Origin of the sequence: Mesobacillus jeotgali, assembly GCF_031759225.1 — a bacterium.
GTDB classification, from domain to species: Bacteria; Bacillota; Bacilli; order Bacillales; family Cytobacillaceae; genus Mesobacillus; species Mesobacillus jeotgali_B.
This window is the reverse complement of record NZ_CP134494.1, coordinates 267,501-382,843: the sequence shown is the minus strand read 5'-3', so window position 1 is coordinate 382,843 and position 115,343 is coordinate 267,501. Positions and strand designations below refer to the sequence as shown.

Annotated in this window: 91 protein-coding genes, 6 rRNA genes, 2 pseudogenes and 3 riboswitches (1 of these 102 only partly in view); of the genes and pseudogenes, 12 read left to right on the top strand and 87 right to left on the bottom strand. The window is 45.3% G+C overall.

The genetic code is table 11. From position 1 onward, the window contains the following. From RH061_RS01970 to RH061_RS01960, 3 genes and pseudogenes are all read right to left on the bottom strand, one after another. Positions 1-504, bottom strand: partial view of a GT-D fold domain-containing protein gene (locus tag RH061_RS01970; RefSeq protein ID WP_311073533.1) — the beginning only. Its footprint begins 681 nt before the window's first position; the window shows 504 of its 1,185 coding nt (coding positions 1-504); the start codon lies at positions 502-504; its stop codon lies off the left edge, out of view. Between the two features lie 6 nt (positions 505-510). Then, a pseudogene (locus tag RH061_RS01965) lies at positions 511-1,566 on the bottom strand (polysaccharide pyruvyl transferase family protein); the annotation flags it as partial. Between the two features lie 81 nt (positions 1,567-1,647). Beyond that, positions 1,648-2,718, bottom strand: a pseudogene (locus RH061_RS01960) (tetratricopeptide repeat-containing glycosyltransferase family 2 protein); the annotation flags it as partial. A 133-nt stretch (positions 2,719-2,851) separates the two neighbouring features. On the opposite strand from RH061_RS01960, the gene RH061_RS01955 reads away from it, so the two are divergent. Further along, positions 2,852-4,576 carry a glycosyltransferase family 4 protein gene (locus RH061_RS01955; RefSeq protein ID WP_311073531.1) on the top strand — a complete coding sequence of 575 codons (1,725 nt, stop codon included), beginning with the start codon at positions 2,852-2,854 and terminating at the stop codon, positions 4,574-4,576. Positions 4,577-4,760: 184 nt separating this feature from the next. Here RH061_RS01955 and RH061_RS01950 read toward each other — a convergent pair whose 3' ends face one another. From RH061_RS01950 to RH061_RS01865, 18 genes are all read right to left on the bottom strand, one after another. Further along, positions 4,761-6,782: a CsxC family protein gene (locus RH061_RS01950; RefSeq protein ID WP_311073529.1), complete on the bottom strand. Its 2,022-nt coding sequence runs from the start codon at positions 6,780-6,782 to the stop codon at positions 4,761-4,763. Between the two features lie 386 nt (positions 6,783-7,168). Next, positions 7,169-7,930 carry a Nif3-like dinuclear metal center hexameric protein gene (locus RH061_RS01945; protein ID WP_311073528.1) on the bottom strand — a complete coding sequence of 254 codons (762 nt, stop codon included), beginning with the start codon at positions 7,928-7,930 and terminating at the stop codon, positions 7,169-7,171. 163 nt (positions 7,931-8,093) lie between these two features. Further along, entirely contained in the window at positions 8,094-8,753 is a 660-nt protein-coding gene (locus tag RH061_RS01940; RefSeq protein ID WP_311073526.1) for a DUF429 domain-containing protein, read from the bottom strand. A gap of 30 nt (positions 8,754-8,783) precedes the next feature. After that, positions 8,784-9,401: an HAD family hydrolase gene (locus tag RH061_RS01935; RefSeq protein WP_311073525.1), complete on the bottom strand. Its 618-nt coding sequence runs from the start codon at positions 9,399-9,401 to the stop codon at positions 8,784-8,786. Between the two features lie 191 nt (positions 9,402-9,592). Beyond that, positions 9,593-10,396, bottom strand: a complete 804-nt coding sequence (locus RH061_RS01930) for an Fpg/Nei family DNA glycosylase (RefSeq protein ID WP_311073524.1) — start codon at positions 10,394-10,396, stop codon at positions 9,593-9,595. Between the two features lie 179 nt (positions 10,397-10,575). Then, entirely contained in the window at positions 10,576-11,946 is a 1,371-nt protein-coding gene (gene rlmD, locus RH061_RS01925; RefSeq protein WP_311076232.1) for a 23S rRNA (uracil(1939)-C(5))-methyltransferase RlmD, read from the bottom strand. 86 nt (positions 11,947-12,032) lie between these two features. Continuing rightward, entirely contained in the window at positions 12,033-12,368 is a 336-nt protein-coding gene (locus RH061_RS01920) for a DUF3221 domain-containing protein (RefSeq protein ID WP_311073522.1), read from the bottom strand. A gap of 12 nt (positions 12,369-12,380) precedes the next feature. Next, the gene (locus tag RH061_RS01915; protein ID WP_311073521.1) at positions 12,381-12,830 is read right to left on the bottom strand and encodes a BsuPI-related putative proteinase inhibitor; all 450 of its coding nucleotides are present in this window, start codon (positions 12,828-12,830) and stop codon (positions 12,381-12,383) included. Between the two features lie 135 nt (positions 12,831-12,965). Next, the gene (locus tag RH061_RS01910; RefSeq protein WP_311073520.1) at positions 12,966-13,856 is read right to left on the bottom strand and encodes an ABC transporter permease subunit; all 891 of its coding nucleotides are present in this window, start codon (positions 13,854-13,856) and stop codon (positions 12,966-12,968) included. After that, complete coding sequence (locus RH061_RS01905; RefSeq protein ID WP_311073519.1) at positions 13,849-14,802, bottom strand: ABC transporter permease subunit; 954 nt, start codon at positions 14,800-14,802, stop codon at positions 13,849-13,851. Before RH061_RS01905 ends, RH061_RS01910 begins: the two co-directional genes overlap by 8 nt. A 477-nt stretch (positions 14,803-15,279) precedes the next feature. Continuing rightward, on the bottom strand, positions 15,280-17,412 hold the full coding sequence (gene recQ / locus RH061_RS01900; protein WP_311073517.1) for a DNA helicase RecQ: 2,133 nt from the start codon (positions 17,410-17,412) through the stop codon (positions 15,280-15,282). 123 nt (positions 17,413-17,535) lie between these two features. After that, positions 17,536-18,609 carry an ATP-binding protein gene (locus RH061_RS01895; RefSeq protein WP_311073515.1) on the bottom strand — a complete coding sequence of 358 codons (1,074 nt, stop codon included), beginning with the start codon at positions 18,607-18,609 and terminating at the stop codon, positions 17,536-17,538. A 94-nt stretch (positions 18,610-18,703) separates the two neighbouring features. After that, the gene (locus RH061_RS01890; RefSeq protein ID WP_311073513.1) at positions 18,704-18,907 is read right to left on the bottom strand and encodes a hypothetical protein; all 204 of its coding nucleotides are present in this window, start codon (positions 18,905-18,907) and stop codon (positions 18,704-18,706) included. A gap of 164 nt (positions 18,908-19,071) precedes the next feature. Then, a complete protein-coding gene (locus tag RH061_RS01885; RefSeq protein ID WP_311073512.1) occupies positions 19,072-20,550 on the bottom strand; it encodes a nicotinate phosphoribosyltransferase in 1,479 nt (492 codons plus the stop codon). 57 nt (positions 20,551-20,607) lie between these two features. Further along, complete coding sequence (locus RH061_RS01880) at positions 20,608-21,159, bottom strand: cysteine hydrolase family protein (RefSeq protein WP_311073510.1); 552 nt, start codon at positions 21,157-21,159, stop codon at positions 20,608-20,610. Positions 21,160-21,551: 392 nt separating this feature from the next. Further along, positions 21,552-22,754: an IS110 family RNA-guided transposase gene (locus tag RH061_RS01875; protein ID WP_311072837.1), complete on the bottom strand. Its 1,203-nt coding sequence runs from the start codon at positions 22,752-22,754 to the stop codon at positions 21,552-21,554. Between the two features lie 380 nt (positions 22,755-23,134). After that, positions 23,135-23,617: an IS200/IS605 family transposase gene (gene tnpA / locus RH061_RS01870; RefSeq protein WP_311073508.1), complete on the bottom strand. Its 483-nt coding sequence runs from the start codon at positions 23,615-23,617 to the stop codon at positions 23,135-23,137. 165 nt (positions 23,618-23,782) lie between these two features. Continuing rightward, on the bottom strand, positions 23,783-24,724 hold the full coding sequence (locus RH061_RS01865; RefSeq protein WP_311073506.1) for a diacylglycerol kinase: 942 nt from the start codon (positions 24,722-24,724) through the stop codon (positions 23,783-23,785). A 559-nt stretch (positions 24,725-25,283) separates the two neighbouring features. Between RH061_RS01865 and plsY the strand changes: the two genes are divergently transcribed. The 3 genes from plsY (at position 25,284) to RH061_RS01850 (ending at position 28,426) form a co-directional block, all read left to right on the top strand. Next, positions 25,284-25,904, top strand: coding sequence for a glycerol-3-phosphate 1-O-acyltransferase PlsY (gene plsY, locus RH061_RS01860; RefSeq protein WP_311073505.1), 621 nt, complete (start codon positions 25,284-25,286; stop codon positions 25,902-25,904). A 190-nt stretch (positions 25,905-26,094) separates the two neighbouring features. Continuing rightward, positions 26,095-27,570, top strand: a complete 1,476-nt coding sequence (gene putP, locus RH061_RS01855) for a sodium/proline symporter PutP (RefSeq protein WP_311073504.1) — start codon at positions 26,095-26,097, stop codon at positions 27,568-27,570. 118 nt (positions 27,571-27,688) lie between these two features. After that, on the top strand, positions 27,689-28,426 hold the full coding sequence (locus RH061_RS01850) for a hypothetical protein (protein WP_311073503.1): 738 nt from the start codon (positions 27,689-27,691) through the stop codon (positions 28,424-28,426). Positions 28,427-28,464: 38 nt separating this feature from the next. Here the strand turns inward: RH061_RS01850 and RH061_RS01845 are convergent, their stop codons facing one another. The 21 genes from RH061_RS01845 to RH061_RS01745 form a co-directional block, all read right to left on the bottom strand. Further along, positions 28,465-28,650 carry a hypothetical protein gene (locus tag RH061_RS01845; RefSeq protein WP_311073502.1) on the bottom strand — a complete coding sequence of 62 codons (186 nt, stop codon included), beginning with the start codon at positions 28,648-28,650 and terminating at the stop codon, positions 28,465-28,467. Positions 28,651-28,668: 18 nt separating this feature from the next. Beyond that, complete coding sequence (locus RH061_RS01840; RefSeq protein WP_311073500.1) at positions 28,669-29,328, bottom strand: hypothetical protein; 660 nt, start codon at positions 29,326-29,328, stop codon at positions 28,669-28,671. Positions 29,329-29,347: 19 nt separating this feature from the next. Further along, the gene (locus RH061_RS01835) at positions 29,348-29,632 is read right to left on the bottom strand and encodes a hypothetical protein (protein WP_311076230.1); all 285 of its coding nucleotides are present in this window, start codon (positions 29,630-29,632) and stop codon (positions 29,348-29,350) included. Between the two features lie 1,219 nt (positions 29,633-30,851). Then, positions 30,852-32,279, bottom strand: coding sequence for an Asp-tRNA(Asn)/Glu-tRNA(Gln) amidotransferase subunit GatB (gene gatB, locus RH061_RS01830; protein ID WP_311073498.1), 1,428 nt, complete (start codon positions 32,277-32,279; stop codon positions 30,852-30,854). Positions 32,280-32,292: 13 nt separating this feature from the next. Next, positions 32,293-33,750, bottom strand: a complete 1,458-nt coding sequence (gene gatA, locus RH061_RS01825; protein WP_311073496.1) for an Asp-tRNA(Asn)/Glu-tRNA(Gln) amidotransferase subunit GatA — start codon at positions 33,748-33,750, stop codon at positions 32,293-32,295. Positions 33,751-33,761: 11 nt separating this feature from the next. Further along, a complete protein-coding gene (gatC, locus tag RH061_RS01820) occupies positions 33,762-34,052 on the bottom strand; it encodes an Asp-tRNA(Asn)/Glu-tRNA(Gln) amidotransferase subunit GatC (RefSeq protein WP_311073494.1) in 291 nt (96 codons plus the stop codon). A 233-nt stretch (positions 34,053-34,285) separates the two neighbouring features. After that, on the bottom strand, positions 34,286-34,909 hold the full coding sequence (locus tag RH061_RS01815) for a TetR/AcrR family transcriptional regulator (protein WP_311073493.1): 624 nt from the start codon (positions 34,907-34,909) through the stop codon (positions 34,286-34,288). Beyond that, positions 34,863-36,128, bottom strand: coding sequence for an MFS transporter (locus RH061_RS01810; protein WP_311073492.1), 1,266 nt, complete (start codon positions 36,126-36,128; stop codon positions 34,863-34,865). The genes RH061_RS01815 and RH061_RS01810 overlap by 47 nt, the downstream gene beginning before the upstream one ends. 165 nt (positions 36,129-36,293) lie before the next feature. Beyond that, positions 36,294-36,740 (bottom strand): YueI family protein, encoded by a 447-nt coding sequence (locus tag RH061_RS01805; protein WP_311073491.1) that lies wholly within the window; start codon positions 36,738-36,740, stop codon positions 36,294-36,296. 537 nt (positions 36,741-37,277) lie between these two features. After that, a complete protein-coding gene (gene aceA / locus RH061_RS01800; RefSeq protein WP_311073489.1) occupies positions 37,278-38,558 on the bottom strand; it encodes an isocitrate lyase in 1,281 nt (426 codons plus the stop codon). Between the two features lie 45 nt (positions 38,559-38,603). Beyond that, the gene (aceB, locus tag RH061_RS01795) at positions 38,604-40,199 is read right to left on the bottom strand and encodes a malate synthase A (RefSeq protein WP_311073488.1); all 1,596 of its coding nucleotides are present in this window, start codon (positions 40,197-40,199) and stop codon (positions 38,604-38,606) included. A 333-nt stretch (positions 40,200-40,532) separates the two neighbouring features. Continuing rightward, positions 40,533-42,080, bottom strand: coding sequence for an L-glutamate gamma-semialdehyde dehydrogenase (gene pruA / locus RH061_RS01790; RefSeq protein ID WP_311073486.1), 1,548 nt, complete (start codon positions 42,078-42,080; stop codon positions 40,533-40,535). A 547-nt stretch (positions 42,081-42,627) separates the two neighbouring features. Then, the gene (locus RH061_RS01785) at positions 42,628-43,845 is read right to left on the bottom strand and encodes a CamS family sex pheromone protein (protein WP_311073484.1); all 1,218 of its coding nucleotides are present in this window, start codon (positions 43,843-43,845) and stop codon (positions 42,628-42,630) included. Positions 43,846-43,859: 14 nt separating this feature from the next. Further along, on the bottom strand, positions 43,860-45,866 hold the full coding sequence (gene ligA / locus RH061_RS01780) for an NAD-dependent DNA ligase LigA (RefSeq protein WP_311073483.1): 2,007 nt from the start codon (positions 45,864-45,866) through the stop codon (positions 43,860-43,862). A 156-nt stretch (positions 45,867-46,022) separates the two neighbouring features. Further along, positions 46,023-48,272: a DNA helicase PcrA gene (gene pcrA, locus RH061_RS01775; RefSeq protein ID WP_311073481.1), complete on the bottom strand. Its 2,250-nt coding sequence runs from the start codon at positions 48,270-48,272 to the stop codon at positions 46,023-46,025. 73 nt (positions 48,273-48,345) lie between these two features. Then, entirely contained in the window at positions 48,346-49,032 is a 687-nt protein-coding gene (gene pcrB, locus RH061_RS01770; RefSeq protein WP_311073480.1) for a heptaprenylglyceryl phosphate synthase, read from the bottom strand. 331 nt (positions 49,033-49,363) lie between these two features. Continuing rightward, a complete protein-coding gene (locus tag RH061_RS01765) occupies positions 49,364-49,519 on the bottom strand; it encodes a hypothetical protein (protein ID WP_311073479.1) in 156 nt (51 codons plus the stop codon). Between the two features lie 241 nt (positions 49,520-49,760). Further along, positions 49,761-50,798 carry a DUF3231 family protein gene (locus RH061_RS01760; protein ID WP_311073478.1) on the bottom strand — a complete coding sequence of 346 codons (1,038 nt, stop codon included), beginning with the start codon at positions 50,796-50,798 and terminating at the stop codon, positions 49,761-49,763. A 327-nt stretch (positions 50,799-51,125) separates the two neighbouring features. After that, positions 51,126-51,440 carry a YerC/YecD family TrpR-related protein gene (locus tag RH061_RS01755; RefSeq protein WP_023626236.1) on the bottom strand — a complete coding sequence of 105 codons (315 nt, stop codon included), beginning with the start codon at positions 51,438-51,440 and terminating at the stop codon, positions 51,126-51,128. 30 nt (positions 51,441-51,470) lie between these two features. Then, positions 51,471-52,511 carry a DUF3048 domain-containing protein gene (locus RH061_RS01750; protein ID WP_311073476.1) on the bottom strand — a complete coding sequence of 347 codons (1,041 nt, stop codon included), beginning with the start codon at positions 52,509-52,511 and terminating at the stop codon, positions 51,471-51,473. Positions 52,512-52,575: 64 nt separating this feature from the next. Continuing rightward, complete coding sequence (locus RH061_RS01745; RefSeq protein WP_311073475.1) at positions 52,576-54,315, bottom strand: adenine deaminase C-terminal domain-containing protein; 1,740 nt, start codon at positions 54,313-54,315, stop codon at positions 52,576-52,578. A 140-nt stretch (positions 54,316-54,455) separates the two neighbouring features. Here RH061_RS01745 and RH061_RS01740 point away from each other — a divergent pair, with 140 nt between their 5' ends. Further along, positions 54,456-54,737, top strand: a complete 282-nt coding sequence (locus RH061_RS01740) for a YgaP family membrane protein (protein ID WP_311073474.1) — start codon at positions 54,456-54,458, stop codon at positions 54,735-54,737. A 93-nt stretch (positions 54,738-54,830) separates the two neighbouring features. After that, the gene (locus tag RH061_RS23065; RefSeq protein WP_396654847.1) at positions 54,831-54,944 is read left to right on the top strand and encodes an EYxxD motif small membrane protein; all 114 of its coding nucleotides are present in this window, start codon (positions 54,831-54,833) and stop codon (positions 54,942-54,944) included. Here the strand turns inward: RH061_RS23065 and purD are convergent. From purD to RH061_RS01670, 14 genes are all read right to left on the bottom strand, one after another. Then, entirely contained in the window at positions 54,922-56,184 is a 1,263-nt protein-coding gene (purD, locus tag RH061_RS01735; RefSeq protein WP_311073473.1) for a phosphoribosylamine--glycine ligase, read from the bottom strand. The two genes, RH061_RS23065 and purD, sit on opposite strands and share 23 nt — an antisense overlap. 54 nt (positions 56,185-56,238) lie before the next feature. Continuing rightward, positions 56,239-57,777 carry a bifunctional phosphoribosylaminoimidazolecarboxamide formyltransferase/IMP cyclohydrolase gene (gene purH / locus RH061_RS01730; RefSeq protein WP_311073471.1) on the bottom strand — a complete coding sequence of 513 codons (1,539 nt, stop codon included), beginning with the start codon at positions 57,775-57,777 and terminating at the stop codon, positions 56,239-56,241. Next, positions 57,756-58,358 (bottom strand): phosphoribosylglycinamide formyltransferase, encoded by a 603-nt coding sequence (purN, locus tag RH061_RS01725; protein WP_311073470.1) that lies wholly within the window; start codon positions 58,356-58,358, stop codon positions 57,756-57,758. Before purN ends, purH begins: the two co-directional genes overlap by 22 nt. Further along, on the bottom strand, positions 58,355-59,398 hold the full coding sequence (purM, locus tag RH061_RS01720; protein ID WP_311073469.1) for a phosphoribosylformylglycinamidine cyclo-ligase: 1,044 nt from the start codon (positions 59,396-59,398) through the stop codon (positions 58,355-58,357). Before purM ends, purN begins: the two co-directional genes overlap by 4 nt. 229 nt (positions 59,399-59,627) lie before the next feature. After that, on the bottom strand, positions 59,628-61,040 hold the full coding sequence (purF, locus tag RH061_RS01715) for an amidophosphoribosyltransferase (protein ID WP_311073468.1): 1,413 nt from the start codon (positions 61,038-61,040) through the stop codon (positions 59,628-59,630). Then, entirely contained in the window at positions 61,025-63,241 is a 2,217-nt protein-coding gene (purL, locus tag RH061_RS01710; RefSeq protein WP_311073467.1) for a phosphoribosylformylglycinamidine synthase subunit PurL, read from the bottom strand. Before purL ends, purF begins: the two co-directional genes overlap by 16 nt. Then, entirely contained in the window at positions 63,225-63,911 is a 687-nt protein-coding gene (gene purQ, locus RH061_RS01705; protein ID WP_311073465.1) for a phosphoribosylformylglycinamidine synthase subunit PurQ, read from the bottom strand. Before purQ ends, purL begins: the two co-directional genes overlap by 17 nt. Further along, positions 63,908-64,162 (bottom strand): phosphoribosylformylglycinamidine synthase subunit PurS, encoded by a 255-nt coding sequence (purS, locus tag RH061_RS01700; protein WP_311073463.1) that lies wholly within the window; start codon positions 64,160-64,162, stop codon positions 63,908-63,910. The genes purQ and purS overlap by 4 nt, the downstream gene beginning before the upstream one ends. Beyond that, positions 64,155-64,868, bottom strand: a complete 714-nt coding sequence (purC, locus tag RH061_RS01695) for a phosphoribosylaminoimidazolesuccinocarboxamide synthase (protein ID WP_311073462.1) — start codon at positions 64,866-64,868, stop codon at positions 64,155-64,157. Before purC ends, purS begins: the two co-directional genes overlap by 8 nt. A gap of 82 nt (positions 64,869-64,950) precedes the next feature. Further along, positions 64,951-66,243, bottom strand: a complete 1,293-nt coding sequence (gene purB / locus RH061_RS01690; RefSeq protein ID WP_311073461.1) for an adenylosuccinate lyase — start codon at positions 66,241-66,243, stop codon at positions 64,951-64,953. Then, on the bottom strand, positions 66,240-67,400 hold the full coding sequence (gene purK / locus RH061_RS01685) for a 5-(carboxyamino)imidazole ribonucleotide synthase (RefSeq protein WP_311073460.1): 1,161 nt from the start codon (positions 67,398-67,400) through the stop codon (positions 66,240-66,242). The genes purB and purK overlap by 4 nt, the downstream gene beginning before the upstream one ends. Beyond that, on the bottom strand, positions 67,387-67,869 hold the full coding sequence (gene purE, locus RH061_RS01680; RefSeq protein ID WP_311073459.1) for a 5-(carboxyamino)imidazole ribonucleotide mutase: 483 nt from the start codon (positions 67,867-67,869) through the stop codon (positions 67,387-67,389). The genes purK and purE overlap by 14 nt, the downstream gene beginning before the upstream one ends. 135 nt (positions 67,870-68,004) lie before the next feature. Beyond that, a riboswitch (purine riboswitch) is annotated at positions 68,005-68,106 on the bottom strand. Positions 68,107-68,221: 115 nt separating this feature from the next. Further along, positions 68,222-68,428, bottom strand: a complete 207-nt coding sequence (locus RH061_RS01675; RefSeq protein WP_311073457.1) for an NETI motif-containing protein — start codon at positions 68,426-68,428, stop codon at positions 68,222-68,224. Further along, complete coding sequence (locus tag RH061_RS01670) at positions 68,425-68,967, bottom strand: DUF2179 domain-containing protein (RefSeq protein ID WP_311073455.1); 543 nt, start codon at positions 68,965-68,967, stop codon at positions 68,425-68,427. Before RH061_RS01670 ends, RH061_RS01675 begins: the two co-directional genes overlap by 4 nt. A 228-nt stretch (positions 68,968-69,195) precedes the next feature. Between RH061_RS01670 and RH061_RS01665 the strand changes: the two genes are divergently transcribed. Beyond that, entirely contained in the window at positions 69,196-69,561 is a 366-nt protein-coding gene (locus RH061_RS01665) for a cytoplasmic protein (RefSeq protein WP_311073454.1), read from the top strand. Between the two features lie 340 nt (positions 69,562-69,901). Beyond that, complete coding sequence (locus RH061_RS01660) at positions 69,902-70,759, top strand: manganese catalase family protein (RefSeq protein ID WP_311073452.1); 858 nt, start codon at positions 69,902-69,904, stop codon at positions 70,757-70,759. Positions 70,760-70,916: 157 nt separating this feature from the next. On the opposite strand, the gene RH061_RS01655 is transcribed toward RH061_RS01660, so the two are convergent. From RH061_RS01655 to RH061_RS01560, 20 genes are all read right to left on the bottom strand, one after another. Further along, positions 70,917-72,374, bottom strand: coding sequence for an IS1182 family transposase (locus RH061_RS01655; protein ID WP_311070855.1), 1,458 nt, complete (start codon positions 72,372-72,374; stop codon positions 70,917-70,919). A 320-nt stretch (positions 72,375-72,694) separates the two neighbouring features. Next, positions 72,695-72,810: ribosomal RNA gene (rrf, locus tag RH061_RS01650) — 5S ribosomal RNA — on the bottom strand. 76 nt (positions 72,811-72,886) lie between these two features. Beyond that, positions 72,887-75,821: ribosomal RNA gene (locus RH061_RS01645) — 23S ribosomal RNA — on the bottom strand. A gap of 207 nt (positions 75,822-76,028) precedes the next feature. Then, a 16S ribosomal RNA gene (locus RH061_RS01640) occupies positions 76,029-77,578 on the bottom strand. A gap of 320 nt (positions 77,579-77,898) precedes the next feature. After that, positions 77,899-78,014, bottom strand: a 5S ribosomal RNA gene (gene rrf, locus RH061_RS01635). A gap of 82 nt (positions 78,015-78,096) precedes the next feature. Continuing rightward, positions 78,097-81,031, bottom strand: a 23S ribosomal RNA gene (locus tag RH061_RS01630). A 206-nt stretch (positions 81,032-81,237) separates the two neighbouring features. Then, positions 81,238-82,787, bottom strand: a 16S ribosomal RNA gene (locus RH061_RS01625). The 16S, 23S and 5S rRNA genes sit together here, the layout of an rRNA operon. A gap of 369 nt (positions 82,788-83,156) precedes the next feature. After that, positions 83,157-85,229 (bottom strand): glucose-specific PTS transporter subunit IIBC, encoded by a 2,073-nt coding sequence (ptsG, locus tag RH061_RS01620; protein ID WP_311073451.1) that lies wholly within the window; start codon positions 85,227-85,229, stop codon positions 83,157-83,159. A 180-nt stretch (positions 85,230-85,409) separates the two neighbouring features. Next, entirely contained in the window at positions 85,410-86,252 is an 843-nt protein-coding gene (gene glcT, locus RH061_RS01615) for a glucose PTS transporter transcription antiterminator GlcT (protein WP_311073450.1), read from the bottom strand. A 135-nt stretch (positions 86,253-86,387) separates the two neighbouring features. After that, entirely contained in the window at positions 86,388-87,719 is a 1,332-nt protein-coding gene (locus RH061_RS01610) for an NCS2 family permease (protein WP_311073448.1), read from the bottom strand. A gap of 128 nt (positions 87,720-87,847) precedes the next feature. Continuing rightward, a riboswitch (purine riboswitch) is annotated at positions 87,848-87,949 on the bottom strand. Positions 87,950-88,036: 87 nt separating this feature from the next. Then, on the bottom strand, positions 88,037-89,584 hold the full coding sequence (gene guaA / locus RH061_RS01605) for a glutamine-hydrolyzing GMP synthase (protein WP_311073447.1): 1,548 nt from the start codon (positions 89,582-89,584) through the stop codon (positions 88,037-88,039). A gap of 411 nt (positions 89,585-89,995) precedes the next feature. After that, a riboswitch (purine riboswitch) is annotated at positions 89,996-90,097 on the bottom strand. A gap of 31 nt (positions 90,098-90,128) precedes the next feature. Continuing rightward, positions 90,129-92,345 (bottom strand): transglutaminase TgpA family protein, encoded by a 2,217-nt coding sequence (locus RH061_RS01600; RefSeq protein WP_311073445.1) that lies wholly within the window; start codon positions 92,343-92,345, stop codon positions 90,129-90,131. Next, on the bottom strand, positions 92,342-93,559 hold the full coding sequence (locus tag RH061_RS01595; RefSeq protein ID WP_311073444.1) for a DUF58 domain-containing protein: 1,218 nt from the start codon (positions 93,557-93,559) through the stop codon (positions 92,342-92,344). Before RH061_RS01595 ends, RH061_RS01600 begins: the two co-directional genes overlap by 4 nt. Position 93,560: 1 nt before the next feature. Continuing rightward, on the bottom strand, positions 93,561-94,514 hold the full coding sequence (locus RH061_RS01590) for an AAA family ATPase (RefSeq protein WP_311073443.1): 954 nt from the start codon (positions 94,512-94,514) through the stop codon (positions 93,561-93,563). Between the two features lie 217 nt (positions 94,515-94,731). Further along, positions 94,732-95,106: a hypothetical protein gene (locus tag RH061_RS01585; protein WP_311073442.1), complete on the bottom strand. Its 375-nt coding sequence runs from the start codon at positions 95,104-95,106 to the stop codon at positions 94,732-94,734. Between the two features lie 202 nt (positions 95,107-95,308). Beyond that, the gene (locus RH061_RS01580; protein ID WP_311073440.1) at positions 95,309-96,751 is read right to left on the bottom strand and encodes an esterase/lipase family protein; all 1,443 of its coding nucleotides are present in this window, start codon (positions 96,749-96,751) and stop codon (positions 95,309-95,311) included. A 172-nt stretch (positions 96,752-96,923) separates the two neighbouring features. Beyond that, the gene (locus RH061_RS01575) at positions 96,924-97,919 is read right to left on the bottom strand and encodes an ABC transporter substrate-binding protein (protein WP_311073439.1); all 996 of its coding nucleotides are present in this window, start codon (positions 97,917-97,919) and stop codon (positions 96,924-96,926) included. Positions 97,920-98,167: 248 nt separating this feature from the next. Then, on the bottom strand, positions 98,168-100,624 hold the full coding sequence (locus RH061_RS01570) for a heavy metal translocating P-type ATPase (protein ID WP_311073437.1): 2,457 nt from the start codon (positions 100,622-100,624) through the stop codon (positions 98,168-98,170). Between the two features lies 1 nt (position 100,625). Continuing rightward, on the bottom strand, positions 100,626-100,856 hold the full coding sequence (locus RH061_RS01565) for a heavy-metal-associated domain-containing protein (RefSeq protein WP_311073436.1): 231 nt from the start codon (positions 100,854-100,856) through the stop codon (positions 100,626-100,628). Positions 100,857-100,875: 19 nt separating this feature from the next. After that, entirely contained in the window at positions 100,876-101,334 is a 459-nt protein-coding gene (locus RH061_RS01560) for a CopY/TcrY family copper transport repressor (RefSeq protein WP_311073434.1), read from the bottom strand. Between the two features lie 757 nt (positions 101,335-102,091). Between RH061_RS01560 and RH061_RS01555 the strand changes: the two genes are divergently transcribed. Further along, positions 102,092-102,616 (top strand): ECF transporter S component, encoded by a 525-nt coding sequence (locus tag RH061_RS01555; protein WP_311076229.1) that lies wholly within the window; start codon positions 102,092-102,094, stop codon positions 102,614-102,616. Between the two features lie 346 nt (positions 102,617-102,962). On the opposite strand, the gene RH061_RS01550 is transcribed toward RH061_RS01555, so the two are convergent. The 5 genes from RH061_RS01550 to RH061_RS01530 form a co-directional block, all read right to left on the bottom strand. Then, positions 102,963-103,667, bottom strand: a complete 705-nt coding sequence (locus tag RH061_RS01550; protein WP_311073432.1) for a hypothetical protein — start codon at positions 103,665-103,667, stop codon at positions 102,963-102,965. A 235-nt stretch (positions 103,668-103,902) separates the two neighbouring features. Next, positions 103,903-104,631, bottom strand: a complete 729-nt coding sequence (locus tag RH061_RS01545) for a VCBS repeat-containing protein (protein ID WP_311073430.1) — start codon at positions 104,629-104,631, stop codon at positions 103,903-103,905. 268 nt (positions 104,632-104,899) lie between these two features. Then, complete coding sequence (gene groL, locus RH061_RS01540; RefSeq protein WP_311073429.1) at positions 104,900-106,528, bottom strand: chaperonin GroEL; 1,629 nt, start codon at positions 106,526-106,528, stop codon at positions 104,900-104,902. 177 nt (positions 106,529-106,705) lie between these two features. After that, on the bottom strand, positions 106,706-106,990 hold the full coding sequence (gene groES, locus RH061_RS01535) for a co-chaperone GroES (RefSeq protein ID WP_041967795.1): 285 nt from the start codon (positions 106,988-106,990) through the stop codon (positions 106,706-106,708). Positions 106,991-107,173: 183 nt separating this feature from the next. Next, a complete protein-coding gene (locus RH061_RS01530; protein ID WP_311073428.1) occupies positions 107,174-107,701 on the bottom strand; it encodes a GNAT family N-acetyltransferase in 528 nt (175 codons plus the stop codon). Between the two features lie 233 nt (positions 107,702-107,934). Between RH061_RS01530 and RH061_RS01525 the strand changes: the two genes are divergently transcribed. After that, positions 107,935-108,666: a CPBP family intramembrane glutamic endopeptidase gene (locus RH061_RS01525; protein ID WP_311073426.1), complete on the top strand. Its 732-nt coding sequence runs from the start codon at positions 107,935-107,937 to the stop codon at positions 108,664-108,666. A 3-nt stretch (positions 108,667-108,669) separates the two neighbouring features. Beyond that, positions 108,670-108,870 (top strand): YdiK family protein, encoded by a 201-nt coding sequence (locus RH061_RS01520; RefSeq protein WP_311073424.1) that lies wholly within the window; start codon positions 108,670-108,672, stop codon positions 108,868-108,870. Between the two features lie 25 nt (positions 108,871-108,895). Here the strand turns inward: RH061_RS01520 and RH061_RS01515 are convergent, their stop codons facing one another. Both RH061_RS01515 and moaC read right to left on the bottom strand, forming a co-directional pair. Next, complete coding sequence (locus tag RH061_RS01515) at positions 108,896-109,561, bottom strand: redox-sensing transcriptional repressor Rex (protein ID WP_311073423.1); 666 nt, start codon at positions 109,559-109,561, stop codon at positions 108,896-108,898. Positions 109,562-109,588: 27 nt separating this feature from the next. Continuing rightward, positions 109,589-110,083: a cyclic pyranopterin monophosphate synthase MoaC gene (gene moaC, locus RH061_RS01510; protein ID WP_311073422.1), complete on the bottom strand. Its 495-nt coding sequence runs from the start codon at positions 110,081-110,083 to the stop codon at positions 109,589-109,591. Between the two features lie 179 nt (positions 110,084-110,262). Here moaC and RH061_RS01505 point away from each other — a divergent pair, with 179 nt between their 5' ends. After that, entirely contained in the window at positions 110,263-112,191 is a 1,929-nt protein-coding gene (locus tag RH061_RS01505; protein ID WP_311073421.1) for an ABC-F family ATP-binding cassette domain-containing protein, read from the top strand. Between the two features lie 475 nt (positions 112,192-112,666). Here RH061_RS01505 and tsaD read toward each other — a convergent pair whose 3' ends face one another. The 4 genes from tsaD to tsaE are packed head-to-tail and all read right to left on the bottom strand — an operon-like array spanning position 112,667 to position 115,303. Then, complete coding sequence (tsaD, locus tag RH061_RS01500) at positions 112,667-113,686, bottom strand: tRNA (adenosine(37)-N6)-threonylcarbamoyltransferase complex transferase subunit TsaD (RefSeq protein WP_311073419.1); 1,020 nt, start codon at positions 113,684-113,686, stop codon at positions 112,667-112,669. Continuing rightward, positions 113,686-114,135 carry a ribosomal protein S18-alanine N-acetyltransferase gene (gene rimI, locus RH061_RS01495; RefSeq protein WP_311073418.1) on the bottom strand — a complete coding sequence of 150 codons (450 nt, stop codon included), beginning with the start codon at positions 114,133-114,135 and terminating at the stop codon, positions 113,686-113,688. The genes tsaD and rimI overlap by 1 nt, the downstream gene beginning before the upstream one ends. Positions 114,136-114,148: 13 nt before the next feature. Continuing rightward, positions 114,149-114,850 (bottom strand): tRNA (adenosine(37)-N6)-threonylcarbamoyltransferase complex dimerization subunit type 1 TsaB, encoded by a 702-nt coding sequence (gene tsaB, locus RH061_RS01490; protein ID WP_311073417.1) that lies wholly within the window; start codon positions 114,848-114,850, stop codon positions 114,149-114,151. Beyond that, positions 114,851-115,303 (bottom strand): tRNA (adenosine(37)-N6)-threonylcarbamoyltransferase complex ATPase subunit type 1 TsaE, encoded by a 453-nt coding sequence (gene tsaE / locus RH061_RS01485; RefSeq protein WP_311073416.1) that lies wholly within the window; start codon positions 115,301-115,303, stop codon positions 114,851-114,853. Between the last annotated feature and the right edge of the window lie 40 nt (positions 115,304-115,343).

Sequence of the window (115,343 nt, the reverse complement as noted above, 5' to 3'; positions counted from 1 at the left end):
TGACAGCTTCGTAAATAAGTTTTGAAAGGTTGGATACCTTGCTATTGGAATCCCCAAAGCATCAGCTTCTAATAAAGCCTCTGTTAGGTGATCACGAAGTCCATGATTCGGCAATTGAACTCCTGCATAGGATAAGAAGTTAAAGCGCGGATTATTTGTAATGGAATCAGTAGGATTAAGGACATCGTGCGACAGGAAAATCAACTCACCGTCTCCTAAACGAATTACCGAATAACCAGCACTTTCATGTAATGCTTTTCTTATCTCTTGTGCAATATCATTTGCATTTTTTAGTTTCACCTTTTTGTCCTTTAAATTTGATAACCCCGCATGAATAATTTCTTCGATACTGAAAGGAACATATTCATATTTTTTTATACGGTCACCAACTATTTTATCCCCGCCATAGTAAAGGCCTTCAACAGCTATGTTTTTCTCATTTCCTTTCTCAATATGCCCGAATTTTTTCATATCTTCCCATTCTTGCTTTGAAAAGTTAATCACTATGATTCACCCCTTTTCCACATCATTGAAGTAGAGGTTTTTAGTAAATGGTTCTGAAATTAAATTCATATATTCTGCTTTTTTATTTTTCATTTTTTCAACTATGCTTTCACGCTCTAAATTGATGGTGGATTCATGCTTTAGAATTTCATCTTTTATAGTCTTGGAATCAGTGGAAATAATGAACCTGTCTAAATCAATCGATTGAGCGAAATCAATTACTTTAAATCGGTAAGCCAGGGGAATTGGGGGCGTTTCTGCTCCTAACGAAAGATAATTGGCATGTAATTTAAAATTGATCGTAAAGTGAAAGTGGGATAGAAGGTCTATTAAAAAGTTTTTATCATGGAGATTGGTATCAATTATGACATTTTGCTGGTCATTAATTTTTTTATATAATTGCTTCACTGATGGGATATCTTGATCCCACACAGTATACAGATACACTTTATATCCTTTTTGGATCAAAGCTTTTAGTGCTTCTGCCAGTTGGTTTTCCACAGCTCCCTCATTCCCGCCATAGAGATAATTGTAGGAAGTACCCCAATTAACTCCTATGATCTTGTTTCCTTTAAAGGGGAGGATTGCTTCCTTAGCCTCTTTATCTATATTACTCCTGGATGTCAGAAGGAAGGCCGGATCCCCACTAATCATAACCTTCTTTTCATTTGCGCCCATTTGCTTTATGATTTCATACGTCAATGGACCTCTTACTCCAAAAAATTCAGCCTGTTCTATGACTTCATTTAACTTTTCCTGAAGATTTATAGAGTAATAATCCTGAACATTTATCTTTTTACCAGCTTCCAATAAGGGAACATCCTTTTTATTTATCAAATCAATTCCTGAACCCCAAATCATCACTTTTTTGCCTTTTTCCACCGCTCTGTGCAAAAAGGGAATATGATCTTTGCAGATGATGGATCCACCGCCTAGGACGATTAAATCGAAAGTATCTAAATCGAATTCTTTCGCCGGTTTACGTAACGTACCATGCAGCTCCCAATCTTGTTTTCCGAACTTCTCTTCAAAATATTCGCTGAAAAGTTCCCACATCAAGTCATCACCCAGGTTTTTGTGGCCGATCCAACCGATGTAAAGGATTTTTTTCTTTTCTTTTTCCTCTTTTTTCTCGCCGAAATAGTCGTTAAAAAATTGTTTATTGAGCAAGACACTTGAATCGTTTGGTATAAATTTTTCTGCTAATTTGTTATGCTCATAAGATTTTTCCGCATTTCCAAGTTCCCAGTAGCATACCACTAACTGTAAATGTGGATACCAGGTAAAGTAGGCAGGTTTTTGAAAACCTCCATTATCTTTCGGTTTCATATCGATCGCAGTATTATACCAAAAGATTGCACTCTCATATGCTTTGTTATTCTTAAAAAAATCACCTAATCGGCAGCAAATTTCCGGACGGGGAAGGTCATATTGGAATGACTTACATAAAGAGTCTAATTCTTTTTCTTTCTCGCCAAGCTGTCTGTAGCAGTCAGCTAAGGAGAGACAAGCCATAATTTCGTCCTCAACCCATCCCTTTTTTGTGGCTAAAAACTCCTGATAATAAGATGCAGCTTTTTTGAATAGTTGGTTGTCTCGTAACTCATTTGCATAATAATACAGATCACGAGGAGAAAATGGCTCCCCTCTTTTCATTTTTCTTTCATAAATCTTTAAATTCCTGTCACCTTTAACGTTACTTGTTCTTTTTTCGTGTTTCTTATGTGTCACAGCAATATCAGACCGAAGTATATTTCCAGATACCTCTAAGTACTCGTGCACCACTCCATGCCACTTAAACTGGTTTTTGCGGTTTACTAAACGGTTACGGCGATAATAGAATGTCGGATTTTCAAATTCATCAAAGGCGATATTGTACAACATGGATACTCCATCTATTTTGTCGTTCAGTTCTTTTTTAAGGGCAAGCAGTTTCTTCAAATCCTTTTCTAGTAAAACATCATCCGCATCCAGCCAAAGGATAAAATCCATTGTTGCTTTACTGAAAGCAAAATTCCGCGCAGCGGAGAAGTCATCAATCCATTCAAAGTTAAAAACCTTATTTGTATAGTTTCCTGCAATTTCTTTTGTCTTGTCCGTTGATCCTGTATCCACGATAACGATTTCATCAACCGCTTCTTTTACGCTGTCCAAACAATTTCCAAGGACTTCCTCTTCGTTTTTTACAATCATACATAAGCTAATCGTTGCCACAAAACCCCTCCTGTAACAGTCCTTGTTCATCCTATTCCACTATATGCACGGGTGTTCATGTTGTGAGCTGTTGAAACACTCTTTGCTTTCTAAAATATAATGTAAAATCCTGTTATTTAGATGGAGGGTAAGAATGATACAAGATTTAAAGCTATTAGAATACGAAAAGAGATTTAGTCGGTTAGGGTTAGCGGAGAAGCAAGAACTGAGAAAAAGAAAAAACAGAAAAGGAAAACCGCATGTTGTGTATGCCATGAGCCATGTTGGAGTCAGTGGCGGAGTAAAAATGATCCTGGAGCATACAAACAGGTTGAAAAGAGCGGGGATTTCCGTTTCAATCGTTACTCATTTTGAAAAGCCAGGCTGGTATCCCATCGAGGCAAATTATATCCAAGTTCCATGGGACTTAGAATTAGCAAAAGGAATACCTCCATGTGATTTGATTGTTGCTACCTATTGGGACCATATTCAACCCTGCATAGAAACCGGAATTGCACCAGTTGTTTATTTTGAACAAGGCGATTTTCATATTTTCGAATATGAAACAATGAATAATGTTTTAAAGAAGTATATTGCTAAACAATTTACATTACCTGAATTTATTTTTACGGTATCAAAAAGTACCGCAGATTATATTGAGGAGCATTATCACAGAAAAGCAGCTGTTATTCCTAACGCCATAGATGAAACGGTCTTTTCCGAACATATAGTTGCGTATCAGCATCCCAAACCATATTTACTGATGGTAGGAGCCGAATCAGCAAAATTTAAAGGAATTGCTGACATCATTCAGGCCTACAATCTCTTAATTGAGAAAGAAATAGATATAGATTTACTTTGGGTCACCCCGGAAGAACCTTCTGATGATATGAAGAAAAAAGTAACAAAATATTTTACTCAACCACAACAGAATACGATTGCTAGTTTATATAAAGGAGCCGCTGTTTATATATCCGGATCACATTATGAGAGTTTTTCTTTGCCGCCATTGGAAGCTATGGCCTGTGGCTGTCCAGTTGTGGTCACGAACAATAAAGGGGTATTGGAATATGCGCAGGACCAGGAGAATGCTCTTATTTGTAAAATGAAGAATCCTAAGGATATAGCAGAAAAGGTTCAAAAGCTGTTACACGATGAAAGTTTAAGGAAGAGACTGATCGAGAAGGGGATTTTAACAGCAAAAAAATATAACTGGAACGAAATAACACGGAAATTAATTGATTATTATAAAGAAGTTTGTTCATTCGAAGTCATTCCAAGGAATGATATTAGCAATTGGGATATTGTCCTAACAGAAGAGATGTGTCTTCATAAAGAGGACTTTGTTAAGTTTATAAAACTCTTACAATCCTCCAAAGCTGATTTCATTCAGGCACCAGTTGTCTATGACATAGATGGCTTTATCCAGGCAGCCAGATGGGAAGTGGTTGCAAGCCGAAAACATTCAGAGGGTACATGTATTGATCGATGCTATTGCCCTATATCTCCATCCAATCACCTTTCAATATTAAACGAAAAGGCCTATCGGGCGTTTGAAAAAAGGGAATGGGATGAAGCCTTAGAGGAATTTTCGGAACTTTATACTATACAAAATGAACCACTCGCTAAAGCTGTTAACTTTCGATGGATCATACTGTGTTTATATCGTCTTCAGAGGACACATGAAGCAAAGTCAAAACTGAAAGACTGGCTTGAGAACAACTCTCCTCATTATTCTACTGAACTTCATTTTCTTCAGTGTCTTCTTGAGGGCAGAAAAGACCCATCTTCTTATCAAAACATTTGTTTACTGGGCGATGTGACCTCTTATAATGAATATATTTTTAATGTAAAAGGTCATTTGGATAAGTTGAAATAATGTCAAAATAAATGCACCTCGATTGTTAAAAGACTTAACAATTGAGGTGCATTTTTTTCAGCAAAAATATTATATAAATGGCGATGATATTAACACCAGATAGTTTTATACAAAGAAAAACCCTTCAAATACCAAGCGAATGGTAATTGAAGGGCTGTAAAAGTTAATTTTACTTTATTTATTTCTACTGTGGATCAGCAAATTCGATATCACATGTTGAAACTGCTGTATCTGTTGTAATAACGTTTCCTGTTTGTTGTCCTAAGAATACTATACCAACCGCTTTAGAATTTACACGTCTATTGCCGGTTGCATTTCCGCCAGCAGATACATTATAACTTGTGCCAATCGTTAAAGCATTTCTTATTTCCTGCTCACAGTCATCTTCACAGCTAACCTCAGATGGTTCTGGTAAATTCAGTGGTACAATTCCTATTGTTTCAAAATCAGTATTAGGGGTTCTAATCCAGGCTATCTTACAAATACTTACAATAGTTCCATCATTAAGTCTTACTATTCCTTCTCCAACCTGCGTTGGTTCCGCTAATGCCCCTGTCACGGTCCCACCGTTTTCAGTATTTATTTGAACGTTAACTGATCCTGTCGCACCAGCAATTTGCAACAGAACGTTCCTGATTTGTTCAGTACAAGTACACTCAAGTTCATCACATTCACATATTCCAGTTGGTCCCGTTGGCCCAATTGGTCCTGTCGGTCCGGTTGGTCCCGTTGGTCCTGTCGGTCCTGTTGGTCCTGTCGGCCCAGTCGGTCCGGTTGGTCCCGTCGGTCCTGTTGGCCCGGTTGGTCCCGTTGGTCCTGTCGGTCCTGTTGGCCCGGTTGGTCCCGTTGGCCCCGTTGGCCCTGTTGGTCCGGTTGGTCCCGTTGGTCCTGTTGGTCCCGTTGGTCCGGTTGGTCCCGTTGGTCCTGTTGGCCCTGTCGGTCCTGTTGGTCCTGTTGGCCCGGTTGGTCCCGTTGGCCCCGTTGGCCCTGTTGGTCCTGTTGGTCCCGTTGGTCCTGTTGGTCCCGTTGCTCCGGTTGGTCCGGTTGGTCCCGTTGGTCCTGTTGGCCCGGTTGGTCCCGTTGGTCCTGTTGGTCCCGTCGGTCCTGTTGGTCCCGTCGGCCCTGTTGGTCCGGTTGGTCCTGTCGGTCCCGTTGGTCCCGTCGGTCCTGTCGGTCCTGTCGGCCCAGTCGGTCCGGTTGGTCCTGTTGGCCCTGTTGGTCCTGTTGGCCCTGTTGGTCCCGTTGGCCCCGTCGGCCCTGTTGGTCCCGTCGGTCCCGTTAGCCCTGTTGGCCCTGTTGGTCCCGTTGGTCCTGTCGGCCCAGTCGGTCCTGTTGGTCCCGTTGGCCCAGTCGGTCCTGTTGGTCCGGTCGGCCCTGTTGGTCCCGTTGCTCCGGTTGGTCCGGTTGGTCCCGTTTCCCCGATTGGCCCAATTGCCCCGCTCGGTCCCGTCGGCCCTGTTGGTCCGGTTGGCCCAGTCGGCCCTGGTGCTCCTCCACCAATTGGGACTTGTTGTTTCTGAAGCAGCTTGATTGTAAACTTGACAATCATCTTCTCTACGATGTTCCTAAAGGATCCCTCAAATATAGCTCCCTCGTGTAAAGGTACCCTGTCTGTTGCTTCATCGTATTCTATAATGTTACTGGATACCAAATTGCAGTATGGAAGTTCATTATAGTGTTGAGTACTGGATTGATTATAATTTGAAGGGTCGCTCGTTAGCAGCTCATCTTTTTCAGGATAACCTTCCGGTAAAGGTTCTTTAATCAGGAAATCAAATTCACTGCGCTGATTAAATCGAACGTTTACTGGACGAGTTATGAACTCCCTGATTGGAGTGGCACACTCAAAAGGAACCTTCACGGTAAGAGATCGGATATCCGATTCTATAGACTTCCACTTCCATCCCTTTGGTGCAGCAGCGTATCTGATATTTTTTTCTACATATCCTTTAATGAATAGCTGATTTGTCGGCACAAGCAGACGACATTGAACAAGGACTACTCGCTTTTTTATATCCTTGATTTCCAGTACGTCCTCTGGAAAGGTAATGTCAGCTTTAACCGATGTACTAACTTCAATCTCAGCTAGGACTACAGGTACCTTGCTTATCCTTGCATCAAAATTCACATCAGGTTCTACGTTTCTGTTTGAACAACTATTAATATTCGCTGAAAAACCCTTATTGTGATTCTCTTTATCTCTCAATAATCTCACTCCCTTATTTTTTATTGAGAACACCATATCTTATGGGAAATTCTTAACAGAGGATTGGACTATTCATTTAAAATCCGGAATCGGTGGTGAAAATCCACATTTGTCTTAGAACATAAATGAAGGTAGGAGCTTTAATGGAGGTTAAGTTTTATATTGAAGACCGTGAAAACTGGCCATAAGGTTTTGTTCCTTTAAAAGAAGGACTAAAAAAAGACAACTATTGGTTAGTTGCCTTTCTTGATAATAAGTTTATGCCACACACTCCAGGTGCGCCGATCGTAATGCACATAAGGTCTGGTGACTGTGAGTCATTTCTTTTTGGGTGAGCTGAAATATAAGAGGAAAACTCCATGAAGGTTATTTCTCATTTATTATTCTTATTTCATATTCGCTTCATAATGCTCTTCATTAAGTCTCACTATTTCAAGTTCTTTTATATGCTCATTTAATTTCAATGCTAACCTTTCAATTCCAAAGAATTCTGTGAAAGTATGACTCCCAATGATCAAATTCATCCCTTTAAACTGAGCATATTGAATCGTATACAAATTACATTCACCTGTAATGTATACATCACATTCATTTTCAACTGCTTCCTTAAGGCAGGCTGTTGGCGCTCCATTGCCACAGACCAAGCCCACTCGCTTCACCTTTCTGTCATTGAACCGCCAATATTTCACTGGCTCTTCAAGCAGAAGTTCAATATTTTTTACTAAGTCATTAAATTCTATTTCTTCATCATACTCTGCGACTCTGCCAAAATGTAACCCTTCCCATTCGTGGGTTCTCTTAACAATTTCTAAATTCAATTTTTCTAATAAGCTATCATTTGTGCCAAAGTTACAGTCATCAAGTGGCAAATGATTATAGTAGTGACTTATGCCGTATTTTGCTAGTTTTTCTATGCACGCCTCTTTTAATCCATATATTTCATCCCAGGCATCGTGGTGTGTCACCATCATATCAACACCCTGAATCTTTGCTTCCTCTATCGTTTCAAGCGTTAGATTAACACAGTATCCCAATTTCTTAATCCTTTTATCTGCCTGGTATGTAATCCCCGATTCACTTGAAAAAATTTTCTTATTCGTTATATTAAATAAATCATTAATTCTTTCAACAATATATGTTGCATCCATATACTTACCTCCTCTATTCCATCTGCCTAAAATACTCATTACATTATTACCTTGGTCGAAATCTAAAGATGGAATTGATTGAGGTAACTGCAATGAATACTAAGATATAACAACTAACCAAAACTAACGTATTTCCAATACTCACGGCAAACTACCGTTGAATTTAACAGCAATAGTCATAAGGATGCTGCGGGGGGCAAGCCGGGTAGATCCATTTTTCATTATAAGAAGGATCCTTCCAATGCCATGCACCTAAAGCAGCTGCACATGCATCGATAGAATGGCTTTCTGCTTCAATTTCAATAGGTAATTGTGTAAGTCCCTGCTCCGTAAGCAAATTCCGAATAAAACTTCTGGCTGATTGTTCTTTTTTGTAAGCCAACACATATTCAATATTTTGTCTGGACAGTCTCGATCCAATTATGGCCCCTGGATGGACTTCTACTAAAGAAATTGGATACGCGGCTTTTAGATTCTCTATTTCTCTGCTAAGTTTTATTCCCCTTAAAGTTAGATACACCATTCTATTTAAGGTTGGTGGCATGATTGACCCAGCTCTCATCCCTAAACTTACAATAAACTTTCTTAGCTCCCGATCACTTTTTCTATCTCCACCACCGTCTTCATAAGACAATGGGGCATCAATCCCGATAACGAGCTCATCTAATTGACTTTGCTCAAAAACCTCTTTCAATATATCCTGATCACTTAAATTATTTACCCACTTAACCAATTGCAGGTGGTTTCCCTCTTGTTTAAAAATAGTGAGAACTGTATCCTTATGATTTCTTGGCCCTGATAGGTCAATTCCGATTACTCTCATACAAAACCCTCACTTTCGTTATTACGACTGCTAGAACACTTTTAAAAGTTCTTCAAAACTCTTAACCTTCATATCATATTCACTTACTTGACCAAATCCATATTCAGCATAAATAAAGGGAATATTTGCAAATCTGGCTGCTTCCAAGTCACCTTGTGTGTCACCCACATAAACTGGATTTGATAAGTTATTTCTCTCAATCACTAATTTAATATTTTCACCTTTTGATAGACCCGTTCTGCCTGGGTTTTCAAAGTCTAAAAAATACTGATCAAGCCTATGAAACTTATAAAACGCTTCTATGTAACCATCTTGGCAGTTACTTACGATGTATAGTTTGTATTTTTGAGAAAGCTCCTTTAGGACATTCTCTACATTGTGAAAAAGAACTCCTCCGTTTTTTTCTAGGATAGATTGTTCTACTTCACAACAGTCTATTATTAATTTTTGCCGTTCTTCATTATTTAAGGTAGGAAAGAGTTTCAGACTTATTTCATTCATCTGTAAACCCATCGTACCTTCAAAGTCTTTCCGGGTTAATTCACTATTTATGAGACTACTTTTTCTTATAACGTTATTCCAGGCACTAAGCACTGTGTCTATTGGATCCCAGATGGTTCCATCTAGATCAAAAATTATACTATCCAAATTCAGTCCACTCCCATTTATTAAGTTAGCGATTAACTTCAAGGGCTTCTAAATACTCATACCAATATAACACACCAAAAGTTGGAAATAAAACAACCTAATGAAGAGCCTTATCGGCCAAGGAATAAAGCTCTAAATTTGCAAATAGATACTTTCAAACAACTTTACAATGTGTTTCTTCGAACTGTTATTTATTGTTGGCAATTGGGGCAAAAGAAAGTTTTCCGTGAAGAGATTTCACTTTTTATAATGGACGAATTGCAACGAGAGCATCCTTGACCTTCTCTGTCATAAACATAAAATTGATAGCCTCCTGTTTTATCATCTCCTATATATAGCGGGTTTTCCATATAACCACCTTGTTGAATTCCTCTTTTAAGGATAAACTGAATCGAATGATATAGCCGTGATAATTGTTGATCGTCAAGCTCATTGATTTTTTGATCAGGGCGAATCTCTGCATGCCAAAGAATTTCATCAGAATACCCATTCCCTATTCCAGCTAACACTTCTTGATTGATTAATGTTGTTTTAATTGCTCCTCTTCTTTTATGCATTAATTGATGAAAGGCATCCAGTGTAAAATCAGGATTAAGCACTTCAGGCCCCAGTTTTTTAAACTCTTCCTCGACCTCTTCAGGTGATAAAAGATGCAGATAGCCCAATCGCAGTCCAATGAAAAATAAATGTTGTTCACCGAATGATAGCTTTACTTGAATCGTCCTGTTTGGTTTATCTTCCTCTTTTCCAAAAAACATCCATCCGCCAAGCATCAGGTGTAATAATAAACATTTGCCATTCTGTAATTGAAAAACTAAATATTTTGCCCTTCTAGTAATCGTTTTTACAGCTTGATTTGAAACTTGCATCGTAAACTTGTCAACTGGTACATTAATAGACTTTTCCCGCCCAATCTCAATAGCCGAAATGTTTAGGCCACCTATCTTTGAACCCAGTAATGCTTTATATGTTTCCATCTCTGGCAACTCAGGCATAATTTTGCCCCCCATTTTATAATCTGTGTATACAGTATTTCCTACTGGGGAGTTATTATAAATGGCAGCGAGCAGCATTGTGATAAAGGCTTTGATGTGACGTCACATTCGGGAAGGGGAAATATCGGTAAACTGAGCACTAAAAAAGCCCTATCCACTAATGGATAAGGCTCCCGAAATTATGCAAGTACAATCTTTGCTACCGCTTCACAGTGCGTCGTCTGCGGGAACATATCAACTGGCTGTACTTCAACAGTCTTATATCCGCCGTCCTCTAGGATTCTCAGATCCCTCGCTAATGTAGCCGGGTTACATGATACATACACAACCTTCTTTGGTTTCATGTCTAAGATAGTTTGCAGAAGCGCTTCGTCACAGCCTTTTCGCGGCGGGTCTATGACCAATACGTCGGCGCTGTTGCCTTCTTTGTACCAAGCTGGGATGACTATTTCGGCTTCGCCTACTGCGAATTCGGCGTTTGAGATTTCGTTAAGCTCTGCGTTCCGTTTTGCGTCTTCGATGGCTTCGGGGACGATTTCGACGCCGAATACCTTCTTAGCTTTTTGCGCTAAAAATAACGAGATTGTGCCAATGCCGCAGTAGGCATCAATAACGGACTCTTCACCTGTAAGTTCAGCATATTCAAGCGCTTTGTCGTAGAGCACCTTTGTCTGTCCAGGGTTCACCTGATAGAACGAACGCGCAGAAATCGCGAACTTAATGTCACCGATATTGTCGTATATGACCTCGCTGCCCCATAGGACTTCTGTTTTGTCTCCCATTATGACATTCGTTTTCTTGGAGTTTATGTTATGGACGATTGATTTTACCTTAGGCAGCCTTGCGACGATTTCATTCACCAGCTTGTTTTGCTGAGGAATCTCATTAACCCTGGTCACAATAACAACCATCAACTCACCGGTACTTTTCCCGTAACGGGCCATGATGTGGCGAAGCACACCTTTATGCTTTTCCTCATTATATGGCTGAATGCCCAGCTCGCTGGCGATTTCTTTTACCGCCTTGATTGCCTCGTTAATTTCATGTAGGTGCAGCAGGCTTTCATCCGTATCGACAATTTCGTGGCTGCGCGGCTTGAAAAAGCCTGCAATCAGCTTTCCGTCCTTCTCGCCAACCGGCACCTGTGCTTTGTTTCTGTAATGCCAGGGATTGTCCATCCCCAGGATTGGGTGAACTACCACATCATCGAGTTTGCCAATCCGCGTCAGCACCTGCTTCACCTGGTTTTCCTTATACTTCAGCTGACCCTCATAGCTGATATGCTGCAGCTGACAACCACCATATTTATGGGCATCATCAGCTGGACACTCTACCCGGAACGTACTTTTTTCATGAATTTCCATCAAGCGGCCAAAGCCGTAGCCCTTGTTCACCTTAGTCACTTTGATTTTTGCTTTTTCGCCTGGAAGTCCGCCCTGTACAAAAATCGGGTAGCCCTCAACCTTGGCCACACCCGCTCCGTCATGCGTCAAATCCTCAAATACTACATCTATAAAATCGTTCTTTTTAACCGGGATTGTTTTACTCATCATTTCAAGTCCTTTGCTGTGAATTAGCTAAGTCAGATTTTATCATATTAAAGGCCGGATTGCGAAACGCACCGGCCCTGGATAATTCACTTGTGCTCTATTTTCCTCGCATCAGCTTGTGCTGGATAGCTCTCTCTTACATCGCCATCCAGCCAGAACTGCACTTGATCTCCTTTTTTAAAATCAGCTGCTTTTTCATACGTCAGCCAGATCAAATCGAGTCCGCCCTGGTCAATCAATGCCTCACTGGAAACATCTTTTAGCTCGTTGTATCTTTCCATGGTGATATTTTGTGCGACAAGGATTGATTCGTCTTTCACCTCTAAAACAAAGCCCTCTCTCGGTTCTTCTGCTTTAGCACAACCGGCAAGGTATATTGCCAGCATCATCATCACCGCGAAAAAGAGTTTAATAGCCTTCATCCCAATATTCCCCTACTCCACAGAAAACTCTTTAGTCACTTCATACTTTTCCCCGCCCTTGGGCGTCATCCAGACAGAAAGAACATAGTCCCCTTTTTCAAGGGAAAGCTCATGAAGGTCGATTTTATAGTTCAAAGCCTCACCCTGTTTTACTTTTTCCTCCCCCAATGCCTGTAAAAAAGACGCAACGCTTGAGAACAGAAAAACCTCTTTGCCATCTTTCGTTTTTACCGAGTAATCGTATCTTTGTGAACTCGAGAATTCGAGAGTCACTTCTTCTTCCGTTTGATTCTTTACTTCATATTGAAAAATCAACGGTTTTTCCTCTGTCAGACTTGCAGCCATTTCTCCTGCCACGATTCCGGCACCTCCTTGATCCTCGTCATTATTCGAAACCTGGTTTCCCGTTCCACAGCCGGTTACCAGTAAACCCATCAGCACTAGCATCCATAATTTTCTCATTGCCCGACCCTCCTGTTGAATAAACTCTTTATCTATTTGTCAGGAGAATGGCACAAAAGGTTACATAAATAGATAAACCAATTCACCCATTTTTAAACAAAAAGGAGAAGTGCCCGTTACACCTCCCCTCTCCATTTATGCTCTTTTATACTTTTTATCAAAATATTGCTGCAGTCCGCTGCTGGTCATGGAGAAAGCCAATATGGTAATCCCAATGGCAACCGTGCCGGTAATCGGCAGCCACGGGTGTGACCAGATATGGTGGGTGATCTCTGCGAAATAGGTTGGCCATGCATTGGATGTGTTCATCGCTTTATACCCTCCACTGAGCTGGGAAACGAATTCGACGCTCAAGAAGATTTCCACGATTCCAAGCTGGCCGATCAGGAAAAGCGTTCTTCCTAGGTCGGAGAAAAACTGGACGATGAAAAACGGTCTTAGCGGCGGCCAATAATAATTTTTCAGCATCGTCAAAGCCGATGAGCCAGAGACAATCCCGGCCTCTACATAAGGTTTCCTTGAGATATCGACCATTCCCTGGTAAAAAATATCGGCAATCCTGCCCGCTTCAATTAGAGCAAGCACCAGCATGATCCAGAGATATCGATTATCGGAAAATGTAACGAATGGAGTGCCAATGATCAAGATCACAAAGAATATTGGCGGCATGAATGAGAACAATCGATTCCAAATGATCAGTATGCGGCGAAAAAATTTCATATAAAAACTTGCCATCGCGAGCGGAATCGCAATGATGTATCGAATCAGGACAATGGCGAGTATCGTTAACAATGTCTCTTTCGTACCTAAAAGCACCCTGCTCAATAAATCTTTGCCATTCGCATCCGAGCCAATCGGGAAATCCGCAGATGGCGCAAACGGCGGAAGCTCGAATCCACCACCTTCTTTTTGCTTCATCACTGTTTCTTTCAGCGATGTATCCACGAACGGAAGATATGGTGCTATAAGGACAATAACAAATAGAAATGATAAGATCGTCAGGCCAAAAAATAATGATTTATTCATGATTCATCTCCTGTGATGCCGGGGTGACAAGACTCTTAGAAATCTGTGTGACCAAATTTGAAAGCAAAATGATTGTGGCAAAGAAGACCGTATATCCGACGGCAGAAATACCGTCGACCATGATATCCAGCCCAATCCTGAAACCTGTTCCCCTCAGCACCGCGTTAAACAGCCCATCTGCTGCACCCTGAAAGTCCATTAATTTTTCAACGATAAACAGGTTCGATAATACATAGAGCGTGATTGTATTTCCATGCGCCAGGATCCTCGGAAACGAATTTTTCAGAATATGTATGAACAATATTTTCATCCCCGGAGTTCCCTTTGATTTCGCCGTCCGGATGTAATCATTGCCTGACTGCTCCTGCAGACTCACATTGGTGATGTTCGCAAGGTAGAAAACAGGGTAAATCAACAGAAATAGAATCCCCACCACATAGGTTTCGAGCTTTTCACTTCCATATAACGTCACATGGAAAAACAAACCTTTTTCATATAAAAACATCAGGCCAATCTGGATGGTGATGATGAAAAAGAGGTCCGGCATTGAGATGAATAGCCACGTCGTCCCATTGCCAAGGAAGTTCAGCTTTCTTTTTTGCATCCTAAAATCAAAGATTCCTTTCAAGACGCCTAGAATATAGGCCAGAATCAAGGTGGGCACAATCAATAGCAAGCTTTTCCAAGCCTTGCCCGCAATCCGATTCGCGTACGACTGGCCAGGGACAAACTCTCCGAGGTTGGGGTTCTCTTTTATATAAGCAAAGAAACCTTTGATATTCTGAATATGCATGTCCAATTCATAGTCGTAGCTGGCGGATTTGAACTGCCCGCCCTGTCCTGTCTCATAATCCGTCTTAGCCGGCAAAAACAATATCCCAATAAATAAAAATACGCAGACGATCCATAACACAAACTGCTCGATTGCCTTTTTAAAATAAACCATGAAGCCTCCTGATGGACTATATTTTATTGAACCATTAAGCTGCATTCTACCTTTCTCTCAATCTCCTCTATCCTCATAATGGAGACCTTCATCAGGTAACTCCGCATCCGCAGCGCAGACATCTAGCTGCTTATTCTATTTCTACGACAGAATAAAATTCAGCGAACTTGAGAATCAGATACATGCCTATTTTCACACTAGTTATATTTTACCATTTTTAATTTTTCAGAAAAGTATTTTTTTTGAGTTTTTTATTCTGCCTCGCCGGGAGAATAGGAAATAAAGAGGATAATGTAAAGAAAAACTGGAGATGTTTCCGCTTCTTGTGACCGTGCTTTCGCAATTTCCTCTTTCACGGGCACAAGGCTGGGACATTCAAATCATTTTTTATGACGATAAATGGGTGACTTCCTGAAATAACCCCCAATTTACGTGCACACATTAAACCTAAAAAAGACGAAGCCCGCGGGCTTCGTCTTAATGTACCTTTTTCTTAGACATATAGAGAAATACCTTGATCATAAAATAGCTGACGTCATCGGGCAGCAGTTCCTTGATGGGTTTGAGCTTGTCGCGGCCGGCTTCTGCGACGGCCTGCTCGAGGTCATCGATATACCGGGCAGGAATCAGCACGTCATAGTCGACTTCCATTCCCTGCTGGATGCACTGGATCAAGTGATTTTCAACCGTGCTTTCTGCCAGCTCGCGCTTTGCAGCTATCTCGGCTACGGGCAGTTTCTCCTGATGCAGCTTGTAGGTTTCAAGATGGGAATCGCCGACAGCTTTTTTCGCCGGTTTCCTCACCGGTTCCGAAACAGCATTCATCACCGGCTGGCGCTCAGGATGCTTCTCGCAAAACTCGATAATCCGCTGAATGAATGGCGCACCATATTTCTGCAGCTTGTGTTCACCAACACCAGCCACATTGAGAAACTCCGCATCCGTCAGCGGCAGCTTCAGGCACATATCCTTCAGAGAGGAATCGGAGAAAATCATAAATGGCGCCACTTTTTCCGCAGCGGCAACCTCTCTCCGCAACTCACGCAGTTCTTCAAACAATGGATCATCGTTGGAAACCTGCTTGACCTGCACCGCTTCCTTCCTGAAGACCTTCGTTTTTCCGAGCAAAACATCCTTCCCTTTTTCCGGTACATAAATCGTAGGGTAAGTCCCATGCTCGACGCCGATCAGCTCCTGTGAAATCAAAAACTCAATCAGGTCATTGACCTGCTTGGCATTCCGGTCCTTCATCAGTCCGTAAGTCGGCAATTTATCCAGGCGGAACTCAAGGACCTTTTTATTCCTGGAGCCTGTCAATACATTGGCCGTCATGGCCTTGCCGTATTTTTGGCCCATCCGGATGATGCATGAAAGCACCATTTGCGCATCCTTTGTGACATCCTCTGTTTCACGGGAGTCCGTACAATTGCCGCAGCGTCCGCAAGGCTCGGTGTCTGTCTCGCCAAAATAATGCAGGATATAGGATTGCAGGCATTCCTCGGTATGGCAGTATCCGACCATCTGCTGCAATTTTTCCAGCTCTGGCCCAATCCGTTCGCGGTCGGCGGACTGGTCGATCAAGAAGCGCTGAACCTGGACATCCTGTGATGAATACAGCACGGTACATTCACTGTCCAGGCCATCACGACCGGCACGGCCAGCTTCCTGATAGTAGCTCTCCATATTCTTCGGCATCTGGAAGTGGAGGACGTACCTGATATTACTTTTATCGATACCCATTCCAAAAGCTGAAGTCGCAACCATAACAGTCGCCTCATCCTGTAAAAACCGCTCCTGTTCGCTGTTTCGGTCTTCATCATTCATTCCTGCGTGGTAGCGGGCAGCGTTGAAACCTTCCTTCTGCAGCCATTCATATAGCTGGTCGACAATCTTCCTTGTTGCCGCATAAATGATGCCGGCTTCTTTTTCGTTCTTTTTGATAAAATCCCTTAAATATGCCTGGCGGTCCTGGCCTTTTACGACAGAAAAGCTTAAATTGCTGCGCTCAAACCCTGTTATGACCGTATTCTCGGGGTTTATTTTTAACGAAGCGCAAATATCCTCCCGTACTTTCGGTGTCGCAGTTGCCGTCAAAGCAAGTACGATCGGCTTTTTCGGCAGTCTATTGGCCAGACCGGAAATCTGCAGATAGCTTGGCCGGAAATCATGTCCCCACTGCGAGATACAGTGCGCTTCATCGACGGCGATCAACGGAATTTCCATGTCCTGAAGGTCGTCGATGAATTCCCAGGATCCCAGCCGCTCTGGAGCGATGTACAACAGCTTGTACTTTCCGTTCCTGGCGTCATCCATCCGAGCGGCAGCTTCTCCGGCAGTAAGCGAGCTGTTGATATACGTCGCTGGGATGCCTAGCTGGACGAGCGTATCTACCTGGTCCTTCATCAAGGAAATCAGCGGAGAAATAACGATGGTTGTCCCGGGCAGCACGAGCGCCGGGATTTGATAGACGATCGATTTACCTCCTCCAGTCGGCATGACGCAGACTGTGTTTTTCCCTTCAAGCACAGAGGAAATCGCCTGTTCCTGTCCCAATCGGAATGAAGAATAACCGAAATGATCTTGCAATAATTGATGGGCTTTTTGCAGCATTGCGAGGTGGCTCCTTTCAGTGAGAAAATGTGGGGAATATAGGGGTTGCTCTTTCATTTTAACAGATAAGCCTTGGAGAACGACAGTAAAAATGCCATGCTCCCAAAAGAAGCATGGCACCTTTTATTCTGCGATCAGCATTGACTCTACATTTCGATTTCGAGGGAGCACAATCCTTATGGTCGTGCCTTCTCCAGGCTGGCTTTCAATATCAATGCTTCCGTGATGAAGATCGATGATCCGTTTGCAGGTGAGCAAGCCCAATCCTGTTCCTTTTTCCTTCGTTGAATAAAAAGGCTCGAAAAGGCGATTGAATCTTGATTCCGATATTCCGCAGCCTTTATCAGAGACGGTGATCATTACGGACTCAGCACTCATCTCTTCCAAGCTTACCCCGATAAAATGGCCGTTGTTCTCCGTGGCTTCTATCGCGTTTTGCAGAATATTGATCAGGACTTGTTTTATCTGATTCCCATCACAATTCAAATTGATTTGTACTTCCGCTTCTAATTCAATGTTGATGCTTTTCAAATTGGCCTGCGGTCCCATGAATTGGATACAATCCCTCAACAGTTTATTTATGTTTGTATATTGAAAACGAACATTCTCCTTCGGTTTGGCAATGAACATGAACTCATTGACGATTTGATTGATCCGGTCCATCTCATCCAGCATGATATCAAGATACGGAATCAACTTTTGATCCGTAACGCTTTCTTTGACGATTTTAGCAAAGCCTTTCAACGAGGTGAGCGGATTCCGGATTTCATGCGCAATCCCTGCTGCCAGCTCCCCAACTACAGATAGCTTCTCCATTTGCTGGGCCTGCTTCTCTCTTATTTTTTCCTTCGTTATATCGATGGTTGTCCCGATGACCTCAACCGTCTCTCCATTTACACGGATTGGATTCAGAACAGCTAAATAATGGATTCCGCCAACGCTTCCCTCATAGTTAACCTGCTCACCATTCCACGCCTTTTCGTAAAAAACCTCTTTGCGCTTTACCTGGTCAGCCGGCAAAAATCCCGTCAAAGACCTTCCGATGACAAGATCAGGGCAAAGACCCACCTTTTCTATTAGCTTGCCTTCAATGAAAGTATGGATGAACTGGTTGTCCTTTTTAATGAACTTAAATATGAAGCCTGTTTCCCTCGGTATGAATTGTTCATAATCCACTGCGCTACTCTCGTCATTCACACGGCAACACCCTTAGAAAAGATTCGTTCCCTAATAATTCTTTATAACTAGGGGAAATCCTTTTATAAAAAAGGGAAATAGTGACGAATTAGAATTAATATTTATCGATTGTCACTCCAAGTACCGATGCCCTGATAAAATCCAGCTTCCTGAATCGCTGCAATTCTTCAGGGGTCCCCGTAACAACCGCGGTTTCCTGAACAATGTCCTCCGCATCGACATGGGCAATCCCTTGCTTCAGCAGGTACCTATACACAATGTTCAGCTCATCATTAAGATCTTGATTTACATCTCCCATACCGACCTCCCGCTTACATAACGTTTATCCTATTGAAAAGTTAACACATTCAGACAAGGTTTTTGTTTATTTTTTCCGTAAAAAAAAAGAACCTAAGGATCAGGTTCGATAGTATTCACGCATATTTAAAAAGACTGCTTTCCCCTCAAGGAAAGCAGCCCATTCTATTCCATCTTCTCTCCGGTCATCTCCATGACCTTCTCTTTCACTTCTTCTATATTGCGCATTTTGTTGTCCCAGCATTTCTGGCTGAGGTCGACTGGATATTCTTCGGGATTGAGCATACGTGTGTATTCTTCCCATAGGACGCCGAGACAGTACTTAGAATGCTTGCGGACTTCTTCCAGGCTCGGCTGGGTGTACACAAGCTTGCCCTCCTTGTAGATATCGTGATGCAGATCCCTCGCGTCGAAATTCGTGACGAATTTGCTGATAAAGGTATGGACCGGGTGGAACATCTTCAGCCGCTTTTCCTGCTGCGGATTCTCTCCCTCAAGCGCGATGTAGTCCCCTTCTGAACGATTATTGGCTTTGTTGATGATCCTGTACACATTTTTAATGCCAGGCGTCGTCACTTTTTCCGGATTGGACGAAATCTTGATGGTGTCCTCCATCGTTCCGTCTGCCCGCTCTACTGAGACGATTTTATAAACAGCGCCAAGGGCAGCTTGTTCATAAGCGGTGATCAGCTTCGTGCCGACTCCCCAAGTATCGATTTTCGCACCCTGAGCTTTCAGGTTCATGATCGTATACTCGTCCAGGTCGCTTGATGCTACGATTTTCGCATCCTTAAAGCCGGCTTCATCCAGCATTTTACGAGCTTCCTTTGAAAGGTAAGCCAAGTCCCCGCTGTCGAGACGGATGCCGATGAAATTGATTTTATCGCCGAATTCCTTAGCAACTTTAATTGCGTTCGGCACTCCTGACCTTAGCGTATCATACGTATCGACAAGGAAAACGCAGTCCCTGTGTGTCTCTGCGTATTTTTTAAAAGCGGTATAGTCATCTCTGTACGCCTGTACCATCGAGTGAGCGTGCGTCCCGGAAATCGGGATTCCGAACAGCTTGCCTGCACGCACATTGCTAGTGGAATCAAAGCCTCCAACATACGCAGCACGCGTGCCCCATAGAGCAGCATCCATTTCATGTGCACGGCGGCTGCCGAACTCCATCGCGATTTCGTTTTTTACAACCTGTTTGATTCGCGAAGCTTTGGTCGCAATCAATGTCTGGTAGTTGACGATATTAAGCAGTGCCGTTTCAATCAATTGCGCTTGAACCAAGGGTGCATCTACCCTTACCAGGGGCTCATTGGCAAAAACAATCTCTCCCTCTTGCATCGCACGGATTGAGCCTGTAAAACGCAGCTCTTTTAAAAAGGCAAGGAAATCCTCATCGAACTTTCCTTCCTCTCTTAAATATTGAATATCATCTTCCGTGAAGCCAAAGTTCTCGATATAGCTGATGATTTTTTCTAGTCCGGCAAAAACGGCGTAGCCATTGCCGAAAGGAAGCTTCCGGAAAAATAAATCAAACACCGCGCGGCGATTATGAACGCCATCGCGCCAGTATGTTTCCATCATATTTAATTGATATAAGTCCGTATGCAGCATCAAGCTGTCGTCTCTGAATTTAGTGCTCATCAAAAAACCTCCAAATTTACTGCCATCAATAGCTTGCTGTTATAACGCCGCCCAGGACTACTTGACCTGTGCTCCAATCGAACTCTCGAAATGACGGAGCGACCACTCATGGCCGATTTGGTCAAAGGAAGCAACAGCATCTCTATGAATAATAACCTTAAATCCTTTGTTATAAGCATCCACCGCCGTATGAAGGACACAAATATCCGTGCAGACACCGACGAGATGCACCTCGGTGATTCCCCGCTCGCGAAGCTTTATCTCCAGGTCGGTACCGGCGAACGCTGAATATCTCGTTTTATCGATATAATGCACATGGTCGAGATGCTTATTGTTTTCATAAACCTCCTGCAGGCTTCCGTACAAATCCCTGCCCTTCGTACCGCGGATATTATGCGGAGGATACAGCTTTGTCTCCGGATGGAATTCATCGCCCTCATCATGGACATCAATAGCGAAAACAACATAGTCACCATTTCCGATGAACTCCTTCGTGACACCGACAAGCTTCGCTTCAATCGCCTGCCCAGGCTCTCCACAAGTCAGCCGCCCATCACCCGCAACAAAGTCATACGTATAATCGATATTGATCAAGGCCTTCTTCCCCATTATGTATCCACATCCTTTTATCTTATTATCTTTTATTTTCTTCCAAATATGATTTACAGGCAAATTTTTCATATCGGCAAGGTATTTTGGTTGGTTAGTTACTGGATATATTATTCAAAACTGACACTGGATAAGGTTTTGTCCGAAGTCGCACCAGGTTCAGATAAATTCCCAGCTTCTCCTCTTCGTTTTGTCCGAAGTCACACCAGGTTCAGATAATCTATAGTAGATTCCTATACCCTACCCCAACGCACAAATAATAAACCAGCTAATAGGAGTCAAGAACTTCTTATTAAAATATTTGTTCTTCCGTGTTATACTTTTGGAGGCACGCCAAATAACCCTCCAAATACTGTTTGGAAGGTTTTTCATTAACTGTTTTATCTTGTTCATTAAGCCATATCTAGGAACTGCTCATTCCTTTTTAGGATTGCATAAATCCAGTGTAAAAGCTTGTTTACACAAGCTATCAGTGCTACTTTTGAAGGCTTTCCTTCATTTCGTTTCCGATCATAATACTCTTTTAGCTTCTTGTTCCTGGAGCTTCTTATACCGCATAAAACGGCCATATACAAAGCGTGCCGTAAACGGCTTGAACCTCGTTTAGTAATATGATTTATAGTAGCTGTAAACTTACCTGATGAATGGACACTTGGATCAATTCCAGCGTAAGCCACAAGTTTTTTAGGGTGATTAAACCGGTCAATTTCTCCGATTTCGGAAATGATCGTTGCCGCGATCTTTCCTCCTATACCGGGAATTGATTGGATTATCTTACATTCTTCAATTTCTTCTGCCAGGACATCTATCTCTGCCTCTATATTGGATAGGTGTTCTTGGTACTGAAGAAGCATAGAGATATACATATCCAAACTGAACAACTGACTTTGATACACACCTTGTTGGAAAGGATTTCGCTCAGCCGAAGCTATTAATTTAGCTACCCTCTCCCTGGCCCAACCTTCAGACCGTTTTATACGCATTCCCACAATTCGCTCCAGTATCTTTACTTCACCAGTCCTCAGAACATCTTCAGATGTAGGAAACTCCTTTAAAATCTGTAGAGAAACTTTTGAAAATAGATCTCCAAAGACTCCCCTATATTCCGGAAATACCTGGTCAAGAATTGTGTGGAATTGAAGTTTTGCCTGAATGTAAAGGTTCGAAACGGCTTCGTATTGCCTTGACAGTGTTCTTAAATTTAGTAGCCTTAGTCCTCGTTTCTTATAAGGCTCAAATTCTTCCTTGTAATACAAAACACAAAGTTGATATGCATCCACGGCATCCGTCTTTACCTTTCTAAGACTGGTTTTCTTGGCCTGATGAGAAATGATGGGGTTTACCAAGATATATAGATATTGACTCTCCTCCAGACATTGAATAATTGGTGTATGGTAATGACCTGTAGATTCAAGAATTACTGCTGGTCTAACGCCAGTCTTTCTTTCTATCTCTTTCAAAAAAGAGATGAAGGTATCTAAATCCTCCTTGATATGTTTTATCCTGAAGCTCTTTCCAAATGGCTTGTCTTTATCTAGAAATACCTGAGCTTCACTTTCTCCTTTGGCCACATCCAGGCCAACTACTGGATTCAATGATTATCTCTCCCTTTGTTTACTCGCCAGTAACCCCAATACCTTCCTGTAGTTCCATAGCTTCGCTTGTTATACGAGATCAAAATTGTCCCAACCAGCCTCAAACATCATTCTACAAGTAGGGGGCGAACAGTTTATATTACGAGATCTAACTCCCACGCACCCGTACGTTCTACCCTGGCTACTGAAATAATAGGTCCTATAAAAAAAAGAGCCAACCAGTAAATACTGGTTAACTCTATAATACGAACCACCCGTGAGAACGGGTGGTTTTCTCTGCGGCTGAAAGCCTTTGTTACTGACCAAACCCTAAAGGGCTACTGAAAGGTTCGCCAATTGTACTACTTCTACTGGCCAGACCTCAAAGGCCTTCTCCCCTTCTAACTTCGTTTCTTTTTCTTCACTTCTTCTCCTGTGAATGGATCAATGTATTCCATCATCGTTAATTGCTCTGCGACTATATCATCTTGTATTTGATTTCGAATGTAATCTTCTATTACCTTTTTGTTTCTTCCAACGGTATCGACATAATAACCTGTACACCAGAATTTTCGATTTCCATATCTGTATTTCAGGTTTGCGTGCCGATCAAATATCATTAAACTACTTTTTCCTTTTAAGTAACCGACAAATGAGGAGACACTTATTTTAGGCGGTATACTCACTAACATATGTACGTGGTCCTTACAAGCTGTCGCTTCGATTATTTCTACACCTTTTCTTTCACATAATGTGCGTAGTATTTCTCCAATATCTTTTTTGATTTTCCCATAAATGATCTGTCTCCTATACTTTGGGGCGAATACGATGTGATACTTACAATTCCAGGTAGTGTGTGCTAAACTGTTATTGTCTTTAGACATAGGACTTCCTCCGTGCAGATATTTTTGGTTGGCGAACCAAAAAATATTTTAGCACCGTGGGGAAGTTTTTTTAATACCACGCTGAAAGCTTTTTGGAACCCCAGGCATAGCCCGGGGTTTTCATTTCCACAAAAAAAACCACTCCAATCGAGGAGTGGCTTCCGTTTATTCTGCTTTAAAGTTCAATTCCAGGTTCTCCGGCCGGTCTTCTGGTCGGATTTCATCCAGCGGTACATAAACTTGAATGTGCCTGAACAGGTTTTCGAATTCAGCTGGCAGATTGCCGCCGTATTCACCGTCGAGGTTCAATTGGACCGTTTCCTTGGATTGAACCTTGATGCGGTTAGCCTGTGTGTAAATCACGCCTGGGTCATTTATATGCTCACCGCGGACTGCGAGTGAGGCGATCCTGATAAAATCGGCCAGGTTCGTCTTTTTCAAAATCAATAAAGAAAACAATCCATCATTGATTGAAGAGTTTGGTGCCAGGCGCTCGAAACCGCCGACGGAATTCGTCAGCCCGACGAGGAACATCATGACTTCGCCTTCAAACAGCTTTCCATCATACTCAATGCTTACTTCAGAAGCACGGATGGATGGCAGCATCTCGATTCCTTTTAGGTAATAGGCGAGCTGTCCGAGCATCGTCTTGAGTTTGCTCGGCACTTCATATGTCAGCTCCGTCAGTCTGCCGCCGCCTGCGATATTAATGAAATATTTATCGTTGATTCGGCCTACATCGACCGGAATTGTTTCGCCTTTAACAATGATGTCGACCGCAGCCTCTATATCCCTTGGGATATGGAGTGCGCGTGCAAAGTCATTCGTTGTGCCGACCGGAATCACACCGATTTTCGGGCGGTAATCCTGTTCAGCGATTCCATTGACCACTTCATTGATCGTGCCATCTCCGCCAGCCGCAATAACTAGGTCATAACGCCGCTCGACCGCTATCCTCGCAGCCTGCGTCGCGTCCCCCTCACCTGTCGTTGCATGGCATGAGGTTTCATAGCCAGCATTCTCCAGCTTCACCAAGACCTCAGCAAGATGCTTTTTAAAAATTTCACGACCTGAAGTCGGATTATAAATGATTCTTGCTCTTTTCATACCCATCATCCTACTTAATATCATTTTATATTCCATTCTTTTACATCATAGCCCATAATGAATATCCAGGCAATTACCTCAATATCAATTCTACCGGATATATCATAAACGATTTTCTCTCCATTTGCCAAAAAAGACTCACTATTTATTTAAAGTGTTAACTATCGTATTTTTCGAAAAACTCTTCCATTCATCCTCTTTCTTTTTTACAATACAGAGAGGATGGATACATAAATTGGAAACCCCTGCCCGTTATATGGAGGTACAGATTTATGGCTTATACCCGTTTTACACGCTGGGCAAAATTACAGGCCCTTAATGAGTCAGCATTGACGATTATTTAAGAGGAAATTGAATACCTTGCCGGTTTTGTCATTTCAATTGCTTTTGTAAAAAAAGGCATCATTATACGTGCCTTATAATAAAACAGACGTGCTAAACGGTATAAAGGTTCCCAAGGTTTTTGTTCCTGTACAGCAATTTAAATTCGTAAAAAAACATTCTGACCATGACTATTTTAGAATAAAATTCTTTAACTAGATTAAAAGGGTGACACTATATGACTTGGATCTGTCTCTTGGCAGCATATTTGGTTGGTTCCATTCCTACCGCTCTATTGATTGGCAAATATTTTTTCCATGTGGATATCAGGGATCACGGCAGCAAAAACCCTGGCGCGACGAATACATTGCGGGTCATGGGCAAGCGTGCAGCGATTGTGGTGCTGCTTGTGGATGTGGCGAAAGGAATGCTGGCGGCTTCTCTTCCGCTGATTTTCGATACTCCTGTTGAGCCGCTGTATGCCGGCTTGATTGCGGTCATTGGCCATTGCTTTCCGATTTTTGCAGGATTCCGAGGAGGCAAGGCAATCGCCACAACAGCAGGGGCGCTGCTGATTGTTGACATCGGAATGTTCCTGGCTGTGTATGTGACCTTCTTTGCGGTCATTTTGCTTACCAAATATGTATTCATGGGTTCGATTTCGGTGGGAATCGCGATGCTCATTTATTCATTTTTCTCTCCGGAAATTCATGAGCCATTCATCTTTACTGCTTTTATTTTATTTTTAATTTTCCTCCATCGTTCGAATCTGCAGAACTTTTTTAACGGCAAGGAACCGAAAATCAATGATAAAAAAGTGAAAGGTGACCGCCTGCCTCCAAAAGATCTTAAGATGTAACTCTAACCATGGCTTTCAGGGCCATGGTTCTTTTTTCTTATAGATATATTACTAAAGTAAATTACTATTTGCAGAATAGTATTTTTAGAGGAAAAATAGATTGTTAATCATTTATGAGAAATGATAGAATATTAATTGTATTAGCAATATTTTTTTAATATTTTTCCATCATAATAAAGGGGGAAAGATTATGTCCAATGAAATGTACCAAATCATTGCCATAGGGATCTACATGGCCGCGATGCTTTATATCGGCTGGTATTCCTATAAAAAGACTAGCAATCTTACTGACTACATGCTTGGCGGCAGATCGCTTGGTCCGGCAGTCACAGCGCTAAGCGCGGGTGCAGCAGACATGAGCGGCTGGCTCTTGATGGGTCTTCCAGGGGGAATTTATGTAAGCGGTTTAGCGAATGCATGGATTGCCATCGGATTGACCGTCGGCGCGTATCTCAACTGGCTTTATGTAGCACCTCGACTTCGCTCATATACCCATGTGGCGAATGACTCCATCACGATTCCTAGCTTCCTTGAAAACCGTTTTAAAGATGATACTAAGCTTTTAAGAATTGTATCTGGAATTGTTATTCTTCTATTTTTTACTTTCTACGTTTCCTCCGGAATGGTCGCCGGAGCTGTTTTCTTCGAAAGTTCTTTTGGCCTCGGTTATCATACCGGCTTGTTGCTTGTTTCCGCAGTCGTTGTTGCTTACACGTTATTCGGCGGATTCCTGGCAGTAAGCTATACAGATTTCATCCAGGGAATGATGATGCTTCTCGCCCTGCTGCTCGTGCCGATTATCGGCTTCACGAAAACAGGGGGACCTGCAGAAACGTTCGATACTATCCGTTCGATCGATCCTGCATTGCTTGATTTATTCAAAGGTACGACTGTTCTAGGTATCATATCAACTGCAGCATGGGGTCTTGGCTACTTCGGCCAGCCACATATCATCACCCGTTTCATGGCAATCACATCAATAAAAGAAACAAAGAGTGCAAGAAGAATCGGTATGGGATGGATGATTTTCTCCTTATTGGGAGCCATACTGACAGCATTGATCGGTCTTGCCTATTTCACACAGAATCCGGATGTTAAGCTGGATAACCCTGAGGCAGTCTTTATCGTACTCGGGCAAATCTTCTTCCATCCATTATTCGCCGGCCTTATGCTGGCAGCCGTCCTTGCTGCAATCATGAGCACAATCTCATCTCAGCTGATCGTAACGTCCAGCGCACTCACTGAGGATTTATACAAAATCTTATTCAAAAAAGAAAAGTCTGATAAGCAATACGTATTTTTCGGACGTATGGCAGTACTTGCGGTTGCAATAATTGCCGCAGCACTTGCATGGGTGCAGAACGACACGATCCTTGGCCTGGTTGCATACGCATGGGCAGGCTTCGGCGCAGCCTTCGGACCGATCATCATCCTAAGCCTGTACTGGAAGAAGATGACCAACTGGGGTGCGATTCTCGGTATGATTGCCGGTGCAGCTACCGTCGTCATTTGGAGCAATGTCGGCCTGAGCGATGTCATGTACGAAATCGTCCCAGGTTTCATTATCAACCTGATCATTTCCGTGGTTGTCAGCTTGGCCACTTATAAACCAAACCCTGAGATAGAAAAAGAATTCGATATGAGTGTTGAAAACTTAAAATCGTAAATTCGATACCACAGAGATTTTTCTCTGTGGTATTTTCGCATTCCGAATAAACATTACAGGAATTTACATATCATCGATAGAATTCAATAATGATAAATTAATGCATGAGGAGAAACTGATGAAGAGAAAGCTGCTATTCTATGGAACAACTGCCATATTGCTGTTGATCGTATTGATTGCCATGGACAGCTATAAATTATATAAAGAGGAAAAGCCGCCTGTACCAATCGTAACGGTGAATGGACAGGAGATTCCACAAATTCTCGGCCAATATGATTGGCATGGCACCAAAACGGAGAAAGTGGATCCGCTCAATGCCATGGCTGGCATGAATCCATCCAGGGTGAAGGAAAGAGAAACACTAGAAGTCTCATTTCCTCCAGAAATAGTCCCTGATTCTATTTTAATCAGCCAGATAAATACATTGCCAGGCATGGAAAAGAAGACTGTTGAAGGTAATAGCATTCCCATTCCAAAAAACCCTTACATGGAAAGAACCTATTTTAAGATAAAAGCGGTATGGGGAAAGGAATTTAGTACTTACTATGTAAAGCTCGATATCGAAGAACTTCCACCCCTATATGATTTTTTATCAAAGGATCCGGAAAAACTCGCTGTCCTTGCGATTGTTCCACGTGGAGAGTCAGAAAAGTTTGACATTCCTGAAGAGGTAAAGGAAAAGCTTGATTCCTTTCAGATATCAGATAATATGGAGGAATTGAAGAAGACACATTATCCAGAGCTTCGAATATATACAGCACCAATATACTTGATCTTTAATACAGAATTTCTTCAGCAGACGGTCGAGGATAAGGAAACATTGATTAGAATTTTGACGTATGGCGACCGGCAATAATCCAAACTAGGCCCAGATAGAAGGGCCTTTTAGTTTTCTTATTCAAAATCAAGATATTCATTGTTAAAAACCAGCCTCTCGCCTTCCTCATATACTGCTTCCAGCAACCCCGTCAAAGTTTTATAGGTATTAACCTGCTTTCCATAAAGGATTGTGCCAGTCCTAAGTTTTTTTCGGTCATATTCATAAAGCTTGTCTATCTTTTGCAGAAATTCATCATACATGACCACAACTCCTGGATTTTAATCAACTGAAATTATACCTGCCCACTGGCTGGATTTCGAACGGACCTCAAAGGTTTGATGATCTTTCCAGGCTGCTACTCCTAAAAACCTTCCATAAACTATCTCATTTGGAACCTCTTTCGCCAAAACCTTCTCTTTTATCATCAAGCCGTCTTTATCAAAAATCCTGGCGATCAGCTGAAAAGAACTCACACTGTGAATACCAAGCACTATTGCTGTATATCTTTTATCCGGACTCTTTTTAGGTGTGTTTTTTAACAGAAATTCAGCCTGGTAATGATGGTCTTTAATTTTTTCAAGCGCCTGAATGACAGGAGAGTAACTCCAGTCCAGTTCCCGAAAAACCGGAGCAATATAATTGTCGAAGATTCTTACATACTCCTCATATTTATCTTCAACAGTATTAAGCTTCAAAAACTCAATCGGATTATAAGGGATCTTCACGGTCCGTCCATTTTCAATTGTATAATCATCAATTTCAATTTCTTTTACTTTATCAATGCAATAAATATGTAAACATCTGTCTTCATTGGTCTCAATCCCTTTTAAATATCTGCTCATCAGCAATTGAAAGATTCTGGTTTGATGGTTAAAACCTGTCTCGCCCTTTTTTGGCCTGTTTGTCATGTCAGACAGTATAATTTCCTTTAATTCCATTTTGACCCCCTCATTCTCCTTACCACTCTCTCCACTCTTCAGTAATATCCTCGTCAGGCTCAAGACCGGCTTCCCGGGCTTTTCCATCAATGAATTCATATAATTCTTCGCGTTCCAGTGTTTCTATGAAATAATCGTATTCGTCGTTGAGCCTGTTAAATTCGATTACGACTTCTTTTACTTTCTTCAGAATAGCCTTTTCCGTAGGGTTGTTCAAAGACTCAAGAGAAGAGACATACCTCTGAAGTGCTTTTTCAGAAGCGGCTATAGCCTCCTCGCTGAACATATCATCTCCATCTTTCATTCGCGCTCTCCATAGAACAGTTGGGATTGTTTCATTTGATTGTGGCTTTGCCAAAATTTCATCCTCCTTTTTCTTTACAGCGGTGTAATCCTTCAACCGATGTGTGTAATGTTTTTTCTGTGTAAAATAGACCTCCTCTATACGTTCACATGGATGTAAATCCCCATCAAGCACAGTGGTCCCTCCGAAAGCAAGCAACTTTAAATGAGGCAATGAATTGACAAACTGGATTGAGGCTAGTTCCTCGCAATCCATCAGAAGTAGCTTTTCTAATCCTTTTAACTCTGCAATAGGAGTATAATCATCGATTTTTTTACATTTCTCGATATTTAAAACTCTCAGGCTTTTTGATAGATTTTTAATGTCCTTCAAATCATGAAAGGACCTTAAATAGAATAAGCCCAGCTTTTCCAGGCTTTCCAGTCCCTCCACCCCCAATAATGAAGTGATATTAGATTGGATCAACTCCAGGGATTCCAGATTCTTAAGGTCTGAAAATTGTTCAAGGTTTTTAGTCTTCGGCTTGTAACTCCAGAGCCTCATTTCTTTTAAGTTCTCCAATGTCTCTATCCCTTTTGCTTTGGACGGAAGCTGCCCATAAAGCACTTCAAGTAAAGGCATCCTTTCAAAATCAATCTCCAGAGATGGTCTCGTTTCATTGATTGACAGCGACTTTAGGTCTTTTAAATGGTAAAGTCCTGAAACATCTTTTAAGTCTTCGCCCCCAATGGAAAGCCTTTCAATTTCTGGACATTCATTTAAAAAATTTACATGCTCCAGCTCATAAGAAATATCGACATTATTAATCTGGTGTTCTTGAATATAGGCTATTGATTCCTTGAGATTGTCTTCATTAATTTTCACTGATACTACGCCGTCATCATTAATCCGTATTCTTACATTGCCTTCCTTCAAAAATTTGACCACTTTTGCACCACCGTTATATTTAGTATCCAGCCACTTCGTTTCCTGCTCCGTGTGCTTTTTCTACCAGAATTCCAGTTTAAAAAGAAGGCTGGCTCATTAAATCTTCCTGTTCAATAAAGGCTATATCCAACTAAATATTCCTAAGTAAAATAAGGTCAGCCCCTTAAGCTTATATTAGCACCAGCACGTTTGTAAGAATATGTATTTAAAGAACTATTTTTCGGTGTAAATTTCCCTCTTTCCCGGGAAATATCGACAAAAAAGCTGGCGATTGGTTCGCCAGCTTTCGCTATTATCTCTTATTCAATTCTTCGACTAGCAACTTGTTTACTAGCGGCGGGTTCGCCTGGCCTTTTGTCGCTTTCATGATCTGGCCGACAAGGAAGCCTTTTGCCTTATCCTTACCGCCTTTGAAGTCCTCAACGGATTGCGGGTTGGCGTCGATGATTTCGGTGATGATTTTGAGCAATTCACCTTCGTCAGAGATTTGGACAAGTCCTTTTTCCTTAACGATTTTCTCCGGGTCACCGCCCTTTTCGACCAATTCCTTAAAGACTTGTTTGGCAATCTTTGAGGAAATCGTGCCGTTCTCGATCAGCTTGATCAATCCGGCAATTCCTTCAGGAGTCAATGCTGTTTCATTCAGCTCTTTCGATTCAGCCTTCAGGTAGGCAGAGAACTCGCCCATCAGCCAGTTGGATGCCTGCTTAGGATCCGCCCCGGCTTTCACAGCCGATTCAAAGAAATCAGCCATTTCTTTTGATACTGTTAGCACCTCTGCATCATAAGCTGGCAGTCCCATTTCCTCGACATATCGCTTTTTGCGCTCGTCGGGAAGCTCTGGGATTTCCGCACGGACACGCGCTTTCCAATCTTCATCGATATAAAGATCCGGAAGGTCCGGTTCAGGGAAATAACGATAATCATTAGAGCCTTCCTTTACACGCATTAAAATGGTGGTGTTTGACGCGTCATCGTAGCGGCGTGTTTCCTGCTGGATTTCGCGGCCAGCGAGGATTTCCTGTTCTTGACGTTTTTCTTCGTACTCAAGCCCTTTACGGACGAAGTTGAATGAATTCAGGTTCTTGAGCTCAGTTTTCGTTCCGAATTCCTTCTGCCCCACTGGCCTGATGGAGATGTTCGCATCACAGCGGAGTGAACCTTCTTCCATCTTGCAATCCGATACGCCCGTGTATTGGATGATGGACTTCAACTTTTCAAGATAGGCATAAGCTTCGTCAGGAGTGCTTATATCGGGCTCCGATACGATCTCGACCAGCGGCGTTCCCTGGCGGTTGTAGTCAACAAGGGAATATCCCTTTCCATGTGTCAGCTTTCCTGCATCCTCTTCCATGTGGATCCGGGTAATCCCGATTTTCTTTGTATAGCCATTCACCTCGATCTCAATCCAGCCGTTCTCACCGATCGGCTTGTCAAACTGGGAAATCTGGTAGGCCTTCGGGTTATCTGGGTAAAAATAGTTTTTCCGGTCGAACTTCGTATGCTCCGCGATTTCACAGTTCAGAGCCATAGCGGCTTTCATTGCATACTCAACCGCTTTTTTATTCACGACTGGCAATACTCCCGGATATCCAAGATCGATTACGCTAGTATTTGTATTCGGCTCGGCACCAAAATGGTTCGGGCTCGCCGAAAAGATTTTCGATTCTGTTTTTAATTCTACATGGACCTCAAGGCCAATTACCGTTTCAAACTTCATCGTTTTCACCCCTTTACAGCTCAGGTTGTTGTTTATGGAAATCTGTCGCCTGTTCAAATGCGTGGGCGACTTTATAGACTGTGCTTTCATCAAAATGACGGCCGATGATTTGCAGTCCAAGCGGCAGACCCTTGTCAAAGCCGCATGGAACCGAAATCGCAGGCACACCAGCCAGGTTAACCGGTATAGTCAAAATATCATTCGCATACATCGTCATCGGATCCCTCGTGTTCTCGCCAATTTTAAAGGCCGGCGTAGGAGCTGTTGGCCCAACGATGATATCGTATTGTTCGAATACCTTTTCGAAATCCTGCTTGATCAGTGTGCGGACCTTCTGTGCTTTTTTATAATAAGCATCATAATAACCAGAACTAAGCGCAAACGTCCCCAGCATGATCCGGCGCTTTACTTCTTCCCCAAAGCCTTCCTCTCGTGTCATCTTGTACATATCGAGAAGGTTTTCTGAGTTTGGTGAACGATAGCCATAACGGACGCCATCAAAGCGCGCCAGGTTAGCGGACGCCTCCGATGAAGACAGCAGGTAGTAAGTTGCCAGCGCATACTTGGAGTGTGGCAGGGATACTTCTTCCCACGTTGCCCCAAGGCGTTCCAGGATCACAAGCGCATCCATCACCGATTTTCGTACTTCCTCGCTGACTCCTTCGCCAAGGTATTCCTTCGGCACAGCGATTCTTAAGCCCTTGATATCGCCAGTCAATGAAGCGATATAGTCTGGGATGTCCACATTTGCAGATGTCGAATCCATTTCATCGTGCCCAGCGATTGCTTTTAAAAGAAAAGCATTGTCTTCTACATTGCGTGTGATCGGGCCGATCTGATCCAAAGAGGAAGCGAAGGCAATCAAGCCGAAGCGTGAAACCAGTCCATATGTAGGCTTCATGCCGACAACTCCGCAGAATGATGCCGGCTGCCGAATCGATCCGCCTGTATCGGAACCAAGCGAGAAAAGGACTTCCCCAGCAGCAACCGATGCAGCCGAACCGCCCGAGGAACCACCAGGTACACGGTCAAGATTCCATGGGTTTAATGTATTTTTAAAACCGGAATTTTCATTGGAGGATCCCATCGCGAACTCGTCCATATTCAATTTGCCGATGGTCACTGTTTCAGCCTGCTTCAACTTCTGAACGACAGTCGCATCATAAATAGGGTCAAAGTTTTCTAGAATCTTGCTCGCTGCGGTCGTACGCAGCCCTTTTGTAACAATATTGTCCTTGATCCCAATTGGCAGGCCGAACAGCTTGCTCGTTGGTGCACTCTGGATCATCTTGTCGTCCAATGATCGAGCCGCTGCCCTCGCATTTTCTTCATCCAAAGTTAAGAAAGCCTGGACCTTGCCCTCGACCTCGCCAATTCGCTTGAACGACTCGTCGACCAAATCGGAAACGCTCAAATCTCTTTTATGTATAAGCTCATGCAGCTCGGAAATCTTATGTTCAAATAAACTCATCACCGGTCCTCCTATTCCATAATCCCTGGCACTTTGAACTGCCCATCCTGGTGCTCAGGTGCATTCTTCAACACTTCCTCACGAGGAAGTCCTTGTTGGGCACGATCCTCTCGCATGACATTCTTGATTTCAAGAACATGGGAAGTCGGTTCCACATTATCTGTATCCAGCTCATTAAGCTGCTCCGCATATGTAATGATTTTATCCAGCTGTTCCGTCAGCATTTGCGCTTCATTTTCCGTAATCGCCAATCTTGCCAGGTGTGCAACACGCTTCACCTGTTCCTCAGAAATCCTTGACATAAAAGCACCTCCATCTTAAATCGTCTGACAATAATAATAATAATGATCATAACAAAGTTTTCCACGTTAAAGCAATACAAGCCTTGCTGTTTGTACTATTTTAACATGAGAGATATGTGATCGCAGGAAAGAAGACTATTTTATGGAATATAATTAACTTTGTTACTCTTATCAGTAAAAAAGGAATGGCGAATAACACCATTCCTGCTGCTGTGTGATTAAATTAATCCAGCTTAGTCACCATTTATTCCTAGGGCTAATTTTAAATATTCGACAAACAAGATGGATTGCTCTTTGATTTTCAAATCTTCTCTTGATAACATCGCGTCCTCTACGGCTAAGCCGTCGATGAAGGCAATGATTGAACGTGCGATGATTTCATGGTCATACCTCGTGCTGAACTCACCGCTCCTTTGGCCATGTTCGATAATATGGGCATATATTTTCAATCCATTATTGTATCGTGTTGTTCCGTATGCTCTCCTGTGCTCATCATTCCTTCCGATGATAAAGAATTCGAGTTTTGCCGGGGCTAAAGGATCCATCTCATCATCAGGCTCACCGCCCTCCCCAAAGATGGTTTTCATCAGCATATCCCAGTAAGATGTCGCATTTTCCTTTAACATCTGCAATGTCTCATCCAATTCCAGCGATAATCCTTCTTCAAGAATGGTTTCGAACACTGCTTCTTTATTTGAAAAATATTGATACAGCCCGCCTCTGCTGACATTCGCAGCGTCCATTATGTGCTTCATCGTGGCCCGCTCAAATCCATATTCAATGAAAACTTTCTCTGCCGCCTTTAAAATTTCAGCTCGACGCTGTTCCATGTGCTCCTGACTGACCTTCGGAGACATTGACTCTCCCCCGTTCTATTTTACTTTTAAAAATGAGACCAACCACTGCGACTGCAACCAATAAGATTCCAGTAATCACAAATGTCGGGATCACTCCCAAAATAGTAGCAAGCAATCCTCCAACCAATGGCCCAATGATCGTCGCAGTGGTGGTTACACTATTTAATACACCAAAAACCCTGCCTGTCATGTGTACCGGAGTGTCGGTTTGGACAGCAGCCTGAAATGGAATGAACACCAATCCTCCAGAAAATCCAGCAACCAATCCGAGAGTTGGCCCCCACAAGGTTGGCAGGGCTAAATCCCATACTGTACATACAGCCATCATACTAAAACCGACCCCAATCCCACAAACTCCAATGAACATCAAAACCAGGGCATTGTAATCTGTTTTTTTAGCCAAGAGCATTCCTGCCAAAAACATTCCGACCCCTGAAGCTGTGACGATATAACCGAACAGGTCTGGTGAAACATTCGACAGTTCCCTGAGCAATACGATGATTTGGGAGTCAGAGAGCTGCAAAATTAACAGGCTTATCCCTAACACTGAAATTCCCACCATTAAAAAATGATTTCCTTTAATGAACCTGATGCCTTCCAAGATGTCCTCTTTAAATGAGGCATTCCCTGGCTCAGCGGCATCACTCCCTATTGCTGCCGCTTCCTTTGGCAATGCAAGAAGCAGAAGAGCTGAAAGGACAAAGGTTCCAGAGTCGATAAAGAACACCAGCTGGGTGCCAAAAGCTGAGACCAACATTCCGCTCAACAATGGCCCGAGCACCTTCGTCCCGGAATCAATCATGGAAGTAATCGACATGGCACTTTTCATATTCTCCTGATCTATAAGCTCCTTAAGCTTGCCGTTCTTTGCCGGGACAAATACAGCTGAAAGTATTCCAATCATGAACAAGCATATATAAACAGTCCATAAAGAATTGGCAAAAGCCAGAATCAGAATAAGGCCTGCTCTCACTAAGTCTGAAAGTATCATTAATGCTTTTCTGTTGAATCTGTCAGCAATCGTTCCGGTAAAGGGCCCAAGCAGTGCCATTGGTACCGCCAAACAAAGGATAATCATGGACACCTCCATTGGAGATGCCTCCCACTTCAATCCAACCATCGTTATGATCGCAATGACGCTTAACCAGTCACCAACACTTGATATTAACTGCGCTACCATCAATGTAATAAACGCTTTATTTCTTGAAAGACCATTCATTATAATCCCTCCATTTTAAAACGACACGAGTGTCATTTTTGTTAATTTAATTATAACGACACTCATGTCGTTTTACAACCACTTTTATGAACTTTGGGCTTTTTTTTAAAAAGTAATTTGGAGGCAAAAAAAAAAGAGGCAACCTATAAGGCTGCTCCCTCGTCTCTACTTCCCAAATAACTTCCCAAATCCAGAAAAGAAACCCTTTTTCTTGCTGGCTTGAGCTGTCTGGATCACCGGTTTCTTTTTACCAAGATAAATCTCCTCTTTATCAATCGCATGGTCATGGGCCAAAACAAGTCCGAGCTCGGAATCGTAATCCTTGTTTGTCACGATCGTGAACTCGATGCCCCGCTTTTCAGCCGCTTTAATGTATTCAGATAAATAAGGATATGATATATTTCCATTTAAAAAGAGGTGGGCTTCACGATTTTCATCCATCAGCTGCTCGACCTCAGGTTCAACACCCTTCCTCATCACCTCGCCCTGCGTAAGCGCAATGACCACCCGCTCCCTTAGTGTCGTAAGGAAACGCCGTCTCTCATCCGGCTTAGTCTGTTTTGCACCATGGATCCCCTGCTGCAGATAATCATCCAGTTTACTATCGCTCAACTAAGTCACCCCCTCCACATATACTTGTTTCCGCAATCCTTAAATACACTACAATTTTAACCCAGGCAGTCGTATATGTCCTTTCGGGCACATGTTGCCCCTAACTTGTTACCGAAATCCTCGTTTCCCTGCTTTTTCGGGCACATATTGGCCCCTACTTGTTACCGAAATCCTATATTCCTTGCTTTTTCGGGCACATATTGGCCTTACTTGTTACCGAAATCTTGGGTTTCAGCCCTTTTTGGGTACATCCTTATTCTTCATCATATCGATTCATGTTTTTATTCTTTCCAATTTTTTTAACGTCCGCAATACTAAATCTCCTATTTGCAGATTCACCCTTATATGTATGTTTCCGCCCAAAAGTCTGTGCTAGTTTAAGGTTATCCTATTTTGCACAAAAAAAACCTCCTCTTCAGATAGAAGAGAAGGACACAAATAGGAGAATGCAAGGTTAAAAAATCAAAAACAGTTATGGTAAATCTTCGCCTGAGTTGGAGGGCCCAGGCGAAGAGGTAACCCGTGATAAAAGCTAAATCAAGAAGTAGTGAACTGCGCTTCTTCCGTAGAGCCTTTCAATGCAGTCGTTGATGAAGTTCCTCCGGAAATGACCATTGATACATCATCGAAATAACCTGTTCCGACTTCGCGCTGGTGTCTTGTAGCTGTGTAGCCGTACTGCTCGCTGGCGAATTCAGCCTCCTGAAGCTCGGAGTATGCAGCCATACCGCGCTCTTTGTAGCCGCGGGCCAATTCGAACATGCTGTGGTTCAAGGCGTGGAAGCCTGCTAGTGTAACGAACTGGAACTTGTAGCCCATTTTGCCAAGCTCGACCTGGAATTTCGCGATTGTTTCGTCATCCAGCTTCTTTTTCCAGTTGAATGATGGCGAGCAGTTGTAAGCAAGCAGCTTGCCAGGATACTTCGCATGAATGGCTTCAGCAAAACGGCGAGCTTCATCCAGATCCGGCTCAGAAGTTTCACACCAAACAAGGTCAGCATACGGAGCATAAGCCAAGCCGCGCGCAATTGCCTGGTCAAGGCCAGCCTTCACACGGAAGAATCCTTCAGGCGTCCTCTCCCCTGTGATGAATGGAGCATCGTATGGATCGACATCGCTAGTGATCAAATCTGCCGCATTCGCATCAGTTCGGGCTACAATCAAAGTTGGCGTTCCCATGACATCTGCCGCAAGACGGGCGGCAATCAGGTTGCGGACTGCTGTCTGTGTAGGAAGCAGTACCTTTCCGCCAAGGTGTCCGCATTTCTTTTCAGAAGATAGCTGATCCTCAAAGTGAACGCCTGCTGCGCCTGCTTCAATCATCCCTTTCATCAATTCGAATACATTCAGCTGTCCTCCGAATCCTGCCTCGGCATCAGCCACGATTGGTGCGAACCAGTCGATGGAATCGTCTCCTTCACCATGGGTGATCTGGTCAGCACGCTGCAAAGCTTGATTGATGCGTTTAACAACAGCTGGAACGCTGTTCGCCGGGTACAAACTCTGGTCAGGATACATGTTTCCGGAAAGGTTAGCGTCCGCTGCAACCTGCCAGCCACTCAAGTAGATTGCCTTAAGGCCAGCTTTTACCTGCTGGACAGCCTGGTTCCCAGTTAAAGCTCCAAGAGCGTTAACGAAATCCTCTTCATGTACAAGCTTCCAAAGCTTCTCCGCACCGCGGCGTGCCAGTGTATACTCAATATCAATGGAGCCGCGAAGCTTGATGACATCCTCCGCACTATAAGTTCTTTCCACTCCAGCCCATCTGTTATCCAATTCCCAGCTTTCCTGCAACTGCTTTACACGATCTTGAGTCATTATTTGTTCCTCCTAATGTTTGTTTTATATGAATCTATCAATCTATTAAGCTAAAGCCTGATAGCCAGGCAATGTTAAAAATTCAACGAACTCATCATTTAAAATCAATTCATCAAACATTTCTGCCGCCTGCTCGAATTTCCCATTTTCAAATACCGCTTTGCCGACTTCCAGCTTGATTTTTTCAAGCTCCTCTTCCTTCAGCTCATGGTACATTTCAACCGTCACTTTGCGGCCATCTTCCAGGACTCCTTTTGGATGGCGAATCCATTGCCATAGCTGAGCACGGGAAATCTCCGCTGTTGCCGCATCCTCCATCAGGTTATGGATTGGCGCTGCGCCGCGGCCATTCAGCCAGGAAGCTACATACTGGATGCCGACATTGATGTTCATGCGGACGCCAGCTTCTGTTATAGTCCCTTCTGGTACAGCAAGCAGATCAGCTGCTTTCACTTCAACATCCATCTGCTTTCCAGATTCAATCTGGTTCGGTTCCGGCATCTCTTTGTTGAATGCCTCCATTGCTACAGGAACCAGCCCAGGATGTGCTACCCATGTGCCATCATGGCCGTCGCGGGCTTCGCGTTCTTTATCGGCGCGTACCTTTGCGAATGCTTCTGCATTTGCTTCCTCGTCATTTTTGATTGGGATTTGCGCCGCCATGCCGCCCATTGCCGGAGCTTTGCGGCGGTGGCAGGTCTGGATTGTCAGCAAGGAGTATGACCTCATGAACGGAACCGTCATTGTTACCTGAGAGCGATCCGGTAAAATCACATCATCCTGTGAACGCAGTTTTTTTAGATAGCTGAAAATATAATCCCATCGTCCGCAGTTCAATCCAGCGGAGTGCTCTTTCAGTTCATATAGAATCTCATTCATTTCGAATGAAGCCAGGATTGTTTCAATCAAAACAGTTGCTTTAATCGTTCCCTGTGGTATGCCGAGATGATTCTGTGCATAAACGAACACATCGTTCCATAGGCGCGCTTCTAGGTGGCTCTCCATCTTAGGGAGGTAGAAATATGGGCCTGTGCCCTGCTCTACCAGCTTTTTCGCATTATGGAAAAAGTACATCGCGAAATCGAATAATCCGCCGGAAATCGGTTTGCCATCGAGCAATACATGTTTTTCTTCTAGGTGCCAGCCTCTTGGGCGAACCATTAAAACAGCTGTTTCTTCATTCAGTTGATACTTTTTGCCATTTGCGTTTTCAAAAGAGATCGTCCTGTTCACCGCGTCCCTTAGGTTGATCTGCCCTTCAACAATCGCTTCCCATGTGGGAGAAGTTGAATCCTCGCAGTCCGCCATGAAAATCTTCGCTCCGGAATTGAGCGCATTGATGACCATCTTCCTGTCAGTCGGACCAGTGATTTCAACTCTGCGATCCTGCAGGTCCTTCGGCAGAGGGGCAATTGTCCATTCGCTTTCACGAATGTGCTTTGTCTCTGGCAAAAAGTCCGGAAGCTTTCCTCCGTTAATTTCCTCCTGGCGCTTTTCACGGGCTGCCAGCAACTCTACCCGGCGCTCGCCAAAATGCCTTTCAAGCCGCTCTACAAAATCAAGAGCCTCTGGTGTCAAAATTTCTTCGTATCCTTTTTTCATGCTGCCTACAATTTCAATTCCTGTAGTTTGTGTCGACATTTACTGTCTTCACCCCTTTGTTATAGTACAGTATCGATAACTCTAATATGTATTATATAACAGAAGAATTAGATTGCAACTATTTTGTTAAATTTTTCTGAAAAATTTTTAAAATGGGGCTATAGCCCCTTATTCCATAAATAGGTAAACGGTGCAATTATGCTTATGAAGCGTGCAATTATGTAGTCAGAACGTGCAATTCCTCCTCTTTTCGGTGCAATTAATAGCGGGGACGGTGCGATACCTGGTCTTAACTCTCCAATCAATGTTTGGAAAAGCCATAAAACACAAAAAATCCCCTTCTCACAACGAGAAAGGGATTCTAGGTCTGTATTAGTACATTTCAGAAGTAGTCTTAGCTTGCATGTGAAGAAGCAGATAGTCTGGTCCGCCAGCTTTTGAATCTGTTCCTGACATGTTGAAGCCGCCGAATGGCTGGTAACCTACGATTGCGCCTGTGCAGCCGCGGTTGAAGTAAAGGTTTCCTACATGGAAATCTTCACGTGCCTTCTGGATATTCTCACGGTTGCGAGTGATGACTGCTCCAGTCAGGCCGTATTCCGTGTTGTTCGCGATTTCAAGCGCATGGTCGAAGTCCTTCGCTTTTGCGAAAGCAACAACCGGTCCGAAGATTTCTTCCTGCATGATGCGAGCCTGTGGATCGACATCAGCGAATACTGTCGGCTTGATGAAGTAGCCTTTAGAGCTGTCTCCTTCGCCTCCAGTCATCAAACGGCCTTCTTCCTTGCCAATTTCGATGTAGCTCATGATCTTGTCAAACGCACCCTGGTCGTTTACTGGACCCATGAATGTGCTTTGATCTGTAGGATCATCAAGCTTAAGCTCGTTTGTCAATTCAACGACGCGGTTAAGAACCTGGTCGTATACATCTTCAACGATGACAGCACGTGAACATGCAGAACACTTTTGTCCTGAGAAGCCGAATGCAGAAGCAGTGATTGCTTGAGCAGCCAATTCAAGATCAGCATCTTTGTCAACAACCATTGTGTCTTTTCCGCCCATTTCAGCGATTACGCGCTTAAGCCAGATTTGGCCTTCGCTCAATTTAGAAGCGCGCTCGTAAATACGCAGACCCACATCACGTGAACCTGTGAAGCTTACGAAGCGAGTGTCTTTGTGGTCAACAAGGTAGTCGCCCACTTCTGCGCCGCTTCCTGGTACGAAGTTAAGGACGCCTGCAGGAAGACCTGCTTCTTCCATAACTTCAACAAACTTAGCTGCAACTACTGGAGTTGTAGAAGCCGGCTTCAATAGAACTGTGTTGCCTGTAACGATCGCTGCAACAGTTGTACCAGCCATGATCGCCAATGGGAAGTTCCATGGTGAAATGACGATTCCCACTCCAAGAGGAATGTAATCATAACGGTTATATTCATTTGGACGGCTATTAACTGGCATTCCGTCTTTGATTTTTAGCATTTGGCGGGCATAGTACTCAAGGAAGTCGATTGCTTCAGCTGTATCAGCATCTGCCTCGTTCCATGGCTTACCTGCTTCCTTTGTTAAAAGCGCTGAGAACTCATGCTTGCGGCGGCGAATGATCGCAGCAGCCTTGAATAATACATCTGCACGTGTTTCAGGCTTCACTTTTTTCCAAGTCTTGAACGCTTCAACTGCAGCCTGCATAGCCTTTTCAGCTAAGTCGCGGTTTGCTTTAGAAACACGCCCAATAACTTCTTCTTTATTGGATGGGTTGTAAGATACAATCTTGTCCTCAGTCGAGATTCTCTCTCCGCCGATCACCAAGTCGTAATCCTGGCCAAGATAGCCTTCTACAGTTTTCAATCCTGTTAGGTATCCTTCACGGTTTTCCTCATCTTTAAAATTCGTGAAAGGCTCGTGTTTGTATGGCTGAACCATTCTATCCCCTCCTATGTATTAAAACGTTTTCATTCCTTTCCCATTCTATCATGAGACTCTCATAGTGTTCAATGACAACGTACTAGCAAGTCTTGGATTGCAAATTTTCACAATATTTATTATGGCAATATTGTAATTCAGCCCACTTTATGGCTCGTTTCAGAGTTGGTCGATAAAATTGTGAAAGTGGTCGATATAATCGAAAAAGAAGTCGATATATTTTAAAATCCGCTGATATATTCAAAAATGTGGTCAATATCATCAAATTTTCGCCAATAAAATGATCATAGTAATAAAATCACACAGTGATTCAGCAGGGAATTCCCTTAATCTAGCGAATTTATCTATCATTCAAAAAAGGCATGCACTTACAGACAATCCTTGATATTAAAAAATGCATTTAAAAAGCAAAGACCCCCGGCAGTTTACTTAAACTCAGAGCTTGTATCTTCACATCCCTCCGCCTCCTTAAAAATAGGACGACGAAACAGATAAATACGATACACCATTCCATAAAAAAAAAGCAAAGAGATCCATGCTCTTTGCTTTATTGATAGATATGCACAAATGGTTCGTCCTGGTCTGGCTTTTTCACGATCAGGGCTTCCTGTCCCAGTACAGATGATACGCTGACCTGCACGGAGATATAGTTAGGGAAGTGCTCCATGACCAGTCCTGTTACATACTGGGTGAAACCAATCGCCTCGGCTTCGCCATAAAACTGGATAGGAATCTCGATATTCAACTCTTGCAGCTGGCCATCGAGATAAAAACCTTTGCCGATGACGCCGTTGAAGTTAGGGAAATACTCCTCAACATCCTGCTTGAAGTTCTGGAAGAATGTCAGGTCATCCCTGTGATCCTTCTCGGCTTTTTCTGACGGGAACAGGATGTATTCTTCTTTTATATCCTTCCAGCTGCCGATATTGTTGCTGCCCTGGGAAACTTCTGCATAGGTGAAAAAGTTGCCAGGAACAACAGAGGAGCGGCTTTCCTGTTCAAACAATCCGATCGTAATCGGTACATTTCTCAATTCTTCGATTCCTCTGATCCTGTTGATGACTTCCTGGGCGATTTTCTTCCCTTCCGCTTCAAGAACGGAACGGGAAATATTTTTCTCATACACTGCCCCATATTGTTCTGTTTGATAATAGTGGACAGAATTCAGCGCCAGCCCGATTGCAATGCCGCCAAGCTGGTACGTGTCCTCTTTCCCTGATTGGACGAGATAGTTATGCTCCAGGATATGTGCTAGATAAATAGGATTCTTTTTATTCTGTTCATGGACATCGCCATTCCCAGGTAAAGGAGGATTCAACCCCAAGTTTTTAACTGTAATCTTTTCATTTCTATTTTCTTTTTTTGCCTTAGCCTGTAACTCTTTTTCCTTTGCCTCTACCTGAGCCGGAGTCATTTCACGCTCCAGCCACGATGTTACAGTGCTGCGTTTGAGATACTGGCCTTCTTTAAAAACATATTCATCTGTCGGAAAAGAATTTTGGGCAACCCGCATCAATCCCGTTTCAAACTCGGTGATGTCATATCGGGTATTCAGATTGTTGACGACCATGCCGCGAGCTTCCCCAGGCTCGAACGGCATAATGGTACGGTAATATTTGTCCGAAATTTTATACTTCGGAATAATCGCTTTTTCCTTTGTTTCATCATCCTTCTCCTGGACGACCTCTTCCTGCTTTTGAAAATTAGGGGCGCAGGCCGTCAGCAAAAGGACAAGAGATAGAGCGACCATTGAGAGCTTCCTCATGGCGTGTACACCTCTTATTTATTTAATTCTTCAAGCATTCTCTCCTCGTTCCACACTTCAATCCCCAGGCTTTCGGCTTTTGTCAGCTTCGAACCTGCGTCTTCACCAGCAATGACTAAATCTGTCTTCTTGCTGACGCTGCCGGCTACATTCCCGCCAAGCGCCTCGATTTTTTCTTTTGCTTCGTTTCGGCCCATTTGCTCGAGCTTCCCGGTCAACACGATTGTTTTACCGGCAAAAAATGAATCCGAATCTTCCGCGGTAACCTTCTTAGGTCCTTTGTATTCCATATTGACGCCAACAGCCTTCAGCTCGGAAACCAGTTCCTTCACTTCATCGTTCTCAAAATAAGTGACAATCGAGTCAGCCATTTTGTCGCCGATTTCGTTAATGGCTGTCAATTCATCCTTTGATGCCTGCATCAGTTTGTCCATCGTATCGAATTCCTGGGCCAGTGTCTTCGCGGCTTTTGCACCAACAAGACGGATACCGAGTCCGAACAATAGCTTTTCCAATGAATTATCCTTCGTCGCTTCGATTGCTGACAGCAAGTTATTGACAGACTTCTCGCCCATTCGCTCGAGGGCAAGCAGCTGCTCGCGAGTCAGCTTGTAAATGTCGGCTACATCCTTGATCAACTCTTGTGCAAAAAGCTGGCTGACCACTCTCTCCCCGAGTCCGTCAATGTTCATCGCATCGCGGGAAACGAAGTGGATCAGGCCTTCCCTGATTTGTGCAGGACACTTCGGATTGATACATCGAAGCGCAACTTCACCTTCAATCCTGACAAGCTCGCTGTCACATTCAGGGCATTCAGTAGGCATATGGAACTCAACTTCACTTCCTGTCCGCTGCTCTGCTAGGACATTGACCACTTCCGGAATGATATCTCCGGCTTTTTTGATGACGACCTTGTCACCGATCTTGATGTCTTTTTCGCGGATCAAGTCCTCATTGTGCAAGGAAGCACGGCCAACAGTTGTACCAGCAACCTGTACTGGTTCAAGGATGGCAGTCGGCGTGACGACACCTGTCCGGCCAACACTCAGTTCAATCTCCTTCAAAGTCGTTACGACTTCTTCGGCAGGGAACTTATAGGCGATCGCCCAGCGAGGGCTTTTTGCAGTGGTCCCAAGCTCAGCCTGCTGGTCCAGCGAATCCACCTTGATGACGATCCCATCAATATCATACGGAAGGTCCGGGCGCTTTTCTACCCAGCCGTTTACATAGTCAATGACGCCTTCAATGCTGTCGACTTTACGTCGTTCTTTATTGGTTTTGAATCCGAGCTTTTCCAGATAATCCAGTCCCTCGCTATGTGCGCGAATGCCGGTATCACCGACATTGGCGATTCCATATAGGAACACATCAAGATTCCTGGATGCCGCGATTTTAGGATCAAGCTGGCGAAGGGATCCAGCTGCTGCATTTCGAGGGTTGGCAAATGGTTCTTCTTCGCGTTCTTTCCTTGCTTTATTCAATGCTTCGAATGATTTCTTCGGCATGAACGCCTCACCGCGCACTTCAAGCGAAACCTGATCTTTCAGCCGGATTGGCAAAGAACGAATCGTCTTCAGATTAGACGTAATATCCTCACCTGTCGTTCCATCACCGCGAGTCGCACCTCGGACAAGCAGCCCGTCTTCATAAATAAGCGAAACCGCCAGACCATCAATCTTCAACTCACAAACATAGGAAACATTGTCGCCAACACCCTGGCGGACACGACGGTCAAAATCGCGCAGGTCCTGTTCATCGAAGGCATTTCCCAGGCTCAGCATCGGAATCGCATGCTGCACCTTGTTGAACATCGTTAAAATCTCGCCGCCGACACGCTGTGTAGGAGAGTCAGGAGTCTGCAGTTCAGGGAATTGCTCCTCAATTTCAATCAGTTCCCTCAAAAGCCTGTCATATTCCGCATCCGGAACCGACGGCTGGTCAAGAACATGATACTCATAACTATATTGATTAAGCAGATTTTGCAAATCCTTGGCTTTTTTCTCAGCACTTTGAAAATCCATAAATCCAGCCCTTTCATAAATGAAATGAAAACGAAAAGCGCAAGCGCCTTGTTACCCGCGACAGCTAAAAACGGACAGCTTGTAGGCAGTTGCTGGCCGCATTTTGTTCTGAGGGGCTAGGCGCTGGAGCTAGACAGTAATTTATGTGTAGATTGATTACGCCTTTGTAATCGGTGCAAACTTGGCCAGCAATCGTTTGATTCCGGTTGGGCTTGGGAATGCAATATCAAGCTCTGTGCCTTCTCCCGACCCTTTTACGCTGACAACGGTTCCTGTTCCCCACTTGCCATGCTGAGCTTTGTCGCCAACCTTCCAATCGATGCCTTCGCCTCCGCTTGCAGCTGCGACCGGACGGGAAACAGCTCCGCGAGTTGGCATGGACGGTCTTGCTGAAGTGCCTGGTCTCCCACCGCCAGCTGCTGGTCTGCCTCCGCTTGTTGGTGCAGGTCTTCTGACTTTTGGAACAGCGTCTTCAACCAAATCAGCTGGTATTTCCTTAATGAACCGTGATTCCGGATTCATATTCGTACGGCCGAAAAGGGTACGCATCTGGGCATTCGTAATGAAAAGCTCCTCCTCGGCACGGGTGATTCCCACGTAGGCAAGACGGCGTTCTTCCTCCATCTCATCCTCCTCCATCAATGAGCGGCTGTGCGGGAATACCCCTTCTTCCATTCCAATCAGGAAGACAACCGGGAACTCAAGTCCCTTCGCTGAGTGCAATGTCATTAAAGTGACGAAATCTGTTTTTTGCTCGCCATCATCGTCGAGACGGTCAATATCAGCGACAAGCGCCAAATCCGTCAGGAACGCGACAAGACTTTTATCTTCACTGCTTTCTTCAAAGCTCTTTGTAACGGTTAAAAACTCATCTATATTTTCAAGTCTGCTCTGTGATTCCAGCGATTTTTCCGCCTTAAGCATGTCACGGTAGCCTGTTTTATCGAGAACTTCCTCCACCAGCTCCGTCACAGAAAGGTATTCCTGCTGGTGTGTGTAATTGCTGATCAGGTTGCGGAATTCAGCCGCTGCCTTCTCCGCTTTCGGGCTGAGGCCGATCATTTCAATCGTCTCCAGCGCCTGAAACATCGACAGATCATGCATGGTTGCGAAGTTGGCGATTTTATCAATCGAAGTCGAACCGATCGCGCGCTTCGGAACATTGATGATCCTCTGCAAGCTGATGTCATCATCAGGATTCGAAATCAAACGAAGATAAGCAAGGATGTCCTTGATTTCTTTTCTGTCATAGAACTTGATGCCGCCGACAATCGAGTAATCGATGTTCGACTTCAGGAAAGATTCCTCGATTACACGTGACTGGGCGTTCGTACGATAGAGAATCGCGATATCAGACAGCTTGCGGCCATTGCGAACCTGTTCCTGGATTTTGCCGATAACGAACTGAGCCTCGCCCTGTTCACTGTCCGCGCGATAGTACAAGATTTTGTTGCCCTCTGGGTTTTCTGTCCAAAGGTTCTTCGGCTTGCGGTTCATATTGTTCTGGATGACCATATTCGCAGCCAGCAAAATCTTTTTCGTCGAGCGATAGTTTTGCTCGAGCAAAATCACACTTGCCCTTGGGTAGTCCTTTTCAAATGAAAGGATGTTCGTGATATCCGCACCGCGCCAGCGATAGATCGACTGGTCAGAATCACCGACAACACATAGGTTCTGGAATCGTTGCGCGAGCAATTTGACCAGCATGTATTGTGCCCTGTTCGTATCCTGGTACTCATCGACATGGATGTACTGGAATTTGCGCTGGTAGTACTCCAGCACTTCCGGCACGCGGATGAACAGTGTGATCGTCGTCATGATCAGGTCATCGAAATCAAGCGCGTTATTCTTGCGAAGCCTGCGCTGGTACTCCGTATACACATCGCTGACCTTCTGGGAAAAATAATCCCCCGCCGTCTTCGCATATTCCTCAGGAGTAATCAATTCATTCTTCGCCGAGCTGATCGTTCCAAGAATCGCACGAGGATCATATTTTTTCGGATCCATATTCTTGTCCTTCAAAATCGACTTGATGACTGATTGCTGGTCAGTCGAATCAAGGATCGTGAAGTTTCGGTTGTAGCCGAGACGGTCGATGTCCCTGCGCAAAATCCGCACACACATCGAGTGGAAAGTTGAAATCCAGATATCCTCTGCCGCTCCGCCCATCATCTTCTGGATCCTCTCGCGCATCTCGCGCGCTGCTTTATTCGTAAACGTAATCGCAAGGATGTTATAAGGGTTTACCCCTTTTTCCACCATTAAATACGCAATTCTATGTGTTAAAACTCTTGTTTTACCAGAGCCGGCGCCAGCCATTAAGAGCAGCGGTCCATCCACTGTCCTGACAGCCTTCTGCTGCTCCGGGTTCAAGCCATTCAATAATTTATCCGTTAAAAATTGCACACTCGTCACCACCATACAAACATTTGTTCTTATTTTATCTCAAAACAATGTAACAAACAACTTGTCCTATCATCTATTTTTTCACAGCAGCTACGGTCTTCAATGCCTCGTCAAGATTGCTGTACACAACATTCCCGACCACGATGACATTGGCATGCCTGGACATCTCTTCTGCCTGCTTTGCTGTTTCGATCCCGCCGCCGTAAAAGAGGACCGTGTTTTCGAGCACACCTTTGGCTGCTTCCACATATTCAGGATTCCCATATGTCCCGCTGTATTCCAAATAAAAAATCGGCAGGTTGAACATCTTCTCCGCCATCATCGCATATGCCCGTACATCCTCGATCGAAAGCTCGGTCTTCGCGTCAGTCAGCTTTGCCGCCTTGCAATCAGGATTCAGGATGCAATAGCCTTCCATTTTCAGCTCATCCCAATCCATCAGGTCGCCATACTCCTTGACCGCTTCATGGTGCAGGCCTGTGATCCACTGCGGATTGCCGCTATTCAGCACCGTCGGGATAAAATAAAAGTCGAATCCCGGCGTGATCGAATCAATCGTCGAAACCTCAAGAATGCATGGAACCGTGTAACGACGTACTCGGGACATCAAATCAAGGACTCCTTCAAGAGTGACTCCATCCGTGCCCCCGACCATGATCGCGTCTGTTCCAGATTCGCAAATTCTATCTAATTCTTCATCAGTTATCTCTTTATTTGGATCGAGTTTGAACACATGTCTCCACTCGCGAACATCGTACATCCCTGAATTGCCCCCATTCTATCTATCCATTCCACCATTATAGCATTTGTTGTGTATATATAAAAAAGGAAACATGTGAGAAAAGCGCAAGCGCCTTAGTCAGCCCCGACAAGCGCTGGAGGGTCGACTGGTGAAGTCGTTCTTTGACTTCATTGGGCGGACCGAAGCGACTCGAGCTGCTCAAAGCTAACGCTTCTCGCAAGATACTCGAGGAGCATAATCAGGGATGAAAACTGGCTAGGCGCTGGAGCTGGACACTTATCTAAGTGAGAAATATATCTATATATGTAGAAAAAAGCGTCCCGTATGGTGGAACGCTTTTGGTGAAAAATCATAAATCACGGTGCTCGTATTGCTCGGTGAATAATCGTGAAAAAACATAGAAGCTGATTCCGCTGACAATCAGTGCCAGATAAATAGGGTCAAGCCCGAAGAAGCTGATGAACTCCTTTTCGCCAAGATAGACTGCGAGACTTCCAAGAAACAAGGATGCCAGACTGCCCGCCGGGGTCGCTTTTTTATACTAACTTCGTTTTTCGATTTTTTTTGGCGAAAATCAAATTTTATTGGCGATTTTCATTTTTTATTGGCGATTCTTCAGTTTTATTGGCGAACTGGAAAATATCATTGTTTTTTTCCAATTACCTTTTGCGCAGATTGTTGAATGTGACTATTCAGATACAACAACCTCGAATGCAAAAAAGCCTGCATCTGCAGGCTTCTGTATTCTATTCTGACGCAAGTTTTCCCCTGTCTGCGGCATGTGGCGGCTGCTCCAGCCACCCATGCCTGATCAGGATTTCCGCGGCATCCTCTGCAAATAAGGCGACATTCATCAGGGCTTTTCCATATAACAGGCCGATATCCTTCCGACCGTTGACCGCCATTGAGTTTCCCATCGATCTGATCTTCATGGCGAACATGTCCGCTTTATGGCTAAGCATCAATTTATCGGAATAAGGGGAAACCGTTGAATTGGTCACCAAATGATCCAATAAGGCAGGTGACGGCAGATTTTCCTTATGAAGCTTTGCCTTGAACTGCTCCACCATTTTATCAGTCATTTCGATTCCTTTGATGAAAAAATCACGCACCTGCTGCGTTCTTGCCACCTGGCTAAAACCGATTAACAACGCTTTGCTGGTAACATTGTTTTCAATGTTGTCATACAGATGAGTCACCTCGAGGGCATGAAGCGGCCGGAGATTATGACCAAACCCATCCAGATAACTCTTGTTTTCGACGAAATCGATTTTTTCCGGATTCGGAAGGACAGGCGGTTTGATAATAAAACCTTTGTCCATCAAGAGGCCGTTGATCTGGGCCAGGAGTTCCGTCGTCATCATGCCGCAATGAATAAAAAACTCCCTGATATCCAGCCTCATCACTAACGGAAGGGCAATGGCATAGATGCTCAGCCCCGCCTTTGCAGCATACTTCAAGTAATGGACATAGAACTCATCCTCAAATAAACGCGGTGCTGCTGAATTTAAGTCCTGATCCGTATACCCCTGAGGCACAGGGAAATTTTCATTTTCCATAAAAAATTTGATTTTCTCCATAAAATCCTCGGTAAGCCCCTTCGCATTCTCAAGCAGCGTTTTAATCTCTTCATCCTCCACATGCTGAAGGAAGTGACTGATAATCTTCTGCGAAAGGCTATTGCCCATATATGTTGCCCAAAGCTTTGCCATTTCCACTGAGGTGAACTTTTCTTTTGGACTTACCTTGCTTGTATCAAACTGAATTGGCTTCAACGATTCCATAATTAACCCCTTACCCGTATTTTTCATTAGTTTTTTGCTGGATTGGCAATCTTATACGAGCAGTTTTGGGTAATTCAATCGAAACGGTCCGCGAATGCAGATTCTAGAGTGAACTTTTTAGCGCTCATCTTTATCAATAGCGAAGAAATTATTAATATTGCGATAATCTGATTTATATAGCGAAATTTTCATTTATATAGCGACTTCTCCATTTATATAGCGACTTTTTCATTTTTATAGCGAATTGGAAATTATCCGTGTTTTTTCCCAGTTATCTCACGCCACAAAAAAGAACGGAACCACATCCGGTTCCGTCCTCATCTAAAACTATTTCGCTTTCTCAGCGTTTTCCTGTTCTTTCAATCTTTCTAGCGCCATTTCGTACGCATCGTTTCCATAGTTCAGGCAGCGTTTGACACGGGAAATCGTTGCCGTGCTCGCGCCTGTTTCTGTCTCGATTTTATGATAAGTCTTGCCCTCACGAAGCATGCGGGCAACTTCAAGGCGCTGTGCTAGTGACTGAATTTCGTTCACTGTCGCCAGATCGTCGAAGAAGCGGTATGCCTCATCGAGATCTTTCAGCGATAGAATCGCCTTGAATAGTTGATCGAGCTCTTTTCCTCTAAGTTTATCAATTTGCATATAGTTTACCCCTTATTTCGCTCAAATTTGTTATTGTTGAGAGTCGAATGAGACATCGCTGATTGATGGGACAATGTTGATCCATGTTTTCCCGGGAACGAAACCAGCTCTTGCTCCATCCTTATAGGGGACGATCCTGCCAGCTTCATTTTTCCATTGTATCTCATTCACTTTGCCTTTTTGGAACAGATAACCCTTGCCGCCAGATTCCATATCAATCACCCTGCGCCCAGCATCATCGACTACACGATGATCCATTTGCACGACAAGGATGTTGTCGAGCAGAACAGGATCCTTGGATTCCAAATCAACACTTTCTTCACTGCCGTTAAAACGGTGGTACTTTTGCTCATCTGCGTTGTACTCGTAGATTAAATCGAACGACGGCGAACCGTACTTCACCATGAACTCCTCGGCTGGAGTACCTTCAAGACCTTCAGCTTCCTCACTGCTCAAGAATACTGCAGGAGCCGGTGCTTCATCAAGTGCGTAGCCTCTCGTTTCTGCCCCCTTTACAATGTTCTTATAGGTGATATAAGAATTATGAGGCGCTTTACGGAAATCGGCCCGTTTGAACAATGTTCCATCATATTGCATTCCGTTGATGTTATCGATCATTCCGCGTTCAAGCATATCCTTCGCTTCAGGGCTGTAGCCATGGGCGATGAAAAAGCTGTCAAACCCGGATGCCAGGTCGATGAAGTATTCCCTCGCACTGCGGACCGGTCCTATTTTTTCTGGCTGCTCACTTTGAAAAATCGCAACGAACCTTGTCACATCTCCTTCCGCGAGAACCTCGTGGACGACATCCGCTTTATGAAGACCAGATTGAGGCCGTGCCTTTGGATGGTTATTGACCACCACGGCCACCGCCCTGTCAGTGCTCTCTTCAGCAGTACCCACCCCTGTCAGCGGGAATTGATATGGAAGCTCCTCCGGTGCAGAAACCTCATCTACTTCTATTTCTTTTTCTTTATGTTCTGTTGCTTCTTTTTTCTCTGTCTCTTTACTGCTGCATCCGGCCGTAAGCACAATGGCGGCCGCCAGCACAGCGATCCATTTTTTTCTCATTTTCGCCACCCCTTGAACTCCAAGTTCCTTCATGGCTGTCTATGTCTAGATGCACTGTTATATTTTAACGCATTATCGTTGGAAAGAGTATCGTTTTTTTCATCACATCATAGATACCCTCCTGCGTGATCCGGATATAAGGTAAATGCGTTGAACTGAAGAATAGTAGTGAATAAATCGGATCGGCGAATTTATAGCCTTTCTCCTTTAAATAGCCAAGAAGCTTCTTCTCCTCCGCCATCAGTTCCGTCACAGGATGACTCGACATGATGCCCTGAAGCCTTAATGGAATTTCCTTGACAGGCACGCTGTTTTCACAGGCAACAATGCCACCGCCAAGCTCCTTCATCCGGTTAAAAGCAGCAATCATATCGGGCTTGCTTTTGCCAATCAGAATGATGTCGCCAGTATTGGAGAACGAGCTTGCCAGCCCCTGCAAATCAGTGGCAAACCCTTTCAGCATCGTATTGATGCGCCATTTTCCCTGACGGTCGATCAGCATGAAAAAGCACTCATCATGGTTCGAGGACAGCTCTTCATCAGAGACATCAATCGAAATGGAATACGGCTTCGTAATGACCGAATTCTCCATCTTGATCCCGAAAGGCATCGAGAATTGAAGGTCGTCCACCGTCAGGTCCCAATCGATACTAAGCGGCTCGAAACCCATTTGATTCCAGTCCAACTCTTTAGCTGCATCGATTGCTTCACCATCACGCTTCACCCACTGTCCTTTTGCCAGCACGGACACAGGTGTCGGGTTCATTTCATCACTTAAAATATTGATGTTCGCCACCCGGCCTGTCGCAATATTGCCGTGAAGATGCTCGAAATTATAATAACGCGCCACGTTAATCGTCGCCATATTGTAGGCATCAATTACGGGAACGCCTTTTTCAATCGCAATACGGATCAATTCATCGATGACGCCATTTTCATAAAAGGCAGTAGATGCTCCGTCCGTTGTCATCATAAAACGGTCGTACACCGCGATATCCAGTTCATGGATCTCATCGAGCAGCTTCGGCAAATCCGGTCTGATCGACGAATGCCTTAAAGACACCATGTATCCCTGCAACAGCCTTCTGCGAACTTCCTCGCCAGTCATCGCCTCATGGTCACAATCGGCGCCGAACAGCATCATTTTTGCCAGCGTCTTTTCCGATGCACCTGGGAAATGCCCCTCGATCTTCTTGTGATGGCGCTTCGTTTCCTGCATCCAATGAAGGATCATGTCGTCGCCATTCATCAGCTTCGGCCAGCACGTCAGCTCCCCGCCCTGGACGACATTCTCATGCTCAAGCCATGCCCTCACATTACTGTTCGAGAAAACTTCCTCCTCGTGCTGGATTTCGGTCTGCGCATCAAAACGGCACCACCAGTACATCGTGACTGGATTGTCATTCAGCTCATTGATAAAAGAAAACGCTTTCTTTTTACCTAATTGTAAAGCCAGTACCATATTGTCATTGATCAGTGTCGTCGTCCCCGTCTGCGATGCATAGGCAGCGAAAGAATGGGGATTATAAAGTTGAAATGGATGGGCATGAGGTTCAATGTAGCCCGGCACCAGTTTCATTCCGGTGCAATCCACTATTTCACATTGCTTTGTATTTTCAGGCAGGTTTTCACCAACATACACAATCCTGTCATTGTAAATCCAAATGTTCGCAGTCATCCACTTGCGGAATGTCTGGTTCAAATATGTCGCATTCTTCAATAAGACCGTCGGTGAAAGGGTGCCGTCCAAAACAGCAGCATGGTCGCGCAATTGTTTGTTTTTCCATCGATAACGTTGTTCCATACCATGTTCCCCTTTTCTCTATGTTAAAAGAAGTAAGTGTAAGCCCTTACATTATTGTACTATCGTAACATATTTCACTGTTTAACGCATTAAAGAATTTCAAATTAATTGTAAAAATGGAGTAAAGGAGCGATGAGTAAATGAATGTACGTCCGAATATCGGAATAATCAACGCACTCATCAGGATTACAGCTGGTCTGACAATCCTGGCATGGTCGACATCAAAAATGGTAAAACGTCCATGGAAGGATTCCTATATCTTCATGGCAATGATGGGCGCAATGAAAGTCGGCGAAGGAATTGTCCGCTACTGTCCGCTGACAGCTGCGTATGAAAAAGGCCAGGACATGATGGAGGACCGGAACGCGGAGAACGGGGAGAACGGGGATTCTGAAGGCTGGATTCCTTATAACCCAAGCTGACCTGAAAGGCACAAGATGCCTTGTCCAGCCTCGACATTACCCTAACACAAAAGCCCCCAAACTCTGGGGGCTTACTAAAAAGGAGATGATACTATGTTCTGGGAATATATCATGGACGTCAGCTTCGTCTGGATCGCATTGGTTGGAAGCATCATTGCCCTTTTGCTCGTTTATATGAAAGGCTCTAACAAGAGACGTGCCCGATAGCCCTGCTGCCAATGTCCCTTCGGTAAAAGGTTTCCGGGCAGTCCAGTTTTTCAAGCTCAGCATATACCTTTTGCTGTGCTTCTTTTAACGATGCCGCTTTTGCACCCACGAGCAGCACTCTGCCGCCATTGGTCACAAACTCTCCATCACTGTTTTTCGCTGTGCCCGCATGAAACACCTGCGACATATTTTCGATGCCCTTCAATACAGCGCCTTTTTCATATTCTTCTGGATAGCCATTGGCCGCGACGACTACGCCGACCATTGCTTCCTCATGCCATTCAATCTTTGGCTTATTTCCTTCCAGCACTTCTAACATTACTTCGACCAGATCAGATTTCATCCTTGGCAAAATAACCTGCGTTTCCGGATCTCCGAAGCGCGCATTGAACTCAATCACCTTAGGGCCTTCTTCGGTCTCGATCAGCCCTGCATACAGAATTCCCGTGAAGCTTCGGCCTTCCATCTCCATCGCGATCGCTGCCGGCTGAAGGATTTGCTCCACTGCAACATCAATTGAAGCCTGTCGGATGTGAGGCACAGGGGAATAGGCACCCATGCCGCCTGTATTCGGTCCCCTATCGCCGTCGAAGGCTCGCTTATGGTCCTGGGCGATTTCAAGAGGAATCACATTGCCGCCGTTCACAAACGCCATCAGCGAAAACTCTTCTCCTGTTAAAAATTGCTCCATCACCACGCTGGCAGATGCCTCGCCGAATTTGCTGTTCAGCAACATTTCCTGCAAAGCCAATTCTGCTTCCTTTACTGTCATCGCCACGACAACGCCCTTGCCGGCCGCCAGTCCGTCCGCCTTGATGACAATCGGCGCTCCGACCTGGCCGAGATAATCACGGGCCTCAGCATAATCAGTGAATGTTTCGTATGCAGCTGTAGGAATGCCGTATTTTTTCATCAGGTCCTTCGCGAACGATTTGCTGCCTTCGATGAATGCAGCAGCTTTGGAAGGACCGAATACCTTTAGCCCTTCTTCGATGAAACGATCTGCCAGACCCTCAAGCAGAGGAACCTCAGGACCGATGATCGTCAGCCCGATTTGCTCCTCCTTTGCAAAAGATACAAGTCCATCCAAATCCGTTTCATTGATGCCGATCAGTCTTGCACAACCTTCCATACCCGGGTTGCCCGGAGCTACAAATACCTCTGACACAAGCGGACTTTCGCTGACCTTCCGGCAAATCGCATGCTCCCGTCCGCCTTTGCCAACCACAAGAACCTTCATATCACGCACCCCCGTAAAATTCAGAACTGCTTATCATCTATTACTTTCCTGATATCAATGCTTGAAATGCCTTACGCCTGTAAACACCATTGCAATGCCATATTCATCCGCTTTTTTGATAGAATCGGCATCGCGCACTGATCCACCCGGCTGGATGATCGCCGTGATACCGGCTTTTGCCGCTGCTTCGACAGTGTCATCCATCGGGAAGAACGCATCAGATGCGAGCGCTGCTCCATCGGCTTTAGACCCGGCCTGTTCCAAGGCAATTTTAGCGGCACCGACACGGTTCATTTGTCCTGCACCGATTCCGAGCGTCATATCTTTATTCGCCACGACAATCGCATTGGACTTAACATGCTTAACAACTTTCCATCCGAGCTTCAACGCTTCCCACTCGGCTTCCGTCGGTTCACGTTTCGTCGGCACGGAGATTTCCGCTTCATCAAATCCAAATGTATCTTGTTCCTGAACGAGCAAACCGCCTTCAATTGAAGATAGTGTATTTTCTTTTGAAGCTTCCCCATCAAAAGAGACCTTCAACAAGCGAAGATTCTTCTTCGCCGTTAAAATTTCAAGTGCTTCCTCGCTAAAAGAAGGAGCGATGATAATCTCAAGGAAAATTTCATAAAGCTTGCGAGCAGTCTCACCATCGACTTCGCGATTCAAGGCGATGATGCCGCCAAAAATGGAAACAGGATCCGCTTCGAAAGATTTTCCGAAAGCATCAAATATGTCCTTGCCCGCGCCAACTCCGCATGGGTTCATGTGCTTGACCGCAACCGCAGCAGGCTCAGAGAATTCTTTTACAATCTGCAAGGCAGCGTTCGCATCATTGATATTATTATAGGAAAGCTCTTTTCCGTGTAGCTGTTCAGCTGCCGCCACCGAAAATGCCGAGCCAAGCGGCTTCTGGTAAAAAGCAGCCTTCTGATGCGGATTTTCGCCATAGCGAAGACTTTGCTTCAACTCGTAAGTGACCGTCATTTTTTCCGGCTGTTCCTCGCCAGCGAGATTCGTCATGTATTCAGCAATCAGCGCATCATAAGCAGCTGTATGGCGGAATACCTTCGCAGCCAAACGGCGGCGCGTTTCCAGCGTAGTTTCGTTCTGTGTTTTGTACTCTTCAATCACCTGCTGGTAATCTGCAGGATCCACTAGCACGGTTATGTATTGATGGTTTTTTGCTGATGCACGGAGCATCGCCGGACCGCCGATATCGATGTTTTCAATCGCATCCTCTGGCGTTACACCAGGTTTTGAGATCGTTTCTTTAAAAGGGTACAAATTCACGCAGACTAGCTCGATTTTTTCGATTTCGTTTTCAGCCAGCTGACTCTGGTGCGATGTGTCGTCATACTTCGCAAGCAGGCCGCCATGGATTTTTGGATGCAGCGTCTTCACACGCCCCTCAAGGATCTCCGGAAAACCGGTCACATCGCTGATCCCAATGACTGGCACGCCGCCATCCTTCAGCGCTTGTTTTGTGCCTCCAGTCGAAACGATCTCAAACCCAAGCTGTACAAGCTCCTTCGCTAACTCAACAATTCCTTCCTTATTTGAAACACTGATCAGTGCACGCTTTTTTCCCATTGTACTGCCTCCTCTTCTCCGTTCAACAGCTGCTCCAAAACTTCTGGATACAAACTGTGTTCAATCCGCTGTATTTTCTTCTGAAGGGTCTCTTTCGTCTCGCCGGGAGCGATTTTCACAGCCGTACTCGCGATGATCGGCCCGGTATCCATCCCTTCATCGACGAAATGGATGGTCACTCCGGTTTTCGTTACTCCCGCTGCCAGCGCCTGGCCAATGGCATCCTTCCCTGGGAATGCAGGCAATAATGACGGGTGGATGTTGAGAATTTTTCCTTCATAAGCCCCGAGCAATGTCGGCCCGATGAGGCGCATATAGCCGGCAAGGACAATCATATCGATTTCAAGTCCAGCAAGCTTTTGTAAAATCTCTGTCTCATATGCCGCCTTGGAAGCATAGCTCTTCGGACTGATGACGAGTGCCGGAATCCCGAGCATTTCGGCGCGATCGACCGCAAAAGCGCCAGGCTTGTCGCAAACGAGCAAGCTAATTTCAACATTCAATGTGCCAGCCTGGGCCGCGACCGCGATTGCTTGAAAATTGCTGCCGCTGCCCGATGCAAAAACAGCTATTTTTTTCATACCCGCTCACCAGCTCTTTTCATCTGGATCCCTTCTGAACCAGTAACTGTGCCGATGATCGAAGCCTTCTCACCCTGCTCGTTAAAATACTTCACCACTTCATGGGCAATATTTTTATCAACAGCTGCCACCATGCCAATGCCCATATTAAATGTATTATACATTTCCGTTCGCTCAAGTTGTGCTAAAGACTCCAACGTTTTAAACACCTGAGGAATCTCCCAGCTGCCTTCCTCAATTTCAGCGCCAAGCCCTTCTGGAAGCATCCTTGGGATATTTTCAATAAAACCGCCGCCAGTAATATGGGCAAGTCCTTTAAGCTCGAACTGCTTCATCGCGGCAAGCACCGATTTTACATAAATGCGCGTCGGTTTCAGCAGCTCCTCGCCAAGCGTACAGCCGAACTCATCAACATACCGGTCAAGCTCCCAGCCGGACTGTTCGAAAAATACCTTCCGTACTAGCGAGTAGCCATTGCTGTGGATGCCGCTTGACGCCAGACCGATCAGCACATCGTCTTCCTTGATTTGCTGGCCGGTGATTATATCAGCTTTTTCACAGGCTCCGACCGCAAAACCAGCCAAATCGTATTCTTCCGGAGAGTACATCCCCGGCATTTCGGCAGTTTCACCACCGACAAGCGCGCAGCCAGCCTGCTCACAGCCATCTGCAATCCCTTTGACAATCGCCTCGATTTTTTCAGGCTGAGCCTTGCCGCAGGCGATGTAGTCGAGGAAATATAATGGCTCCGCTCCCTGGACAACGATGTCATTCACGCACATCGCGACAGCATCTATGCCGATTGTATCATGGCGGTCCATCATAAAGGCGAGCATCAGCTTCGTGCCGACCCCATCCGTTCCCGAAACGAGAACTGGTTCCTTCAGATCAAGGCTGGAAAGGTCGAACATCCCGCCGAAACCGCCCAGCGCCCCCATTACACCAGGCCGGACTGTCCGATTCACATGCTTTTTAATCCGTTCGACCGCCTCGTACCCGGCCTCAATATCCACACCAGCCTGCTTATACGCATTTGCCATGTTCACTACCTCCGATTTGGCTGTTTAAATTTATTCTAAGTGACAAAAGAGCCAGTCTTTTTACGGCCATTTCTCTGATTGCGTAAAAAGCTGGCGGAATTGCACAAACACTCATCATAATTGCACAAAGAACTTCAGTATTTGCACACATAATCCATTTAATTGCACGAAAACCCGCTGTAATTGCACAATTCCCCTTTATTTGGAATAACACTTCAGAAAGCTCTGATCAGCACTTCTGCCCGGCAGGCACGGCCTGCGGATAGATTTCCGTCGGGTACTTCCCTGTGAAACATGCCAGACACTGGCCGCGCGTCTCTCCGCCATCATTGCGCCCAATCGCCTCGAGCATGCCCTCGACACTCAGGAACGTCAATGTGTCAGCACCGATTAACTGACGAATCTCTTCTACCGAATGTTCAGAAGCGATCAGCTCCTCTCGAGTCGAAGTATCAATTCCGTAAAAGCACGGATTCTGGATTGGCGGCGAGCTGATGACGACATGGACCTCGGTCGCACCCGCCTCCTTTAGCATTTTCACAATCCGGCGGCTAGTCGTGCCGCGTACAATCGAGTCGTCCACCATAATAACACGCTTGCCCTCAACGATTCCGCGCACCGGCGAAAGCTTCATCTTCACCCCTTGTTCCCTCAATGACTGGGATGGCTGGATGAAAGTACGGCCGACATAGCGGTTCTTGATCAAACCCATCTCATAAGGAATGCCAGATTCCTCTGCATACCCGATCGCTGCAGAAATACTGGAATCCGGAACACCCGTCACAACATCAGCCTTGATCGGAACTTCCTTCGCCAGCTGCTTGCCGAGGTTTTTACGGGCTGCATGCACGTTGATTCCGTGAATGTTGCTGTCCGGTCTTGAAAAATAAATATATTCCATCGTACAGATGGCCGTGGTTGAATTCATAGAGTACATTTCAGAATGCAAGCCGTCTGCATCAATCACAAGCAATTCGCCTGGCAGGATGTCCCTGACAAACTCAGCGCCGATGATATCAAACGCGCATGTTTCAGACGCGACGACATAAGCGTCACCCAATCTGCCCAATGAGAGCGGGCGCAGGCCATGCGGATCGAGCGCGACCATGAATTCTGTCTCGGTCATGATCAAAAAGGCATAGGCACCCTTCAGCATCGGCAAGGCATTTTTCACGCGGTCCCTCAGCTGGCTGAAGCCGCCCCTCTTTATTAAATGTGCGAGCACCTCGGTATCAGAACTAGTCTGAAAGATGCTGCCTTGTGCTTCAAGCTGGTTCCTTAGTGCATCTGCATTTACGAGATTGCCATTATGCGCAAGAGCCAGGCCGCCGCTTTGCGATTGGAACAAAAGCGGCTGGACATTCTCGTAGCCGCCTCCTCCTGCAGTTGCATAGCGGACATGGCCGATGGCACCGACACCCTGGAGGTCTTCCATCGCATCTGCAGTGAATATTTCCGTCACTAGCCCTTCGCCTTTCCGGCCCTTTAGCTGCTGGCCATCACTGACAACGATGCCCGTGCCTTCCTGACCGCGATGCTGCAGGCTGTGAAGACCGTAATAGGTGATTTGTGCTGCCTCGGGATGTCCCCAGATTCCAAAAACGCCGCATTCCTCATTCAAGCCTTTTAGTTCAGCAAGCATGGGATGGCTCCTTTCCAGGCCTTCTTCAGCCCCTCTGCATCATGATTGATCACGTTCTCCCCGTTTATATCAATCTTTAAAACTGGCGTATCGACGACTTTACCGATCAGCACCGCGTCTGTTAAACTTTCAAACTCAATTTGGTGCTCTGGTTTTACCGATAAAATAAAGCGGGATTGCGATTCGCTGAATAAGGCTGATACAGCGTTGCCATCCAGTACAACCCTGGCTCCAAGCCCCTTGCTGCCAATCACGGACTCAGCAAGCGCCACTGCCACGCCGCCCTCTGCTACATCATGTGCAGAAGACACAAGACCATTTTTAATCGCTGTTAAAATTTGAGCTTGATAGCTTGCTTCCACTTCTAAATCGAGTTCAGGCGCCTTGCCGAATATCCGTCCATACATCATCTTCTGCAGCTCGCTCCCGCCAAACTCATCCTTCGTATCGCCAAGCAGATAAATCAGGTCACCTGCATTTTTAAAATGTTGAGTCGTGACATGCTGCAAGTTTTCAACAAGACCGACCATGCCGACAACCGGTGTCGGATAGACAGCTGTGCCATTTGTTTCGTTATACAGACTCACGTTTCCGCCGATAACAGGTGTGCTCAATGTCCGGCAAGCTTCGCTCATGCCATCGACCGCTTTTTCAAACTGCCAGAAAATCTCCGGCTTTTCCGGATTTCCGAAGTTCAGGCAATCCGTGATCGCCAATGGCTCTCCGCCAGAGCAGACGATATTCCGTGCCGCCTCCGCAACAGCAATCTTTCCGCCTGTTTCCGGATCAAGATAGATATAGCGCGAGTTGCAGTCTGTCGTCATCGCGAGGCCCTTCTCTGTGCCGCGAATCCTTACCACCGCTGCATCCGAACCAGGTGAAACGACCGTGCTCGTGCGCACCATATGGTCATATTGATCGTAAACCCACTCTTTGCTCGCAATCGTTGGCTGCTGCAGCAGCTGCAAGAGAGTAGCTCCGTAGTTTTCAACATTAGGAATTTCATTATCCATCGACTGGAACTCTCGGAAATAAGCCGGTTCACTGGAAGGTTTGTAATAGACAGGTGCCTCTTCAGCGAGCGCATCAGCCGGCACCTCGGCCACCACTTCCCCTTTATGTAAAAGGCGGAGCATCTTGTCGTCCGTTACTTTTCCGATTGCCACCGCTTCAAGCTCATACTTTGAAAAAAGATCGATGATTTCCTGTTCACGGCCTTTTTCAACGACAATCAACATGCGCTCCTGTGACTCTGAAAGCATCATTTCATAAGCCGTCATGCCTGTTTCTCGCTGAGGCACAAGGTCAAGATTCATCTCGATTCCTGAACCAGCCTTACTAGCCATCTCTGCAGAAGAGCTCGTCAAACCAGCCGCACCCATGTCCTGGATGCCGACAAGCGCATCATTTTTCACAAGCTCAAGGCAAGCTTCCAACAGCAATTTTTCCATGAACGGATCGCCAACCTGGACAGCAGGGCGCTTTTCTTCAGACGCCTCATTCAATTCCTCGGAAGCAAAAGTAGCACCATGGATTCCGTCACGGCCCGTCTTCGCACCAACATACATCACCGTATTGCCGACACCATGCGCCTGGCCCTTCTTGATGTCCTCATGGTTGATCAGTCCTACGCACATCGCGTTAACTAAAGGATTGCCCTCATATGCAGCATCAAACTGGACTTCGCCGCCAACTGTTGGAATGCCTATGCAGTTTCCATATCCGGCAATTCCGGCAACAACCTGTTCAAACAAATATTTCACGCGTGGTGATTCAAGTTCACCGAAACGGAGGGAATTCAATAATGCGATTGGCCTTGCTCCCATCGAAAAAACGTCGCGGATGATGCCGCCGACACCTGTGGCAGCACCCTGGTAAGGCTCGATCGCGGAAGGATGGTTATGGCTTTCGATTTTGAACACGACCGCCTGGCCATCGCCAATATCCACGATACCCGCGCCTTCTCCAGGCCCCTGTAAAACACGCTCGCCAGTGACAGGGAATTTTTTCAACACAGGCTTGGAGTTCTTATAGCTGCAGTGCTCTGACCACATGACCGAGAACAAACCTGTCTCTGTATAGTTAGGAGTACGTCCAAGAATCTTTTCGGCAGAAGCAAACTCGCTGTCTGACAGTCCCATTTCACGATAAATTTTATCCTGTTTAATTTGCTCTGGACTTGGTTCAAGCATTAAGCGCATATGCTTCCCTCCATTGTTTGACGATTGATTTGAAAAGCTTCAGCCCGTCGGCGCCGCCAAGCAGCTCGTCGACCGCGCGCTCCGGATGCGGCATCATACCGAGGACATTGCCTCGCTCATTGATGATTCCCGCAATATTCTCCAGGCTTCCGTTCGGATTCTCTCCATTGTATGTGAACACGATTTGATTATTAGACTTTAAACGGCCAAGTGTTTCCTCATCGCAATAATAGTTGCCTTCACCATGCGCAACCGGAATCGTGATGATCTCGCCTTTTTCATAGCCAGCCGAAAACATTGTTTCGTTATTCTCCACCTTCAGCTCCACCTGCTTGCAGATGAACTTCAGGCTGTCATTGCGTCGCATTGCCCCAGGCAGCAATCCTGCCTCCAGCAGAATTTGAAAACCGTTGCAGACACCTAGCACCGGCTTCCCTGCTTCAGCCGCCTTTACGACTTCTTTCATGACATTGCTGAACTGCGCGATTGCGCCTGATCTTAAGTAATCGCCATATGAAAATCCGCCAGGCAATAGCACCGCGTCATAGTCTTCTAGACTTTCAGCGTCATGCCAGACATACTCCGCTTCTTCGCAAAGCTCATCCTTTACCGCATGGTACATGTCGATGTCACAGTTCGAACCCGGAAAAACGATCACTGCAAATTTCACTGTGCAACAACCTCCTCGACTTCGTACCTGTAGTCCTCGATTACCGGATTCGCCAGCAGTCGCTCACACATTTCCTTCACCGCTGAATCTATATCCTTCACGCTGTCATCCAAAGTCAGCTCCATATACTTGCCGATGCGAACCTCCTGGATACCTTCATACCCATGAGTAGCCAGTGAGTTTTTCACAGCCGTTCCTTGAGGATCCAGAACACTTTCCCTTAACGTTACATACACCTTCACTTTATACATGCATTTGTCCTCCCAATCTCGTTAAAATGGTTTCGTAAGCATCTGTCAGATTCCCCAAATCACGGCGGAATACATCCTTATCAAGCTTCTGCTGTGTCTCCATATCCCACAGGCGGCACGTATCAGGCGAAATCTCATCAGCCAGCAAAATCTTCCCCTCTGCGTCCTTGCCGAACTCAAGCTTGAAATCAATTAAAGTAACGCCAATCTCCGCGAAAAACCCACTCAGAACGTCATTGATTTTCAAAGCCGCTGCCTTCAGCTCAGCCACTTCTTCTTTTGTAGCCAGTTCCAGCACATCAACATGCTCATCCGTAATCAGCGGATCCCCAAGCGAATCATCCTTCAGATAAAACTCAACAATCGACCGTGGAAGCTGTTTCCCTTCCTCAACACCAAGACGCTTAGAAAAGCTGCCGGCAGCAACATTCCTGACAACCACTTCAAGCGGAATGATTTCAACACGCTTCACCAGCTGCTCATTTCCAGAAATTTTTTCGATAAAATGCGATTGGATTCCCGCTTCGCGAAGCTTCAAGAATAATAGACTTGTAATCTCGTTATTCAATCTCCCCTTGCCGACAATCTCCGCTTTCTTCTCACCGTTGTACGCCGTCGCCGAATCCTTGTATTGAACCCTTACAACCTGCTCATCATCTGTCGCATAAATCCGTTTCGCTTTCCCTTCGTATAACAGCTCTTCCATTTTAACGCCCTCCGATTGAGATAATTAGCAATCTTCAGTCACTTACAGATAAAAGAAGGGCAAGAAATCTTGCCCGTTCTTATTAAAGTCCTAGTCTTTCAAAAATCATATCCACATGTTTGATATGGTAGTTGTAATCGAAGCAGTCATCGATTTCAGCTTCACTTAAAAGTCCGGCGATTTTTTCATCGCTCTCGATGAGGCTGCGGAACTGCACCTGATTCTCCCACGCTTCCATCGCGCGAGGCTGGACAGTATCATACGCTTCTTCACGCGACATGCCCTTGTCGATCAAGGCTAGCAGCACGCGCTGTGAGTAGATCAAGCCAAGCGTCCGGTCCATATTGCGCTTCATGTTCTCCGGGTAAACCGTCAAGTTCTTCACGATATTGCCGAAACGGTTCAGCATATAATTCAATGCGATTGTCGCGTCTGGTAAAATAATTCTCTCTGCAGAGGAATGGGATATATCACGCTCATGCCATAATGGCACATTCTCGTAAGCAGTTGTCATATAACCGCGGATGACACGAGCCATACCTGTCATGTTTTCAGAGCCAATCGGGTTGCGCTTATGCGGCATCGCCGATGAACCCTTCTGACCTTTCGCAAAAAACTCTTCAACCTCGCGAGTTTCACTCTTTTGCAGGCCGCGAATCTCCACCGCGAATTTTTCAATCGAAGTTGCAATCAATGCAAGCGTCCCCATATAAAAAGCGTGGCGGTCACGCTGCAAAGTCTGAGTCGAAATCGGTGCCGGCTTCAGTCCTAATTTTTCACAGACATACGATTCTACGAATGGATCGATGTTGGCATATGTCCCGACCGCACCGGAAATCTTGCCGAACTCGACATCACGGGAAGCCATTTTGAAACGCTCAAGATTGCGCTTCATTTCTTCCAGCCATAGCGCCAGCTTCAAACCGAAAGTCGTCGGCTCCGCATGAACACCATGTGTACGGCCCATCATGACTGTGTATTTATGTTCTTTGGCTTTATTAGTCAGGATTTCAACAAAGTTTTCAAGGTCCTTAAGCAAAATCTCATTCGCCTGCTTCAGCACATATGATAAAGCGGTATCCACCACATCTGTAGAAGTCAGGCCATAATGCACCCATTTGCGCTCTTCGCCCAGTGTTTCTGACACCGCCCTTGTAAAAGCAACGACGTCATGACGCGTCTCTTCCTCGATTTCCTTGATCCGGTTAATATCAAAAGAAGCATTCTCGCGGAGTTTCTTTACGTCATCCTTAGGGATCTCGCCAAGCTCTGCCCATGCTTCACATGCAAGAATCTCAACCTCGAGCCATGCTTTAAAGCGATTTTCCTCCGTCCAGATTGCTCCCATTTCCGGTCTTGTATAACGATCTATCATCTCTTTTGTCCTCCGATCATTTCTGCTGCGCCTTTCCAAATTTCGCTTCTATCAGCCTCATCAAGCGCGATTTCCACTGTGTCTCGTAAAAGGGTCACATGCCCCATCTTCCTCTTATACTTCGCTTCTTTTTTGCCATATAAGTGAATCTTCCAATCCTGCAATTCAGCGATTCTTTCCAGCAGTGGCTGCTGATGCTGCCCCAGGATATTCACCATCACAGCCGGCTTCAGCAAATTCGTACTACCCAATGGCCAGCCGCAAACTGCCATGATATGCTGCTCGAACTGCGAAGTCTCACATGCTTCAATACTATAATGCCCCGAATTATGCGGCCTTGGAGCCAGTTCATTTATGTAAATTTCATCATCGGCAGCCAAAAACATCTCAACTGCAAGCGTCCCAATTAATCCTAACGCCTCCGCAATCTGTTTCGCTGCTTCTACTGCCTTGGTCTCAGCTTCCATACTGATTCTTGCCGGCACAATGGTCTGATGCAGGATATTTTCCACATGGACATTTTCTGCGACCGGGAAAATCGCAGTCTCACCATTCGTACCGCGAGTAACAATCACCGAGATTTCTTTTTCAAAAGGAATCCATTTTTCCAGTACACAAGTTCCCTGGCTGACAAGTGTTTCAGCCAAATCCATATCATCCTTGGACCTGATCACAAGCTGCCCTTTGCCATCATATCCGCCACGAGCTGTTTTCAGGACAGCTGGCAGCCCCAGTTTTTCGACTCCATCCCTGACATCTTCCACTTTTGCGACCACAGCATAAGGTGCGACCCTTACACCTGCTGCCTCGATATGGCGCTTCTCTTCTATCCTGTCCTGAGTGACCCGCAGCAATTCCGTTCCCTGCGGCACATAAGCATATTTATTTAGCCATTCAAGAGCATCCGCATCAATGTTCTCAAACTCGTACGTGATCACATCACTTTGTTCAGATAGCTGCTTTATTTTATCCAGATCATCATAGCTGCCGACAATTTGCTCGTCAGCCACCTGGCCGCACGGACAATCCTCTGTTGGATCAAGTACGATCACCCTGAATCCCTTCGCCTTAGCTGACTGCGCCATCATCTTGCCCAGCTGCCCGCCGCCGATGATCCCGATTGTCTCTCCTGGTAAAATCAATTTAGACAAGCTCATCACTGCTTTCCATCACTGACATTTTTGTTTCTTCTCTCAGCCGCTCCAACCTTTCGGCAACTTCACCATCAAATGCACCCAATATCTGAGCCGCCAGTAATCCGGCGTTCGTGGCACCCGCTTTCCCGATTGCGACCGTCGCAACTGGCACGCCGCCAGGCATCTGGACAATCGATAATAGTGAATCCAATCCGTTGAGCGCCCTTGACTGCACCGGTACCCCGATGACCGGCAGCGTAGTCTTGGCCGCTACCATACCTGGCAAATGCGCTGCTCCTCCAGCTCCAGCAATGATGACTTTTATTCCTTCTTCCCTGGCCTTCTCAGCAAACTCAAACATCAAATCCGGCGTTCGATGTGCTGAAACGACCTTCTTTATATAAGAAACCTCGAGCTGATCAAGTATGTCACATGCATGCTTCATCGTTTCCCAATCCGATTTGCTCCCCATTATGACTGCAACCGTCATGATCCTGACCTCCCTTTGGAGTGTTAAAACAAAAAACCCGGATTGACCGCTTCCTCTAAATAGAAGAGAAAGTAGTCTGTCCGGGTGTGCAAGCAAAGAAATCCATAAGTGAACGCAGATTTCTTTTCCCTTCACTTAAAAACTACTTTCCCTCATAGTCCGGCAATTTACGGTTGCCAGGTAGAGACTCATGGGCCATATCCCCATTATTATACGAGGGAAAAACTAAATTTCACTTTTGACATCTACATATTACCAGCCGTTTCGACTTTTTGTCAACCAATAATCGAACATTAATAAAGTAATTATTTTTCATTGTTCGTGTTTTGGTGCTTTAAACGGATAACGCAACCTATGCCTCCACCGGCTTAGCCTCAAAAATGATCTGTCTGCCTGCAGGTTCATACTCGACTGCCCCGTTCTTCTGCACTTCCTTGAAGATGGGTTTCTCCATCCTCCTTACGGGCGCATAGCCATCCTTCTTCATTCTATTAAGACAATCATCGATTGATTCATGTTCACCGACTTCATACATCTGTTTCTTTTTACCCTTGCTCATGAAAACAGCTTTCCTTTCCGCACCGATTTTACCCAGAACCCGCCATGGATCGATTTCGGCTCATACGCGATGATGAAAGCCTTCGGATCCAGTTCCTTGATTTTCTCATACAGCTTCAATTCATATTTACGCGGCGTCAAGATTTGCATCGCCATCCGGTCGCCCTCAAGGCCGTGAGCAGCCCAATCCGTCACACCATAGCCAAGTGCACGCAAAGACTTCGGCAGATCCACATCATATTCCTTTGTTATCACATTGATCGTAATATAGCCAAGTGCCAGCTTCTCTTCAATCTTCATCCCGACAATGACACCAATTCCATAGCCGACAGCATACGCAATCAAGTTCTGTATCTCATTTAAATTTTCAAGCACCAGCCCAAGCCCAACAACATAAATCACAACCTCAATTGTGCTAAGCCCGGCAGCCAGGTAACGCTGCCCCTTCAAAGTCAAGATCATCCTGATTGTAAAAAAAGACACATACACGATATTGATGATTAAGATGATGGCCACCATGACAAAACTATTCTCCAGCATTTAAACACCCTCCAGACATCTCTTCTAATAAGCCTTAATGTTCGCATTAATCCAATGTCTTGTAAAGCAACTTGCAAATTCCCTATTAAAAAGATACCTTATTTTAAGGTTTCCTGAACCTTAAGATTTGAAACTTCTTTCCATAAAAAATGGTCATGGATTGACGTTCCGCTATCCTTGTTGAATAATATGGAAGAGTATACCAAATAGAGAGAGGGAGTCTAACGATTGTTCTATCGCCGCAAATTTTACATAGTCAAAAATGAATTCATAGAACCATTCAATACATTATTTAACGATATTAACTTGCCTAACCAGCTGAAATACGGAGCACGGTTAATCGGCAGGTGGATGTTGCCGCATAATGAGGAAACTACAGAAGTCTTCGCTATTTGGGAATATGATCACTACGAGGCTTACCTCGATATAGAAACCAATGTCAGAAGCGACAAAGAACATCTTAAGCGAATTCAGGACTGGTACGAGGAACATGGAGGGAAGGAGTTTGTGCAAAAGCAATATTTCTTGGAAGCAAGAAATGAAAAGCTGGTTTCCACTCTCTCTTTAAATAAAAAAACATCAAGCCATTTGTGATATGGCTTGATGTTTAAGACTTTAAATCTTAAAGGCTGTTACCGTATCCTTCAATGAGTCTGCCATGGTAGACAGATTGTTTGCTGAGGCTGTTATTTCCTCCATGGAGGCTAATTGTTCCTCAGCCGAAGCAGCAACATTCTGGCTGTGCAAGGATGACTCTTTTGAAATAGAAGCAATCCCATAAAGGAATACCGTAAGACTTCGATAACTGTTTGGTTCGTATTGTCATCAGTTCACTGTGCGGTGGATAATTTTATACAAATACATGCAAGGAATAATAGCTCATAATGTCAGGCATCATATACAAGAACTTTTATACAAAAGGTGGCTGATTCGAATGTATTTCTATAAAGAAGATTTGATTAATATGATAGTGCCTGATAAACCTGATCCCCACGCCGCAAAAGTACTCCAGGAAGCCCTTGGTGGACAGTTTGGCGAAATGCGGACAATGATGCAGTTTTCATTCCAGAGTGCCAACTTCAGGGGAAAAGCTAAACAATACCGCGACCTTATCAGGGGCGTATTCCTCGAAGAGCTTTCACATGTGGAACTGGTTCAATCAACAATCAATCAGCTTTTGAATGAGTCTGGTGGCGATATGCCGGGCAATCAGGCATTGGATGAGGCCCCATTAGATGATGTCATTCAATCCGGCGCAAATCCTCATCACTATATTATTGGGGCAAAAGCCTCCCTGCCAGTCGATGCAGGCGGCAACCCATGGAATGGTTCTTGGGTTTATGACCACGGGAATTTAGCTGCAAATCTCTTAAATAATGTTGTATTAGAATCAACCGGTGTCCTTCAAAAATCAAGGATTTATGAAATGAGCGATAATAAAACATTAAGGGAAACGATCGCTTTCTTGATTGTCAGGGACAATGCCCACCAAAATGCTTTTGCTAAAGCTTTGGAAACGCTAGGGGTGGATTGGGGCAAATTGTTCCCGATTCCAAATTATGATTTAAATAAGTATCCAGAGTGCCGCAAATATGTAGACTTGGGCTTCCATAATGCACAATTCAATTTCCGGCTGGATGATACCAGGATTGGAGAAATCTTTCAGGGACAAACCCCTAGCAGAAACGGCGGCAATTTATCGGTTATTGACCCGCCTAAAGGCTATCCAGTGCCTGAAATGCCAGATATGCCAAATGAGCATGCTCCAGGTTTATATGATTTAAATAATTAAAATTATTATCTACAAAAAAAAGAACAGCCATTTAGCAGGCCACTGAAAATCTGCCGATTTTTTAGATTTTCATGATAACCAAACAAAAAAGCCGATCCAACTCCATATTTTTGGAATTGAATCGGCTTTTTTTCCAGTTTCTTGTCCCCTTTGGCCTCTATTGTTGCCCTTTCAGTTTTAAAATTCTTTTTAAATTGACCGTGAAAATGGCCATGGCGCCTTGCATTTCCATGCCAATTAGACCCGAGGATGTGGCTACATCATACCCGTGTCTGTGTTTCAACTCGCTATTCTTCGCTTCAATCTTATAGCGCTCCTTGGACTTCTGCTTAAAGTATTCACTTTCCTGAAACTCTGCCTGGTCTAGGTGTTCAGTTGACTTCAAGGAAACAGAATACGTCTTACTTTTCGCACCTTCTTTATAACAGCCTTCCCTTAAGGGGCAACGCTTGCACTTATCAATATCAAAATAATAGGTATCTACCTGGTTCGTTCCAGTGTTTTTCTTTCCGGTTCGAGCCTTTCTGATTGCGAGGTGTCCTGCTTTACAGACATACATCCCAGCGTCCTTATTAAATTCGAATTCGTCTTCCTTTGAGCGGAATCCCTGGGTAACACTTGGATTCAATTTTGCGACCAAGTTTATTTTGTTTGTTTTACTGTACTTAATATTGTCTTTTTCTGAATACGCCGCATCGCCGATCACAGTCTCAACCTGTATACCTGCGTCTTCGCTTTTCTCAATAAGAGTTTGAAGTTGCTTGCCATCGTTTTTCTCGCCTGTCGTAATGACAGCTGCCGTTATGATTCGTTCCTCGCTCATTGCCAGGTGGGTCTTGTATCCAAAGAAAGAGGAATCTGCCGTCTTGTGTCCCACTTTCGCATCATGATCCTTTGAGCATTTGATCTGTTCAAGGTCATCTGCGACCGTCTCTTTCAATAAGTTAAGCTGTTCTTTTACTACCGGGTATTGAATCAGGGTCTCTTCCTTTTCAATCACTTCAATGAGTTTCTGTGAATAGGCAATTTCATCCTCCAACACATCAGTCTTTGTCTTGGAAGGAAATTTGGATTTCATGGATTCATCGATTTGGTAAATTGCCTTCCTTAGCTTCTTGGAACGCTCCATCAGAACTTCTTTCGGTTTCATCTGATTATAACGGGCTTTTGTATGAGTGGCATCGACAATAATGGATTTGCTTTTGATGATCTCTTTTTCTAAAGCAATCTCCACCGTTTTATTAATAAGCAGATCCAGGAGGTTAATATCCTTTAACCTCAATTTACGGAATTTGGTCAGGGAGCTCGGGTCTATAACTTCCTCTTCTGGAGTCATATCCAGAAAATATTTGAACGACATATCATACTTCGAACGATCAACAATATCCACGTCCGAAAGGTCATGGATGGTTTTTAATAATAGATATTTGAACATGCGAATGGGATCGATTGCGTTCCTGCCGTTATCAAGGCAATACTTATCCTTGAGCTCTTCATAAACAAAGGTAAAGTCAACCAGATCATTAATCTGACGCAACATATTATCCTTTGGCACGATAAGGTCATAGAGACCCATATAAGGACTTAGTTTGATTGATTGTTGCATTGACATCATTGGAACCACCCATTTCAGCTAAATTAATTCTATTATAAAATAAAAACCGCCCAAATCCCTTAAAAAAGTCAGGATTTGAACGGTTTATAGTTTGTCTAAATAAGGTTTAGTAGCACTAGGTTGATTGGAACGGAAGGTGCGTAGACTCCTGCGGGATCAGCGGGACAGGTGAGACCCCGCAGGCGCTTTAGCGCTGAGGAGGCTCACCGCACGCCCCGCGGAAAGCGAAGCAACCTGGAGTGGAAATCAACCGGTCCTATTTAACAAGCTATCCAGTGGGGACTTTTTCAGTGGCCTCCCATTTAGCTGTTCTTTTTTTTGCCCGGCGGCGTCCTACTCTCACAGGGGGAAACCCCCAACTACCATCGGCGCTGAGAAGCTTAACTTCCGTGTTCGGTATGGGAACGGGTGTGACCTTCTCGCCATCGCCACCAGACTATTTGGTTTGAGGTTTTATTCCCTCAAAACTAGATAATGTGTAAGAAGAATTTCAAGAAGAACGAATGATCAATTTGGTTAAGTCCTCGAACGATTAGTATCAGTCAGCTCCACACGTCACCGCGCTTCCACCTCTGACCTATCAACCTGATCATCTTTCAGGGTTCTTACTAGCTTGCGCTATGGGAAATCTCATCTTGAGGGGGGCTTCATGCTTAGATGCTTTCAGCACTTATCCCGTCCGCACATAGCTACCCAGCGATGCCTTTGGCAAGACAACTGGTACACCAGCGGTGCGTCCATCCCGGTCCTCTCGTACTAAGGACAGCTCCTCTCAAATTTCCTGCGCCCACGACGGATAGGGACCGAACTGTCTCACGACGTTCTGAACCCAGCTCGCGTACCGCTTTAATGGGCGAACAGCCCAACCCTTGGGACCGACTACAGCCCCAGGATGCGATGAGCCGACATCGAGGTGCCAAACCTCCCCGTCGATGTGGACTCTTGGGGGAGATAAGCCTGTTATCCCCGGGGTAGCTTTTATCCGTTGAGCGATGGCCCTTCCATGCGGAACCACCGGATCACTAAGCCCGACTTTCGTCCCTGCTCGACTTGTAGGTCTCGCAGTCAAGCTCCCTTGTGCCTTTACACTCTGCGAATGATTTCCAACCATTCTGAGGGAACCTTTGGGCGCCTCCGTTACTCTTTAGGAGGCGACCGCCCCAGTCAAACTGCCCACCTGACACTGTCTCCCGCCCCGATCAGGGGCGCGGGTTAGAATTTCAATACAGCCAGGGTAGTATCCCACCGACGCCTCCACCGAAGCTGGCGCTCCGGTTTCTCAGGCTCCTACCTATCCTGTACAAGCTGTACCAAAATTCAATATCAGGCTACAGTAAAGCTCCACGGGGTCTTTCCGTCCTGTCGCGGGTAACCTGCATCTTCACAGGTACTATAATTTCACCGAGTCTCTCGTTGAGACAGTGCCCAGATCGTTACGCCTTTCGTGCGGGTCGGAACTTACCCGACAAGGAATTTCGCTACCTTAGGACCGTTATAGTTACGGCCGCCGTTTACTGGGGCTTCGATTCAGAGCTTCGCGTGAGCTAACCCCTCCTCTTAACCTTCCAGCACCGGGCAGGCGTCAGCCCCTATACTTCGCCTTGCGGCTTCGCAGAGACCTGTGTTTTTGCTAAACAGTCGCCTGGGCCTATTCACTGCGGCTCATCCGGGCTATTCACCCAAATGAGCACCCCTTCTCCCGAAGTTACGGGGTCATTTTGCCGAGTTCCTTAACGAGAGTTCTCTCGCTCACCTTAGGATTCTCTCCTCGCCTACCTGTGTCGGTTTGCGGTACGGGCACCATTTATCTCGCTAGAGGCTTTTCTTGGCAGTGTGGAATCAGGAACTTCGGTACTATATTTCCCTCGCTGTCACAGCTCAGCCTTCACGCAAGCGGGATTTGCCTCACTTGCAGCCTAACTGCTTAGACGCGCATATCCAACAGCGCGCTTACCCTATCCTCCTGCGTCCCCCCGTCGCTCAAACGATAAAGAGGTGGTACAGGAATATCAACCTGTTGTCCATCGCCTACGCCTTTCGGCCTCGGCTTAGGTCCCGACTAACCCTGAGAGGACGAGCCTTCCTCAGGAAACCTTAGGCATTCGGTGGATGGGATTCTCACCCATCTTTCGCTACTCATACCGGCATTCTCACTTCTAAGCGCTCCACCAGTCCTTACGGTCTGACTTCAACGCCCTTAGAACGCTCTCCTACCACTGACATCTAAGATGTCAATCCACAGCTTCGGTGATACGTTTAGCCCCGGTACATTTTCGGCGCAGAGTCACTCGACCAGTGAGCTATTACGCACTCTTTAAATGGTGGCTGCTTCTAAGCCAACATCCTGGTTGTCTAAGCAACTCCACATCCTTTTCCACTTAACGTATACTTTGGGACCTTAGCTGGTGGTCTGGGCTGTTTCCCTTTTGACTACGGATCTTATCACTCGCAGTCTGACTCCCACGGATAAGTCTTTGGCATTCGGAGTTTGTCTGAATTCGGTAACCCGATGAGGGCCCCTAGTCCAAACAGTGCTCTACCTCCAAGACTCTTACAACGTGAGGCTAGCCCTAAAGCTATTTCGGAGAGAACCAGCTATCTCCAAGTTCGATTGGAATTTCTCCGCTACCCACACCTCATCCCCGCACTTTTCAACGTGCGTGGGTTCGGGCCTCCAGTTGGTGTTACCCAACCTTCACCCTGGACATGGGTAGATCACCTGGTTTCGGGTCTACGACCACATACTCATTCGCCCTATTCAGACTCGCTTTCGCTGCGGCTCCGTCTTCTCAACTTAACCTTGCATGTAATCGTAACTCGCCGGTTCATTCTACAAAAGGCACGCCATCACCCATGAACGGGCTCTGACTACTTGTAGGCACACGGTTTCAGGATCTCTTTCACTCCCCTTCCGGGGTGCTTTTCACCTTTCCCTCACGGTACTGGTTCACTATCGGTCACTAGGGAGTATTTAGCCTTGGGAGATGGTCCTCCCAGCTTCCGACGGGATTTCACGTGTCCCGCCGTACTCAGGATCCACTCAGGAGGGAACGAAGTTTCAACTACAGGGTTTTTACCTTCTCTGACGGGCCTTTCCAGACCACTTCATCTACCCCGTTCCTTTGTAACTCCATGTAGAGTGTCCTACAACCCCAAGAGGCAAGCCTCTTGGTTTGGGCTATGTCCCGTTTCGCTCGCCGCTACTCAGGGAATCGCGTTTGCTTTCTCTTCCTCCGGGTACTTAGATGTTTCAGTTCCCCGGGTCTGCCTTCAATACCCTATGTATTCAGGTAAAGATACTGTTCCATTACGAACAGTGGGTTTCCCCATTCGGAAATCTCCGGATCAAAGCTTACTTACAGCTCCCCGAAGCATATCGGTGTTAGTCCCGTCCTTCATCGGCTCCTAGTGCCAAGGCATCCACCGTGCGCCCTTTCTAACTTAACCTAAAAGGTCATTTCTCTAATTTAATAGAGAGAAAACTAAAATGGCGATCACTCGGTTTTTCTTGGTTCTTCTTACTTACGATTATCTAGTTTTCAAGGAACAAAAAAGCTTTGAGGCAATTGCTCCCTCAAAACTAAACAAACAAGCTAGTCAACAGTACGAATCGTAAGATTCGCATTCCGGTTGCCATTACGGCAATATCCTTAGAAAGGAGGTGATCCAGCCGCACCTTCCGATACGGCTACCTTGTTACGACTTCACCCCAATCATCTGTCCCACCTTAGGCGGCTGGCTCCAAAAGGTTACCCCACCGACTTCGGGTGTTACAAACTCTCGTGGTGTGACGGGCGGTGTGTACAAGGCCCGGGAACGTATTCACCGCGGCATGCTGATCCGCGATTACTAGCGATTCCGGCTTCATGCAGGCGAGTTGCAGCCTGCAATCCGAACTGAGAATGGATTTATGGGATTGGCTCGACCTCGCGGCTTCGCGACCCTTTGTTCCATCCATTGTAGCACGTGTGTAGCCCAGGTCATAAGGGGCATGATGATTTGACGTCATCCCCACCTTCCTCCGGTTTGTCACCGGCAGTCACCTTAGAGTGCCCAACTGAATGCTGGCAACTAAGATCAAGGGTTGCGCTCGTTGCGGGACTTAACCCAACATCTCACGACACGAGCTGACGACAACCATGCACCACCTGTCACTCTGTCCCCCGAAGGGGAACGCCCTATCTCTAGGGTTGTCAGAGGATGTCAAGACCTGGTAAGGTTCTTCGCGTTGCTTCGAATTAAACCACATGCTCCACCGCTTGTGCGGGCCCCCGTCAATTCCTTTGAGTTTCAGCCTTGCGGCCGTACTCCCCAGGCGGAGTGCTTAATGCGTTTGCTGCAGCACTAAAGGGCGGAAACCCTCTAACACTTAGCACTCATCGTTTACGGCGTGGACTACCAGGGTATCTAATCCTGTTCGCTCCCCACGCTTTCGCGCCTCAGCGTCAGTTACAGACCAGAGAGCCGCCTTCGCCACTGGTGTTCCTCCACATCTCTACGCATTTCACCGCTACACGTGGAATTCCGCTCTCCTCTTCTGCACTCAAGTTCCCCAGTTTCCAATGACCCTCCCCGGTTGAGCCGGGGGCTTTCACATCAGACTTAAGGAACCGCCTGCGCGCGCTTTACGCCCAATAATTCCGGACAACGCTTGCCACCTACGTATTACCGCGGCTGCTGGCACGTAGTTAGCCGTGGCTTTCTGGTCAGGTACCGTCAAGGTACCGGCAGTTACTCCGGTACTTGTTCTTCCCTGACAACAGAACTTTACGACCCGAAGGCCTTCATCGTTCACGCGGCGTTGCTCCGTCAGACTTTCGTCCATTGCGGAAGATTCCCTACTGCTGCCTCCCGTAGGAGTCTGGGCCGTGTCTCAGTCCCAGTGTGGCCGATCACCCTCTCAGGTCGGCTACGCATCGTTGCCTTGGTGAGCCGTTACCTCACCAACTAGCTAATGCGCCGCGGGCCCATCTGTAAGTGACAGCCGAAACCGTCTTTCAGCTTTCCCTCATGTGAGGGAAAGGATTATCCGGTATTAGCTCCGGTTTCCCGAAGTTATCCCAGTCTTACAGGCAGGTTGCCCACGTGTTACTCACCCGTCCGCCGCTGATCTTCAAAAGCAAGCTAATGAAGATCCGCTCGACTTGCATGTATTAGGCACGCCGCCAGCGTTCGTCCTGAGCCAGGATCAAACTCTCCAAGAAAGAGTTATGAGTTAGCTCATAAAGTTAAAACGTTGGCTCATGATCTTCTATAATAGAAGCCATGAAAATTTATTGTTTGTTGACGCTTGTTTGTTTAGTTTTCAAAGAACAATTTATGTTGTCGTTCAAATGACAACTTTTATATCTTATCACCTTTGAACCAGCTCGTCAACACTTATTTTCGAAAGTCTTTTTAAACAATCGATCAAGTGAGCTGAGTTACTATAATAACACCTGAGGTGTTACCTAACAACCAGCAATAACTGGAAAAGAATGATATAGGGATTAAAAAAGACAGGGATCAAAATCTCTGTCTTTTCGCCCGGCGGCGTCCTACTCTCACAGGGGGAAACCCCCAACTACCATCGGCGCTGAGAAGCTTAACTTCCGTGTTCGGTATGGGAACGGGTGTGACCTTCTCGCCATCGCCACCAGACTATTTGATTGGAAGGAAAGTATTTATTCCTTCAAAACTAGATAATGTTGTAAGAAGAATTCAAGAAGAACGAATGATCAATTTGGTTAAGTCCTCGAACGATTAGTATCAGTCAGCTCCACACGTCACCGCGCTTCCACCTCTGACCTATCAACCTGATCATCTTTCAGGGTTCTTACTAGCTTGCGCTATGGGAAATCTCATCTTGAGGGGGGCTTCATGCTTAGATGCTTTCAGCACTTATCCCGTCCGCACATAGCTACCCAGCGATGCCTTTGGCAAGACAACTGGTACACCAGCGGTGCGTCCATCCCGGTCCTCTCGTACTAAGGACAGCTCCTCTCAAATTTCCTGCGCCCACGACGGATAGGGACCGAACTGTCTCACGACGTTCTGAACCCAGCTCGCGTACCGCTTTAATGGGCGAACAGCCCAACCCTTGGGACCGACTACAGCCCCAGGATGCGATGAGCCGACATCGAGGTGCCAAACCTCCCCGTCGATGTGGACTCTTGGGGGAGATAAGCCTGTTATCCCCGGGGTAGCTTTTATCCGTTGAGCGATGGCCCTTCCATGCGGAACCACCGGATCACTAAGCCCGACTTTCGTCCCTGCTCGACTTGTAGGTCTCGCAGTCAAGCTCCCTTGTGCCTTTACACTCTGCGAATGATTTCCAACCATTCTGAGGGAACCTTTGGGCGCCTCCGTTACTCTTTAGGAGGCGACCGCCCCAGTCAAACTGCCCACCTGACACTGTCTCCCGCCCCGATCAGGGGCGCGGGTTAGAATTTCAATACAGCCAGGGTAGTATCCCACCGACGCCTCCACCGAAGCTGGCGCTCCGGTTTCTCAGGCTCCTACCTATCCTGTACAAGCTGTACCAAAATTCAATATCAGGCTACAGTAAAGCTCCACGGGGTCTTTCCGTCCTGTCGCGGGTAACCTGCATCTTCACAGGTACTATAATTTCACCGAGTCTCTCGTTGAGACAGTGCCCAGATCGTTACGCCTTTCGTGCGGGTCGGAACTTACCCGACAAGGAATTTCGCTACCTTAGGACCGTTATAGTTACGGCCGCCGTTTACTGGGGCTTCGATTCAGAGCTTCGCGTGAGCTAACCCCTCCTCTTAACCTTCCAGCACCGGGCAGGCGTCAGCCCCTATACTTCGCCTTGCGGCTTCGCAGAGACCTGTGTTTTTGCTAAACAGTCGCCTGGGCCTATTCACTGCGGCTCATCCGGGCTATTCACCCAAATGAGCACCCCTTCTCCCGAAGTTACGGGGTCATTTTGCCGAGTTCCTTAACGAGAGTTCTCTCGCTCACCTTAGGATTCTCTCCTCGCCTACCTGTGTCGGTTTGCGGTACGGGCACCATTTATCTCGCTAGAGGCTTTTCTTGGCAGTGTGGAATCAGGAACTTCGGTACTATATTTCCCTCGCTGTCACAGCTCAGCCTTCACGCAAGCGGGATTTGCCTCACTTGCAGCCTAACTGCTTAGACGCGCATATCCAACAGCGCGCTTACCCTATCCTCCTGCGTCCCCCCGTCGCTCAAACGATAAAGAGGTGGTACAGGAATATCAACCTGTTGTCCATCGCCTACGCCTTTCGGCCTCGGCTTAGGTCCCGACTAACCCTGAGAGGACGAGCCTTCCTCAGGAAACCTTAGGCATTCGGTGGATGGGATTCTCACCCATCTTTCGCTACTCATACCGGCATTCTCACTTCTAAGCGCTCCACCAGTCCTTACGGTCTGACTTCAACGCCCTTAGAACGCTCTCCTACCACTGACATCTAAGATGTCAATCCACAGCTTCGGTGATACGTTTAGCCCCGGTACATTTTCGGCGCAGAGTCACTCGACCAGTGAGCTATTACGCACTCTTTAAATGGTGGCTGCTTCTAAGCCAACATCCTGGTTGTCTAAGCAACTCCACATCCTTTTCCACTTAACGTATACTTTGGGACCTTAGCTGGTGGTCTGGGCTGTTTCCCTTTTGACTACGGATCTTATCACTCGCAGTCTGACTCCCACGGATAAGTCTTTGGCATTCGGAGTTTGTCTGAATTCGGTAACCCGATGAGGGCCCCTAGTCCAAACAGTGCTCTACCTCCAAGACTCTTACAACGTGAGGCTAGCCCTAAAGCTATTTCGGAGAGAACCAGCTATCTCCAAGTTCGATTGGAATTTCTCCGCTACCCACACCTCATCCCCGCACTTTTCAACGTGCGTGGGTTCGGGCCTCCAGTTGGTGTTACCCAACCTTCACCCTGGACATGGGTAGATCACCTGGTTTCGGGTCTACGACCACATACTCATTCGCCCTATTCAGACTCGCTTTCGCTGCGGCTCCGTCTTCTCAACTTAACCTTGCATGTAATCGTAACTCGCCGGTTCATTCTACAAAAGGCACGCCATCACCCATGAACGGGCTCTGACTACTTGTAGGCACACGGTTTCAGGATCTCTTTCACTCCCCTTCCGGGGTGCTTTTCACCTTTCCCTCACGGTACTGGTTCACTATCGGTCACTAGGGAGTATTTAGCCTTGGGAGATGGTCCTCCCAGCTTCCGACGGGATTTCACGTGTCCCGCCGTACTCAGGATCCACTCAGGAGGGAACGAAGTTTCAACTACAGGGTTTTTACCTTCTCTGACGGGCCTTTCCAGACCACTTCATCTACCCCGTTCCTTTGTAACTCCATGTAGAGTGTCCTACAACCCCAAGAGGCAAGCCTCTTGGTTTGGGCTATGTCCCGTTTCGCTCGCCGCTACTCAGGGAATCGCGTTTGCTTTCTCTTCCTCCGGGTACTTAGATGTTTCAGTTCCCCGGGTCTGCCTTCAATACCCTATGTATTCAGGTAAAGATACTGTTCCATTACGAACAGTGGGTTTCCCCATTCGGAAATCTCCGGATCAAAGCTTACTTACAGCTCCCCGAAGCATATCGGTGTTAGTCCCGTCCTTCATCGGCTCCTAGTGCCAAGGCATCCACCGTGCGCCCTTTCTAACTTAACCTAAAAGGTCATTTCTCTATTGAATAGAGAGAAAACTAAAATGGCGATCACTCGGTTTTTCTTGGTTCTTCTTACTTACGATTATCTAGTTTTCAAGGAACAAAAAAGCTTTGAGGCAATTGCTCCCTCAAAACTAAACAAACAAGCTAGTCAACAGTACGAATCGTAAGATTCGCATTCCGGTTGCCATTACGGCAATATCCTTAGAAAGGAGGTGATCCAGCCGCACCTTCCGATACGGCTACCTTGTTACGACTTCACCCCAATCATCTGTCCCACCTTAGGCGGCTGGCTCCAAAAGGTTACCCCACCGACTTCGGGTGTTACAAACTCTCGTGGTGTGACGGGCGGTGTGTACAAGGCCCGGGAACGTATTCACCGCGGCATGCTGATCCGCGATTACTAGCGATTCCGGCTTCATGCAGGCGAGTTGCAGCCTGCAATCCGAACTGAGAATGGATTTATGGGATTGGCTCGACCTCGCGGCTTCGCGACCCTTTGTTCCATCCATTGTAGCACGTGTGTAGCCCAGGTCATAAGGGGCATGATGATTTGACGTCATCCCCACCTTCCTCCGGTTTGTCACCGGCAGTCACCTTAGAGTGCCCAACTGAATGCTGGCAACTAAGATCAAGGGTTGCGCTCGTTGCGGGACTTAACCCAACATCTCACGACACGAGCTGACGACAACCATGCACCACCTGTCACTCTGTCCCCCGAAGGGGAACGCCCTATCTCTAGGGTTGTCAGAGGATGTCAAGACCTGGTAAGGTTCTTCGCGTTGCTTCGAATTAAACCACATGCTCCACCGCTTGTGCGGGCCCCCGTCAATTCCTTTGAGTTTCAGCCTTGCGGCCGTACTCCCCAGGCGGAGTGCTTAATGCGTTTGCTGCAGCACTAAAGGGCGGAAACCCTCTAACACTTAGCACTCATCGTTTACGGCGTGGACTACCAGGGTATCTAATCCTGTTCGCTCCCCACGCTTTCGCGCCTCAGCGTCAGTTACAGACCAGAGAGCCGCCTTCGCCACTGGTGTTCCTCCACATCTCTACGCATTTCACCGCTACACGTGGAATTCCGCTCTCCTCTTCTGCACTCAAGTTCCCCAGTTTCCAATGACCCTCCCCGGTTGAGCCGGGGGCTTTCACATCAGACTTAAGGAACCGCCTGCGCGCGCTTTACGCCCAATAATTCCGGACAACGCTTGCCACCTACGTATTACCGCGGCTGCTGGCACGTAGTTAGCCGTGGCTTTCTGGTCAGGTACCGTCAAGGTACCGGCAGTTACTCCGGTACTTGTTCTTCCCTGACAACAGAGCTTTACGACCCGAAGGCCTTCATCGCTCACGCGGCGTTGCTCCGTCAGACTTTCGTCCATTGCGGAAGATTCCCTACTGCTGCCTCCCGTAGGAGTCTGGGCCGTGTCTCAGTCCCAGTGTGGCCGATCACCCTCTCAGGTCGGCTACGCATCGTTGCCTTGGTGAGCCGTTACCTCACCAACTAGCTAATGCGCCGCGGGCCCATCTGTAAGTGACAGCCGAAACCGTCTTTCAGCTTTCCCTCATGTGAGGGAAAGGATTATCCGGTATTAGCTCCGGTTTCCCGAAGTTATCCCAGTCTTACAGGCAGGTTGCCCACGTGTTACTCACCCGTCCGCCGCTGATCTTCAAAAGCAAGCTAATGAAGATCCGCTCGACTTGCATGTATTAGGCACGCCGCCAGCGTTCGTCCTGAGCCAGGATCAAACTCTCCAAGAAAGAGTTATGAGTTAGCTCATAAAGTTAAAACGTTGGCTCATGATCTTCTATAATAGAAGCCATGAAAATTTATTGTTTGTTGACGCTTGTTTGTTTAGTTTTCAAAGAGCAAATCATGCGCGCCGCTCAGAAGCGACTTTAATAATTTATCACATCACAGCGTTGAATGTCAACAACAAATTTCGAATTAATTTTTTCATTTTCAAAATGTTGTTAACCTGTTCGCGACTGTTTCTATATACTATCACCGGACATGCCCAGAGTCAACCTGTTTAAACCTTGAAAAAATTGGGAAATAAACCCGACGTTCTACTTTCTTCTATATAAAAACAGCCAGCCTCCGCAAAGGAGACTGGCTGCTACTGTAACTTATTTAGAAATCTTGATGATATTCTCGTCTTTCACATCCACATTGCCTTTTTTATTAATGACAATGCTCTCGCCTTCCGAAAGGTTCGTGAAAACAATCGGAGTGATGATGGATGTTGCATTTTCCTTGATGTAATCAAGATCTACTTTTAATAACGGCTGTCCTTTTGTGACTGTATCATTTTCAGAAACAAGCGTTTCAAATCCTTGTCCCTTCAGATTAACTGTGTCAATACCAACATGAATGAGGATTTCCCGTCCAGAATCAGACAGAATTCCAATCGCATGCTTTGTTGGGAACAAGTTTACGATCTTTCCGTCTACAGGTGATACAACTGTACCTTCAGCAGGAACAATGGCAAAACCGTCACCCATCATCTTGCCTGAGAAGACTTGGTCAGGTACTTCAGTAATTGGCAAGATTTCACCTTTAATAGGAGAAACAAATACATCTGCACTTGCATCTGCATGATGCGTCTGCAATGCTTCTGGATTTACTTCTTCAATTTGCTGTTCAACTTCTGTTGCTTGGTTCGTTTCGACCGGACGAGGTCTTTTACCATTCATGATATCTCTCATCTGACCTTTGATTGTCTCAGATCGCGGCCCGAAAATTGCCTGGATGTTGTTGCCGACTTCAAGTACACCAGCTGCACCAAGCTTTTTCAAACGGTCTTTGTCAACATTCTTAATGTCATTTACTGAAACACGAAGTCTTGTGATACATGCATCAAGATGAGCGATGTTTTCTTTGCCGCCCATTGCCTCAAGGACTTCATATGGAAGGTCACTAGTTTGACCTTTTGCTGCGCCTTCTTCCTGATCTTCTTCAACTTCTTCACGGCCTGGTGTCATTAAGTTAAACTTGCGGATCGCGAAACGGAATCCGAAGTAGTAAATGACCGCGAACACTAAACCTACAGGGATAACAATCCACGCATTTGTCTGCGGGTTGATCAGACCGAACAGAATATAGTCAATCAGACCACCTGAGAATGTCATCCCGATTTTTACATCTAAAAGGTGCATAGTCATAAAGGATAGACCTGCAAAGATTGCATGAACTCCAAATAGTACTGGTGCTACGAACAGGAATGAGAACTCTAGCGGTTCTGTGATACCTGTCAGGAATGATGTCAACGCTGCAGATACCATCAAACCGCCGACAACTACTTTTCTTTCCGGACGTGCTTCGTGGTAAATCGCTAATGCTGCTGCTGGAAGTCCAAACATCATGAATGGGAATTTACCAGTCATGAACGTACCAGCAGTCAGGTCTTGTACGTTGTCCCCAATTTGAGCCATGAAGATACGCTGGTCACCGCGGACCACATCGCCAGCCAATGTAGTATATTGGCCGAACTCATACCAGAATGGTGAATAGAAGATATGGTGCAATCCGAATGGAATCAATGAACGTTCAACCACACCAAAGATAAATGCTGATAGTGTTAAGTTTGCGTGTACCATGTTTTGCGAAAATGCGTTCAAGCCAGTTTGGATTGGAGGCCAAATGACAAGCATCGCTAAGCCAAGCAGGATTGCTGTTCCCGCTGTAATGATCGGGACGAAACGCTTACCTGCGAAAAAGCCAAGATAGGATGGCAATTCGATTTCAAAGAACTTATTGTAAAGAGCAGCGGCTAATATACCAACGATGATACCGCCGAATACACCCGTTTGCAGGGTTGGGATACCAAGGATGTTTTGATAGTTAAGTCCATTTACATCCTCTGGAGTGATTTGAAGAACAGTACCCATTGTCACATTCATGATCAGGTACCCGATGATCGCCGCAAGACCGGCTACACCTTCACCGCCAGCTAGACCAACGGCAACACCGACCGCGAACAAGAGCGGAAGGTTTCCGAAGACAACGTCCCCGGCCTTTTGCATGACAGCAGCTACCATATCGACGCCGCTGTTATCTAAAAATGGAGCAAGCTCCAGCAAAGCAGGGTTGCGAAGCGCAGCACCAAGAGCAAGCAAAATACCCGCAGCTGGCAATAGTGCAACTGGAAGCATTAGCGCTTTACCTACTTTTTGAAGTACACCAAAAGCTTTCTTTAACATAGGAAGACCTCCTGTAATTTTTTCTCCTAAAGCGGTTACAAACAATAAAAAAACAAATAAAAAAAGGCATGAGAAAGATGTAGTGAAAGAAGCATACGGATATATTACCCATAAAACTCCATTTCAATTACATTCTTTACTCATGCCTGATCGAATCAGTAACACGTAAAAAATAAATGCCTATTTACCTTTTTTCTGAAGCCTTTGCAGATGCATCGTCAGATACACGGCTTCAGCATCGAATACTTGTTTTTTCAAGGTCTGCTGCATCACTTTAATGAGTTTCCACGAAAGATTGTAACACAGAGGATATTCTTCTTTCAAGAGGTCTACAAATTTTTCTGGCTCCTCTACTTTTTCGCCATTATTGACCCTTTCGATAGTGAATCGTATATGGCGCACTAGCCTTGTATAGTCAATGCCTTCTTTATCGATGACGATATCCAGGTTTTCCTCAATCATCTGTACCAGTTTTGTCACAAGCTGTGAGTGTTTGTTCACATCAGACAGATTCCGGTTCATTACGGCACTATGGATATGAAGGGCAACGAAGCCGATTTCCCCATCAGGAAGTTCAACCCCGGACTTCTCTTTAATCAGCTGCACAACTTCCTTCGCGATTTCAAATTCGGTCGGATACAGCGTCTTGGTTTCCACCAAAAATGGATTCTTGAATTCCATCCCTTTTGCAATCCTGTTGACCGCAAACATTAAGTGATCGGTCAATGCAACATGGATATGTTCGTTCAACTGGCTGGATGTCCGTTTTTTGATTAATTCAATAGCAGAAATGATCGCCTCATGCAGATCATTTTCAACAAAAGGCAAAAGCTTGATGTAATTTGCCTGCTCCTTTTCATCCTTCAGGACAAACATCTTCTCCGCTTGTCCCTCTTCCAGCCTATCTCCCTTTTTCCGGTTGAAGCCGATGCCCTTGCCAATCAGGATGACTTCCCCGAACATTGGATGATCAGCAATCAAGACATTATTATTCAAACCCTTTTTCACTTCGATTTTGTCCATGCTGTGTCCCCGTTTCAGCTTGTTCTATGGGAATATCGTATAAAAGGAAGATTTATAAGTCAATCCGGAGTATTCTGTATCACTGTTCAATTTTTGGCAAAAAAAAAATCCAGCGTAAGCCGCTGGACCTCCCTGCTATTCTGTTAAGAACACAAAGTATAGTACGAAAATAACGAAGAACAGGTACATGATTGGATGGACATCTTTGGATTTCCCTTTTACGAGCATCGTGATTGGGTAAAAGATGAATCCTGCCGCAATCCCGGTTGCGATACTTGATGACAGTGGCATCGCGATCATTGTCAAGAATGATGGTACTGCGATTTCAAAGCGGCCCCATTCGATCTTGCCAAGTGAAGAAACCATCAGGACACCAACAATGATCAACGCCGGCGCAGTCACTGCTGAGGTGACCACGGAAAGCAGCGGGAAAAAGAATAGCGATAATAGGAAGAATCCTGCTGTCACTAGTGAAGCAAATCCACTTCTGGCACCTGATGCTACACCTGCCGATGATTCGATATAGGAAGTGGTGGTCGACGTACCAAAGATTGAACCGACAAGTGAAGCGATTGAGTCTGCAAACAATGCGCGGCCGGCGCGCGGAAGCTTGTTCTCTTTCATCAGCCCTGCCTGGTTGGCAACTGCCACAAGCGTGCCTGCGTTATCAAAGAAATCAACGAACAAGAATGTAAGGATAATCCCTAGCATGGTTGATGTATAGAAAGATGGATCACCAAAAGCGCTGAACACGGCACCGAAAGTTGGTGCAACACTTGGCACTGCTCCTACTACTCTTTCAGGTGTATCAATAAGATTGAAGATCATTCCGACAATTACACTAATGATGATTCCGAAGAATACGGCGCCGTGAATGCCTCTTGTCAGCATGATGACGGTAATCAGCAATCCGAATAAAGCAAGCAATGTATCGGCATTCGTCAGGTCACCAAGTCCAACAAGTGTTGCTGGATTATCGACGATGATCCCCGCATTTTTCAAACCAATGAATGTGATGAACAAACCGATCCCTGCCCCAACCGCATGCTTTAACTCAACGGGGATGGCATTGATTAATTTTTCGCGCCAGCCCGAGATCGTCAGAATCAAGAAGAATACACTTGAAATGAAGACTGCTGCAAGCGCGTGCTGCCATGGAGCACCGTGGCTTAGAACGACTGTGTAAGCAAAGAATGCATTCAGGCCCATTCCCGGAGCTAGGGCGATCGGGTACTTACCAATCAAGCCCATGATGATGGAACCCACTGCTGCCGCAAGTGCTGTCGCCACAAAGACCGCACCGGCATCCATCCTCAATGATTCCGGCAGATCCTGTATGTCTGCCAGCGTAAGAATATTTGGATTTACAATCAGGATGTAAGCCATGGCAAGGAAAGTGGTCATTCCCCCAATGAATTCACGACGATAGTTCGTGCCAAGCTTCTCAAACTCGAAATACTTCTTCATTTTTCATTTCCCCCTGAATCGTTTTCAGGAAATACGGCCAAAAAGAAAAACGCCTCGGATACCGGGCGTTGACTAAGGCAATAACAGAAATGATGGAGGCAATAGTTTATAAGATTGATAGATTGCCAGCCATGAATTCTATACCTCGTAGTCAAGCCATTTACGGTAGCTCGGTAGAAACTTTTGGGCCATATCCCCAAGATTATACGACGAATTATGACAAATTATTAAGTTCAGATTCATTCTAACAGGACTTTTGCCCCTAGTCAATAAAAAAACGAACATTTTCATGTTCGTTTTTAAAATCGTTCGTGTTTTTATTCCCACTCGATGGTTGCTGGCGGTTTGCTGGTAATATCATAAACGACGCGGTTAATGTGGTCCACCTCATTGACGATCCTTGTGGAGATGACTTCAAGGACATCCCATGGGATCCTTGCCCAGTCTGACGTCATCCCATCGATGGACGTGACTGCACGAATTCCGATTGTGTAATCATAAGTCCTGGCATCACCCATGACACCAACGCTGCGGATATCAGGCAGCACGGTAAAATACTGCCAGATGTCACGGTCCAGTCCGGCTTTCTTGATTTCTTCCCGCAGGATAGCATCTGATTCGCGAACAATCTCCAGCTTTTCTTCCGTAATGGCACCAAGGACACGGATACCGAGACCTGGCCCAGGGAATGGCTGGCGCCAAACGATTTCATCCGGCATGCCAAGCTCGGTACCAAGCGCACGGACTTCATCCTTGAATAATGTATTCAATGGCTCGATCAATTTGAACTGCATATCCTCAGGCAGCCCGCCCACATTATGATGAGACTTGATTGTCTGTGCTGTCGCCGTACCGCTTTCAATAATATCGGTATACAATGTTCCTTGTGCCAGAAACTCAATGCCTTCGAGTTTTTCGGCTTCATCGTCAAATACATAGATGAACTCATTGCCAATGATTTTACGCTTCTGCTCAGGGTCGGAAACTCCCTCAAGCTTGCTCATGAAACGTTCCTTCGCATCGACTTTGATGACATTCATATTGAAGCCGTCAGCTAAATTTTTCATGACGCCTTCCGCTTCATCTTTTCGCAGCAAACCGTGATCGACGAAGATGCAAGTCAGCTGGTCACCGATTGCTTTGTGGATCAGTACTGCGACCACCGAGGAATCCACTCCCCCGCTAAGCGCGCAAAGCACTTTCTTATCACCGACCTGCTGGCGGATTTTTTCTATTTCGATTTCGATGAAGTTTTCCATCGACCAATTGCCTTCGCATTCGCAAACTTTGAATACGAAGTTTTTTAAAAGGTCATTTCCGTAAATGGAATGGCGCACTTCAGGATGGAATTGAACAGCATATAGCTTGCGGCTCTCATCGCTCATTGCCGCTATCGGGCAGGATGGATTGATGCCATCCACCGAAAAGCCTGGCGGTGACATCGTCACAAGGTCACCATGGCTCATCCAGACAACCTGTTCGCCCGGTGTGCCTTCAAATAATCTGTTCTGGTTATGCAGTGTCAGCAGCGCTTTCCCGTATTCACGGTTCTTCGCCTTCTCGACTTTGCCGCCGAAATGCATCGTCATCAGCTGCATTCCGTAGCAGATCCCTAGAATCGGCAGGCCAAGTTCAAAAATCTTCTCATCACAACGGAACGCCCCTTCATCATAGACAGAGTTCGGGCCGCCGGAGAAAATGATTCCCTTTGGATTCATCTCCTTGATTTCATCTGCCGTAATCGTATGTGGATGAAGCTCGCTGTAGACGCCAAACTCCCTGATCCTTCTCGTGATCAACTGGTTATACTGACTGCCAAAGTCTAATACAATAATTTTTTCTTGATCTTGCAGCTCGGTTTTCATAAAGTCACCTCATTATAAAATAGGAACGCGGAAACTTCCGTATGCAGAAGGTTATGTAGATAGTATAGGTTGCACCCGCGTTTTTTAAATAAAAAGCTCTGTTAAATTTGACTGTTGATTTTCGTTCCAGGCGCTTTGCTTTCCGCGGGGCAGTCGGGGAGCCTCCTCGGCGCTTTATGCGCCTGCGGGGCCTCCCCATGACTTGCTCATCCCGCAGGACATTGATTGAACTTCCTCGAACTTGCCCACGCACGATGGAAATGCGTTAGGATTTTCGGAGGAGTCTACGCGCCTTCCACTACAATCAACAGAGCTTTAAGACAACTTTGGGCTTTAACAGAGCCAAATAAAAAAAGCCAGAATCCTGCCACCTAAAATAATAGGAAAGCAGGATTCCAGCCTGTTACGAACAAAAAAGAAGCCTGCCTTCATAGTCAAATCATTTCCGGTGATTTGGTAGATACTTTCGAACCATATTATCGAGGATATATGAAGGTTGATTCTATATAGTTGCAAACATTGTATCAGTATAATATTTTAACGGTCAAGCACTAACTTTCCGAATCATGAACTCCCAATACTTTTTCGCATCCTGCCAGATGTTTTCATCCTGATCGCCACGGTATAGGTACTCTTCATACTTTTCTGTGAGCCAGCGCATCTCGTTCGTCGAGAAGAAGGAATCCACATAATTGGCATAATCGCGCAGTGTCTGTCCGTTCTCTCTCTTGATGCCGTATCTTCCCAGCTGCTTCAATAGGGCAATATAGGCCTTCTCCATATACTTATTTTGCTTCGTATACTTGTAGAGAAGGATATAAAAGATAGGAAGCCATCTTCCTCTTACTTTATACATGATCCCAGCAAACACAGCCAGTACGAGTAATGTGAGTAGAATCTTTTGCAGGTTATCCTTCAGGAACACTCCTGCATTTTTCAGGCCTTCTGAAAAAGTGACCTCTGGCTTATCAACCGCTCCCTGCTCTTCTGGCAGTTCCGGCTTCACCGGAGCAGCAGGAGTTGTATCTTCCTCCTTTTCCTGCTCTGTCTGGCTTTGAGAGTCATTGCTATTGTCATATTCAAATTGGACGTTATTTGTAAAACCTTGCGTCGGCTCAAAAGGCACCCAGCCGACACCAGGGAAATAACCCTCTACCCAGGAGTGGGCGTTGTTGTTTGTGACCTCATAAAGACGGCGGCCATTCTCCAAGGTATCGATATATTCCCCTTCTGTATAACCCTTTACCCATCGCGCTGGAATGCCAATGGAGCGCATCATCACAACCATTGATGTAGAAAAGTTGTCGCAGTAGCCGCGCTTTGTTTCAAAAAGGAATTGGTCGACATAATCCTGATCCTCATCCGGGACTGCAACATTTGTTTGATCATAGACAAATTCGTTCGACCGGAAATACTTTTCAATCGCCTGTGCTTTTTCAAGCCAGGTCTCTTTATCTTTTGTGATTTCCTCAGCAAGCTCCACTACCCGATCCGGTAGCCCTTCTGGTATCTGAGTGTATTTCGAGACGAAGGCTCCATCGGATACCAGCTCTTCAGGTCCAGCACCTTTTAGCTTTTCCACACTGTATACCGGATGATCAAAAGTCAGTGAGTACGGCCCAAAGGAACCCTCTTGTCCATCAGCAATCGTCATGATCTTTTCGGTTGCCGGATCAAGGCTGAATTGGAGGGTTGAAAGGCCTGCAGATGCCTCCACTTGTTTAACCCCCAATGGATAGACAAGGTGCGGATAACCAATCTTTGGGTTCACCCTGCTCGTACGCTGTTCCGTTTTGACCTCTGCTTCGAAAGGCTCCATCGGGATGGTCTGCTCAGGTAAAAATTCAACTGGCGCGGCTGTCCCGGTGTCTGCTATCCACCCTTTTCCTGTATAGACATCTTTGGTCTCGATCCGCCAGTAGTGGCGTCCATCGGCTTCAGCAGTAAACACGACCCGGTCGTCTCCGATGAACGGTCCTCCAAGTGCGGAATCATCCGTTCCATAGCCGACTTTTTTCACACCGCCGCTGCCATCGCCTGAGTCTTCATTATAGGAGGTGATAAACGGTACAGGATCGGGCCAAATCGGATCAGCCTTTGGAGCTGCGTAACCAACCCCCACGCTCAGCACAATCATGGCGACCAGCGGCACCATCCACTTTTTCGCGCTTTTCAGGTTCTTATTCACTACTTCCTTGTCGGTAATACGGTAATACGCCAGCATTCCCATTACCGCAAAGCCCGCAATCACCGTCCGGACGATTGCCAGATCTGCTTCATATGGAGTGAACGTATCCAGTACCGTAATATAAACGAGCGTCATGAAGAAAAACACGAAAATTTGTTTTCTGTTAATCAGCCAATATTGAATCAGGTACGCCATCAGCCAAAGCAGAATAAAGAACAATAATGTCCTGAACGCATTGGAAATTTCGGTCCACTCGGCATTCATGATGACCCCTGAATTAGCGATTACCTCATTCACCAGCTCGCCGAACCATTCCAGACTGAAAAAGGTTCCTTCATAATACATAAAATGAACGGAATACAGGATGATAATGATTTTAATGAAAGCAGATGGAAGAATGGGCATGTTGAAAAAGTACATCATCAAGGAAATGAATACGAAACCGAGAAATACGCTTAAGTGTCCAGTATCTGTCAGTTCCTTCAACGGCCGCAGCCACTCCCATAACAGCAAAAAGCTGAAAATAAACAGTAAAAAGAAAGCAAAGTCTTTTTGGGTTTTATCAATCCTCAACCTCTATTCACCTCCGAGAAGGCTTTCGAGAACTGTCCCTCATGCACCATCACAAGATGGATGCCCCTCGCATTTGCCGACGCCCTTAAGTTCTTCTCCGTATTTGTCGGTGATTCCTGACGATTTTTGATCAGGAAGATGCTCACCGAACCATTCCGCTGATTGTAGAAGGCTGCCTTTTCGATCAGCTCTTTCGTCAACTGGGCGGTGATCAGCATGATTGAATTGTTCTGCTGTGCTAAAAAGCTCTCTGTTTCAAGAACCCGGTTAAACGGGACAGGACTTTCATCCTTGATTTTAGCCAGATGGTAAAGAAGCTGTTGCTGCTGGGCTTCACCGCCGCGAGCAGGGAACGCCTTCCGTTCAGAACTCAATGTCAATAACCCCACCTGGGCGCCTTTTCGTAAGATCGCCCTGAGGACGGAAGCGGTGAAAGAAACGACAACCTCGAAGCGCGGATCTGGGGCACAATCCATCAATATGGTCACGTCATGTGACTGTCTCTGTTCGAATTCCTTCGTCATAATGTCATTCCGTCTAGCGGTCGCCTTCCAGTTGATCCATGAGAAACGGTCTCCCGGCTGGTATTCACGGACACCAATAGCCATTGACGTATCCCGCTGGACACGTTCCTTCGAAGCGGTCATTCCCTGGTCGAAATGATGTGCTGCTGGCCTATAAATCATATCCTGATAAGCAGGATACACGAGTATCTTGCTTTCGGCCGGCAGGATCTTTTCCTTTTCAATCAACCCGAGCGGATCTCCTGTTTTAAACTTGATGCCCAGCAAAGTATGTTCACCACGGGGAAGATTTTCTATGGAATAGTCAAAGCCGAATGCCCGGTTGAATCCTGGAAACAGCATCGTTTTCGCTTTTTCGATATCCCTGTTCCCCGTCAATGTATCCCCTGCCTCTTCCTCGGCAATTGCGTAAAACAATGGGAAAGACACTTTCCTATCCAGCACGACACTTGCTTTGAACTTCTCCCCTGCGTTATACTCCTGCTTCGTATACACCCTTTCTGCCTTGATGTCCTTTATCGAATACAAGGCAAGGCCCAGGGCGTAAAGAGCGAATGGCAAGAAGCTGTAAAACAGGAACCAGCTGACAAAGCCTCCCTGGAACATGGCATATGAAAAGGTAATCAGAATCAATAACAGTAAAACGATAAGTTTCCAAACCTCTTTGAACTTTTGGAAATATTTCTTCATATTACTTCACGAGCCTTTGGACCGGCACAGGCACTCTCGCCAACACCCTGTTGACGACATTCTCGGTGGTAATCCCTTCGAACCTGGCCTCCGATTTCAAAATGATCCTGTGGGCGAACACATATGGAGCAAGGTACTGGACATCATCAGGAATGACATAATCCCTTCCATAAATAAACGCATAAGCCTGGGCTGCTTTCATCAAAGCAATTGATCCACGAGGGCTCACACCAAGGTATACACTTGAATGGCCTCGCGTCCGGCCGGCCAGCTCCACAATGTATCGCTTGATCGTATCATCTACTACCACTTCTTTGATGCTTTGCTGCAGGTCGCGCAAATCTTCAAGTGATACAACAGGCTGCAAATCTTCGATCGGGAGATTCCGCTGCGCCCGGTTCAAAACTTCCATTTCTTCATCCGGGGCAGGATAGCCCATCTTCATTTTTAAAAGGAAACGGTCAAGCTGTGCTTCCGGCAGTGGATATGTACCCTCATAATCAATCGGGTTCTGTGTCGCCATAACGAAAAACGGCTTGCCAAGTATATGCGTCACTCCGTCCACCGTCACACTATGCTCTTCCATCCCTTCAAGCAAAGCCGACTGTGTCTTTGGAGATGTTCGGTTGATTTCATCGGCCAGAATGATATTGCCCATGATTGGCCCTGGCCTGAATTCAAACTCCATCTCTTTCGGGTTGTAAATCGAAACCCCTGTTACATCAGATGGCAACAGGTCTGGTGTGAATTGAATCCTCCTGAATTTTGCACTCACGGATTTCGCCAGCGCGCGGACCATCATCGTCTTGCCGACACCCGGCACGTCCTCAAGGAGCACATGTCCTCCAGCAAGCAGCGCAATCAAGCTTAGCTCAGCCACATTGCGCTTTCCCGTCATAACCTTATCAATATTCCCCAGTATTCTTTCGACTGTTGGATTCATCTGATTCCTCATCGGAAATTTCCCCCTTAAATCTATTTATCTACGTAAAACCATTGCTTTTTTACTCCAATAAGTCTATATTCGCTATTTTCTTTCAAACTCCTGTTATATGTATGATGAAAATATTGCCGCTTAGTAATAGACGGGGGTTTTGATAGGAATGTTTCACCAAAAATAAAAAAACGGTCTCTTATCGAGAAACCGTCAGTACTTGAACCTTTTACTCTATTTAACTTGCAGCCTTCGGGATCGCTCCCATACCTTCCAGGATGATTCTCGCATCCATATTCAAATAGGCTTCAATATCATGCCGCATAAACAGAAGCGTGTGATCCTTGATCACCACTTTCAAGCTCCTTAAGTCAAACTTTGATGCATAGTTGTTCACTGCATTGATGACTGCCATGTCTTTTCTGGTCAGAGGCTGTTGTCCTGCCTCCATCCGCTTCGTCAAAAACTCAAGCAATTCTCTCGCATTTGATTTTAAACGGCTGCGATTCTCATTCAGGATGTCAATGTTCGCTTCCATGTACATTCTTGCGGCAGCAAAATCGAGTTCCTCGACACAATTGTTGATCCTGGCAATCAAATCCAAAACATGCATTACTTTCTCCTCCTGGTGTACAAACTCTGCCTACCTTTTATATCGGCCGGCGTTCATGCCACTCCATCTTTTATGTAAAAATTAGTAAATATGTCTTACAGCCAGTGATTGATTATAGGCAGAACAGGCTATTAAAAAGTAGTATTGGTCACTGTTAAAACGATAAGCAGCAGCTGGCTTTCACCAGCCGCCACCTTCTTACTTATCTTTGTGTCTTTCCATTTTCATCAACATAAATGGATTCGATGATGGTCCGTTCAAATGCCTTACCTTTAGCGTCCACTCCTGTGATTTCTGTAGTGAGGTTGTAAACCCCAGGCTCGGTGAAATCACCATCGAGGACCTTTCCAGCTTTCGAGCCTTTTCCGGCTTCTTTTAACTTCTTTTTGCCAACATGTTCATATTTGATCCACTTTGTTTTATATGAAGCCTTCACCTTTTGATTCTTGGCATTTTTCAATTCAGCATCAAGCGGACTGTCAATGCCGACTACCAGCATATATGCCGCGGCTGGGCCAGTTACCATCCATTTCCCTGCCTCTGGCTTATCGATCTTAAAGGTATGGACCCAGGCACCTTTAAAGAATTCACCATTATCCTGTTCGACTTTTGCTGCCTTGTACTCCTGGCCATCTGGCCCCTTCAGTTTAAGCGAACCCAGTTTCTTTTCACTGAGGAATGCCATCTGGAAGCTTTCTGCTCCGTCCTCGATCACGAAGCCTTCTTTGATGGCTTTTTCCGCTTTGCCGCCTTTGACAATCTGGTTTGTCTCAGGCTCTTGTTCTGTCATTACCCCCGCTGCCGAGAATGCATTCGAACCAGCAGTCTGTTCTGACATTGTATACGGCTTGAATACCGAAAAAGTATGTGAGCCTTCGCGGATGGTCGTATGGTTCCAGGCGCCTTCCCGGATGATTGTTCCACCTGGCAAGCGGGAGCTGGAGACTGTGACGACACCGTCATTAGAGCCGTAACTGCTTAAATATAGGCCTCCCCAGTATAAAGCGCTGCCGAATGAGCCCCATTTATAACCGCCTAGTGTGTAGTAGCGGTTCTTTGCAGAGTTTGCATGGGTATCGGTAACACTCCGGAAATAGCTCATATTCCCCGTCTGCAGAGAGCGAGTGGCATCATTATTGTTTCCTAGCAATGCTGCAAGCCACCAGGCAGAACTGCTGTGGGCCAGGTCTGACAGCTGGGTGCCATGATGTGGTGAAGAAAGAGTGATGACATTGGAAACATACTGGTGTGCGCCATAGTGTACGAGCGCAGTTTGTGTATCCACGCCGCCTTTACTATGGCCAACCACCACTAGCTTCTTGTTACCGAAATACTCATAGATTTGCCTTAGCTTCCCAGCCAGCATTGCTCCGTTTTCCCACATATCCTTTTCCGGATACAAATCAATGAATGCGGTCTGATATCCATTCGCCCGGGCGGTCTCATACATATCATTGCCATCCCACCAGACTGAAGCTGAACTGTTGTATCCATGAATGAAGACGATCGGCGCCTTTGCCGGATCTACCCATGAAGGGTCAGTTCCCAGATACCACGTTCCCGGAACTCCCGAGGAACCATCTCCCAAATCACCGGCTCTTGCCCCAACAGGAACCATCAGCAATAAAACCATTAATAATGACATAATCCTTTTGCTCCTTCTCAAACCATACCCCTCCTCCTTTTTTCACGCATCATTAAAAAATATTAAATTGCCTGTTTGATTAGAAGGGTACTTTGTTTCATTTTGATTGGGAAAATATTAATAACTGTCATCATGTAAAAGAAACCCGCCATTCTCTGGCAGGTTCCGCATATTATTCACCAACGATTTTGGCGTCCTTCAGCATATCCTCTGTGAGGGTGATTCCTTCTTCTTCAGCAGCCTTTTTGTTGACCACCAATTCCAGGTTCTCCGGATAGCCGACCGGAATGTCAGCAGGCTTTTTACCCTTGAGAATTTCCACTGCCATTTTACCAGTGGTGTAGCCAAGGTCATGATAATCCAGTCCGTAGGAAGCGAATGCCCCACGTTTTACCGAGTCGCCTTCACCAACGAACATTGGAATGTCTTTATCATTGGCTACAGTGATCACTGATTCGAGAGCGGCGACAACCGTGTTATCTTTTGGAATATAGAGGGCATCTACACGGCCAACCATGGATTCAGCTGCCTGCTTAACCTCTGAACTGGCCGAAATAGTCGTCTCAACTGCCTCAAGTCCCTCTGCTTCCAATGCCTCTTTTGCATTTTTCACATTGACGACAGAGTTCGGTTCTCCATTGTTATAAATGATCCCCACCTTCTTCACACCAGGGATGAATGTTTTGATGGCAGCGATTGTATTTTTGATGGCGTCAGGATGCGTATCGGTTGTACCCGTAGCATTTCCGCCAGGCTTCTCCATGGATTGAACCAGCTCAGCACCGACAGGATCGGTGATTGCCGTGAATAAAACAGGAATATCCTTTGTCGCCTGGACAGCCGCCTGGGCACTCGCTGTCGCAATCGCTAAAATAAGATCATTCTTATCAGACACAAACTTTTGCGCAATCGAAGCATTGTTATTCATGTCACCCTGGGCATTCTGGTAATCAATCTTCAAATTCTTGCCCTCTTCATAGCCTGCATCTTTCAATGCTTCAATAAATCCTTCCCTCGCAGCATCCAGTGAAGGATGCTCAACAATCTGGGTGATCCCAATAGTAACTGTTTTCTCTTTCTTTTCACCGCTTGCCTGGTTACTGCCGCCGCCACACGCGGCAAGCAGGAGCATCGCACCGCTTACTATGACTGCCAAACTCTTCTTCATCCTTCATCCTCCCCAAATTCACGAAAATCTCTATGTATCGTCTTGGTGAATGATAAGCCGGCTATCCTCCTTATTTTGTAGTTTTTCGTATTATTTTTAATATTCTGATATTAACACGTATACTTAGGTTTGGACAATATAAACTTTCAAGATGTTATCTATGGAAAAATAAAATATTTAGACCTTCCGGATAAACACCGACAACAATAAGGACCTATCCTCAAGGGAAAGGTCCTCATTTTTTTCAGTTATACTCTTGAAGGCTTGAAAGCTTTTAACCTTAATGCATTCAACAATACTGATACCGAACTTAGACTCATGGCCGCTCCGGCAATCATTGGATTCAGCAATGGTCCGCCGAACAGGTAAAGGATACCCATTGCAATTGGAATCCCTACGACGTTATAGGCAAATGCCCAGAAAAGGTTTTGTTTTACGTTACGGATGGTTGCTTTGCTTAATTCTATTGCAGTCGGTACATCCATCAAATCGCTTCTCATCAGGACGATATCGGCTGACTCCATCGCGACATCTGTTCCGGAGCCAATGGCAATCCCAATGTCAGCCTGTGCAAGGGCAGGCGCGTCATTGATGCCGTCTCCGACCATTGCAACCTTCTGACCCTCATCCTGTAGCTTCTTGACTTCATTTGCTTTGTCTTCTGGCAGGACTTCGCTCAAAACGCGGTCGATTCCGACTTGTCTGGCGATTGCTTCAGCTGTGCGTTTGTTGTCGCCGGTAATCATTGCGACTTCAATCCCCATTTTATGAAGCTTTTCAACAGCCTTGAGACTGGTTTCTTTTACCGTATCAGCTACTGCGATGATTCCGGCAATTTTACCATCCCTTGCGATATACATTGGTGTTTTGCCTTCGTTAGCCAGTTGGTCAGAGGTCTGTGCCAAATCGGCGAGTTCGATTTCACGGTCATCCATTAATTTGCGGTTTCCAAGCAACAAGTTTTGACCTTGAATCATTACCTCGATTCCGTGGCCGATAATTGCATTAAATCCTTCTGTTTTTGCCAGGCTGAGACCTTTCATCTGAGCATCCCTGACGATTGCTTCGCCCAGCGGATGTTCAGAACCCTTTTCAGCGGACGCTGCAAGGATGAGAAGTTCCTCTTCTGCGATGCCATTAACCGTGACAATATCAGTCACAACAGGCTTTCCTTCAGTGATCGTACCTGTTTTATCAAACACTATGGTATCAATCTTGTGGGCAGTTTCCAGTGCCCCGCCGCTCTTTATCAGCACGCCGTTCTCGGCCCCTTTACCCGTACCTACCATAATAGCTGTTGGGGTCGCCAGACCGAGCGCACATGGGCAGGCAATGACAAGTATCGAAATCGTGATCGTAAATGCGAAGAGACCTGTCTGCCCTCCGAAGTACCAGGCAAGACCCGTAAGAATTGCAAGTACGATGACGATTGGAACAAAAATCCCCGATATGATATCCGCCATTTTCGCGATCGGCGCCTTTGATCCTTGTGCATCTTCAACCAGCTTTATGATTTGGGAAAGAGCTGTATCCTTTCCGACCTTTGTTGCTTCATAACGGACTGTCCCGGTTTTATTGATGCTGGCACCGATTATGTTAGAGCCAACTGTTTTTTCGACCGGAATGCTTTCTCCTGTCAGCATCGCTTCATCTACAGAAGTCGATCCCTCGACGACGATCCCGTCTACAGGCATCTTTTCCCCTGGTTTTACGATAACGACATCGCCAACCTGGACTTCATCGACAGAGACTTCCACTTCTTTTCCATCTTTTAAAACAATAGCTGTCTTCGGTGCGAGACCCATCAACTTCTTGATTGCTTCAGACGTTTTACCTTTTGAAAGTGCTTCGAAGTATTTACCCAGCGTAATTAACGTTAAAATAACCGCCGCTGATTCATAGTATAGGTTGCTCGCGTAGCTTACATCGCCAAGGACAATCATGACTGTCGCGAACAGACTATAGAGAAATGCCGCGCTAGTACCCAATGCAACGAGTGAATCCATGTTAGGATGCCGCTTGATCAGTGTCTTGAAGCCAACTGTGAAAAAGGGCTTCCCTAGATACATCACTGGAATTGTCAGGATTAGCTGGACAATTGCAAATGCAGCCGGATTATGCATCGGGTCAATCATCTCTGGAAGCGGCAATCCGAGCATATGGCCCATTGATACAAGCAGCAATGGGATAGTAAACACGCCGGATATCCAGAAGCGTCTCCACATTTCCTTGATATGCAATTCCTTTTTCTCTCTGTCAGCATCAGCAGAATTCTCAGCGCCAATATCCTCCTGTGCTTCATAGCCGGCATCAGCAACTGCATTCTTGATGTCAGCCACCGTAACGGCGGCCGGATCGAATTGGATAACCATTTTTTCTGTTGCCATATTTACATTTGATTCCATGACTCCATCCAGTTTCCTTGTCGCTTTCTCAACCGACTGGACGCAAGATGAACAGGTCATCCCATTAATGATGAAGGTCTTTTTTACAACATCTGTGATTGCCTTGTAACCCGCACCCTCTACAGCATCCTGGATGTCTTTTATTGTCAGCGCATTTTCATCAAAATTGACCTTTAATTTTTCAGTCGCCAGGTTAACACTTGCTTCCTGCATGCCTGGCAGCTTTTTCGCAGCCTTTTCAACAGACTGCGCACATGATGCACAGGTCATGCCTTCAATCGTCAATGTTTTTTCAGTCATCCTATATCAGCCACCTTTTGGATGTGGATTTAGATTCATATCCAGCTTCACGGACCGCCTCATTCATCTTATCTATTGTTTGTTTCGAATTATCATATTTCACTTTTGCTGTACCCTTCTTTAAATCCACCTTGGCTACTTCTACGCCAGGGAGCGATTTCAAGGACTTTTCAACCTTTCCAACACAGTGTCCGCATGTCATACCATCTATCTTCAATACAATCTTCTCCATTCTTAAACACTCCTTTAATTTAATGGCAATCCATATCAAGATTTTCTTTGCAATGGCACTGACCCGGAACGCAATTGCAGACAATCAAATCTACTGCATTCTTTTTCTTTGACTGTAAAACTTCCTCAAGCATCGCAATATCGTCATGGCTCAGTGTCGCTTCTGCAATGAGGTCGGCGATTGTTTTTCCTACCGCCGTATTGCAGATGTGATTGAATAATCCAGCCTTCAGTGATTTAAGGCTTTCCCCCTCACTGACAGCCGCAGTGTATATAAATTTTTTTCCAGACGCCTCTGTGTTCAGGGCACCTTTTTTGACAAGGCGGCCAATGAAGGTTTTCGTAGTCGCAGGCTTCCAGTCTTTCTTATCCTGAAGCACATCGATGATCTCTTTGCTGGTCGCCTTCTTGCGCGTCCAAACAACCCTCATTACTTCCCATTCAGAATCAGTAATCTCTAACTTTTCTTCCTTTAGCATGGCCAGCACCTCTTTTGTTTACAATTGTAATCGATTTGTATTTATAGTTTACAACCGTAAACGATTATTGTCAACAGCTATAATCCCAAAATATTTTTGATATATTATAAAATGGATGATACCCATTGCAGTATTAGATAAACTGTTTAAATATTGACTTGTCTAATTTGCTGCTGTATCTCTTCGAACTTAAGAAAGAGCAATAAATTCCAGTAAGAAGCTTTTTTCTATAAGCGGAAAGGCAAAAGAGTTTACGAAACAATCTCAATAAAAAGGTCTCTCGCCAGTTGTGTAAACTGAGAAGAGACCGGTGTGGCTGATTAGCAATATATAGTGTAATTTCAACGCGGCACTTTCAAGACAGAACTTGGATCAAGCTTATCTTCTTTCTTCAACAACTTCCCCTTTTCCTTTTTCGGTTATTTCCAATGACCTCTGACCTAAAGTTTTTTAACATCGAGAATGACATGACGATAAATACAAAGGTCAAGGAAAATGGGCTGACTATGATGGATGTTTGCCTGGCACTCAGCCCGCCGGATAGCATTGAGACTATTTCCGATGCCGAGAGGAAATTGCGTTATCTTACCCAAATTCCCGCAATTATGCCGTCTGAAGAGGCACTAAATTCCCAAAATTCTGTTCTGGTACCTGATATTATGTATTTATTAAGTTACCAATAAGGAGTATGATAGTAAGTAAAAAGGCTGTTTCGAAGCATACGAAAAGAGTCCTGAACAAAGAAAGAGGTAAGCAAATGAATGCAGCATACTCAACAACTAAAGAAACAACTAAAACAAAAGTTTTAGTCATCAATGCTCTTTTTATTGCATTGACCGTTGTAGCAACCATGTTCATCAACATCAGGCTCCCAATTATGGGAAATGGAGGCCTGATCCATATGGGCAACATCCCTTTATTTATTGCCGCTTTCGTTTACGGCAGGAAAACAGGCGCGATAGCTGGAGCCTTCGGAATGGGCTTGTTCGACATCATCTCCGGATGGGCATTGTGGGCGCCATTCACTTTCGTTATCGTCGGTGCGATGGGCTATGTAGCTGGATTGATGGCTGAAAAAATGCCTGGCAAGAAAGTGTATGTGTACTCTCTTGCTGTTATCGCTGCACTTGTCATTAAAATCGTCGGCTACTATTTTACCGAAGTGGTCCTATACGGAAACTGGATCCAGCCATTCGGCTCAATCCCAGGAAACGTCATGCAGGTTGTCATTGCTGGTCTGATTGTCATCCCACTTGTGGGTCGCATGAAGAAGCTTTTATAATTGTGACATAAAAATCCCCTAAGGAGTTCGCTCTTCCATAGGGGATTTTATTATGTATTCATAGATAATATGGACTTCTTTTAGAGTAGATCATATTGTCGAATTTCCAAATCATAAATTGTAGATATTTCTCGGGAAATTGTTGAATTTTGAAGGTGGGGTGGTGCCTGACTTTTCTCTCCGGAGGCAGTTTGAAAGGATTTTGGATTGTGTATCGTCAGGCGATATACAATAAAACCTTCTAAAACGCGGCACGAACACCCTTAGCAGTGCTCGTATTCATATTCATACCGGCCAGCAAGATCACTCTAAATGCTTTAATAGCATACAAGGTCTTGCATGTACCTTATTTCCGGAATAACGCTGATAGCCATCCCCATTTTCTATTCTTGATTTCCTCTTCAAGACGTTTGTTAAAATCACTCTGGGAGTTCCACTCATTCTTTTGCTCTTCCCGCATTTTCTGAATCTCTTTTTGCAGGAGTTCACTTCTCTCTCTTTCTTGCTGCAGCAAGTCTTCGTATTGGGCATTTTGCTGTTCAAGTAATCTTTCAATTTTCGCATTTGTTCTTTGTGCTGAATTACCGATACTGGAACTAATCACATGATGATCCTGCTGAAGCTGGGCAACACTTGTCTTCATCTGCGCCATATCGTTTTTTAGCTGAATATTCATTTCACGCGCGGCTGCCAGTTCATTGACCACAAAAAGCAATGCCTCTTTTAATTGGTCTGGGTCCTGCGGTAAGTTATTCCTATATGTATCGTTGATTGCAACCTCTGTACTGCCCGACCCATCCAGCCTCTCCTTTTGCTCGGCAACAAGATCTTTTGCTGTATCGTCCAAAGGCTTGTCCGTATCGCGCAGCGCTATAAGCGCATTAATATCGGATTGGACAAAAATCCTCCGGTCGCCATCCTTTAAAAACTCATACCCATTACGTTCCAGGATTTGGCCGTACTTTCGAACTGTAGGGGTTGCAATCCCAACAGCTTCTGCCACTTCTTTTGTTGAGAATGCCTGTTCGTTCGGTTGTATATCGTGTCGCATATCGCACCTCCTATCTCCAATATGACGAGTTTCAACAATATTTGCAAGAGTCATATCGTCTATATTTCTTATTCTAGCAGAATTGGCGATATTCGACATATCGGTTTGAAAGCATTTTTCTGGAAAAATAGATTGCCCAGCATTGACTGAAGTGGATACTGGGCTTTTTCAAGCGATATACAGAAGGTTCAGAAGCTACCCCAATAAAATCTCCGATACTGGTTCCACCGCAGTTTTATTCAGCTTGAAAACCAAAAATAGCTAAATCCTGAAAATCAAATACGAACATGGAGCCATTCCATTTTAATCTATTCTGTATAAAGCCCAATGAATCTGCGTGGTATCTTCCTGCAATTTTCTGATAGACCAGTAGTTCATATATTTTGTTTGAATCAAAGTCGATTGGATATAAACCGCTTATCGGATCCACCCATCCGGTGACAGCTGACTTAAGCTTCCCGTTTGTATCGTATATCTCATTCAAATATTCTGGCTCTCTCAGGGTCAAATCTATAAGATATTTGGTATTATTTATGCTGCTGAACACTTCAACCTTGTAGTCATTTTTATAGGTAACTTCATATTGGTACATCTGGTTATAGACATCCGAGTCGAATAACAAGCGCAGATTGTTATGAACGAATGTATAAACATAATTGTAAGTTGTCCCCCCACTTCCCCCTGTTGGTATCGTAATCAAGATATCCCTTACTCCATCTCCGGTAAGATCACCCAGAAACAAAGTCGGATTATAACCCATATTTTCATTAAGAGGAACCTGTGTGAGGATTCCTGTCACTCCGTCCTGGATGACAAGCGTCAAGTTTTTAATGATCGCAACATCAGATTCTTTGGTGCCAGTAACATACACTCTGTCTGGGATCTTGTCACCATTCACATCTCCCCTTGCAAAAGCTACGACAGTTGTACTCCTGGCATTTGGATTATAATAATAATTTTGCATAACCTGCTCCCTTTATTGATTTGGTTTTATGCAATACCATATTCGAAAAATTATACGTTGGTACATTTATCAGCTTATACAAGCATAATCGAATTTTAGGGATTGCTTAGGCAGGCACCTAATCCTTCTTTGAATATAATCTGTAATGGGAGGAGTGTCAGCTATGCCATGGTTGCAATAAGCACAACAAAAAAGAAGCTCCCCGTAAGTAACTTACGGGAAGCTTCCCTTTGCTTTCACCTTTGATCGAAAAAGGGTTAAGCGTGGATTACATCATTCCGCCCATGCCGCCCATGCCGCTCATGTCAGGCATGCCAGCACCAGCTGGTTCTGGGATGTCAGCAACTACTGCTTCAGTAGTCAGGAACATTGCAGATACGGATGCTGCGTTTTGAAGTGCAGAGCGTGTAACCTTAGTTGGGTCAACGATACCAGCTTCGATCATGTTTACCCACTCGCCAGTTGCTGCGTTGAAGCCTGTGCCGACTTCTTCGCGCTTCAGCCGCTCAACGATAACTGATCCTTCAAGGCCAGCGTTGTGTGCGATTTGGCGAACTGGTTCTTCCATAGCGCGAAGGACGATGTTTACGCCAGTAGCTTCGTCGCCTTCAGCTTGGATTCCAGCAACTTTGTTGTATACGTTAAGAAGCGCTACGCCACCGCCTGATACGATACCTTCTTCAACTGCAGCGCGAGTTGAGTTAAGGGCATCTTCAATGCGAAGCTTGCGTTCTTTCAATTCAGTTTCAGTAGCAGCACCAACCTTGATGACTGCAACGCCGCCAGCTAGCTTAGCAAGACGCTCTTGCAGCTTTTCACGGTCGAATTCAGAAGTTGTTTCCTCCATTTGAACGCGAATCTGGTTTACGCGGCTTTCAATTGCAGCGCTGTCTCCAGCACCTTCAACGATTGTTGTGTTTTCTTTAGTAACCACAACTTTAGAAGCGCGTCCAAGAGATGTGATTGTAGCAGACTTAAGGTCGCGTCCAAGCTCTTCAGTGATTACTTCACCGCCAGTCAATGCAGCGATGTCTTCAAGCATAGCCTTACGGCGGTCACCGAAGCCAGGAGCCTTGACAGCTACTGCGTTGAATGTTCCGCGAAGCTTGTTGACTACCAATGTAGCAAGTGCTTCACCTTCAACATCTTCAGCAACAAGCAATAATGGCTTGCCTTGCTGTACAACCTGCTCAAGGACTGGAAGGATTTCCTGGATGCTGCCAATCTTCTTGTCAGTGATCAGGATATATGGATTTTCAAGAACTGCTTCCATCTTATCAGAATCAGTTACCATGTAAGGAGATGCATATCCACGGTCGAACTGCATACCTTCAACAACATCCAATTCTGTAGTGAAGCCTTTAGATTCTTCGATTGTGATAACGCCGTCGTTGCCCACGCGCTCCATTGCTTCAGCAATCAATTGGCCGACTTCTTCGTCAGCAGAAGAGATTGCCGCAACTTGTGCGATAGAAGCTTTGCCTTCGATTGGCTTAGAGATAGCCTTAAGCTCTTCAACAGCTGTAATAACAGCCTTTTCCATACCTTTGCGGATGCCCATTGGGTTAGCGCCGGCAGTTACGTTCTTAAGACCTTCACGGATCATTGCTTGAGCAAGAACTGTTGCAGTAGTCGTACCGTCACCAGCAACGTCGTTCGTCTTGCTTGCTACTTCAGCAACAAGCTTAGCACCCATGTTTTCGAATGCATCTTCAAGTTCGATTTCTTTTGCGATTGTTACACCATCGTTAGTGATAAGAGGTGAACCGAATTTCTTCTCTAGAACCACGTTGCGTCCTTTTGGTCCAAGAGTTACTTTTACTGCATTTGCAAGAGAATCTACCCCGCGAAGCATCGCGCGGCGTGCTTCTTCACTGAACTTAATTTCTTTTGCCATTGTAGAAAAACCTCCTCAGAATTTTAATTTATATGTTATCCCACTACACTTTGATTAGTGTCTAGCTCCAGCGCCTAGTCCCTCGAGTCGCTTCGGTCCTGCCAATGAAATCAAAGAACGACTTCACTGTCAGGCCCTCCAGCGCTTGTCGGGCCTGACCAAGGCGCTTCCGCTTTTCTATTCAACCACAGCTAGAATGTCGTTTTCACGTAGGATCAGGTACTCAGTTCCCTGGTACTTCACTTCTGTGCCTGCGTATTTTGAGAAGATAATGCGGTTTCCGACTTCAACTTCAAGAGCAACACGCTCGCCGTTTTCAAGTACACGGCCAGTTCCAACAGCTACGACTTTACCTTCTTGAGGTTTTTCTTTCGCTGTGTCGGGTAAGACGATACCGCTTGCAGTTTTTTCTTCAGACTCAACAAGCTCGATAATAATGCGATCTCCTAGTGGCTTGATCAAGTGAAACAACCTCCTCAAATTGTATGTAAATTATTTTTATTAGCACTCGCCTCGATAGAGTGCTAACACAATTTATATAATAATGAATCTCTATTTTTTTTGCAAGCGTGAAGCAAGATTTTTTCTCAAAAATTTATCATTCCCATGCCTTTGTCGAATGGTGAAGATTCTCGGCAGACGGGTTTAACATTCTATTTGAAACAGGACATGCCTCTTCAAAGGACTGCCTTCATCCACTTTAGGATGTTGAAAAGTTTTAACAGGCTTCATGCCGATTTTTTTCATGACGTTTATTGAAGGTCTATTGATCTCAGCTGTGAAACTGACGACCTTGCTAAAGCCCAAGTCAGCGAATCCATGCTCCAGACAGGCCATGGCCCCTTCCGTTGCATATCCTTGTCCCCAAGCCTCTTTCTTAAGCCTCCAGCCAATTTCGATACACGGGGTGAAATCCGCTTCGAATGTTGCCCTGTGAAATCCTATAAACCCTATAAATTCTTTCGCCCCCATGACTTCAACAGCATAAAGCCCATAGCCGCAAGTCTGTAACTCGGAGATGATGTTATGAGAAAATTGATGCGTTTCTTCTTCTGATAAAGTATTGGCAAAATACTTCATGACCTCTTGATCCGCATTCATTTTTGCAAAGTGCTCAAGATCTTCCGCTGACCAGTCACGCAATATCAGCCTTGCCGTTTCTAAATAGATCATTTTGCCTCCGACCCTTTTCAAAAAAAATTATGTGCTATTCCAATATGATTAAAACCTCGTCCACCTGTTTTTTCTCCTGACCCTACAATTTGAACTTTTCAATCGTTTATTAGTAGAATAAAGACAGTGTCTATCCAAACCAAAGCTGTCCTCGTATTTTATTTTACAGGTCGGCTTATTATTACGTAAAATTTCAGGACATACATTATCTGTATTGATAAGGAGTTTTTCTATTGAAAAAGGAATACTGGTACATCATTATCGCCTATATCGTCATGCAGCTTTCAAGCCTGATCGGCATCCCGATTGTTGCCTTCACCGGTGCTGCAATGGGCAAGAGCCTTGAGGAAATGGAAACCCTCTCGATTCCATACTGGCTTGTGATCAGCTTTTCACTGACACTAGTCATCGTGCTTGTGCTTTTGAGGAAAGAGCGCAGGACAAGTGCTGACTTACGCGATGCTTCCTCACCGGCAAGCTCAGCTGCCTGGGCATTTGCAGGCGTATTCCTGGCTCTGATCGCCCAATCAATCGCCGCCAATATCGAAAATATGCTTGGCATCGAAATGGGCTCTGAGAATACACAGGAAATCATTAAGCTGATTGAAATGTTCCCGGTTGTTATTTTGGTCAGTTCGATTATCGGACCTATATTAGAGGAAATCGTCTTCCGTAAGATCATTTTCGGCAGCCTGCATAAAAAAATGAACTTCTTTTTCGCTGGACTGATCAGCTCTGTCATTTTTGCACTCGCGCATATGGAGCCCGAGCATGTGATTCTATACTCAGCAATGGGATTCACCTTTGCTTTCCTTTATGTAAAAACAAAGCGGATCATCGTGCCAATCATCGCCCATGTTACAATGAATACAATGGTTGTCCTGCTTCAATCCGTATTTAGGGAAGACATTGAGAGAATGATAAAAGAAGCAGAGAAAATTCAAAGTTTTATTGGGGGATTTTAAGTTATGAAACAATCGCCTTTATTTTCAGGCATTGTCTACATCTTGTTAGGCAGCTTATTCACCTATTTCGCCATCCAGAATGTAAACGAGTCAGGGTGGGGATTCTTCAGCTATTTGCTAGTGGCTCTTGCTACGTTCGACTTCGGCTCTGGCATCAGGATGATCCTATTCCATTTCAAATTGAAGAATGTACAGAAAAAGTAGCTCCTTCCTCTGAAGGAGCTACCTTTTATTCTACCGATTCTGTCGGTTCAGTATCTGTCGGATAATGCTTTAAGAAATATATCAATGATTGCAATTCAACCGCCAAATCAATATGATGGATCCTGATGGATGACGGCACATTCAGCCTTGCCGGTGTGAAGTTCAGGATTCCCTTGATATTTGCCTGTACCAATCGGTCTGTTATCGGCTGTGCGACAGCAGACGGAACCGTCAGGATTGCTACCTGGATGCCTTCCTCTACAACAACCTTGTCGAGGTCATCCATATGGTACACTGCTACGTCACCAATCTTCGTGCCAACTTTTCCTGGATCTACGTCAAAGGCAATTTCGATTTTTGTATTATTGTTCTTTGAAAAATTATAATTCAGAAACGCTGTTCCCAGATTACCGACTCCGATCAAGGCAACCTTCGTCAATTCATCCTGATCAAGTGTCTTTCGGAAAAAGGTCAGCAGGTAATTGACATTGTAACCATACCCCTTTTTACCCAAAGCTCCAAAGTAGGAAAAATCCCTGCGGATTGTCGCTGAATCCACTTTTACCGCTTCACTTAATTCCGCTGATGATACCCTTTGCTTGCCTGAAGAATGCAAGTTCAATAAGAACCGGTAATACAGCGGCAAACGTTTTGCGGTTGCCTGCGGAATCTTCATAGCATCATTCGTCATTCTCCATCCTCCACCCTGTCCGTATTTCTATCTCAACTTTTCTTCTCTCTTGAAATCACCGTTTTTACCGCCGGTTTTTTCGACCAGATAGGTCTTGCCGATTACCATGCCCTTATCAACGGCCTTGCACATATCATATACAGTCAGCGCACATGCTGAAGCTGCTGTTAACGCTTCCATTTCCACACCTGTATTTCCTTTTGTTTTTACAGCTGCGGCGATATTTAAAATATATTCAATTCCATTTTGCTCCCAATCGAATGAAAGGTCAATCCCTGTCAGTGGAATCGGGTGGCACATCGGGATGATTTCAGACGTCTTTTTCGCCGCCATGATGCCTGCTACCTGCGCGACAGCCAGTACATCCCCTTTTTTCATTTTATTTTCAGTGATTCTCACATATATATCTTCATTCACGGTTATGCTTGAATGGGCCACTGCAGTACGGACCGTCTCGGGTTTTTCACTGACATCGACCATCTTCGCTCTGCCCTCTTCGTTAAAATGAGTAAACTCTGCCATATGTAAGCTCCTTTCTATCAAATGATACACTATTTTGTCAAACTTGTGTGTGAACTTTGTTTCAGTGTTCACAATACAAAGCGAAATTTCAATACCATATAACCTATAGCAGTTCGCACATATTGCCGTCCCTATATTATTGAGTTACACTATCTCTAAGGCAATAGAGGTGAAAAATAATGATTTTATTACAGGTTAATCAGCTATCAAAATATTTTGCTGCTGATCTTATTTTATCGAATATAAAGTTTGAAATACAGACCAACGACCGTGTTGCACTAGTTGGAAGGAACGGAGCAGGAAAATCAACCCTGCTGAAGATCATTGCCGGGTATGAATCCCATGATGGCGGTGAAATCATCCGTCCTAAAGGGACAATGATCGGCTATCTTGCCCAGAATACCGGGCTGGAATCCGAAAAGAGCATCTGGGATGAAATGCTGGCCGTTTTTGACCATCTGCACAGCATGGAAAAAGACTTGCGCAGATTGGAAGAAAAGATGTCGGATCCTGACATTCTCTCCAACCAGACAGAATACGACAGGGTACTGAAGGATTATGACTTGCTGCAGGTTCAGTTCAAGGAAAAAGGCGGCTACCAATATGAAGCCGATATTCGTTCCGTCCTTCACGGCCTGAACTTCCATTCTTTTGATTATTCCACAAAAATCTCCACTTTAAGCGGAGGACAAAAAACCAGGCTCGCATTGGCGAAACTATTATTGACCAGACCAGATATTTTGATTCTGGATGAACCGACCAACCACCTGGACATTGATACACTATCCTGGCTTGAGCAGTATTTGCAGGGCTATAACGGGGCAATCCTGATTGTATCCCACGACCGCTACTTCCTTGATAAGGTCGTGAACCAGGTTTATGAAATTTCCCGCCATCAGCTGACGAAGTTTCCAGGTAATTACAGCTCGTATTTAGAGCAGAAAGCTGCGAATTACGAACGCGACCTGAAACTGTATGAGAAACAGCAGGATGAGATTTCCAAGCTCCAGGATTTTATCCAGCGGAACCTGGCCAGGGCATCCACAACCAAGCGTGCCCAGAGCCGTCGGAAGCAGCTTGAAAAAATCGACCGTATGGACAGGCCTATGGGTGATGAAAAATCTGCCTCGTTCAGTTTCCAAATCGAACGACAGAGTGGCAATGATGTCATGAAAGTTGATGCTCTTTCTGTCGGCTACCACAATGACATCGTATCTGAAAATATCACTTTCAATCTTTCACGTGGAGACAGCACGGCACTGGTTGGGCCGAATGGCGTTGGAAAATCAACTTTATTAAAAACAATCGTGGAGAAACTGCCTTCGATCAGCGGTAATATCCAATACGGTTCCAATGTCTCGATTGGCTACTATGATCAGGAACAGGCAGAACTTAGCTCGAATAAAAAAGTTTTGAACGAACTCTGGGATGAATACCCATTGAAGTCCGAAAAGGATATCCGCACCGTACTGGGGAACTTCCTATTTTCAGGTGATGATGTCCTGAAGATCGTCTCCACCCTGAGCGGTGGCGAAAAAGCACGTTTAGCACTGGCTAAGCTGATGCTGCAGAACTCGAACTTTTTAATTCTGGACGAGCCAACAAACCATCTTGATTTGGACAGCAAGGAAGTTCTTGAAAATGCACTGATCGATTATCCAGGCACCATCCTGTTCGTCTCACATGACCGTTACTTTATCAACAGGATAGCCACAAAGGTTCTTGAACTGGACCGTGGCGGTGCTACCGAATACCTCGGAGATTACGATTACTATGTCGAGAAAAAGCTGGAGCAGGAAGAGCTGAGAGCCATGGCCGAACAGGCCGCCAAAGCATCGGGAAGTGCTGTGGACAACTCAAAGCAGGACAAGACCTCCTACCAGCAGGACAAAGAAGCGAAAAAACTCGAACGCCAGCGCAAACGCCGCATGGAAGAAGTTGAAGCTAGAATTGAACAGCTAGAGTTGGAAGTCGCAGAATATGAAGAATTGCTTTGTGACCCCGAAATCTTCCAGGATCACGAAAAAGCTGGAGAAATCAATAGCAAAATAGAAGCCGCAAAAGAGATACTCGATGAATTGATGGAAGAGTGGACAGAGCTGGCTTAATAAGTGAAATACCGGACATGAATGTGTCCGGTATTTGTTTTTGTGGTATTGATAAAAACCCGAGAGAATTTCCAATCCGTATTAAAAAATGAGATTTTCGCTATATTATCGAGATTTTCGCTATAAAGAATTAATTTGCGCTATATTATCTGATTTGTACTATAAAAAGGTTCCTCTACCCAAGATGATCGCTTAAGCATTCCATCTTAGATAATTCTCATATGACATAAACAGCATTTTTTCGACTATTTTCTATTACAAAACGCCAATAAACCACAAAAAAGCCCCGATTTAAAAACCGGGACTTTTTGTTCACATAGTTATTCACATAGTAAAGACTGATTTATAGCTTATCCAGAGAGTTTTCCACATTATCCACAAAAACTAATGATTTTATCCACATTGTACACAGATTCAGCTGAAAAACACCAACATATCCACAGAAGAGTCTGACAACAATTATTCACTTGCGACTTTAGTTGTGGATAGTTATCTCCAGACCTGGATTTCCATTCAAAGTTAAATCGGCTCGCTGGCCTTTTTCATACATAACACTTCCAGCAGCAGCAATCATTGCAGCATTATCTGTGCATAAAGGCAATGGAGGAATAACAATTTCCACATCCGAATCTGTAAATTCTGTGGATAGTTTTTCTCTCAATCCCTTATTCGCTGCAACTCCTCCAGCAAGAAGAACCTGTTTTACTCCATACTCCTTAACAGCTCTTTGTGTTTTAGTTACAAGTACATCGATCACACTTTCCTGGAAGCTAGCTGCAAGGTCTTCAGGCGCGATTTCCTCGCCTCGCTGCTGTGCGTTATGCACCACGTTGATTACAGCCGACTTCAAACCGCTGAAGCTGAAATCGTAGGAACCTTCCTCCAGCCATGCACGTGGCAGGTCGATCGTTGCCTTTCCTTCATGGGCAAGCCTGTCTATATGCGGACCGCCCGGATATGGAAGATGCAATGTTCTTGCTACCTTGTCATACGCTTCCCCTGCTGCATCATCTCTTGTCTCGCCAATTACCTCGAAATGACCGTGTTCTTTCATATATACGAGCTCAGTATGGCCGCCGGATACCACCAGTGAAAGCAGTGGGAAGTTCATTTCAGTCACAAGTCGGTTCGCATAGATATGGCCTGCAATATGATGGACGCCAACTAGTGGTATTCCATTTGCAAACGCTAATGCTTTGGCAGCATTAACGCCAATCAATAAAGCGCCTACCAGGCCCGGTCCTTCTGTAACTGCAATCGCATCCAGGTCCTTTACATCAACCTTTGCCTGGGCTAATGCTTCCTCTAAAACAAGAGTGATCTGTTCAACATGATGCCTTGAAGCAATCTCAGGTACAACGCCGCCAAAACGCTTATGGCTCTCAATCTGAGAAGCGACGACATTCGCAAGAATTTCCCGTCCATTTTTTACAATCGCAACAGCCGTTTCATCACAGCTCGTCTCTATTCCCATTATCAATTGGTCTTTTGTCATTATAAATTCACCCACATTACTAAAGCGTCTTCCATATTGTCTGTATAATATTGTTTCCTAATAGCCCCTTCTTCGAAACCAAACTTACGATACAGATTTTGAGCCCTAACATTGCTGACCCTGACTTCGAGAGTCATCCTCACTGCACCCATTTCGCGAGCAAGCTCCATTACCTTAGCCATAAGAGCCTCGCCCAGCCTCATTCCCCTGTATTCCGGGAGCAATGCTATATTTGTGATGTGTGCTTCATCAATGATAATCCACACTCCACAATAGCCAACTACCTTTTGATCCACTTCCACAATCAAATACTGGGCAAACTGATTTTTCGTCAACTCATTGAAAAAAGCTTCCCTGCTCCATGGTATGGTAAAGGAATTAACCTCTACCTCCATCACTTCATCAAGATCATCAACCGTCATATGCCGGAACGTTATCGTTTTATTCATCTTCTCTTCCCACTTAATTTTTAGTCTCTTGCGTTTTCAGCCAATTCGCCTCTGCTTCCGCCAGGCGGATATAATTAGGAACGAATGTATGAAGGTCAACAGCCTCTTTATCCCGTCCTAATAAGGCAAGCTCTGCCGGTCTAGGGTTCAACTCCGTAATCTCTGCAAAAACTGCCTTATCACCAAGCTCCTCTTTAATGACCTCATCATGGAGTTTCAAATCATTGCTCGAGAACAAAATCCTGCTGTCCAATTCATTCAATTGTGTTACCCAATCTGCTGACATGACAAGCCGATCATTTTTCACTGACTGCAATACTTGATTTTCAAACTTATATAACCCTGTATATATCTGTCCTCTCCTTGCATCAAAGAAAGGAGAAACATACCCGTCAAAATACCGGCCAGCGGATGCTGCTGCCACTTCAAGGCTTGAGACACCGGATAACGGGATCTTCAAGCTCCAGGCCATAGTTTTAGCAATGGTCACTCCAATCCGTACACCCGTGTAAGAACCAGGTCCCTCGGCAACAACAATCTTTGCTAATTCTGCCGGCTTAATATTACACTCTTCCATTAATGTCTGGATCGCTGGCATGACCCTAACCGAATGATTCTTCTTTATATTGGAGATATATTCTCCCATAACGGTCTCACCATCAAGCAAACCAATCCCAAGGACATAATTGGACGTATCAATCGATAATACCTTCATTTAAAAAATCTCCTTACACAATTCTTCATATCGATTGCCCTTTGGCTCAGCAACGATTCTTCTTGCACCATTTTCATCAAGATATAATTGAAGAAGCAATAGCTCTTCAGGCAGCTGGGCTTCAATCAAATGAGCCCATTCCACAACCGTCACACCATTACCTTCAAAGTATTCTTCAAAACCAAGATCTTCAAACGCATCTTCAACTCGATAAACATCCATATGATAGAGGGGTAGCCGTCCCTGGTATTCCTTGATGATCGTAAATGTCGGACTGTTCACATTCCTCGTGATTCCCAATCCTTCAGCAAGGCCCTTTGTAAAAGTCGTCTTTCCTGCACCTAAATCCCCTTCAAGCGCAATGACATCTCCCGCTTCAAGAAGACCTGCCAGCCTCTTGGCAAAATCCTTTGTGTCTTCCGGCTGCTTTGAAATGTATTGATATGTCGCCATATATATCACCTAACTAATAATCAGATTTATAATGATTAGC

What these genes read in the sequence shown, in the direction of transcription:
- RH061_RS01955 (WP_311073531.1), top strand. Translation starts at nt 2,852, where the DNA reads ATGATACAAGATTTAAAGCTATTAGAATACGAAAAGAGATTTAGTCGG.
- RH061_RS01945 (WP_311073528.1), bottom strand. Translation starts at nt 7,930, where the DNA reads ATGGATGCAACATATATTGTTGAAAGAATTAATGATTTATTTAATATA.
- RH061_RS01940 (WP_311073526.1), bottom strand. Translation starts at nt 8,753, where the DNA reads ATGAGAGTAATCGGAATTGACCTATCAGGGCCAAGAAATCATAAGGAT.
- RH061_RS01930 (WP_311073524.1), bottom strand. Translation starts at nt 10,396, where the DNA reads ATGCCTGAGTTGCCAGAGATGGAAACATATAAAGCATTACTGGGTTCA.
- rlmD (WP_311076232.1), bottom strand. Translation starts at nt 11,946, where the DNA reads ATGAGTAAAACAATCCCGGTTAAAAAGAACGATTTTATAGATGTAGTA.
- RH061_RS01920 (WP_311073522.1), bottom strand. Translation starts at nt 12,368, where the DNA reads ATGAAGGCTATTAAACTCTTTTTCGCGGTGATGATGATGCTGGCAATA.
- RH061_RS01915 (WP_311073521.1), bottom strand. Translation starts at nt 12,830, where the DNA reads ATGAGAAAATTATGGATGCTAGTGCTGATGGGTTTACTGGTAACCGGC.
- RH061_RS01910 (WP_311073520.1), bottom strand. Translation starts at nt 13,856, where the DNA reads ATGAATAAATCATTATTTTTTGGCCTGACGATCTTATCATTTCTATTT.
- RH061_RS01905 (WP_311073519.1), bottom strand. Translation starts at nt 14,802, where the DNA reads ATGGTTTATTTTAAAAAGGCAATCGAGCAGTTTGTGTTATGGATCGTC.
- recQ (WP_311073517.1), bottom strand. Translation starts at nt 17,412, where the DNA reads ATGCTGCAAAAAGCCCATCAATTATTGCAAGATCATTTCGGTTATTCT.
- RH061_RS01890 (WP_311073513.1), bottom strand. Translation starts at nt 18,907, where the DNA reads ATGGGAGATGTAAATCAAGATCTTAATGATGAGCTGAACATTGTGTAT.
- RH061_RS01885 (WP_311073512.1), bottom strand. Translation starts at nt 20,550, where the DNA reads ATGAGCACTAAATTCAGAGACGACAGCTTGATGCTGCATACGGACTTA.
- RH061_RS01880 (WP_311073510.1), bottom strand. Translation starts at nt 21,159, where the DNA reads ATGGGGAAGAAGGCCTTGATCAATATCGATTATACGTATGACTTTGTT.
- tnpA (WP_311073508.1), bottom strand. Translation starts at nt 23,617, where the DNA reads ATGTCTAAAGACAATAACAGTTTAGCACACACTACCTGGAATTGTAAG.
- RH061_RS01865 (WP_311073506.1), bottom strand. Translation starts at nt 24,724, where the DNA reads ATGAAAAGAGCAAGAATCATTTATAATCCGACTTCAGGTCGTGAAATT.
- plsY (WP_311073505.1), top strand. Translation starts at nt 25,284, where the DNA reads ATGACTTGGATCTGTCTCTTGGCAGCATATTTGGTTGGTTCCATTCCT.
- putP (WP_311073504.1), top strand. Translation starts at nt 26,095, where the DNA reads ATGTCCAATGAAATGTACCAAATCATTGCCATAGGGATCTACATGGCC.
- RH061_RS01850 (WP_311073503.1), top strand. Translation starts at nt 27,689, where the DNA reads ATGAAGAGAAAGCTGCTATTCTATGGAACAACTGCCATATTGCTGTTG.
- RH061_RS01845 (WP_311073502.1), bottom strand. Translation starts at nt 28,650, where the DNA reads ATGTATGATGAATTTCTGCAAAAGATAGACAAGCTTTATGAATATGAC.
- RH061_RS01840 (WP_311073500.1), bottom strand. Translation starts at nt 29,328, where the DNA reads ATGGAATTAAAGGAAATTATACTGTCTGACATGACAAACAGGCCAAAA.
- RH061_RS01835 (WP_311076230.1), bottom strand. Translation starts at nt 29,632, where the DNA reads ATGAAAGATGGAGATGATATGTTCAGCGAGGAGGCTATAGCCGCTTCT.
- gatB (WP_311073498.1), bottom strand. Translation starts at nt 32,279, where the DNA reads ATGAAGTTTGAAACGGTAATTGGCCTTGAGGTCCATGTAGAATTAAAA.
- gatA (WP_311073496.1), bottom strand. Translation starts at nt 33,750, where the DNA reads ATGAGTTTATTTGAACATAAGATTTCCGAGCTGCATGAGCTTATACAT.
- gatC (WP_311073494.1), bottom strand. Translation starts at nt 34,052, where the DNA reads ATGTCAAGGATTTCTGAGGAACAGGTGAAGCGTGTTGCACACCTGGCA.
- RH061_RS01815 (WP_311073493.1), bottom strand. Translation starts at nt 34,909, where the DNA reads ATGTCTCCGAAGGTCAGTCAGGAGCACATGGAACAGCGTCGAGCTGAA.
- RH061_RS01810 (WP_311073492.1), bottom strand. Translation starts at nt 36,128, where the DNA reads ATGAATGGTCTTTCAAGAAATAAAGCGTTTATTACATTGATGGTAGCG.
- aceA (WP_311073489.1), bottom strand. Translation starts at nt 38,558, where the DNA reads ATGACTCAAGATCGTGTAAAGCAGTTGCAGGAAAGCTGGGAATTGGAT.
- aceB (WP_311073488.1), bottom strand. Translation starts at nt 40,199, where the DNA reads ATGTCGACACAAACTACAGGAATTGAAATTGTAGGCAGCATGAAAAAA.
- pruA (WP_311073486.1), bottom strand. Translation starts at nt 42,080, where the DNA reads ATGGTTCAGCCATACAAACACGAGCCTTTCACGAATTTTAAAGATGAG.
- RH061_RS01785 (WP_311073484.1), bottom strand. Translation starts at nt 43,845, where the DNA reads ATGAGGAAGCTCTCAATGGTCGCTCTATCTCTTGTCCTTTTGCTGACG.
- ligA (WP_311073483.1), bottom strand. Translation starts at nt 45,866, where the DNA reads ATGGATTTTCAAAGTGCTGAGAAAAAAGCCAAGGATTTGCAAAATCTG.
- pcrB (WP_311073480.1), bottom strand. Translation starts at nt 49,032, where the DNA reads ATGTACGATGTTCGCGAGTGGAGACATGTGTTCAAACTCGATCCAAAT.
- RH061_RS01760 (WP_311073478.1), bottom strand. Translation starts at nt 50,798, where the DNA reads ATGGAATCGTTGAAGCCAATTCAGTTTGATACAAGCAAGGTAAGTCCA.
- RH061_RS01755 (WP_023626236.1), bottom strand. Translation starts at nt 51,440, where the DNA reads ATGCAAATTGATAAACTTAGAGGAAAAGAGCTCGATCAACTATTCAAG.
- RH061_RS01750 (WP_311073476.1), bottom strand. Translation starts at nt 52,511, where the DNA reads ATGAGAAAAAAATGGATCGCTGTGCTGGCGGCCGCCATTGTGCTTACG.
- RH061_RS01745 (WP_311073475.1), bottom strand. Translation starts at nt 54,315, where the DNA reads ATGGAACAACGTTATCGATGGAAAAACAAACAATTGCGCGACCATGCT.
- RH061_RS01740 (WP_311073474.1), top strand. Translation starts at nt 54,456, where the DNA reads ATGAATGTACGTCCGAATATCGGAATAATCAACGCACTCATCAGGATT.
- RH061_RS23065 (WP_396654847.1), top strand. Translation starts at nt 54,831, where the DNA reads ATGTTCTGGGAATATATCATGGACGTCAGCTTCGTCTGGATCGCATTG.
- purD (WP_311073473.1), bottom strand. Translation starts at nt 56,184, where the DNA reads ATGAAGGTTCTTGTGGTTGGCAAAGGCGGACGGGAGCATGCGATTTGC.
- purH (WP_311073471.1), bottom strand. Translation starts at nt 57,777, where the DNA reads ATGGGAAAAAAGCGTGCACTGATCAGTGTTTCAAATAAGGAAGGAATT.
- purN (WP_311073470.1), bottom strand. Translation starts at nt 58,358, where the DNA reads ATGAAAAAAATAGCTGTTTTTGCATCGGGCAGCGGCAGCAATTTTCAA.
- purM (WP_311073469.1), bottom strand. Translation starts at nt 59,398, where the DNA reads ATGGCAAATGCGTATAAGCAGGCTGGTGTGGATATTGAGGCCGGGTAC.
- purF (WP_311073468.1), bottom strand. Translation starts at nt 61,040, where the DNA reads ATGCTTGCTGAACTAAAAGGCTTGAATGAGGAATGCGGCGTTTTTGGA.
- purL (WP_311073467.1), bottom strand. Translation starts at nt 63,241, where the DNA reads ATGCGCTTAATGCTTGAACCAAGTCCAGAGCAAATTAAACAGGATAAA.
- purS (WP_311073463.1), bottom strand. Translation starts at nt 64,162, where the DNA reads ATGTATAAAGTGAAGGTGTATGTAACGTTAAGGGAAAGTGTTCTGGAT.
- purC (WP_311073462.1), bottom strand. Translation starts at nt 64,868, where the DNA reads ATGGAAGAGCTGTTATACGAAGGGAAAGCGAAACGGATTTATGCGACA.
- purB (WP_311073461.1), bottom strand. Translation starts at nt 66,243, where the DNA reads ATGATAGATCGTTATACAAGACCGGAAATGGGAGCAATCTGGACGGAG.
- purK (WP_311073460.1), bottom strand. Translation starts at nt 67,400, where the DNA reads ATGAGCTTGTCTAAATTGATTTTACCAGGAGAGACAATCGGGATCATC.
- purE (WP_311073459.1), bottom strand. Translation starts at nt 67,869, where the DNA reads ATGACGGTTGCAGTCATAATGGGGAGCAAATCGGATTGGGAAACGATG.
- RH061_RS01675 (WP_311073457.1), bottom strand. Translation starts at nt 68,428, where the DNA reads ATGAGCAAGGGTAAAAAGAAACAGATGTATGAAGTCGGTGAACATGAA.
- RH061_RS01670 (WP_311073455.1), bottom strand. Translation starts at nt 68,967, where the DNA reads ATGCTGGAGAATAGTTTTGTCATGGTGGCCATCATCTTAATCATCAAT.
- RH061_RS01660 (WP_311073452.1), top strand. Translation starts at nt 69,902, where the DNA reads ATGTATTTCTATAAAGAAGATTTGATTAATATGATAGTGCCTGATAAA.
- RH061_RS01655 (WP_311070855.1), bottom strand. Translation starts at nt 72,374, where the DNA reads ATGATGTCAATGCAACAATCAATCAAACTAAGTCCTTATATGGGTCTC.
- ptsG (WP_311073451.1), bottom strand. Translation starts at nt 85,229, where the DNA reads ATGTTAAAGAAAGCTTTTGGTGTACTTCAAAAAGTAGGTAAAGCGCTA.
- glcT (WP_311073450.1), bottom strand. Translation starts at nt 86,252, where the DNA reads ATGGACAAAATCGAAGTGAAAAAGGGTTTGAATAATAATGTCTTGATT.
- RH061_RS01610 (WP_311073448.1), bottom strand. Translation starts at nt 87,719, where the DNA reads ATGAAGAAGTATTTCGAGTTTGAGAAGCTTGGCACGAACTATCGTCGT.
- guaA (WP_311073447.1), bottom strand. Translation starts at nt 89,584, where the DNA reads ATGAAAACCGAGCTGCAAGATCAAGAAAAAATTATTGTATTAGACTTT.
- RH061_RS01595 (WP_311073444.1), bottom strand. Translation starts at nt 93,559, where the DNA reads ATGAAGAAATATTTCCAAAAGTTCAAAGAGGTTTGGAAACTTATCGTT.
- RH061_RS01590 (WP_311073443.1), bottom strand. Translation starts at nt 94,514, where the DNA reads ATGAGGAATCAGATGAATCCAACAGTCGAAAGAATACTGGGGAATATT.
- RH061_RS01585 (WP_311073442.1), bottom strand. Translation starts at nt 95,106, where the DNA reads ATGCATGTTTTGGATTTGATTGCCAGGATCAACAATTGTGTCGAGGAA.
- RH061_RS01580 (WP_311073440.1), bottom strand. Translation starts at nt 96,751, where the DNA reads ATGTCATTATTAATGGTTTTATTGCTGATGGTTCCTGTTGGGGCAAGA.
- RH061_RS01575 (WP_311073439.1), bottom strand. Translation starts at nt 97,919, where the DNA reads ATGAAGAAGAGTTTGGCAGTCATAGTAAGCGGTGCGATGCTCCTGCTT.
- RH061_RS01570 (WP_311073437.1), bottom strand. Translation starts at nt 100,624, where the DNA reads ATGACTGAAAAAACATTGACGATTGAAGGCATGACCTGTGCATCATGT.
- RH061_RS01565 (WP_311073436.1), bottom strand. Translation starts at nt 100,856, where the DNA reads ATGGAGAAGATTGTATTGAAGATAGATGGTATGACATGCGGACACTGT.
- RH061_RS01560 (WP_311073434.1), bottom strand. Translation starts at nt 101,334, where the DNA reads ATGCTAAAGGAAGAAAAGTTAGAGATTACTGATTCTGAATGGGAAGTA.
- RH061_RS01555 (WP_311076229.1), top strand. Translation starts at nt 102,092, where the DNA reads ATGAATGCAGCATACTCAACAACTAAAGAAACAACTAAAACAAAAGTT.
- RH061_RS01550 (WP_311073432.1), bottom strand. Translation starts at nt 103,667, where the DNA reads ATGCGACACGATATACAACCGAACGAACAGGCATTCTCAACAAAAGAA.
- RH061_RS01545 (WP_311073430.1), bottom strand. Translation starts at nt 104,631, where the DNA reads ATGCAAAATTATTATTATAATCCAAATGCCAGGAGTACAACTGTCGTA.
- groL (WP_311073429.1), bottom strand. Translation starts at nt 106,528, where the DNA reads ATGGCAAAAGAAATTAAGTTCAGTGAAGAAGCACGCCGCGCGATGCTT.
- RH061_RS01530 (WP_311073428.1), bottom strand. Translation starts at nt 107,701, where the DNA reads ATGATCTATTTAGAAACGGCAAGGCTGATATTGCGTGACTGGTCAGCG.
- RH061_RS01520 (WP_311073424.1), top strand. Translation starts at nt 108,670, where the DNA reads ATGAAACAATCGCCTTTATTTTCAGGCATTGTCTACATCTTGTTAGGC.
- RH061_RS01515 (WP_311073423.1), bottom strand. Translation starts at nt 109,561, where the DNA reads ATGACGAATGATGCTATGAAGATTCCGCAGGCAACCGCAAAACGTTTG.
- moaC (WP_311073422.1), bottom strand. Translation starts at nt 110,083, where the DNA reads ATGGCAGAGTTTACTCATTTTAACGAAGAGGGCAGAGCGAAGATGGTC.
- RH061_RS01505 (WP_311073421.1), top strand. Translation starts at nt 110,263, where the DNA reads ATGATTTTATTACAGGTTAATCAGCTATCAAAATATTTTGCTGCTGAT.
- tsaD (WP_311073419.1), bottom strand. Translation starts at nt 113,686, where the DNA reads ATGACAAAAGACCAATTGATAATGGGAATAGAGACGAGCTGTGATGAA.
- rimI (WP_311073418.1), bottom strand. Translation starts at nt 114,135, where the DNA reads ATGAATAAAACGATAACGTTCCGGCATATGACGGTTGATGATCTTGAT.
- tsaB (WP_311073417.1), bottom strand. Translation starts at nt 114,850, where the DNA reads ATGAAGGTATTATCGATTGATACGTCCAATTATGTCCTTGGGATTGGT.
- tsaE (WP_311073416.1), bottom strand. Translation starts at nt 115,303, where the DNA reads ATGGCGACATATCAATACATTTCAAAGCAGCCGGAAGACACAAAGGAT.